Below are 115,343 nucleotides of genomic sequence, written 5' to 3'. Positions count from 1 at the left end.
TCGAACCCGTCGTTGCCAAAGAGCGGAACCATTTGCGATGGTGCCGCCAAGCCCAGCCCGGCGTGACGTACCCTTGGGTCATGGCGCGCATCGACCCGCGAACCCAAATGGCGGCGTAGACATGCACGATCCAGATAATGATCGCGGCGATTGCGCCCAGCGAGTGAATGAGAAGCGCGGCTCGTTGCGTCGGGATCGAGGTATAGGTGCCGAAATAATATTCCCAGATCACGAGACCCGTAAAGAACAGCGCCGGAACGAGAAGCGCCATCGACCAGAAGACGAACTTTTGCCCGGCGTTGAAGCGCGCGACCTCCGGAACGCCTTCTTCCTTGTTGACGAGCACTTTGTCGATCGCCATCAGCCAGGCAATATCGGCCTTGGTCCAGAGGTTATCTCGCCAGAACTGGATGATCAGTCCGCTGTAACTGATGAGCAGGACGACACCGATCCACGGATGGATCGTGCGTGTCCACTCTCCGCCGCCAAACAGACTCGAAAGCCAGAACAGCAGCGGATCGAACATCGACAGACCTGACAGCATCAGGAGAACGAAGCAGGCCGCCGTGAGCCAATGATTGAGACGGGTTACCGTCGCGTTGCGCGTCAATGTTCCATACGGGCGACTCATGTTTGATGCTCCGCTCGATGAGGGCCTTCGTCCTCTGGAAAGTTGTTTTCTTTCAGCACGCGCTTGGCTTCTTCCTCGTCTTCAGGCTGCACCTCATTCGGACCGGCGATGACCCAGTGCAGGAAGCCCGAGATCGCGGCGGCGGCGATACCAGCCAGTGCCACGGGCTTGATGAGGCCTTTCCAGAATTCGACCGTCGCGCTGATCTTGGGATTTTCCGGCAACCCGGCATAGATCTGCGGCTTGTCGGCGTGATGCAGCACGTACATCACGTGCGTGCCCTGCACGCCCGGCGGATCGTAGAGGCCCGCGTTCTCGAAGCCGCGCGACTTAAGATCGACGATGCGGTCGCCGGCCCAATCGGTCATGTCCTTCTTCGAGCCGAACATGATCGCACCGGTTGGGCAGGCTTTGACGCATGCGGGCTCGAGGCTAACGGCAACGCGGTCGGAACAGAGCGTGCACTTGTAAGACTTGTGATCGACCTCACTGATGCGCGGAATGTCGAACGGACAGCCCTTCACGCAATAGCCGCAGCCGATGCAGTTCTCGCTAATGAAATCGACGATGCCGTTGGCGTACTGCACGATCGCGCCGGGAGCCGGACACGCCTTGAGACAACCCGGATCCTCGCAGTGCATGCAGCCGTCTTTGCGGATCAGCCATTCGAGATCGCCTTTATCGTCTTCGTATTCCGTGAACTTCATCACCGTCCACGTGTGCGGATCGAGGTCCAGAGGATTGTCGTAGGTCCCATGGAACTCGCCGACCTCATCGCGCAAGTTGTTCCACTCCATGCACGCCGCCTGGCACGCCTTGCAGCCGATGCAACGCGTCACATCGATGAGCTTGGCGACCTGATCTTCGAAGTTCCGCGCCGACGGGGGCGTCGTCGTCGTCGCCGAAATCCGGATGTAGTCCTGTGACTGAAGGTTGGACATGTCTTCTCCCTCAGACCAGCGGTCCGTTGACACTTTCGACATTGACCAGGAACGCCTTGAATTCCGGCGTCTGGGTATTGGCGTCACCGACGGACGGGGTCAGCGTATTGGCGCCGTAGCCCTTCTTCGCTTGGCCCGTGAAGCCCCAGTGTAGCGGCACGCCGATGACGTGGGTCGGGTTGCCGTCCACTATCAGCGGCTTGATCCGCTTCGTCACGTAAGCCTTGCAGACGACGAAGCCGCGCTTGGATGCCACGCGAACCCAGCTATTCTGCGCAATCCCTTTTTCGTGCGCGAGAACTTCACCTATCTCGACGAACTCTTGCGGTTGCAGGATCGAATTGATGCGCGCGTGTTTGGTCCAAAAGTGAAAATGCTCCGTCAGGCGGTAGGTCGTCGCGACGTACGGAAATTCCGACGGCTTGCCGAAATCGGCTCGGTCATCGGCAAACACGCGGACTGCCGGATTCGATTGCACTTTGGGATGGAGCACGTTGATGGCCGGAGACTCGAGCGGCTCGTAATGCTCGGGGAATGGTCCTTCGACCATCTGGTCACGCGCGAACAATCGCCCGACGCCTTCAGCGTTCATGATGAAGGGACCGACCGAGTCCGACGGCTTCACGGTCGGACCGTAATCGGGAACGTCGATGCCGACCCACTTCGTGCCGTTCCATTGGATGACCGGCTTCGCTGGGTTCCATGGGTTGCCCGCGACGTCGGCGCTGGCGCGATTGTAGAGAATGCGCCTGTTTGCGGGCCACGCCCACGCCCAGTTCGGTGCAATGCCTTGCTCACGCGGATCGGACGCGTCGCGCCGCGCCATTTGGTTGCCCTTCTCGGTCCAGCACCCGGAAAAGATCCAGCAGCCGGATTCCGTCGTACCGTCGTCGCGAAGCTGGCCAAATCCGTCGAGCAACATTCCCGCCTTGGTGACGACGGCGCCGGTAGCGTCCTTGAGGTCGGTGCGCGCCCGCCCGTTCATGTCCTTCGCCAGTTCTTCCGGGTCGGGATCGGTCGGGTCGGTGTATTTCCACGTCAGATTGAGAATCGGATCGGGGAAAGCGCCGCCCTCCTTGCGATAGAGTTCGCGCATCCTGTGGAAGATGCCGGACATGATCCAAATGTCCGATTTCGCATCGCCCGGAGGCTCGGCGGCCTTCCAATGCCATTGTAGCCAACGCGCCGAGTTGACGAGCGAGCCGTTCTCTTCGGCAAAGCAGGTCGTCGGCAGCTGGAAGACTTCCGTCTGGATATCAGCGGAAACAGCCGGGTTCTGAGGTCCGAAGTCCTCCCAGAACCGCGACGTTTCCGTGTCGAGCGGATCCATCGTGACGAGAAACTTGAGCTTCGAAAGACCGCGACGGATTTTGCCGCGATCCGGAAACGCCTGCTGCGGATTGAATCCTTGGCAGATATAGCCGGTCATCTCGCCCTGGTTCATCATCTCGAAGGCCTTGATGACGTCGTAGAGCGGAATGTCGAGCTTCGGCAGCCAATCATAGGCCCAATTGTTTTCGGCCGTTGCGGCATCGCCGTAGATCGACTTCTGGAAGCTTACAAAGAACTTCTTGTAGTTCTGCCAGTAGCTGGTCTGACCGGGACGCAACGGCTTGAACAGCCGCGTCTTCATGTAGTCGTCGAACGTCACCTCGTGATCGGCCGCGAGCGTCATGTAGCCAGGCATGAGGTTCGACAGAAGCCCGACGTCCGTCAGCCCCTGGATGTTGGAGTGGCCGCGCAGCGCATTCATGCCGCCCCCTGCGATGCCGATATTGCCGAGCAAAAGCTGGACCATCGCCATCGTCCGGATATTCTGCGATCCAACGGAATGCTGAGTCCAGCCGAGCGCGAAGAGGCTCGTCATCGCCTTGTCCGGCGCGGCAGTTTCCGCGATCATTTCGCAGATGTGCAGGAACTTGTCCTGCGGCGTTCCGGTGATGCGCGACACCATCTCGGGCGTGTAACGCGAGACATGCGTCTTCAAAAGATTCATGACGCAACGCGGATTCTCCCACGTATCGTCGACCTTTGCGAAGCCCTGCTCGTCGAGTTCGTAGTCCCAGCTCGATTTGTCGTACTGGCCCTTCTCGTGATCGTAGCCGCTGAAGAGACCGTCCTCGAAGCCATAGCCGTCTTTGACGATCAGACTGGCGTTGGTGTAAGCGCGCACATACTCGTGCTGGATCTGATCTTTTTCGAGCAGATACCGGATCACGCCCGACAGGAACGCGATGTCGGAGCCGGGACGTATCGGCGCGTAGTAATCGGCGACCGACGCCGTGCGGGTAAAGCGCGGATCGACGACGATGAGCTTCGCCGCGTTTTCGATTTTCGCTTCGATGACCCACTTGAAGCCGCACGGATGCGCTTCGGCGGCGTTTCCGCCCATAACGATGACCAGATTGGCATTCTTGATATCCTGCCAAGTGTTGGTCATTGCGCCGCGACCGAATGTTGGAGCCAGACTGGCCACCGTCGGTCCGTGTCAGACACGTGCTTGGTTATCGAAGACCAACATTCCGAATGAACGGGCGACTTTCCAAGTCAGGTACGACGTTTCGCTCGATGAGGCCGAGGCCGCGAGCATGCCAGTCGAGATCCATCGGTTGACGGTCGTGCCTTCGGCGTTCTTGGCGATGAAATTCTTGTCGCGGTCGTCTTTCATCAGACGCGCGATGCGATCCAGTGCCCAATCCCAGGAGACTTCCTCGAACTCGGTGCCGCCCGGCTTGCGATACTTCGGTGCCACCAGACGTGTCGGCGCATGGACGATGTCGAGAAGCGCCGAGCCCTTGGGGCAGAGCGTTCCGCGGTTCACGGGATGATCCGGATCGCCTTCGATGTGGATAATGTCCGAGGTGGCGTTCTTGGCGCCGTCTCCGAGGGTATAGATCAGAATGCCGCAGGCGACCGAGCAGTAGGTACAGGTATTCCGCGTTTCCTTTGCGTGCGTGAGCTTGAAGGGTCTTACGGATTCCGCGACCGCTTCGCCGCATCCACCAAATCCGAGGGCGCCCAGGCTTGACGTCGCGAGGGTCGCGCCGCTGAGCTTTATGAAGCCTCTACGAGTCAGATTCATCCTGGAAGCTCCGTCCATTCCGCATGCGCAACTTTTAACAGTTCCAGATGGCTGCCGTATAGCCCCCATGATCACGCCGGGAGGAATTGGTCGCAGTCTTTCAAGAGCTTACGAATAGCCGCGCGGAAATAATCGTGCATTTACGAAAGACAACGCGCGATGCCGGGCCCGGTTCGATATTCTCGAGCACGTGGCCAATTTTGAAGGTGGTGCGACAGCGTATTGCCATTCGCCGTGAAAGGCTGTTTAAGCCACGGCATAGGCTTCCAGGCGCGTGATGCTGGTATTTCCCCTCAGGGAATGGCCAAGCGTCCGTGGCCCGCGGCGGTTTAAAAACGTAGCAAATTCAAAGCAATATCTGTGGGGGCTAAACTTCCGTCCGCACGAGTGTTGCGGCAGCCGGCGGTGTTAGCGCTTTGTGGACCCGCGGGCGGCTCCCTAAATAATTGGTCGGCGAGGTCTGATCGCGCGTTTCGACCTCCAATCAGGACACGGACGATGCAAGTTACGGAAACGGCACGAGAAGGATTGAAGCGCACGCTGCAGGTGGTCGTCGGGCAAGCGGAACTGAGCGAGCGTTTTGCGTCTCGCCTCGACGAGCTCAAGGACCGCGTGCAGATCAAGGGGTTCCGCCGCGGCAAGGTTCCGGTTGCGCACCTGAAGAAGCTGTACGGCAAGTCGCTGATGCAGGAAGTGATGGAGCAGACGCTCAACGATACGAGCGCGCAGGCCATCAAGGATCGCAACGAACGCCCGGCGCAGCAGCCCAAGGTCGAACTCGTCGATTTCAACGAAGAGTTGTTCGATAAGATCGCGAGTGGGGAAAGCGACCTCGCTTACAACATGTCGTTCGAGGTTCTGCCGCCGATTCCGCTGGCCGATCTCAAGTCGTTGAAGCTCGAAAAGCTCGTGGCCGACGTCGACGACGCCGCGCTCGATAAAGCGCTCGCAAACCTCGCCGAGCGCAACACCGCTTACGACATCGAAGAGGGCCGGGCGGCAAGCGAGGGCGACCTCGTGACACTCGATTTCCTCGGCAAGATTGATGGCGAAGCGTTCGAGGGTGGCGCCGCCGAAGGGCAGAGCCTGACGATCGGTAAGAAGCAGTTCATTCCGGGCTTCGAGGAAGGTGTGACGGGCATGAAGGCGGGCGACGAGAAAGTCGTCAGCGCCACGTTCCCGGCCGAATATCCTGTCGCAGCGTTGGCTGGCAAAACGGCGGACTTCGACGTGAAGGTAAAGGGGGTTTCAAAACCCCGGACACCGGCTGTCGACGAAGATTTCGCCAAGGGCGTCGGCGCCGAAAGCCTCGAGCAGCTTCGCGGCTTTATCTCCGAGCAGATCAAACGCGAGTACGATCAAGCGTCACGGCAGAAGCTGAAGCGCGAACTTCTCGATGCCATCGATGCGGCACACACGTTCGAGCTGCCGGCCTCTCTTGTTGATTTCGAATTCAACAATATATGGACCCAGTTGGAGAACAATCTCAAAGCCACGAACAAGACGTTCGCCGATGAAGGCAAGACCGAGGACGAGGCCCGCGCCGAGTACCGGAAGATTGCCGAGCGCCGGGTACGTCTTGGCCTCGTGATCGGCGAGATCGGCGAGAAGAACAATCTGCAGGTTTCCCAGGAAGAGTTGCGCCGGGCTCTGGTCGAACAGGCTCGCCGCTATCCCGGTCAGGAGAAGCAGGTCTACGAATATTACGAGAAGACCCCAGGCGCGATTGCCGAGCTTCGCGCTCCGATCTTCGAGGACAAGGTCATCGATTACGTGATCGATGAAGCCAAGCCTACCGAAAAGAAGGTCACGCGCGATGAGCTGTTGAAGGCCGTCGAAGAGGTGACGGAGCGCTAAGCCGCATTGGCGGCTTAAGCTGAATAACGACACTGAATGCGTGCGAGTCTGGCTGGTGCGGCCGAAGGGCCTGCCCGCCGCAATGAGGAAAGACAACGGCGATGCGCGATCCGATCAACACGTTGACGAACACCTTCTGGCCGATGGTCGTTGAGCAGACGACGCGCGGTGAGCGTGGCTACGATCTGCCGTCGCGCCTCCTGAAGGAACGCATCATCTTCGTGACCGGCCCCGTGGAAGATCACATGGCGGCATCGATCTGCATGCAGCTTTTGTTCCTCGAGTCCGAGAATCCGAAAAAAGAGATCTCGATGTACATCAACTCGCCGGGCGGTGTCGTCACGGCGGGCATGGCGATCTACGACACGATGCAGTTCGTGAAACCGCCCGTCGCCACGTTGTGCATCGGTCAGGCTGCCTCGATGGGTTCGTTGCTGCTTTGTGCTGGCGCCAAGGGATTGCGTTACGCGCTCCCGAACGCTCGCGTCATGGTGCATCAGCCGTCGGGCGGATTCTCGGGACAGGCCTCCGACATCGAGCGCCACGCCGAGGACATCATCAAGATGAAGCGCCGTCTCAACGAGACCTATGTCAAGCACACAGGTCAGACCTACGAGATGATTGATAAGACGCTCGACCGCGACTATTTCATGACCGCCGAACAGGCGCGCGATTTCGGACTTATCGACAAGGTTCTCCAGGACCGCGACGAAGTGGATGCCGGCGTCTTCGAAACCGGCAAATCGATCGAATAAGCGGCGCATGCAACGCTGAGATGGTTATACTACGAGAAATGGAGCGGGCGAATTGCCGCCCGTCCAAAAAGAACAAACGCTGTACGGCAGCGGACGAGTTTAGGTAAATGTTGGCTTTGAATCGCCTCTGTTGCCTGCTCGTTTATCAACTGTGGCAATAGCGCCGCTTGCGAGCTATGGCCGCGTAGGCTCCATTAATCCAATCTTGATCTGCTGAACATTAGCGTGCTCAGATTGGTTATGAAGTTCACGCCGCCGCAGAATCGGCTCAGCGCCGGGCGTGAATGGCGGGCCAAAGCAAGAACATCGCGTTGATGGGGCTTGCACGGAAGGTGAGAACAAATGGCTCAAGAGAAGAACACTCTCTACTGCTCTTTCTGCGGCAAGAGTCAGCATGAGGTCCGCAAACTGATTGCTGGGCCGACAGTATTCATCTGCGATGAATGCGTCGAACTCTGCATGGACATCATCCGCGAGGAGAACAAGAACACTCTGGTCAAATCCCGTGACGGCGTTCCGACGCCGCAGGAAATTTGCACCGTGCTCGACAGCTACGTCATCGGGCAGTACCACGCCAAGCGCGTTCTCTCCGTCGCCGTCCATAATCATTACAAGCGCCTGAACCACGCCTCGAAGAACAACGACGTGGAACTCGCGAAATCGAACATCCTGCTTGTCGGTCCGACGGGCTCGGGCAAGACGCTGCTGGCCCAGACGCTGGCGCGTATCCTCGATGTTCCGTTCACGATGGCGGACGCCACCACGCTTACCGAAGCGGGCTACGTCGGCGAGGACGTCGAGAACATCATCCTCAAGCTCCTGCAGGCTGCCGACTACAACGTCGAGCGGGCGCAGCGCGGCATCGTCTATATCGACGAGGTCGACAAGATCAGCCGCAAGTCCGACAACCCGTCGATCACACGGGATGTCTCGGGCGAGGGTGTGCAGCAGGCCCTTCTGAAGATCATGGAAGGCACCGTCGCCTCCGTTCCTCCGCAGGGCGGCCGCAAGCATCCGCAGCAGGAATTTTTGCAGGTCGACACGACGAACATCCTCTTCATTTGCGGCGGCGCCTTCGCCGGTCTCGAAAAGATCATCTCGCGTCGTGGCAAGGGCTCGTCCATCGGCTTCTCGGCCAAGGTCACTGGGCCGGATGAGCGGCGCACGGGCGAAATCCTGCGCCACGTCGAGCCGGAAGACCTCTTGAAGTTCGGCTTGATCCCGGAGTTCATCGGCCGTCTGCCGGTTATCGCGACGCTCGAAGATCTCGACGAGACCGCGCTCGTGCAGATCTTGACGGAGCCCAAGAACGCCATCGTCAAGCAGTATCAGCGCCTCTTCGAAATGGAGGACGTGAAGCTGACGATCACGCTCGACGCTCTGAAGGCCATTTCGCGCAGGGCTATCGAACGCAAGACGGGTGCCCGTGGTCTCAGGTCGATCATGGAAGGCATTCTGCTCGATACGATGTACGATCTTCCGACGCTCAAGGGCGCAGAAGAGGTCGTGATCGGGCCGGAGGTTGTCGAAGGCTCGGCAAAGCCGCTTCGGATCTATACCGACAGGGCGGAGGAAAAGGAATCCACCGCCTAGTTCATCGCGACGATTAGGGCTGTCCGGGAGCTTAGTCCCGGGACTTGTTTGCGGGACGCCGGTCCCTATTTGTTCGGAGGGAATGGCGTCAAGCAGCCAGCCGAGTATCTCTCCGAAAACCGGTATCCAGGGCTTGGGTCTCACCCCGCGCTCGCGCTCACGAGAATGCCAACCGTTGCCACAAAAAGGGGCGGGAAGCATGGCTCCTAAAGTGGAACGAGTGTGGAATGTGCCGGCAGGTTGTGAAAGACCTGCGGCGCACGGCGAATAGGTAGCGAAATGAGCGAAGACAAAAAGACCAAGGAAAAGGCCGTCGGGAAAGAGTTGTTCCCGGTTCTCCCGCTCCGAGACATCGTCGTTTTCCCCTACATGGTCGTTCCTCTCTTCGTCGGGCGCGAGAAGTCAATCGCGGCCCTTGAAGAAGTGATGCGTGCCGACAAGCAGATCTTGCTCGCCGCGCAGAAGAACGCCAGCGATGACGATCCGGCTCCCGACGCAATCTACGAGATCGGCACGCTTGCGTCTGTGCTGCAGCTTCTGAAGCTGCCCGACGGAACCGTGAAGGTTCTCGTCGAAGGCAACGCGCGCGCCAAGATTTCGCGTTACACTGCAAACGCCAATTACTTCGAAGCCGAGGTCGAACGGGTCGTTGAAGTTCCCGGCGCCAAGGAAGAACTCGAAGCGCTTGCGCGTTCGGTCGTGACCCAGTTCGAGAGCTACGTGAAGCTCAACAAGAAGGTCTCGCCCGAAGTCCTGAGCAACGTCGGTCAGATCGAAGATTATGCGAAGCTCGCGGATACGATCGCGTCGCATCTCGCCATCAAGATTTCCGACAAGCAGGACGTGCTCGAAACCGCCAGCATCTCCGAGCGGCTTGAGCGCGTCTATACGCTGATGGAAAGCGAAATCTCGGTCCTGCAGGTCGAGCGTAAGATCCGTTCGCGCGTCAAGCGCCAGATGGAGAAGACGCAGCGCGAGTACTATCTGAATGAGCAGATGAAGGCCATTCAGAAGGAGCTGGGCGATTCCGACGAGCGCGACGACATCGCCGAGTTCGAGGAAAAGATCGAGAACACCAAGCTGTCGAAAGAGGCCAAGGACAAGGCACTGGCTGAGCTGAAGAAGCTCAAGCAGATGTCGCCGATGTCGGCCGAAGCGACGGTTGTGCGCAACTATCTCGATTGGCTGCTGTCGATCCCGTGGGGGATCAAGGGCAAGGTCAAGAAGGATATCGCTGAGGCTCAGCAGATCCTCGACCTGGAGCACTACGGCCTCGATAAGGTCAAGGAACGCATCCTTGAATACCTCGCGGTGCAGGCGCGGACGAACAAGCTCAAAGGTCCGATTCTGTGCCTCGTCGGTCCCCCGGGTGTCGGCAAGACGTCTCTTGGCAAGTCGATCGCCAACGCGACCGGCCGTGAGTTCGTGCGCATGTCGCTCGGCGGAGTTCGTGACGAAGCGGAAATCCGTGGCCACCGTCGGACCTACATCGGCTCCATGCCGGGAAAGGTCATCCAGTCCATGAAGAAGGCGAAGCGGACCAACCCGCTCTTCCTCTTGGACGAGATCGACAAGATGGGTCAGGACTTCCGCGGCGATCCTGCGGCGGCCCTCCTTGAGGTGCTCGATCCGGAACAGAACCAGTCGTTCAACGATCACTATCTAGAGGTCGACTATGATCTCTCGAACGTGATGTTCGTGACGACGGCCAATACGCTGAATATTCCTGCGGCCCTGATGGACCGCATGGAGATTATCCGACTTGCCGGTTACACCGAAGACGAGAAACTTGAGATCGCCAAGCGCCATTTGATACCGGAGCAGTACTCTGCCCACGGTCTCGAGCAGAGCGAGTGGTCGATCGAAGATGGCGCCGTGAAGGAAGTCATTCGTCGCTATACGCGCGAAGCTGGCGTGCGTTCGCTTGAACGCGAAATGGCCAAGCTCGCACGCAAGGCGGTGAAGGAAATCCTGACGTCGTCGAAGACTTCGATCGTCGTCACGGCTGAGAACGTCCATGACTATCTGGGCGTGCCGAAGTACCGCTATGGCGAAGCGGAACTTGAGGATCAGGTCGGTATTGTTACGGGTCTTGCTTGGACCGAGGTCGGCGGCGAGTTGCTGACGATCGAAGGCGTCATGATGCCCGGCAAAGGCAGGATGAGCGTCACGGGCAACCTGCGTGATGTGATGAAGGAATCCATCCAAGCCGCGAACGCGTACGTGCGCTCGCACTCGGTTGATTTCGGCATCCACCCGTCACTGTTTGAAAAGCGCGACATCCACGTTCACGTGCCGGAAGGCGCGACGCCGAAGGATGGACCGTCTGCAGGCATCGCCATGACGACTGCGATCATCTCGGTTCTGACCGGCATTCCCGTCCGCAAGGATGTGGCGATGACGGGCGAGATCACGCTTCGTGGCCGCGTGCTGCCGATCGGCGGTTTGAAGGAAAAGCTCCTCGCGGCGCTGCGCGGCGGCATCAAGACTGTCGTCATTCCGGAAGAGAACGCCAAGGACTTGGCGGAAATTCCGAGTGAGGTCCTGACGAAGATGGACGTTATCCCGGTATCGCGCCTCGAAGACGTCTTGAAGATCGCACTTGTGCGCGTGCCGGAGCCCATTACCTGGGACGAGGCAGCGGAGGCGGAGGCCCTTGAGGCCAAAGAGTCCGCTAAAGGCAGTGCGCGAGCGACCGCACACTGACTCTTGCGAATATGAGTAAATTTATGCCGATTGATGCCCCTGCACGGTAACCGTGTGGGGGCATTTTCTTTTGCGCCGATTGAGCATTTAGATGCGCTTTTGTCCGGAAATACGGGCTTTTTCCGCTTGACGGGCGGGGCGATTGGGCGCTTTTAGCGCTTCATGCGCGGCCGGCTTCTCCCCGAAATGGCCGCCTCGGGCTTCGAGCCAATGAGCCGAAACCCACCTCCCCACATTAGAGGAACTACGAGATGAGCAAGAAAGATTTGATTGATGCCGTTGCCAGAGATTGCGAGCTGACAAAGGAGAAGGCGAGTGGCGTGGTGGATGCCGTTCTCGCCCACATCCGTGCCGCGATGAAGGATGGCCATGAAGTGCGCATCCCGGATTTCGGTACCTTCAAGGTCGCTGCCCGTAAGGCGCGCGAAGGCCGCAATCCGGCAACCGGCATGACCATCCAGATCCCTGCTTCGCGCGTGCCGAAGTTCACGCCGGCCAAGGGTCTGAAAGACGCGCTGAACATCAACTAAGCGCCGTGTCGCAATTTTTTACACGCGCGTTGCGGAAGCGGCGCGCGTGTTTGTTTTGACAGCCTTATGCAGACGGACTAGCAAAGGCGCGTCGGGCGGTTAGCTCAGTGGTAGAGCGCCTCGTTTACACCGAGGATGTCGGGAGTTCGACCCTCTCACCGCCCACCATTTTTGATTGCCTTTGCGATTTCGTTTCGCAGAGCCGGCCGCACGGACGGCCCTGTTGAAGCACGCATTCCGCACACTACCTGACTGCAGTCCGTTCTCATCAACGAAGAAAGCATAACCATGTCCGTATCGATGTACGACGTCGCCGTTCCGACGTTCCAGAAGCAGCTCTCGGGACTCGAAGCCTTTCTCGACAAGGCTGCCGAGCAGGCCGCGGCGAAGAAGATCGATTTCGCCGTATACCTCGGATCGCGGCTTTATCCCGATATGTTCAACCTGACGCGTCAGGTGCAACTCGCGACCGATTTTGCCAAGGCCGCTCCTGCTCGTTTAGCGGGTGTCGAGGTCCCGGGCTTTCCCGATGTCGAAACGACGCTACCCGAACTCAAGGCTCGCATCGCGAAGATTCAGGCTCTGCTCGCCGCCTACAAGCCTGAGCAGTTCGAGGGATCGGAAGCAAAGATGCTGACCCTCAAGGTTGGCGGCCAGGACGTGACCATGACCGGCCGCGAATACCTGCTCCACGTCGCTTTCCCGAATTTCTATTTCCACTGCGCGACCGCCTACGACATCCTGCGGCACAACGGCATCGAGATCGGCAAACGCGATTTTGTTACGCGGCGATAAGGCTTAGGGCCATTCGTCAAGGAAATCCGCGTTTAAGGGTTGAACGCGGCTTGACGACGGGGCGGCCATCACGTATCTCGACCCTGTGACGGCGGGCGCTTCGGCGCCCGTCACTTTCTGGATTGCGGGAGTAGCTCAGTTGGTTAGAGCGCCGCCCTGTCACGGCGGAGGCCGCGGGTTCAAGTCCCGTCTCTCGCGCCATTTTGCCAAAAAATCAGATTGTTAAGCGAAGCCGGCGGAAAACGGTTTCCGCTGCCCAGTCGAATTTGGAAGGCTTTGCGAGCACCCGAGCAGCGAACCAGCGTTCCTACGTCGACGACCAGTCCTTGCTGAATTCATGCGCAACGTGATGCACCGGCGAAACGTGGCGCTGTCCGAACAAGCAAGAGCGGTGTGGTGGTCGCATTTGCGCATGCTCGGCGCGCGCGTGGGCGAAAAGCGAGAAGAGCCGCCAGAATGGTCGCGCTATTAACTCGGCCTCCGGCCATACAGCGGTTATCGGAAAATCATGAAATGAAATGTGATGATCGTTGCTCGGCGGTTCGCCCGAGATCGTAATTACTCCGCATGCCGAGTAAATACGGGGATCGGTGTTCGGCGACAGCTGCCTATCGACTTCGCGATGACAAGAATGGGAGCATTTCTCGGACCAAGTTTCGCCATCCCACGATTCCGATATGCGGTGGGGAAGACCGCATAGTCGCATTTCCATGCTGAATACCGCTGCTCGCAAGCAGTGAAAATGTAGAGCACGCAATTCGCACGGAGATGACGACGGGGGCCTCGGCCATCAACGAGGCACGGGAGGAAACGTAATGACGACGACGTTTCTCGATCTAGTCGTTGTGCTCGTGTGCCCACTCATTTTGACGGCGGGCGCCTGGTTTATTTTTTCAAAAGTCGTGGCCGGAACCGACGAAATTTCCGATGTCGTCGAAGCTCTCACCAGAGCGAATGGCGTTCAGGAAAACATAAAGCGACGAGAACGCTTGCCTTCATCGGCGCGATTTCAGCGCGATCGTGACGGCGAAAGGCCGAGCGATGAAAAGGGCCGGTTTTCACGAAGATGACATGGCGTCCAGCATTTCCGCGATGGGGTCACATCGAACTGCTGGCAATTCGCGAGGTGGATTATGTCGCCAGTGATATCGAGGTCTCCGGCGCGAATAGCGCTTCTCGCTTTGCTCGTCACGGAGCTAATGCTCGTAGGCGCGCCGCACGCTCATGCTCGTCGATTCGAATTCGATCAGCGCCGAACCGAGGTTCGCTTCGTCTTTAAGATGGGTTATTCGACGCAGCGCGGGCGTTTCACAAAGGTAAACGGCACGCTCGACTATGACGAAGCAGCACCGGGTAAAAGCAACATTCGGGCTTCGATCGGCGCTGCGAGCCTCACGACCGGCGAAGCGCTCGTCGACAGCGAGCTCAAGGGCGCAGCGTTTTTTAACGTCGAAGTCTCTCCCGTCATCGCCTTTAAAAGTCTTGCGGTCCGGCTTGACTCGGCCACTGCTGCAGAAGTTCTCGGCGAGATCACGGTCAACGGCATCACCAGGCCGGTGACACTCAAGGTCAGTATCAACCCACACGACGACCCGACGCTCAAGTATGATGCCGGCGCACGGCGATTTATCGCGACGACGCGCATCCAGCGCAGCGCATTCAACATGACGGACTATCAGGCGATGGTCGATGATGACGTCGACATCGAGATCGATGCGGTCGCCCGCCCGAGATGAAGGGGCCGGACGTTCTGGTCCCCTATTCGGCGGATATCCAAGAGACATTCATCGTCCATGACGTCGCCGGCATCGGCTTTCGCTCAGAACTTGCTACGTAGCTCGGTGCGGAAGCCGAAATTGTCCTCGGTGCCCTCTTGGATCTGATACGTCGCATCGGCCCGGAACAGCCACGATCGAGTAATCGGAATCTGATAGCGAACGCCGAAGCCGTACTGGGCATCTTTGGCTCCGATGCCGTCGTTCTCGTAGGGCTGGACGGTGGCCACCTCGAAGACGAGCTGCTGATCCAGATTGAAGAGGTATTCTAGGCCGAGTGCCCCGCCGAAGGTGTTGGACGCGGTGTCGTCGAGCTTCGGGTAACCGGTCAGAGCATCGGTCTCGAAGTTGATGCCGACGTTCTTCAGTATCCCCGCGTTATTGCCATCGACCAGAGGTTCGGGATTGCCGACGCCGACAAAGAAGTTGGCGTAAGGCAGAAGCGTGCTTGGCAGCGGCGAGATCAGGCTGTTCTCCGAAATGAAGGCAACGCCATCGCCGGTTCCCTGATTGTCGTCTCCGAAGTTCGCGAACACGCGCGTCGAGTTCGATATGGTGTTGGCATAGCGCCGACTATAAGCCGCCGTCAGGAAGTGCTGCTCGACGCCCTCCTGGGGGCCGGTGCCTTGCAAAAAGCCATAGCCCGCTTCGATGTACCCACCAAACGCGTCAATGAAAGTCGTCGCGCCAAGGAGGTTGGCATGGTCGTTATCGACCTTGCCGTTCGCTTTGACGAGGCTCGCATTGTCGACGTTGTCGAACGCCGCGAAGAAAGTGATGTCGTAGTTGGAAAGGCCTATTGTCGGGGAGTTCCGCGCAGGCAGGGTCACTGCGCCGCCGAGAATAGCATCGTTCGCCCATATTCCGTTCTGCAGGAACAGCGGGAAAAGACCGACCGTGAAGGGCAGATCGAAACCAGCGTACTGACCCGAGACACCCGAATAGATGGAACCGAGATCACCCTCGAAAAACAGGGTCTGCGGATCGAGGTCGATCTCATCATTGAATTTCTGGTCGCCATCGCGACCGCCGAATTCGAAGCGGGAGAACTTTGCGTTGCCGTCCTGAAAGGGGGTGAAGAAGGCGTGTATGCGCTCCGTCGCCGTGATCTTAAAATCGACGTCGAGGTTCAGTCGAGTTGCGATCTGGGCAATGTCCTTGCCGTTATTATTGTTGTAGGCGACCGCTGTCCGCCAGTCGCCGTAAACGGACAGACCCGGGAGGAGCGGATTTAATTTTCCGAAGAGCGTGCTGCTCTCGTCGTAAAGTCCCGAGGTGTATTGCTCGCGGCCCAACTCGAGCAGAGGGCGCGGCGGTTCGACGGCGGTTTTGCCGCCGTAGATGTCGGCTTGTCCCTCAGCATTATATTTTTTGTCGTACTGCGGATCGGAGCGGAAGGCGCTCTTGGTCGATTTGCCTTTTTTGCGGGGCTTTTTGTTGCTGTCCGCCGACGCGTCCGGCTTGTCCGCACCGCTCATATCTGCGCCCAGGTGCTGCTTGGGAACGATGGTCTCGTTGCGATGCGTTGGCTCCGAGGAAACATTAGGCGGAGCATCGTTGGGTGATGCTTCGGCCGTCTCGTCGTCCTCGCGGCTCTCATTACGATCTTCCACCGGCGCCGTTTCCGCAGTCGTGCCGGACACCATCAGATAACCACTGGCCATCACTGCGATAACGGCGATGGCCGTTCCCGCGCAGGACCGATCGTTGCCTTTTACGGCACAAGTCATACAGAAGCTCCCACATCACGCCTCAAGCCCGCGAGCTCGCGTCTGGCAAGAGGCTTCGGAGAGGCTTCGGACCCGCGTCTTTGGACTTTCCCCCGGTCCAAATCCGAAACGCTCAGTTCTTCGGTGCTAGCCCTTCACGTCGATATTCACTTCGAAATCGTGGAAGTTCATGATCCGCTCGTTCATGCTCTCCTCCATGACTTTGGTGGCGCCGACGAAGCGCATGAAATAGATGGGCTCGGCGCGACTACGCATACGGAACGCAAGGCGGTATTTGCCCGGCTTGTTTATGAGGTTCCCCGGCACCTGATACTTGGCCTCCTTCACACCAAGTGGCGTTAGCGAGTGGTTCTCCATGCGCACCAATGGAGGATGGTTGAGAACGGTTGTCGGGATGCTCGGCGGGCGCAGCTGCGGCAGCGGATCGATGTCGAAGTTCACCGGCAGGTACATCTCGCGGTCCGTGCCCTTGACGTTCGTCGTCAGGAACTTGGTCTGAAGGTTCACCAGCATTTGGTCGGTATCGATGCGACCCGCCGCTACGTCGAGGCTGTGCAGATCCGCCATATCGCCATTGCTGTCGACGTAGCCCGACTCCCAGATATTCAGACCGTCGGGATCGACGAGAGCGACGTTCACCCAGAGTTGCGGTTGCGCGCCGAGCGAACCGGATGGCAGGTTGTGCCCCGTATTGATGTTCTTGATTTTGTAGGAGAACGCCAAATCTTCGCCGACCTTCGGCGTGCCCTCGACGTAGGGACCGTCGACTTTGCTGCTGTTCTCCATCACCTGACGTCGCAGCACGTCACGCTCATCGAGTTTCTTCAGATTCTCGTCGATGATCTCACGGGCGTCTTCACGATCGTTCGAGTCAGCCCAACGCTCTGGAAATTTGACCTTGAGCTTGCCGCCCGCGACCTTGTCTTCGAACTTGCTCGTGCCCCAGCCGCCGCGCCAATCGAACTGCAACCAGTCTTTGATGCTATAGGCTTGGGCCTTGGTGTTGTGAGGGAAAATTCCGGGGTGGGCGATTGAGTAGCCCGGACCGATGAACCGATGGTTCGCGTGCTTGCGTCCCGGATTGATCTCCTTGCCACCGACAATCGCGGAAGGCGAAGTCGCGTAGCCCTTGGGCTGTCCCGGAACCTTACCCATGTGGCAGTCTTGGCAGGTGACACCGGCTTTGCGCGCCGGGCTGTCGCGATATTGATCCCAAACGATTTCGAGCTTGATACCAAGGTTGACGGCGACCTGGTGGCAGCTGACGCAAAACTCCGACTTGGTGATCTGGTCGTTTGTAATCATGCCTTTGTGGATGTCGTTGCCACGGCCCTGAGCGTTGGTTTTGACGGAGTAGGTTTCCTTGTTGGCGAGAACGTTTTTGATGACGCTCTTTTCTCCGCTGCCGAAGACCGGCTCGTAGATCTTACCCGGCTCGACACGGCGCTCGCCGTTGACCTTGCCGAACTCTTCCTTGACCCGGTGACAGGTGATGCAGGTCACGCCCTCGCGCGAGATTTGGCTGCGCGCCCAAAGTGGAGCTTCGCGCGCCTCCCCCAGCTGGGTGCCGACCTGCTGATGGCACCGCACGCAAAACGTGCCGACCGTACCTTGTGTGAGTGTCTGGAACTTTTGCTCGAATTTGTGGAACATCGGTGAGATCGAAGCATAGGCATGCTGCGAGGACGACCACTCGTCGTAAATTTGCTTGTGGCATCCTCCGCATTGAGCGGCGATCGGATAAAGGGACTCATCGCCAGAGGCGCCGCCATGGACGTCAGGCTTGGTGTCTTCCGCTTCCGTGGCATTTTCCTTCGGAGCATCTGATTTTCTGACGACTCCCGTATTTTCCGCGACCTTAATTTCACGTGACGCTTGATGGACTTGGATCGCAGGACTGCCGCTGGTTCCGTCGGGAGCGACTTGCCGAACGATTGCCGCGTATGCCGGCGCGGCAGCTGCGAAAGCGCAGCAAAGCAATGCGATACTGAATAATCGCTTCATGGCCTCGTCCCCCGTCCTCTGTACATTTCAGGGCGGCATTTCAATCTGCATCGATCGCACAAACGACATTGCACAGCGGTCGAAAAATGATTGCCTGCTGATCAATTGATACGAGAAAGGGGCCTCGATATGGCCGTCTCAATAATCAAAATCGGCATAAAGGCGATGAATCGACATTTGAAATAATTGAAATATCTAATTCGGATTTAGCCAATAGTGAGAAAATATCGCTCAGCATGCAGATGAGAAATGATCGCTTAAAATGCTGATTTTACGTACGGATAATTGCGTCGTGAAGCACTAAGCGTCCAGTCATGGATATTCCGCCATCCAACATGGCCACAATTAAAAACCAACGAATTCGCCGACTATTACTCTGCATCGAGCTTTCTATTTTTAATCGTCATTTGACAGATCTTTCCCCCGCTGCCGCGTCATTGTCTGACCACGATATCTCCTTAGTGGAATTCTCTGTCGCCAAATGCATTTCAAATTTGGCGTCAAATCTTAGCGGGACAAAGCAGACGTAGATCAGCAACTTGAAGCCTTCTGGGACAGCGCAATGGCAAGACGTCACCAAATTACGATCAATGGAAAATCCTTTTTCGCACGAGACGGTGAACTGCTGCTGGACGCTGCACTGAACAATGGCATTGACCTGCCCTTCGACTGCCGCGCCGGACACTGCGGCACTTGCTGCGTGCAACTCGTAGCTGGGGAAGTGAAGGGCGGCGAAGGGTCTGAGCCGGGTGTCGTTCACGCCTGTCAGTGCCGGATCGTTGGCGAAGCGGTTATAGAGAGAGGTCGGCCGACGGATGTCCGGACCGTCGATGGCGTATTGAGCACATTGCGCCCGTTATCATCCGACGTCATGGAAGTCGGCATCAAGACAGACCGCGCGCTTCCCCATCACGCTGGCCAATATGCCCAGGTGCGGTTCAATGGCTTTCCCAGCCGTCCTTACAGCATCACACATCCTCTCCACCGCAATCCGGATAGCCACATGACGTGGTTCCACATCCGGCGCGCAGAGGATGGGCGCGTCACCTCCGCTCTCGGCAAACATATCAAGTCGGGCCACAAAGTTAAGCTGACGGGACCGTATGGTTCGGCGCATTTTCGGCCGAGTTTCGGAAGCCGGATCGTTCTCGTTGCCACCAACACCGGGTTTGCGCCGATCTGGGCGATTGCGGTAGCGGCGTTGCGCGAGAACTCGTCCCGCCGGATGATGGTCATCGCCGGTGGTCGCAGCATCGAGTCGCTCTATATGGGGCCTGCTCTCGTTCAGCTGGCCCGTTTTCCGAATGTTCTCGTCGTGCCAGTCTGCAGTTCGTCTCGAACATTGTCCGATGCCATTCGGCCGGGCCGGCCGACCGACTATCTGCCGCGACTGTTGCCGACCGATGTTCTCTACGCTTGCGGGGCACCAGGGATGGTCGATTCCGTGAAGTCGATCGCGGCACGCGTTGGCGCAGTCTGCTATGCCGATCCGTTTCTGCCGACAACAGATCAAAGGGCCACTGAAGGCATTCTCACTCGCGCCATTGGGAAGCTCACTGCGCCCGTTGGCCGGCAACGTCTTCAGCTCGCTTCCGATCGTGCCGGTGATCTGCGCTGACAAACGGCGTCCGCGCGATGATGGCCTGAACAAGGACAGCATGCATTGTGGTTATTAGAGCGTTTTGCATTCGGTCGATCGGATTCGGACAGAAGGTCCCCCTTTTTCACTCTGTGTTTTCTCCCCGTCTCGCTGATGATTTTCTTCTTTGGCGTGCACGGCGCCATCGCGTCCGATCCTGCCAAGATCGTCGGACCGAACGCCTGTGCCGAATGTCACAAGCAGGAGGTCGAAGCTTGGAAGGAGACGCATCATTTCAAGACCTTCCGCGACCTGCCGCGCGACGCGGAGGCAAAAAAGATCGCGGAAAGAATGGGAGTCCGGCGCATCAGGTCGGAGAGCCTATGCGTGAATTGTCACTACACGGTGCAGCGAAAGGACGACAAGGAAGAAGCCATTGCGGGCATTTCCTGCGAATCATGTCACGGCGCCGGGAAAGATTGGATCAAGATTCACAGCGGGTTTAGCGGGAAGACCGCCAAAACTGAGACCAAGGCGGAGGCACAGGCGCGTTGGAAACTTGCGGAGTCGAAGGGCATGATCAGGAGGCATGCGCTCTATCAACTGGCGAAGAACTGCTACGGATGCCACGTCGTCCCGCAAGAGGATCTCGTCAATAAGGGTGGCCATCGGGCGGGCAGCGCGTTCGAGTTGGTGTCCTGGTCGCAAGGCGAAGTGCTGCACAACACTTGGTATTCCAGGGGGAAAGACAACGTACCAGCCGACGCGGCGCGCAAGCGGATGCTCTATCTTGTCGGCCTCGGCGTTGAGCTTGAGACGGCATTGCGCGCAGTCGCAAAGGCGACTGTACGAAAGCCCTATGCATTCTTCATGGCGCAGCGCGTGGACCGGGCACGCAACCGACTCGTGGCCGCGGCAAAAGTCGCGCCGAATGTGCCGGAAATCGCCAAGATGGTCGAATATGCCCATTCGGCGGCACTCAAGCTGAATAACGAACGCCTCCTGACAGCGGCCGCCGACGGCGTTTCCAATCTGCTCACCAGCATTACCGAAAAGTACGACGGCACCACGATGACCGGCCTCGACGGCCTTATTCCTGTAACGGGCCAGTTCAAGGGTACCGCAAGAAAGGCAAGCGCGGTCAATTGATCCCGGACCGGCGGCCGAATGGCAACGAGTCAGGTGGGCTTAATAGGAGTTGGCAATGGGCGAACTTGGCGGATTGGCGTGAGATCGGTGCTGCAGCACCCATCTGTTGGCGCGATTGGGGGGCGCGGATTGAGTTCAGCGGGATCTCTCATCACGCGCACGATCCGTGTCGTTGTGCTCGCGGCGATTTCCGTCGGCCTGTTCTCGCTGGTATCGATCTACGGTTATGCGCTCCGCGATCCGCGTTATCTCGATGGCTGGGTTCTGGCTGGCGGCATGAGCTTGCAGCTCGGCTTTCACGTCGCCATAAAGACGAACAAGCTCTCGCCGAAATCGGTCGCGAGGTGGCGAAAATTCCATATTTTCGTTGGCTATCTACTGATCGCCGCCTTCCTATCGCACACGAATTTCTCTCTGCCGGACGCAGGATTCGAGTGGGCGCTATGGACGGGATTCGCGCTGGTGATGCTCAGCGGAATTTTCGGCACCTATCTCACTTGGTCGGCCAAGGCCAAGGGTATCGACGACCGCTTCAGCTCTGACCCCATTCCCTCCCGCGCTGCCGAACTGGCACGCGAGGTCCGCGAGGTCGTCGCCATGCCTGACCCGGCTTCCGTTGCGAGCGCATTGCCGGCGCCACCCCATGATGCCTGGATCGCCGATCTCTACGCCAACCATCTCAAAGACTATTTCGAAAGGCGTCGCAATTTCTTCTCGTGTCTGGTTGGCTCGCAAAACGCTCTTCAGCGGCTGACGGCCGAAATCGACAGCCTCTCACCCTATGTCGACGCACGGCGCCAGGAGAAGTTGGCGGCGATCCGGAATCTGGTGATTGAGAAGGACAGGCTCGATTTCGCGCGCGTCCACTCCGCCCTCAGCAGGGGCTGGCAGTTTGTGCATGTGCCCGTCACTTACGGACTGATCGTGCTATCGGTGTTGCACGTCCTTGTTGTCTACTCCTATTCGTCGGGGGGTTGGTGATGTGGCGATTTCTCTGGCCGCCACAGAGCGAAAATCCGCAGCCACCGAGTTTTCAGCGCGACCGTTTCGCGCTGTTGGTCGCGCTTCTTACGACCGTCTCCGCGGGCGCTGCCTTCTTTCTCTCCAAAGGTACGCAGTTTCTGATGCCCGGACCGCTCACGAGCGCTCATGCCGCAATCGGAAATTGCGCCCAATGCCACACCCAAAGCGGCACCGGAAAATTGAGCTGGGTCCACGGGCTCATCGCCGGCAATCCGCGCGCAGATAGCAATGCTTGCCTCACCTGCCACAAAATGCCGGCGACCGCCTTCTTCCCGCACGGCGCCTCGTTCAATGTTTTAGCGGAGAGCACCAGAAGGCTGAGCAAGGTCGCCGCGACGACGCATGAGCCGCTGTTGGTCCGGGCGCAAGACACAGCGTTTCCGGCTAAAGACGTCATAAAAAGCGGTCTTTATTGCGCGACGTGCCACCAAGAGCATCAGGGCATCAATTTCGATCTAAGCAAGATCTCCAACGAACAGTGCCGCTCATGTCATGTCGTGAAGTTCGATAGTTTCGACGGCGGCCACCCGCAATTCGAGAGCTACCCGTTCAGGCGTCGCACGCGGATCGTTTACGATCACGCAAGCCATTTCGACAAGCACTTCCCCGAGGTTGCGAGGAAGGACTTGGCAAAGCGCATTCCCGCGTCCTGCTCAACGTGTCACGACAGTCACGACGACAAGCGGGTTATGGCGGTAGTGCCGTTCGAGAAGACCTGCAGCGGTTGCCATCTCGACCAGATCACCGGTAAGGAGCGAGCGACCGGCCCGAAAGGCATCGCCTTTCTCGCGCTCCCCGGCCTTGATCTGCAAACTCTGAAGAAGAGAAACGCGGCAATCGGCGAATGGCCGGACGCTTCCGAAGCCGAGCTGACACCGTTCATGAAAGTGATGATCAGCCGTAACGACAAGGGCCGTGCTCTTATCAAGGCCGTGGACCGATTGAACCTCCAAGACTTGGCCAATGCAAACGACGATCAGATCGCAAGCGTGAAAGAACTCGCTTGGGAGATCAAGCGGATATTTTATGCAATGATTTCTGGAAAAGCTTCGGACGTCCTCGGTGATCTCAATATCGGCAGCAGCGGAAAGTTGAGCGCAACTCTCGTCGCCGATCTTACGGCCAGCATACCTCGCGATGTCGTCATCGGTGCCCAGCAACAGTGGTTGCCGAACCTTGCGAGGGAAATCACCGCTGGCCCGAACGCACCTGATCCGCAGCCGGCCGTGACTGATCGGGAACAAGGCAATTCGAGCGTTCCGATCACGGAGGAGCCTCCTGTTTCGGATGCGCTCAAACCATCCGCCGAGACCGGTCGGAAAGAGGCACCGAGCAAAGAAGCGAGCAAGACAAAATACGATCCGCCAGCGTGTCTCATGCGTGTTCTTGGCCAGTGTCTCATGTCCGCTGGACAAGAGAATAAGCCCGAAAGCGCTGAGGCCGAAGGAACCGCCGGAGATGCCGACGGCGCGAATGGGAAGACGAATGGCAACAAGGAAAAGCGCTCCGCCGGCAACTTGCCTGAACCGATGAGAGCAGGTCTGAACGGCGACGAACCGGCGGCAACGTCTCAAATGCCTAGAGAAAAGGTGGCGAACCAATCCGATGACCTGCTTCAGCCTACGGAGGAAGAACTTCGCGAAATGAAGTCTCGTGACAAGGGCGGCGCCAGCGCGTCCCAAACTCGCGGAGCAGCGGCGCAGCCAAACGTGATATCTCGACCTCAGGCGAAGACCGCGCCGTTGATCAGTATAGAAAGCAATGTCGATCCGGAAAGCTGGTCCGAATACGGCGGCTGGTACCGCCAGGATTACGCGATTTTCTATCGTCCTGCGGGCCACAAGGACAAATTCATCTACTCGTGGCTCTTTTTAACCGGTCCCCAAGCCCCGAAAGGTGATCGAAGCCCGGCGGCAGCTGTCTTCGATTTTCTGACGAGCAAGGACGCTCAGGGGGCGTGTACGAAATGCCATAGCGTTGATGACATACAAGGCAAGGGGCGGGTTGTTAATTTCTCGCAGCCATCGGCGGAGACGAAGCAAGGAAGCTTTACGACTTTCATCCACGAACCACACTTCGGTGTGATGGAAAATCGCGGTTGTCTAACCTGCCATAAGCTCGAAAAAGGCCGCCGTTATCTGAAGAGCTACGAACAGGGCGATCCGCATAATTTTGCCTCTAATTTCGGGGCAGTGAGCAAGGATCTATGCCAGACGTGCCACGCCACCAAGAAGGTGCGCCAAGACTGTCTGACGTGTCACAAGTATCATGTGAATGGCGTTATCATGCCGATCATAAATACGAAAATTCCGATGCCATAGCTTGACCGTGTCGCGATACGACTGTTCCGGCGCTCCTTCGAAAATATGCGCCGCAACTCGTCTGGCTTTGGCGCGCCCTGATGATTGCCCTCGCCACGTTGCATCTCGTAGCCCCAATTTGGGTCCCATTCTTCCGCCATAAGAAGAAAAGTTTGCGAGGATGGGACATGGCACAGCTGTATGCGACGGTCGCAGCAGGTACGGCCGCCACATTGCTGGCGACGGTGCTGCTCCTATTGCGCCTGAAATTGCACGGTCGCCGGCCGATAACGGCACTCACTCGCCAGTGGGTCGCGACGAGCACGCACACCTCGGGCATTGTATTGGCTCTGCTCATCGCAGCCGCGATTTCCTGCTTTGCGGGCATTCCTCGGAATGACGCGAGTCCTTCGGGGAACGAAGCAATACTGAGCATCGATGACCCGCCGTCGGGAAAAAATTCGGCGTCCGATTCCGATGGGTCGGATACGACGCAAGCGCTGGAGTCCCTTCGCGCATACGCGAACTCGGTCGATTCCAATCGGGATCCGATGGCGGCCAAGTCATCCGCTGCAAATTCGGCCGATTTGCCTGATGTTGAGACGATGATCGCAAAGCTTCTCGCACGCCTCGAAAAAGATCCCAATGACGTGAATGGCTGGAAAATGCTCGGGTGGTCGTACCTCAATACGCAGAGACCCGGCGAGGCGGCGAAGGCTTACGAAACCGCACTCAAGCTTGAACCCGGCAACACGGAAATCGCGAAGGCGCTTGATCAAGCAAAATCTGCGCAGGTCGCGACAGGTGAGCCTTCGCCGTCCGGTTCAATGTTGAATCCGACGCGCGATGACGCCCAACATGTAGAGGGTCTATCCGAGGCTCAGCGTAGCGATATGATCCATGGCATGGTCGACAAGCTAGCTGCCCGTCTCGAAACATCTCCCGCGGACGAGAATGGCTGGTTGCGTCTGATGAGTTCGCGCATGACTCTTGGCGAGAAGGATGCTGCAAAGGCAGCGCTGTCGAAAGCTCTCGCCGCGTTTGCGAGCGATGCCGATGCAAAGACCCGGCTGACGGCTGCGGCGCGAGAACTCGGCATCGAAAGCGACTAGTCACGAACCCTTCGACGGTCTTACCGACGTCGATGGCGTTGTGCCGACCAGCAACGGGACCCGTCGAGTGAGCCAGAAGCAGCAAGAACACCTCCACGCGATATGCCGATGCGGCAGGGTTAAATTGGAGGCAGTCGGCCGGCCGATTCTGACCGCCTCCTGCTATTGCGCGAGTTGCCAAGAAGCCGGACGTCGCTTCGAGCAATTCGCTTCGGCGTCGCCCATGCTCAATCCCGACGGTGGAACAAACTACGTCCTATATCGAAAGGATCGAGTGCGATGTGCCTCGGGGCAGGAGTATCTTGAAGAGCACCGGCTCAAGTCAGAATCTCCGACCCGGCGGGTCATTGCCACATGTTGCAATTCGGGAATGTTCCTCGACTTTACCAAGGGGCATTGGTTGGCGATGTATCGGAACCGCTTTCCGGCAGATGCTCCGCCCGTTGAAATGCGGGTTATGACGCAAGACCGACGAGGTGGCGTTACGCTTCCTGATGACTTACCGAATTATGATGGTCACTCCGGCAAGTTCATGTTGAAGCTTATCGCCGCTTGGATCGCGATGGGTTTCCGCCGGCCAGAAATCACCTTGGGAAAGACGGTCGGCAAGTCCCACTGACCACGTGCAGTGGATGCAACTTCACGCTGATACGATGATGTATTGAGTCTTGAACGGCCACGCTAACCACTCGTGCTAGCGACGAAAACGATCGCCAATTCGGTCGATAAGCAGTCCCATGACGAGCAAGTTGATGATCCCGATAACCGTCCAGATGAGGAAGTGCTGGTAACCGCGAAAGCGGCACACGCCGGTTTTCTCGAATGTCGAGCACCAAAAGGTCTCGGCGAAAAGCGTCATTGCTTCTGTTAGATACTTCCAGCCAATGACCGCAAGCGCGATTAACATCGCTCCGAGCGCGACCAGTGCGGCCTGTCGAGTTACGCTCATATCGGTCTCCCGATTCGTCTGGCCTCGGATTGCAAACAAGGCGTTCGTATTTCTCATGGCGGGCCAATTTCAAGACGGCTGCTTTCGCCACAACGTCTCTCTTTCAGGAAATTCACCAAGTAAGCGATAACGCAACATCGCCGGGCATTCCGCCAGGGAAGCTTATGATCTCCGCTCGCAGCTTGTATCCAAGTGGACGAAGTTCCTTCTCGTAAAAATCAAAGGCGTCCTTGGCGAAGCCGGTGAGCGTGCTCGGCCATTCTGCATCGGCGATATTAATACGTCTGCCACCATCGCTGCAGAAGGTCGAAGGGAATGTAATGACCTGGAGATGATGCTGGCCGTTTTGAGCTGCGATGCGAACTGCGTTGTTGATGCGGTCGATCGCTTCCGGCGCGACCTTCCGGGACATGAAGGTTTCGCGCAACTCTTGTTCCTGCTGTTTCTTCTTCTGCTTGAGGCTTCGCTCGCGGTCGAGTTCCTCCATCTCCGCATCGGAGGCGATCATTTTCAGATCTTCGGGGCGCAATAGTCCTGGCATCGCATTTCTCCTTCCATCTTCCAGTCAACGGAGATCGGGCTTATTCAGTAATGTTTCGAGCTTCTGACCGTCCGCTCAGACCTACGCCTGCCTGCTTGAATGCACAGGCTTAGGGAACTTGCGGTCGTTGGCTTCCAACTCCAATTCGAACTTCAGCACATGCGGCGCAGTCTTGGCTGCGTGGCCGTGATACATCGAGCTTCTGCGATCGAGCACATCAAGAAAGAGCGCACCGCGCCGCCCGGCGTCTCGCAACAAGCAGCATGCGTACAATCGTCGGCAGGATATGCCGCCTTCGATGAAAATCAAGATCGGAAACGTTTTAGGTCGAGTGGGGTTCGGTCGAATATTCAGGGCTAAAAATCTTCGATACGCGATGCTGAACGTCATGCGGCGTTAACTTCGAGTTGGCAAAAAGCCATGAAGCGGCTCAGTCATTGAACCTTGTCGGGATCAGATTTGTGCTCTGCGATATCGCCTAGGCGCGAAGGTAAACGCCGTCGTCATTCACGATTCCATAGCGGCAAATCTGTTGCGATGAAGCGTAAACAGGAGCAGCTTTGAAGTATCGCGATCAAGGTCTCCATATGGTGCCTTTGCATGACCGTTGGTCCCACCGCTTCGTCTGCACCTGCACAAAGCCAGATCTTGCGTCCGCAAAGGACGATTGATCAGACCGGGCTGACGCGTTGGTTGCCGGGTCTCCATACGCTTCGTCATTACCAGCCGGGTTGGCTGCAACATGATGTCGTTGCCGGCCTCGTGCTCGCGACAATGCTGGTTCCGGTCGGGATCGCTTACGCCGTCGCATCCGGATTGCCCGGCATCTACGGGCTCTATGCGACGATCATTCCGCTGTTGGCGTATGCCGTTTTCGGCCCGAGCCGTATCCTCGTTCTCGGCCCGGATTCGTCGTTGGCCGCTGTGATACTCGCGGTCGTGCTGCCGCTATCGGGCGGAGACCCGATGCGGGCCGTGGCGCTCGCCGGAGCAATGGCACTCGTCTCGGGCACCGTCTGCATTGGCGCGGGATTGGCGCGGTTGGGATTCGTTACGGAGCTGCTGTCGAAGCCCATACGTTACGGCTACATGAACGGCATTGCCTTGACGGTTCTGCTGAGCCAAGTGCCAAAGCTGCTCGGCTTTTCGATTGAAAGCCACGGTCCCCTGCGTGACCTGTGGTCGATTACGAACGGCGTCGTCAATGGACGCGTGAACTGGACAGCATTCCTCGTCGGGATCGGCGCACTGGCTGTGATCTTCCTCTTGAAACGCAGCAAAGTGGTGCCTGGGATATTGATCGCCGTTGTCGGCGCTACGGTGGTTGTCGGAGCTTTCGGATTGGCGAAGAGCGCTGGAGTGGCGGTTTTGGGACCGTTGCCTCAGGGGCTGCCCTCTTTTCAAATCCCGTGGATTAGCGCGACAGATTTCACCGCCGTTATATCGGGCGGTCTTGCCGTTGCTTTGATCTCGTTTGCCGATACGAGCGTGCTCTCGCGTGCTTACGCGGCACGAACACGAACATATGTCGATCCCAACCAAGAGCTCGTCGGGCTTGGGACAGCCAATCTCGCGGCAGGCGTTTTTCAAGGCTTTCCGGTCAGCAGCAGCTCTTCGCGCACACCGGTCGCCGAGGCGGCCGGCGCCAATACGCAGATGACGGGAATTGTCGGCGCGGTTGCGGTCGCCCTGTTAATCATTGCGGCCCCCAACCTGCTTCAGAATTTGCCGACAAGCGCGCTCGCGGCCGTCGTCATTTCTTCCGCCATTGGACTCATCGAGGTTCAAGACCTGATCCGCATCTATCGAATGCAGCAATGGGAATTCTGGCTTTCGATGCTGTGCTTCGCTGGAGTCGCTGTTCTTGGAGCGGTTCCGGGGATCGCGCTCGCCGTGATCGCCGCCGTCATCGTATTTCTGTGGGATGCGTGGCGGCCGCACTATGCCATTCTCGGTCGAGTGGCAGGGGTCAAAGGCTACCATGATATCAGTCGCTACCCCGATGCGCGTCTCATTCCCGGACTTGTGCTTTTCCGTTGGGACGCGCCCCTCTTCTTCGCGAACGCGGAACTCTTTCAAGAGCGCGTCATTGCCGCGGCGGAAAATTCTCCGACACCCGTACGATGGATCGTGGTCGCGGCGGAGCCGGTGACGAGCGTAGATGTCACAGCGGCCGACGTCCTGGCCGAGCTCGATAGCACTCTGCGGGAAGCGGGCATCGAGCTTTCTTTCACCGAGCTGAAAGATCCAGTCAAAGACAAGCTGAAGCGCTTCGGACTGTTCAAGCAGATCGGCGAACAATCCTTCTTTCCGACCATAGGTGCAGCCGTGAGCGCCTATCTCGAGGCCCATCCGGTCGACTGGATCGATTGGGAAGACAAGCTTCCGTGAGAAACGCGAGCATCGGGAACAGGCTATGTGGAATTGGCTCTTAGGCTTCGTCCCCATCGTGATTGGACTCGAATATCTTGCGCCGGCCCATCACGCGTTGATCTTCGCAACCGCTGCAATCGCCATTCTTCCGTTGGCGGCTTGGCTCGGGCGAGCGACCGAGCAGTTGGCGGACCGTTCCGGCGAAGGCATCGGCGGTCTTCTCAATGCGACCTTCGGCAACGCAGCGGAGCTTATCATCGCGCTCGCGGCCTTGCGCGCGGGGCTCCATGACGTGGTGAAGGCCACGATTGTCGGGTCTATCGTTGGGAATATTCTTTTGGTCCTTGGCGCGTCCATGCTGGCCGGCGGCATGCACTATCACGAACAACGCTTCAATCCGGCAGGCGCCCGCGCGCAAGCCACCATGCTCACCCTCGCCACCATCGCACTTATCATTCCGGCGGCCTACGGCGCGCTCGTCGGCGAGCAGTACGCGGGAGGCGAAAGCACGCTCAGCATCTCAATTTCGGTCGTACTTTTGGCGCTCTACGGCATGTTTCTTCTTTTTTCCCTAAGGACACATCCGTCCTTTTTCCTTGCCTCTGCCGCTTCGGACGAGGGTGACCAGGACCAAACGTGGTCCGTCACCCGAGCGCTCGTGGTACTCGCAGCGTGCACCGCAGCTATCGCGTGGATAAGCGAAATCCTTGTTGGCTCCATTGAGCCTACGGCGCGCTCTCTCGGCCTGAGCGACATCTTTGTGGGCGTGTTTGTCGTCGCCATTCTCGGAAACGCCGCCGAGCATTCGACCGCAATCACCGCCGCCATCAAAAACAGAATGGACTTGAGTCTATCGATCGCCATGGGATCGAGCGTCCAGGTCGCCCTTTTCGTTGCGCCATTGCTCGTTCTCGCAAGCCTGTTGTTGGGCCCGCGCCCGATGGATCTTTTATTTGGAAAGGGTCTGGTTCTGACCGTGTTTCTAGCTGTCGTCATCATGGGGCAGGTGGCCGGCGACGGCCGGTCGGATTGGTTGAAGGGTGTTCAACTACTGGCCGTTTACCTCATCCTCGGTCTCGCCTTTTTCCTGACGCCGCAAGTCTAGTTCAACGTCTGCGTGGACACAAAACTGTCCGCCGCTGTCGCAATGCAATACTGAATTTGACGGCGGCAGGGCGTGTAAGATCTATCTAAAGCGGAGCTTATCGGCGAAGATCGAATGAATTTTTTAGAATTGGCGATGGCGGGGCGCTCCAATTGACCGAGGCGGCAAATGGAAGACAACAAAAGTGCGAGCGCTATCCCGCAGGATGAAGCGGATTCCGACGATCGAACAGCTAAGCTCAAGCGAAAGGATTACGAGCGCAAGCTGAAAAAGCTCCACATCGAGCTCGTCAAGCTGCAGGAATGGGTTCGCCACGAAGGCAAGAAGATCTGCGTCGTATTCGAGGGCCGGGACGGCGCCGGCAAGGGCGGAACGATTAAGGCCATAACGGCAAGAGTCAGTCCACGTGTCTTTCGCGTCGTCGCGCTCCCTGCGCCGACCGAACGCGAGAAGTCGCAAATGTACATTCAGCGATATCTTCCTCACCTGCCAGCAGGGGGTGAAATCGTTATCTTCGATCGCAGCTGGTACAATCGCGCGGGCGTCGAGCGTGTCATGGATTTCTGCTCGGAGAAGCAGGTCGATCGCTTTTTAAGGATCGTTCCCGCAGTTGAAAAAGCCATCATCGATTCCGGCGTGATCTTGATCAAGTATTGGCTTGAGGTTAGCCCCGATGAGCAAACGCGCCGACTTGAGGCGCGCATCGATGATGGCCGAAAAATCTGGAAGCTTTCGAATATGGATTTGAAATCTTACACCCGATGGGACGACTATACGCGCGCCCGCGACGACATGTTTGCGGCGACTGATACAGCCTGGGCGCCCTGGTATATCGCGCGATCGGACGACAAACGGCGAGCACGCCTCAACATCATTGAGCATCTTCTCGGCCAAATACCTTACACGGAGGTGAAACACGAGAAGGTCAAGCTCCCGAAGAGGCATATCAGCGAACCTAAAAAGGGTTCCGCCTATCCGTTCAAATTCATTCCTGAAACATAATAGATGAGAGACAGCCTCAGGGGGCGGCTCGATACGCACGTTTCAAGCGCCGCCCTGACGATCATTGCTTTTGGCGTTGTCATTGCCGGCTTGGTTTATGGCCGGCCTTTTCTGCTTCCGCTCGCTCTGGCAATATTCCTCTGGAACCTCATGGAAGCGATGGTTCAGGGCTTTTCGAGTGTCGAGATCGCGCACAACCGCGCGCCACGATGGCTTGCGACCCTGCTCGGAGTCCTGACGGTCGGATTGGGCTTCTACCTGATTTTCACGGTGCTGCTCGGCCAGGTCGATGCCATAAACGCCGCCTTGCCGCATTACCTCACCCGGTTCCAATCGATCGTCGCCGACCTCACCGAATGGCTTGGACCAGAAAGGTCGACCAAAATCAGGGATGCGTTTGGAGGCATCAACGTCGCCGCATGGCTCCCCAGCGTGATCTCGTCGACGCAGTCGATCGTCGTGACGGCCCTTCTGATCATTGCCTACATCGCATTTCTTTTCGTCGAACAGGGGCAAGTCGGTTCAAAAATCGCCGGCATATTTCCGGACAAGGACAAAGCCGAAGAGACGAGCAGGCTGCTCAAGGAGATTTCGGGCAGCGTCCGGCGTTACATCTGGTTCAAGACCATTGTAAGCGTGCTCACGGGCGTAGCCTGCTACGCGGTTATGCGCCTCGAGGGCATCGACTTCGCGGAAAGTTGGGCGCTTCTCATCTTCGTGCTGAATTACATACCCAATATCGGTTCGATTGTCGGCGTTGCGTTCCCCTGCCTTTTGGCGTTGGTGCAATTTGAAACGCTCACCCCCTTTTTCGTGTTGATTACCACCCTCACGTCAATCCAGGTCGTAATCGGAAGCGTTCTGGAACCCATGCTGATGGGCCAGGGCCTGAATATGAGTCCCTTTGCAATCATCCTGTCATTGGCGTTCTGGGGCATGATTTGGGGGATCGCCGGAATGTTTCTGAGCGTCCCAATCCTCGTCATTATTATCGTCGTCTGCGCCCACGTCCCAAAATGGCGGTGGGTGGCTGTTTTGCTATCGAAGGATGGGAAGGTCACAGTGTGAGAATTCATCCGTTGACCGCACAACGTCTTCGCGCTCGAACACGCGGCGCAAAAAATTTTAGCGCGTTTGGGAGTGACCGAAGACATTTGCACGCCTAGTATGCTCTCCGATGCAACGCCCAGAAATCATAAATAATAGCGATTGAAGAATTGTCCTGATCGCAGAAAATATTGGGAGACCGTAATGCGTCCTATCAAGTTGGCGGTCGTAGCAGTTTGCATCGCAGCACTCCCGGCGCGCGCCGATGACGCCCCAAAAGATGCTCCCAAAATCGCTGTCGGCGTGGTTACTGCTGAGCGCAAGCCGGTCTCGGGTGCACTTGATTTTGTCGGGCGGGTCGAAGCAATCGACCGCGTCGAGATCAGAGCCCGCGTAACGGGTTATCTTGAAGCCGTCGAATTCAAGGAAGGTGAGCTGATCACGTCAGGCTCTCCGCTCTATCGCATCGAAGATGGGCTTTTCAAAGCTGCGGTCAGTGAGGCGGAAGGTGCGCTGGATCGCAGCAACGCCGCCAAGATTTTGACCGCAGTTCAGCTCGACCGCGCCAAGGATTTGCTGGCCCGCGACGTCGGCACGGTCGTCGCACGGGACCAGGCACTCGCGGCGGACGAACAAGCCAAAGGAACAATTTTAGTCGACCAGGCCAATCTTGATACGGCCAAGATCAACCTTGGCTACACACAAATTCTCGCACCCGTCACTGGGAAGATCGGTCGAACAAACGTCACAAAAGGAAATGTGGTCAAGCCGGAAACCGGGCCGTTGACAGTCATTGTGAGCCAGGACCCAATGTACGTGACGTTTCCCGTCAGCCAACGCGAATTTCTGCGCATCCAACAAAATGGCAAGTCGCTCGACCTTTCTCAGCTGAAAGCGACCTTACGCTTTGCCGATGGGCGGACCTACGATCATCAGGGCGCCATCAATTTTGTCGACGTTACCGTAAACCGGTCCACCGACACCGTCTTGGTGCGCGCGACATTCCCCAATCCCGACAGCGCATTGCTCGATGGGCAGTTCGTGCGGGTGGCCGTCGAATCAAGCACCCCGACAGAGAAGGTCGTCATTCCGCAGGCGGCGCTTATCGCAGATCAGCAGGGCGTCTATGTCTTTGTCGTCGAGGACGGCAAGGCCGCAATTCGCAGGGTGAAGCCGGGAGGACAGCTCGGAAGCAGTACCGTGATCGAAGACGGCCTCTCGGGCGGCGAGCAGGTGATCGTCGAGGGTCTGCAGGGAGTGAAGCCCGGAGCGCCGGTGATCGCATCGCCGTTGCCGCAAGCGCTGAACCGGAGCTGATCGATGATCTCCGCCATCTTCGTAGACCGGCCTCGGCTTGCGATTGTCATCGCCCTCATCACCACGATCGCAGGCGCCTTGGCCCTCTACGTTATTCCGCTCGCCCAATATCCCGACATCGTCCCACCCCAGGTGCAGATCACGACCAGCTATCCCGGAGCTAACTCTTCCGTTGTGGAGAACACCGTCGCGCAGCCCATTGAGGCGCAGGTCGTCGGCGTCGACAAGATGATCTACATGAAGAGCGTCAGCGGCGACGACGGCAGCTACACGCTCATTTGCTCATTCGAACTTGGCACCAATCCGGACATCAATACCGTCAACGTCAACAATAGGGTTCAGGTCGCCCTTTCGAGCTTGCCGCCGGAGGTACAGCGGCAGGGCGTCTCGGTAAAAAAGAAATCTTCGGCACTCCTCGGAGTCATTGCGCTCTATTCTCCTAAGCACACGCTCGACCCGCTCTTTCTTTCCAACTACGCGACAATCAACCTTCTCGACCAGATAAAAAGCACGCCGGGCGTAGGTGACGCGAGCCTGTGGGGCCCGCAGGATTATGCCATGCGTGCCTGGGTGCGGACGGATCGGCTCACCGGTCTGAACCTCACGACGGGCGACATCATCAACGCGATCCAGTCGCAAAACGTACAGGCTGCAGTCGGCCGCATAGGCGCGCGGCCTATTTCGGATGAACAGCAACTCCAGCTCAACATTCAAACGACGGGGCGCCTCAATAGCGTCGCCGATTTCGAGAAGATCGTGCTGCGGACGAACCCGGACGGATCGGTGCTCCGCCTCGGCGACGTGGCGCGCCTCGAACTTGGCGCGGCCAATCTCGATCGCGAGACGGCTTTCAATGGCGGTCCCGCGGCCGTCATCGCTATCTACCAGGCCCCCGGCGCCAATGCGATCGCGACATTGAAAGACGTCCGCGCAAAGCTCGTAGCGGCGGAAAAGAGATTTCCGGAAGACCTGGCGTGGAAAGTCACCTACGACCCGACGGAGTTCGTGACCGACACGATCCACGAAGTGCAGAAAACGCTCATCGAAGCGTTCATCCTCGTCGTCATCGTCGTATATCTATTCCTCGGCAGCGTCCGTGCCACGCTGATACCGACGTTCGCCGTGCCGGTAAGTTTGATCGGCACCTTTATCGTTCTTCTCGCGATTGGATACTCCGCGAATACGGTGTCGCTGCTCGCCATCGTTCTCGCCATCGGCATCGTCGTCGACGATGCCATCGTCGTGGTCGAGAACGTCGAGCGCGTGATGGAGGAGAATCCGAAATTATCGCCTGCGGATGCCACCAAACAAGCGATGCAAGAAATTACCGCGCCAATCATCGCAATCACGCTTGTGCTTCTATCCGTTTTCGTTCCCGTCGCTTTCATTCCCGGTATTTCCGGCGAGTTATTCAGACAGTTCGCCGTAACGATCGCCGTGTCGATGTTCCTTTCCGCGATCAATGCACTAACGCTCTCGCCGGCTTTGTGTGCCATTCTCCTGAAACCCCATCACGGCCCACGTCGAGGATTGATCGGCATGGTGATGAGGGGGATTGATCATGTGCGGGACAGCTATGGAGCGGCCGTCGCGCGCACGCTCCACTTCTCGATTATCGGCCTTATCCTTGTCGCTGTTTCCGTTGCCGGCATTATCGGACTGGCAAAGGTCACGCCGACAGGTTTCCTTCCCGAGGATGACCAGGGCGCGCTCTTCGTGATCGCGCAGTTGCCGGGCGGCGCATCGGTCGTTCGTACCGAGAATGTCGTGCGCCAAGCGGAAGCGATCCTGAAGGACGAACCTGCCGTCGAGGATGTCACATCCGTCATCGGCCTCAACTTCATCGATAACTATTCCCAACCGAACGGCGCCTTCCTGGTCGTGACGCTGAAGCCCTTCGCCGAACGGAAAGACCGTTCGCAGGGAGCAAACGCCCTGATCGCGCGACTCGGACCAAAGTTCCGCGAAATCGCCGGCGGGACGGTCGTGCCGTTGGCACCTCCGCCCATAATCGGCTTAGGATCCGGCGGCGGTTTCGCCTATGTCCTGAAAGACCTTCGTGGCGGCGATCCGAAAGCGTTGGGGCAGGTGATGCGCGGCCTCGTCGTTGCCGCGAATGAAGATCCGAAGCTACAGCGGGTGTTCAGCACCTATTCCGCGAGCAACCCCTCGCTCTACCTCGATATCGACAGGGACAAAGTGCAGGTCCTCGGCGTGAAGCTGAGCGATGTCTTCCAAGCGCTGCAGGCTTCGCTCGGCGGCTATTTCGTCAACAACATGAATCTCTTCGGCCGGACGTGGCAGGTTCAGGTCCAGGCGGATGCAGCAGATCGCGCGCGGGTGGATGACATTTACCGGATCAACGTGCGCAACGACAAAGGTGAGATGATCTCACTGCGAAGCCTCGTCGAAGTACGCCCCGTTATCGGCCCATCGGCAATCATTCGTTACAACAATCTCCGCGCAGTGACCGTTCAGGGAAGTCCTGCTCCGGGCATTTCCTCAGGCCAGGCCCTCAATGCCATGGACGGCGTGGCAGCTCGCACGCTGCCCGACGGCTATGCCGGCGAATGGACCGATACCGCATTCCAGGAGAAACGCGCCGAGGGCAAAACGACAATTATATTGGGATTTGCACTGTTGTTCGCGTATCTCTTCCTCGTGGCGCTCTACGAGAGCTGGACCATTCCTGTTCCCGTCTTGCTGTCGGTCAGCATCGCCGTGTGCGGAGCCTTCGCCGCCATCGTGATCGGCGGCCTGACACTCGACCTTTATGGGCAGATCGGCATGGTCGTGCTCATAGGTCTTGCCGCTAAGAACGGTATCCTGATCGTTGAATTCGCCAAGGAGAAGCGCGAAAGCGGCGTCGAACTACACGAAGCGGCGACCGAAGGCAGCCGCTTGCGCTTCCGGCCAGTGATGATGACATCGTTCGCCTTTATCCTCGGTCTGCTTCCGCTCGTTATTGCCATTGGTGCGTCCGAGCTTGCCCGTCGCAATGTCGGAACCCCGGTATTCGGCGGCATGATTTTCGCGTCGTTCATCGGCATATTCGCGATCCCGCCCCTGTACGTGACTTTCCAAGCGCTTCGCGAGCGCTTGAGACCGTCCGTCCGGCCTCACGCGGAGAAGACGACGCCCAATCAGAGTGCCGTAACGTCTGAGGGATGACCAGCGTCCGTCAGCGAGTCGCGAAGCCGAGACCGCCGATGATCACCCAGCCGAGGGCCAGACGCTAATCAGCGCCCGCACCGTGGGCGCCCTTTACCGACGGGGATGCAACGTATCCTCTGTGTGCTGGCTGCAACGAGCCTGGAAGCCTCGCGTCCGGTTGAGGCGTCGAGAAGAACACCCATGCCGTCCTGCATCACATCGTAGAGCGAGACGGGGGTGTCGCGGTGGCTGATCCCCTCATCGCCGATGAGCAGTCCGACCTCGTCCAACTTCGACCCGAGATCTTAACGGGTGGAGAGGCCGCTCGTCATCTCGCCGATAGAGGCGCTACGCCGAAGGCAGCGAAACCCTCAAGGCTCGGGCGCGGGCGATACGTGACGAGCTGGCGCAAGTCCTGGCGCTGGCGCTATCCGAATGCGCGGGGAGAGAATCTGGAGATCCCGACGCCCAACTGGCGGCTGGTCAGCTCTTGGCGACCTGGACCGTGGCCTTTATCCAAGCTCACGGGACTTTTCGGCAGACGCGAGATGCAGAAGACGCGAAAGCCGCCTTTCTCACGATTGTCGATAAGGGGACCATCGGCCTGAAAGCCGCCATGGCAGGCACGCCTTTCGCTTGAGCAATCGGCTCTTGTTACAAATCTGTACGGTTGGCGCCGCAAATAAATTCCCTTTCCCCGGCTTTCGTTGACGTCGAGAAATTGGCCTTGGAATCTACGATGCCCACAAGAAGGCTCGCCTTGGCGCTTCGCAATTTCGCGACCATTGCGAATTTCGATTGCTCTCGGAATTTGCGCTTCCCCGTGGCAACCGACTGAGAAGCAGCCGAAAGATGCCAGAATTCAATTCGTGGCTGCCGTGGGCACTGATGTCGGCGGCATTCGCGGCTCTGACCGCCATCCTGGCCAAGATTGGCGTGCAAGGCATCGATTCCACCGCGGCGACCTTCATCCGCACGATCGTTATCGTCGTCATTCTGGGCTGCATCGTTGCCGCGAGTAAGGTGATGCCTCCGCTCGGCAGCATTTCCCCACGTACGTATATTTTCCTCGGGCTTTCGGCGCTCGCGACCGGCGCCTCCTGGCTCTGCTATTTCCGCGCCCTACAGCTTGGCGACGCCGCGCGTGTCGCGCCGATCGACAAATTCAGCGTCATTCTTGTCGCCATCTTCGGCGTGACGGTTCTTGGCGAGCGTCTCTCGGGCATCAATTGGCTCGGCGTCGCGTTGACCGCCGTCGGACTCGTACTGGTGGCGCTTGGGTAGTTTCGACAGTCTCATTGGTAGGCAGCCTGATCGCAGGCGGAGGCCAACTTGGTTCGTGCAGATCGGTACATTCGAGGAGGAATGATGAGCTTGCCCAGCACGGACCAGACGCAAGGAATGGTCTCCAAAGTCGCGCAAGTCACGCTCGCATTCTGGATCATGAAAATCCTCGCGACCACACTCGGCGAGACGGCCGGCGACTTCCTCTCGATGTCCCTTAATCTCGGCTACTACGTCGGTCTCGGGATCACCTTCGCGATCCTTGTGGCCGTTCTCTTCATACAAATCGAAAGCAAAACGTACCGTCCGCTGGTTTTCTGGCTGTCTGTCATTGCGACGACAACAGTCGGCACGGAAATATCGGATTTCATGGATCGCTCGCTCGGCCTGGGCTACCTCGCCGGTTGTATCATTCTCGCGTCAGGCTTGGTTTTGACATTGGCCGTTTGGCATACCCGCGAAGGCACGCTCAGAGTCTATCCCATCGTCCGGCGCGACCTTGAAATCATGTTCTGGACCGCGGTCCTGTTCTCGAACAGCCTCGGCACCGCATTCGGCGACTATCTCGTCGATGACGTCGGCCTGAGCTTTATCCAGGGAGCGTTCGTAACTGCCGGCATCATCGGCATAGTGGCTTCGCTCCACTATTTAACGCGTATCAACGACGTCGTCCTATTCTGGATCGCGTTCATCTTCACACGCCCGTTCGGCGCAACGTTCGGAGACTTTCTGACGAAGCCCGTCGATGCGGGAGGACTGAACCTTCCACGCGGGCACGCGTCGCTCGTAACGATGGCTCTTCTGCTCGCCGTTCTTTACGCTTCCGTCCGCCGGATCGGGCAAAGGCGGTAAAACGCGGCTAACGGATCGCAACTCTCGCAATCATACAATTTTGAAACGAACCCGCCGCAAAGCAAGCAAGGAGTTTCCTAATTGTGAACTCAGGAAACGCTGGGGAGCACTCAATTTGACGGCGGAAAATGCAGCCGCGTGGAAGCCAAATAAGACGGCTGCGCATAAAGACACTCTTGCGACGGCTGTTGCGATGTTTTTTGGCTCGGCGGCCGTCGGTATCTGTGCCGCGCTGTTTTTCTACATACATCCGCGCTTCGATCTCGCCGTCGCGGAACTGCTACATGTTTCAGCGCGCCGCTTTATTGGAAGCGAGTCCGTCTTCTTTCACACGCTCCGCAACACCTTCAGCACGCTGTTTTACATAGTCTGTGTGTTTGCGGGTCTTGGATGTGTTGTCACGGTCAGCACGCGAAAAAGCTGGTTGACGCTGTCCGCTCGCAGTTGGCTCTATCTCGCGGTTTGCCTCCTTATCGGTCCACTGACGATTGCCAATCTTGGATTCAAAGACCATTGGGGCCGCCCGCGTCCGATCAACGTCACGGAATTCGGCGGCAAGAAGGCCTATGAGCCCCCTCTCGCTCGGTCCGATCAATGCGATCGGAACTGCTCGTTCATCTCCGGAGAAGCTTCATCGATCTACATCGTCTGCTTTTCAGCCGCATTCCTTTTCCCCGGCGAAGCAGCCCTCTGGACCATCGCTGGCGTCGTTCTCGGGAGTTTTGCGGGGTTCGTTCGCATGGCGGAGGGCGGACATTTTCTGTCCGACGTCCTTTTCGCCGGGGTATTCATGGCGATGACGGCCGCCGTCATTCACATGCTCTTCGCGATTGTGGCGCGCGATCCTGCTACGACTGGGTGAACCGCACCTCGACGATCAGGCCAGGGGAATTGTCGGAGAGCGTGACGGTCGCGCCGTGAAGTTCTGAGATTGCGGCCACGAGGCTTAACCCAAGGCCGTTGCCGGAAGTCGTGCGGCTCTTTTCAAGCCGGTACAGGCGGCGAAACACTTTCTCCCGCTCATCTCCGGGAATACCAGGCCCCGTATCGCGCACGCGCACGACAGGATGGCCGTCCGCAACGGCGAGTTCGACGCGAATGTCGGCCGGGTCCGAACAATGGACGATCGCGTTTTCCAAAAGATTGAGGAACAGCTGATTCAACAGTCGGCGATCTCCCCGCACGACGACCGGTCCGGCAGTCTGTTGAGCAGGATGCAGGCGATGCTGCCGTTCGTCAGCAACTGCCTCCAAAGCATCGGTGATATTGGTCAGCAGCGCGTTGAGTTCAACATCAACGAATTTGGCTTTTCGAGCGCCGGCTTCGATTTCGGAAATGCGCAACAGCGCGTCGAAGGTCTCGGCAATCCTGTCGATCTCGTCGATCGAGGAATCGGTTGCTTCCTTGTAGGCATCAATGCAGTCGGGTCCGGCCCGGACGGTCTCGAGCCGTTGGCGCATGCGGCTGACGGGCGTACGTAAATCGTGTGCGATATCTACCGAGACCTGCCGCAAATTTGCGAAGAGCCGCTGCAGGCGATCCAGTGTGGAATTGATAAGTGCCGCAACGTGATCAACGTCGTCCGCTCCCGAATCTCGCGGAACGCGTCGCTCAAGGGAGCCACCCGCCACGGCATCGAGCGCTTCCTCTATCTCGACGATCCGCCTCTGCGCTTTGAGGCCAAGTAACCATCCACCGAGGACAGCGCACACCACAGAAAGCCCTATTCCCCACAACAAGCCTTTTAGAAGCAGCCTCTGCGCATCCCGGATATCGCCATTGCCGTCGCCGACGAACAAATAGCCGCCCCTGATCGTCGTCCATCGTCCGATAACCGCGTCGCTGGCTCTGTGAGATGACCAGTTGCCAACCAGTTTCAAATCTTCCCACGGAATTGTTCGCCAGCCATCGAACCGCTGGAGAGAAGCTACATTGCCGGCAAGGCGCTTTTCCGTTTGGTCTATCAGGAAATAGATATCCTCATCCGATTGCGCGACGCGGGCATGCCCCTCGACCATCGTCGTGAGTTCTTGAAAGCCTTCGCTTTCCTCGCCTTCCACATCGATGAGCGTTTTCCTCACTTCATCAACGTGGGCGCGTAAGTGCGCCGCCATCTGCTCGCTGATGGAAAAATAGAGCGCCGTGAATATCGCGACATTCGTCAACGTGACGATCAGCGCGACGAAGCCCGCTAAGCGAAAAGCCGTGCTGCGGGTAAGCCTATTGCGCATCGTCGATCATGTACCCAAGTCCCCTCACGGTGCGGATCAAAGCTACATCCCCGGGCCGGTCGATTTTGAGTCGCAGCCGACTGATGTTCGTTTGGATAATCGACGACTTGGTGTCCAGCTCCAGGCCCCACATTTGCTCCAGGAGCATGGATCGGGTCACAACACGCCCGCGGTTTTGAAGAAGTATTTCGAGCATCTTGAATTCGCGCGGCTGCAAATGAATGATGTCGCCTTTGCGCCGGGCCACGCGCTTCACGAGATCCACTTCCAAAGTTTCGATCTTAAAGACGACCTCTTGCATCGGAGCGGGCGGGCGACGACCGAGAGCCGCGACCCGCGCGACCAGTTCGCCTAACGCGAACGGCTTTACAAGATAATCGTCTGCACCGGACTCCAGACCCTCGATCCGATCCTCGATACCGCCGACTGCGGTTAAAAAGATGATCCCCGCCCGAACCTCAGCGTTTCTGACGTTATGGACGATATCCAGTCCATTGAGGCCAGGAAGCATTCGATCGACGATCAAAACGTCGAAAACACCGACCACCGCCATTTTCAAGCCTTCAACGCCATCGCTCACGGCGACCACGTCATGGCCGTGCTTAACCAGCGTTTCTTGAACGAGCCGAGCCGTTTCCCGGTCATCTTCGATGAGGAGAATTCGCATTTATCAGAAATCGCTGGCTCCGCGCCCAAAAAGGCTCCGATCGGAATTCGGTGTTGAGCTTGGCACAACTGCGACGAGAATCTCACAAATTTGTATTACGGACGAGGTTTGCTTTTTTGGCCCTTGGTTTCAGGAGCCCACGGGCGTTTTCGCGAGCGACACGAGCACCGGCCGAAGATCGGCAGCCGATGTGAGCGGGCTGTCGAACCAAAGACGGGCAATACGGTCGCCGGATGCCAGATCCAATCCTTCGGGATCGAGGGTCGTCAGGCGCCAGCCGTTGGGTTCCGCTCCAGCTCTAATGGCATATCGTTCGATCGCATCCAGATGATCCGTGTTCATATGGGCCACGGCGCCCTCTTCGATTTCGGAAAGCGTCTCAATCCCGTCGAGTGACGTCGCGAGGTCGTCGGCCGTCAGGGCGAACGCCTTTCCAAATCCGCCGTTGAGTGAAGCACGCGTCACCTCAAATCGCCAAAATGAAAAATCGGGAAAGTCGACATATAGGGCAGCCTTTGGATGTCGCCGGAGATACCGGTTCCGATCGTATGTTTGCTCCTGGCCCGGTTGGAGTTGCACAGCGTTACCGATCAACGTCATGCGCGGATGAGCAAGAGGATCGCCTTTGCCTGGTTCGCCGACCAACAACGAGCATCTTCCGTCTGCACTCAGGTTGGTGCAGTGGCCGGAAAGCCGGGAAATGAGAAAAATTGGCGAGCCGTCCATGGCGGTCGCGAGACTGACGCGACTGGCGGAAGGCGAGCCGTCCAATGGGTCCAGAGTCGCCAACGCGCCGTAGCGAGCACTCCGCACGAGCGTCCTGCCGAGCCTCTTGGCCGTGTCGTCCACCGGTTGTAGGACGTCGACTTTCTTCTTGTCCATGCTGCACCCCCTCGATTGACCACGAGTTGCCCCGCGTGGAATTAGGTCCGACCTAAGTCCCGGCTTGTCGGCTTGCGGCCGAACCTACACAAAGGCGGCCGCCGCAGCTATACGGGACGACTCGTATCGCGCCCCGATGCGACCACGAAAAGAGATTGGAGTACTTGAGCCGCATGCATCCCGTCCAAATCTTCGAACTCGTTTTCGTCATGCTGCTTGCGATCCTGGTGCTTCACTGGCTTGCGCTGCGCTTGGGCCTCCCGCCGGCGGTGGCGCTGCTGGTCGGCGGCGGCGCTCTGGCTTTCGTTCCGGGGCTACCGGTCATCGTGCTCGATCCAGAATTTGTGCTCGTGCTGTTTCTGCCTCCGCTGCTGATGGACGGCGCTTATTTCACGGCCCATTCTGAATTCCGTAAGCATCTGGCCGGAGTCCTTTCCCTCGCGTTCGGCGCCGTCGTTTTCACCACCTTGGTTGTCGGCGCTGTCACGCATTGGCTTTTGCCGAACCTGCCCTGGGCGGCCTGCTTTGCGCTTGGCGCCATCGTCTCACCGCCGGACGCCGTTTCGGCGCGCGCCGTCCTGCAGTCGGTGAAGCTGCCGCGACGGCTCTCGACTCTGCTTGAAGGCGAAAGTCTTCTAAATGACGCGACCGGCCTCGTGCTGTTTCGATTTGCCGTCGTCGCGGCGCTGACCGGCACATTCTCCGCAAGTGCCGCCACCGGCCAATTCCTGGTGCTCGCGCTCGGCGGCGTCGCCGTCGGTGTGGTGATCAGTGGCCTTTGGATGCTGCTGCTACGACGCCTCGACGACGAGTATCTCATCATCGCGGCATCCGTGTTGTTGTGTTGGGCCGCTTATCTCGCGGCCGAGGCCGTGCATGTATCGGGCGTCATCGCGACCGTCGCCGCGGGCCTTGTGTTCGGATGGTTCCAGCACACGATCTTTTCGGCCCGCGTGCGTATGCGCGCGCTCGCCTTTTGGCAGGTCATGGTCTTCATCTTCGAAGCCTTCATCTTTATACTCATCGGCCTTTCTCTCCGTGGCGTTCTCGACCGCGTCGGCGGGATCGACGTCGTGTTTCAGCAAATGGCGGTTCCGGTTCTCGCGATCGTGTTGGCCATGACGGGCGCGCGCTTCCTTTGGGTTTTCGGCAGCGACACCGTGCTTTCCATCATCAAGGCATTAGGCGTCGCGCACGCGCGTCCGCTCGGCGCACCGGCGGCGACCGTGCTCAGCTGGGCAGGGATGCGAGGTGTCGTAACGCTCGCGGTCGCGCTGACGCTGCCTGAAACAATCCCGGGACGCGACTTCATGTTGGTTGCGGCGTTCGCCGTGATTCTTGTTACGGTTCTCTTGCAAGGCACGACGTTGGGCGCACTGATCCGACTAATGCGCCTCCCCGAAGACGAGAGCAGCGCCAAGCTCAACGCCTCAGAGGCGGAAGCCGTGATGATGGACGCGCAGAGAAAGGCCGTCGCCACGCGGGCCTATGATAGCGACGGCAAGCTTATCCATCCGCAACTTCTCGAAAGATACACGCGTCGCGCAAACATGGCCGTGAGCTACGCGACCGACGAGGAGGGACACAAGGACCGCGTCAACGCGCACTTCGACGTAATCCTGGCGGCGGTGGCAGCCGGTCGCAAGGAGCTGATGCGATTACATCGCGTCGGCGATATCGACGACGAGACGCTGCATTCCCTTGAAAAAGATCTCGACATCGAAGAAATCGGCGCGTTGGAGGGGCGTGTCTAGGACGAGGGCCACACGCCGTATTCGGCCGCCGCGCAGCGGCGCTAGACCGAATGGCTAGTCCGAGATGCCGGGCCTCGCAACGGGAGATTTTATCTCTCTTTTAATGTGCAATGCTGATCTTTGTTGCGGCGGGTCTCGGGATCATCGCAATGCGTTCCGCATACATAGTCTTGGCCGCATTTGCGGTATCCGTCGCCACCACGGCGGCAAATGCAGGCGAGGCGAATTTGGCCCCGCAGCCGGTGATGCAGAATTTATTCTTGGCGGAATCCGGACCGGTCGATCCTCCGCCAGCCTTCAAACGCTTTTGCATCGAGTCACCCGATGAATGCATTCCGCGCCAGCAAGGAAAAGACTTCGCGGAAAGCGCAAAGCGTCTTGAACAGCTCGACGAAGTGAACCGTCGGATCAACCGTGCGATCGCACCCGAAACGGACATCGAGCACTACGGCATCGAGGATTATTGGACGCTGCCCAAAGACGGCAAGGGCGACTGCGAGGATTACGCCCTATTGAAGCGCCACATCTTGATCGCGTTGGGCTGGCCGACACGCGCCCTCCTCATGACGGTCGTCCGCATCGAGAACGGCGAAGGACATGCCGTTCTTACAGCACGAACGAAATTCGGCGACGTCATTCTCGACAACCGGTCCGACGAGCTTAAGCCCTGGTATCGCACGCCCTACAGCTACAAAATGATCCAGTCGTCCTACGATCCGAAGATCTGGCTCGACCTCGATCCCGATGACGATAGACTCCCGGCATCGATCGCAGTTCCGCAACTTTTATACGATCTGACGCACCCGCACTGAATTTTGAAATCGCGATAATGAGACGACGCCGCACGGCGCACCTCCAGTAAGGCCTGGAAGCTTGCCATTGCGGCTGTGTTCTCACGATAGACTACGTGGCCTAGCTTCGAAATCGAGTCACGTAGGCGAACGCTCATTCTTTGGGATGAACTGGCAATGCAATTGATAACTTTCCCTGGGGCACATAGAAAATAATCCTGCAAAGAGAAAAATTCAGGAGAGAACGCCCTTGATCGTCCGGCCGAAAGCCTCCGTCTTCGACATCCTCTTTGCGGTTCGAGGGTCCATCGCGGGACGGGTGGCGTGGCGATGCTTATTCATCACCGCGCTCGCGTGTTTGATCGTCTTCACGGGCGACTTTCATTTGGAGACGATGACCCACTTTGGCGCCGCGCCATTCGGTCTGATCGGCATCGCGATTTCGATTTTCATGAGCTTCAGGAACAGCGCTGCATACGATCGCTGGTGGGAAGGGCGTAAGCAGTGGGGCGAGCTTTTGGTGCAGGTCCGCTCGCTGTGCCGGGAATTATCGGATCTCGATGCCGAAACCAAAAAGCGCATCTTCATGCCGCTCATCGCGTATGCGAAGGCACTCTCCGCGCGCCTCCGTGGCGAGGATGAAATCGCGGCGGCGCGTCCGTGGGACGTCGCAGTCTCACCCGGACCCAATGTCAGCGACGCCATTCTGAGACAAATCGGAACGGAACTAATAGCGCTCAACACGTCCGGCAAGTTGTCGGATTGGCGCTATTCGTCCGCCGCTATACGCATGAATGGAATTTCAAGCGTCCAGGCCGCGTGCGAACGCATCAAGGCAACCCCGTTGCCGTTCGCATATACGCTCCTTATTCACCGCACGGTTTATCTGTTCTGCGTCTTGCTGCCGTTCGCGCTTGCGCCGCAACTCGGCTGGGGAACTCCGGTCATTGTCGCATTCATCAGCTATACGTTCTTTGGCCTCGATGCGATCGGCGACGATCTCGCCGAGCCTTTTGCGGTCGCCGACAATAGCCTTCCGATCACCTCTCTGGGCAGGGTGCTAGAGCGCGAAGTCATGAGCTTCCTCGAAATGACACCCTTGCCCGAGGAACTGCAGCCGGTCGGATACGTGCTGTCGTGATGGCCGCGCGCTTCGGCCGCTACTTGAACAGCGACGTGAGCGAGAACGACGACGCAACGACGATTGGCGGATTTTCCGCGACCTGCGGATAAGGCTCGTCGATATACGCGTTGACGCCAATCGCGCGTCCGCTCTTGATGAGGGAGGCGATATAGGCCCAGCCTTTCGCCTCCAGGCCGAGGCAAGCTTCCGACATTTCGCCTTTTAGCCGCTCGTGAATTGCGATATTTCCGCGCGACAGGATGGCGGCGGTTTGCCGGGCAGTGAACTTGTCCCGGTTCCAAAGCTTGGTCAGATAAATGCCGGCTACGTTCCGCTTGGTCTTTGGACCCCACGTAATGCGTTGTTCCGCGTTGTTTGCACCGAAAGAATATTCGCCGGGCGGCAGCGGACCGACGGCGCGAGTCGCGAGACAGTCGGGATCGGGATTGTTGCGGCACATCTCGCGCCCCGATATGGCCCAGGCGATGGTCTGCCCGTTCACCTGCGGATCGCTCGAAATGACGAACAGCCGCCCGGTCCGGATCGTGTAACCAAGGCGGAACTTCACGGCGGTGAATGGAACCTCACGGACCACGTCCTCGTAAGGATTGCAGATTTCGCCGCCCGTCAGCTTTCGCGCGTATCCGTTGAGCTGGATCGTGACGAAGTCGACGCCCGGCGCGCAATCCCATTGGGGAAGCGTTTTCTTGTTCGCGATGGAGATGAGCGGGCCGGCAGGGATCTTTGCGGGTGGCTTCGGCGCCGCCGGGATCGGCGGTTTTTCGTCGACCGGTGGAACGAGATTGGCGGATTCTTCCGGTTGCTTTGGCAGACGGCGGATCTGTTCGCACTTGGCTGAGAGCTTCGGTGGGTGGATCTGCCTGACCGCGAGTCGTCGCGCGACGGCGGCGCTCGCTCCAGCCTTGATGTAGGCGACGATCAGCGCCTGCTGAATTTCGATCTGTTCCTGAGACAGCTCGAAGATGCAGTCTTCGTAGATCTGATCGCCGACCTCGCCGAAGAAATCGGCAATTTGGCCAGCCGCCTCGGCCGCTGAGGCTTTTGGAGCGGCCGGGGGAAGTTGCTGCGCGTGAGGGGCGTCGGTGGTGAAGACCATAAGAACGGCCATGACCAGCAGGACCGCAGCCCGGAGCATGTTGGCGGACTGGGCCGCCCGCAACGTTGCGGCGCGTGGCGCGCATCCGCACGCGCTACGCGCGGTTTGCCAGCCGGTCTGGTTCCTCTGCTTCATGGGCTATCCCTAACCCAAGAGTCGGGGCAACAGCGAGGCTATCGGCCAAATTGCGCACATTCGTCTGCCGGGTTGTGCTGCGTGAAAAACATGGATCGGAGGGTGGCAATTGTGATCGTTGGAACCTGCGCGCCAACCCGAATCGGCGCGCAGAATGAACCGTCAGTCCGTCGGGCATCCGAAGATGATGTCATCTCCAGCCGCGATGGCCGCCCCAATGCCCGCGATATCCGCCATACGGGCGCCCGCCCCAATAACGTCCGCGCCAATATGGCCGGCCCCAGTAGCCGTGGCGATAGGGGTAATACCCAGCATAATAGGGATAAGGCCGATAGAACCGCGGAGCGTAATAAGCGACGGCCGGAGCATCGTAATCATCGTAATAGCGACGCGAAACCGGCGGACCTTCGACCACAGGGCCGCGATCGATATAGCCTCCGTTGTATCCATCGAGGTCGGCGGCCTGCGCCGCAACTGGGACGAGGCCAACAACGGCGAGCGCAGACAGTGCGAAAACAAAAGCTTTCATGAGGATTTCTCCCTGGAGAACTTCAATCAGATAACGCCCTGGACCGTGAATGGCTCCTGAACACGTCTTCTCATTGTGGCACGTCTATTTGATGGAAGAAAAATGCTCATCGAATAGCTATCACGGTGAAGAAATGCTGCATTTGGAATGTGAATGCGCGCCGTTGAGAGTTATTTCAAACGCACCGAAAATAACGCGGCGAATTCGAGAGAAACGCTTCTCTCCATTTCGGTGAAATCGACGGGCCGTGAAACCGAGCAAACAACCCTACGCCGGTAAAGCCGATGCAACTTTTCTCGCCTCAAGCTCGGCCAGCGAAAGCGACCACGCACGCTCGCCCCCAATGTGACAGATTGCCGTCGGGCCGATGGGCAATATCCATCTCGCGTCAGAGTGATAGAGAACGAAATGCGCTGGCGGCCCGGCAAGGGGTGTTGCGCCGCAAGACGGCGTAGGTTAACACCGGACGGCGACAAAAGCGCTCGGACTCTCGTGCAAGCGGACGCACTGCAATGATGGATCTGACTACGCAATATTTGCCGATCGCGATTTTCATCGGCGTAGCGTTGCTCATCGGAGCCGCGCTCATGATCGCGCCCTTCCTCGTTGCCGTTCGAAATCCTGACCCTGAGAAGGTGTCGGCCTACGAATGCGGCTTCAACGCCTTCGACGACGCTCGCATGAAGTTCGACGTACGGTTCTACCTCGTATCGATCCTCTTCATCATCTTCGACCTCGAAATCGCGTTCCTCTTTCCGTGGGCCGTCGCCTTGAAAAGTATCGGCGTTTTCGGCTTTTGGTCCATGATGGTCTTCCTCGGCGTCTTGACCATCGGCTTCATCTACGAATGGAAGAAGGGCGCGCTGGAATGGGAGTGATCGTCAAGGACGACGGGCTGCCGGGCCTTATCTTTGATCGCACCTTCGACCGCGTTCGCGAGGGTGCCGCCGCGACACGCGCAACTGCCGCCGATCCGTTCTTTACCGACGTCTCGAACGAACTCGCCGACAAGGGCTTTATCGTCACGACCGTCGACGATTTAATCAACTGGGCGCGCACCGGCTCGCTCATGTGGATGACGTTCGGCCTGGCGTGCTGCGCCGTCGAGATGATGCACACATCGATGCCGCGCTATGACGTCGAGCGTTTCGGTTTCGCTCCGCGCGCCTCGCCCCGGCAGTCGGACGTGATGATCGTTGCCGGCACGTTGACGAACAAAATGGCTCCCGCGCTCCGCAAGGTCTACGACCAGATGCCCGAGCCGCGGTACGTCATTTCGATGGGAAGCTGCGCCAATGGCGGCGGCTACTATCATTATTCCTATGCCGTCGTCCGTGGCTGCGATCGCATTGTGCCGGTCGACGTCTATGTGCCTGGCTGCCCGCCGACCGCCGAGGCGTTGCTTTACGGAATTCTCTTGCTGCAGCGGAAGATACGCCGTACCGGCACCATCGAACGCTAGGCACAATTGAAAGTCGCCAAGGCCGGCGTCGCCGGTCGTCTCGGGAGTTTGTCGGCCGATGACGGATTTGACCGCGTTGCAGGATGCCGCGAAATCGGTTGCGGGCGACGCCCTGCGCCGCGCGGCCGTCGCCTACGATGAATTGACGATCACGGTCGCCCGCGAAAATATTATCGACGTGCTGACCAAGCTGCGCGACGATCCGAAATGCCTTTTCGAAATCCTGATCGATATTTGCGGGGTCGATTACCCTGAGCGCGCCGAGCGCTTCGATGTCGTCTACCATCTGTTGTCGCCGCGCCTCAATCAGCGGCTCAGGGTCAAGATCTCGACGGACGAGGCGACGCCGGTCGCAAGCGTCAACGACGTGTTTCCGGCCGCCAATTGGTATGAGCGGGAGGCCTACGATCTGTATGGCATCCGGTTCACAGGCCACCCCGACCTCCGCCGGATCCTGACCGACTACGGCTTTCAGGGCCATCCGCTGCGGAAGGATTTCCCGCTGACGGGTTATGTCGAAGTCCGATACGACGACGAAAAGAAACGCGTCGTCTATGAGCCCGTAAAGCTCACCCAGGAATTCCGCGATTTCGATTTCGAAAGCCCATGGGAAGGTCCGACTAACGTTCTCCCGGGCGACGACAAAGCCGGTGCGAAGTCATAAATCCCGCATCTGATGTTTCGCATTAAATGTTCGTTGGTCTTGTCTTGTCATCCAGTCGATCGGCAGCGTTTCTTGAAGCTTCCAGGTCAGAACCGGATCTTGCGTTTGTCGATGTTCGGGTCGAGCCTCGTTTTTGCCAGCGTCCGGCAAAAAAATGCATCGGAGGTTCGAAATGGCAGTGATGCATAGGACCCACGTAGCAATGGAGTTGGAGCTAAGCGTCGCCGTCGCCGCAACGACCATGATCGTGGCCTTCATCATCGACTGGCCACGGGCGCTCATCGGGCTGGCGCTTGGCGTCATCTGCCGCTTCCTGCCTTATGGCACCATCGTCGTTCCATTGGGGGCCGTCGTCGCCTCCGCGCTGGCCGAACTTTTTTACGCTTGGTTCGACCGTGTCTCGGAGCCGCATTTCTGGAACTTTTTCATCGGCATCTTTGCCGTGGCTGGAACGGCGGCCAGCCTCTATATTACGACGCGCAACCTGAAAGACAGGCTGTGAGGCGTCGAGCATGAAAAACACGCTCCAACCCGGCGCGAAGACGCAATTCGCCTATCGTATCCCCGCGACCAAGACCGTGCCGCAGCTCTACCCCGAGGCACACGAATTCCAACTCATGCCGACAGTGTTCGCCACCGGCTTCATGGTCGGGCTCATGGAATGGACGTGCCTCCACATTCTTACGCCTCACCTGGATGACGGGGAGGGGTCGCTCGGCATTCACATCAACGTCTCACACCTCGCGGCCACAGTCCCCGGTCAAACGGTGACGGTTGATGCCGAGTGCACAAAAGTCGCTGGCCGCCGATTGTATTTTCATGTCAAAGCCCATGACGGTATGGATCTGATTGGCGAAGGCGAGCATCAGCGTATGGTCGTCAACTGGGAAAAGTTCGAGCAGCGGGTCAACGAAAAGGCGAAGATCGCCAGGCTTGCACCCATTACGCGCGGGACCGTTTGAACATGGCCGAGACCGAGATCCGCAACTTCAATATCAACTTCGGGCCGCAGCACCCGGCGGCACACGGCGTGCTTCGACTCGTGCTCGAACTTGACGGCGAGGTCGTCGAGCGCGTCGACCCGCACATCGGCCTGCTTCATCGCGGCACCGAGAAGCTCATCGAGCATAAAACCTATATGCAGGCGATCGGCTATTTCGACCGCCTCGATTACGTCGCTCCGATGAACCAGGAGCATTCGTTCTGCTTGGCCGCCGAAAAGCTCCTCGGCCTTGAGGTTCCGCGCCGCGGCCAGCTCATCCGCGTGCTCTATTCCGAGATCGGGCGCCTGCTCTCGCATCTCTTGAACGTCACCACGCAGGCGATGGACGTCGGCGCTTTGACGCCGCCTCTCTGGGGCTTCGAAGAGCGCGAAAAGCTCATGGTCTTTTACGAGCGCGCGTCGGGCTCGCGGATGCACGCCAAATATTTCCGCATGGGCGGTGTCCACCAGGATCTGCCCGAGAAGTTGATCGACGACATTTACGCATGGTGCGATCCCTTCCTGAAGGTCGTCGACGATATCGATGGCCTGCTGACCGAGAATAGAATTTTCAAGCAGCGCAACGTCGACATCGGCGTCGTCTCGCTCGAAGAAGCTTTCGCATGGGGCTTTTCCGGAGTGATGGTGCGCGGTTCAGGCGCCGCCTGGGATCTGCGCAAATCGCAACCCTACGAGTGCTACGCCGAACTCGATTTCGATATTCCGATCGGCAAGAACGGCGACTGCTACGATCGCTATCTCATCCGCATGCAGGAAATGCGCGAAGCGACCAAGATCATGAAGCAGTGCTGCGAGCTGCTGAAGTCGGCGGGCGGGCAAGGCCCGCATGTCGCCCAGAACAAGAAGGTCGTTCCCCCGACGCGCGGCGAGATGAAGCGCTCGATGGAGGCGCTGATCCATCACTTCAAACTCTACACCGAAGGCGTTCATGTGCCGCCGGGCGAAGTCTACGCCGCGGTCGAAGCGCCAAAGGGCGAATTCGGCGTTTATCTGGTCGCCGACGGCTCGAACAAACCATATCGCTGCAAAATTCGCGCACCGGGCTTTCCGCATTTGGCCGCCATGGATCACATCAATCGCGGTCACATGCTGGCCGACGTCTCGGCGATCCTCGGCTCGCTCGATATCGTCTTCGGTGAAATCGATCGCTAACGCGTCATGGCCCGTGTGATCGAGACGTCTGTGCTGATCAAGGCGCCTCCATCGCGCGTTTGGTCGGTCCTGATGGACTTCGCTGCCTATCCATCATGGAATCCCTTCATCCGCAGTCTCTCGGGCGAAAAGCGGGTTGGGGCCAGCTTGGAAGTTGTCATCGCCCCGCCCGGCAGCAAGCCTCAGACGTTCAAGCCAGTTGTGATTGAACTCGTGGCCGAGCGTGGCTTCGGTTGGCGCGGCGCGCTCCCGATTCCCGGGCTCTTCGCGGGCGAACATCGTTTTGCGCTGGCCGAAGAAGCCTCCGGCACGCGCTTCACGCAGTCGGAAGCGTTTTCCGGGCTTTTGGTGCCGATTTTCGGGAGCATTCTCGAGGCAACGCAACGCGGTTTTCGCGCCATGAATGACGAACTGAAGGCGCGATCCGAAAACCAATGATTTCGAGATTGCGAAGGTACGGCTGGCGCCGGCCGCAAAGCCCTGGCAGATTGGAACAGCGTTTGAAGCGGAGAGAAAGAAGGAGCGCGTTATGCTTCCCGGTGCAGCCCCGATGGTCGACAACCTCTTTCTGCTGGCGATTGCGGCGCTCGGATGGAGCTTGAGCCTCGCGACCTACCGGCTGTTCGCGCGAACGCGAGCTTGGCCCATGGGAGCGCTTCAGGCCGATCTTCCGTTCGTCCCAGTTCTTATCGGCCTCTTCGGGCTCTTCTCCGCGCTGTTGTTTGCGACCGCGCGTGGCGCCGACGACGGCGGATGGGTGATCATAGTGCTGGGACTTCTGTTTGCGGCTCTCTGGACGGGCTTCCTCCGCGTCGGCTCTCAGATCTCGCTATTCCTGGCGCCGATCGCGACGTTCCTTTTGCTGCTCGGTTGGCTCGCCGTGCCGCTCGGCTTTTCTGAGCGCAGATGGGCGACGGAGAAGCCGACGGAGACGCTGCAGCGGCGCGGAATTCTGCCGTCGGAGTCCTCGACGTCTCCTCCAACGACCGCTCCCTGATGGGCCGCGCGTATCGTCGCACCTGAACGCTGATGACGATCACGACTTGTCACGTGTGACAGATCGACAAATGCTTGCTTTGCTCGCGCGATCCTCGTACTGGACCGCATAAGCAAGAGAGAGTTAATGTCGCTGCCTGGAACGGCGCGGAATAACTCGGGCAAGCGGTCTCATCTGCCGTTCGCTCGTTATATTTCGGCGGCATAGGATTGATGTTCGAGGGAGCCGTGAATGGCCGTTCGCCGACTGAATCCTGAGCAACCTGCCCAATTCGTTTTCACTGCCGAGAATCTCGGGTGGGCGCGCGAGACGATCGCCAAGTATCCCGAAGGCAAGCAGGCATCAGCCATCCTCCCGCTGCTATGGCGGGCGCAGGAGCAAGCCGGCGGCTGGCTTCCTGAACCGGCGATCAGGCTGGTCTGCGATATGCTGGATATGGCCCACATTCGCGGCATGGAAGTCGCGACATTCTACACGATGTTCCAGTTGTCGCCGGTCGGCAGCAAGGCCCATATCCAGGTTTGCGGCACGACGCCGTGCATGCTGCGTGGTTCAGGCGATCTCGTCGCTGTTTGCAAGGATCGCATCAACGGTCACGCCCACGAAACCAACGCCGACGGCACCCTGTCGTGGGAAGAGGTTGAATGTATCGGCGTCTGCGCCAACGCCCCAGTCGTGCAGGTCAATAAGGATACCTTCGAAGATCTGACGCCCGAGCAGCTGAACGCGATCCTCGACGGTTTTCTTGCCGATCGGAAGCCAACGCCCGGCTCGCAGATCGGCCGCACCGCGTCGTGCCCGATTACCGGGCCGACCTCTCTGACCGATCCGACGCTGTACGATGGTTCGACGATTGGCGCCTGGAAAAAGCGCTTCGAGGAAACGTCCGACACTTCGCTCGACAAGGCGCAAGAAACCGCGCCGCCATCCGCTCTTGCGTCGCCGGCGCACAAGGAGCAGGTCGCGACCGGTACATCGCCGGCTTCGCCCGCCAACGCGCCGACCGGCGCACCGCCTATCCATCCCGCAGCGTTGACCGCGATGGCGAATGCCGGTCTCGTCAAGGAGCTTGAGGCGCGCGGCGACGGCAAGCCGCTCTCCGCAGGCGAACTCAGCAAGATCAAGTCGGACATGATCCGCGACCGGGCGATCGCGGCCGCGGCAGCAGCATCGGCCGTTTCCGACGCGACCGACGAACCCGAACTCTTGCCCGAACTCTTGAAGGAACCGCGTGGCGGCGCCGCCGACGATCTCTCGCTCATCTGGGGTGTCGCCGATAAGATGGCCGAGAAGCTCCACGCGATGGGGATCTGGCATTTCGATCAGATCGCCAAGTGGACGCCAGAAAATATTACATGGTTCGAAAGTCAACTTGACGGGTTCAAGGGTCGCGTTACGCGTGACAAGTGGATCGAGCAGGCGCAGAAGCTTGCCTCGGGATGGCGTCCGGACAGTAAAGCCGGCGAAAGGCCGAAGGGGTAGCGCGCATGTTGCATGATCGCGACCGGATTTTCCGCAACATCTACGGCTTTCACGATGTGAGCCTCAAGGGCGCGCAGAGCCGAGGTGTGTGGGACGGCACGAAATTCTTTATCGACAAGGGCCACGATTACATCATCGACGAGATGAAGAAGTCGGGCCTGCGTGGACGCGGTGGCGCTGGCTTCCCGACGGGTCTCAAGTGGTCGTTCATGCCCAAGGCCGATGCGCGGCCGAGCTACCTCGTCATCAACGCCGACGAGTCGGAGCCTGGTTCCTGCAAGGACCGCGAAATTCTCCGTCACGACGCGCATCTTCTTATTGAAGGCGCGTTGCTCGCGTCGTTCGCGATGCGTGCCCACACGAGCTACGTCTACGTGCGCGGCGAATACATCCGCGAGCGCGAGGCGCTTCAGCGCGCCGTCGATGAAGCCTATGCTGCCAAGCTCATCGGCAAGAACAACATCCACGGCTGGGACTTCGACCTCTACGTCCATCACGGCGCCGGCGCGTACATTTGCGGCGAAGAGACGGCGATGCTCGAAAGCCTCGAAGGCAAGAAAGGCCAGCCGCGCCTCAAGCCACCATTTCCAGCGAACGTCGGCCTCTACGGTGCGCCGACGACCATCAACAACGTCGAAAGCATAGCCGTCGCCGGGGAAATCCTTCGGCGCGGATCGGCGTGGTTCGCGGCGCTCGGAAAGCCGAACAACACGGGCACCAAACTTTTCCAAATTTCGGGCCACGTCGAGCGGCCGTGCGTCGTCGAAGAAGAAATGGGCATTCCGCTCAAAGAGCTGATCGACAAGCACTGCGGCGGCATTCGCGGCGGCTGGGATAATCTGCTTGCCGTCATTCCCGGCGGCTCGTCCGTTCGCTGTATTACGGCCGAGCAGGCCGAAGCCGTGACGATGGATTTCGACGCCCTCGGCAAGCTCGGCTCGGGTCTCGGCACCGCCGCCATAATCGTCATGGACAAATCGACGGACATCATCGGCGCCATCCGCCGCCTCGCGTACTTCTATAAGCATGAGAGTTGCGGCCAGTGCACACCCTGCCGCGAAGGCACCGGCTGGATGTGGCGCGTGCTCGAACGCATGGAGCGCGGCGAAGCCGAAAAGCGCGAGATCGATTTGCTTCTCGATGTCACGAAGCAGGTCGAGGGGCACACCATCTGCGCGCTGGGCGACGCGGCGGCTTGGCCTATCCAGGGCCTGATCAAGAACTTCCGCCCAGTGATCGAGCAGCGCATCGACGATTATCAGGCGAAACACACGCGCGTGGCAGCGGAATAGGCGGCGGATAAGAGCGATGCCAAAGCAACTCATCGTCGACGGCACACCGATCGAGGTCGAAGACGGCACGACCTTGATGCACGCTTGCGAGTTGGCGGGTTCTGTCATTCCCCGCTTTTGCTATCACGAGCGTCTGTCGATCGCCGGTAACTGCCGCATGTGCCTCGTCGAGGTGCAGGGCTCTCCGAAGCCGGTCGCGTCCTGCGCGATGCTGGTCAACGATCTACCGCCGAACAAGGATGGTTCGGCGAAGATCGTCAGCACCTCGTCTCCGATGGTCAAGAAGGCGCGGGAAGGGGTGATGGAGTTCCTCCTCATCAATCACCCGCTGGATTGCCCGATCTGCGATCAGGGCGGCGAATGCGACCTGCAAGACCAGGCGATGGCGTTCGGCGTCGGCGGTTCGCGCTACCACGAGAACAAGCGCGCCGTCGAAGAGAAGCACATCGGCCCGCTGATCAAGACCATGATGACGCGGTGCATCCACTGCACGCGCTGCGTCCGCTACATGACCGAAGTCGCGGGCGTCGAAGAACTCGGCCTGATCGGCCGCGGCGAAGATGCCGAAATCACCACCTATCTCGAACACGGTATCATGTCGGAGATGAGCGCCAACGCCGTCGATCTCTGCCCGGTCGGCGCCCTGACCCACCGGCCGTGGGCCTTCAGCGCCCGCCCCTGGGAAATGGAAGCCGTCGAGACGATCGACGTAATGGACGCTGTCGGGTCCTCCGTCGTCGCAGACGTGCGCGGCGCGGCGGTCATGCGCATCCTTCCGCGCAACAACGACGCCGTGAATGAGGAATGGATTTCCGACAAGACGCGGCACGTTTCGGACGGCCTCAAGACGCAGCGCCTGGATCAGCCCTACATCAAGAAGAACGGCCGCTTCGAGGCCGCGAGCTGGGATGACGCGCTGAACCTCGTCGCCGGAAAGTTAAAGGCGGCCACGGCCGATAAGATCGGCGCCGTCGCCGGTGACCTCGCAGGCGCCGAGGAGATGTTTGCGCTGAAGGATCTCCTCACTCGCTTCGGCGCAGCGTCGCTTGATTGCCGCCAGGCAGGCGATAAGCTCGATCCGAAGCTCGGCCGCGCCAGCTATCTCTTCAATTCGAGCATCGAAGGCATCGAGCAGGCGGATGCCATTCTGCTGGTCGGCGCCAATCCGCGCATCGAAGCGACGGTTCTCAACGCCCGCATCCGCAAGCGCTGGCGATCGGCCCCGACAAAAATCGCGCTTGTCGGTGCAAAAGTCGATCTCACCTATCCCTATGAATATCTCGGCGCCGGTCCCGATACTTTGTCGGACATTGCCAACGGCCGGCATCCTTTCGCCGATGTTCTGAAGGCGGCTGCGAAGCCGATGGTCGTTGTCGGCGAGGGAGCGTTCGCGCGCGCCGACGGCCTCGCCGTCCTCTCGCTCGCGGCGCGCATTCTGCTCGCGGCTTCCGCCGGAAAAGACGCGAGTTGGAACGGCTTCAACGTTCTTCATACCGCCGCTGCCCGCGTCGCCGGTCTCGATCTCGGCTTCGTGCCGGGCAAGGGCGGTAAGGACATCTCCGGCATCCTCGGACCTGATACCGAGTTTCTTTATCTTCTCGGCGCCGACGAATGCGATCTCTCGCATCTCGGTCCATCAGCCTTCGTCGTCTATCAGGGAACGCACGGCGACAAAGGCGCGGAACGTGCCGACGTCATTCTGCCCGGCGCCGCCTACACCGAAAAGAGCGCGACGTTCGTCAATGCTGAAGGCCGCACGCAACAGACGGCGAAAGCCGTGTTCCCGCCGGGCAATGCCAAGGAGGATTGGACGATCCTCCGCGCCTTGTCGCAGCGTGCGGGCGCGACGCTTCCCTATGACAATCTGAAAGAACTGCGCGCCGCGATGTACCGCGCGAGCCCGCAGCTCGCCGCGCTCGATACCATCGAGCAGCGCGTCGCCTCGGGTCTCGAAACGCTCGCCAAGCTTTCAGGCCAGACGTCGTCCGAGCCGTTCGCTCCGGCCATCGCTGATTTCTACCTCACGAACGCCGTCGCGCGCGCGTCAGCCGTCATGGCCGGAATGAGCGCGCTGAAATCGTCCAGCAACCAGAAACTCAACGCAGCGGAATAGGGACCCATGCTCGAATCGCTGCAGACATTCATGACCGACTACGGCTGGAATTTGCTGGCGTTGATCGGCTTTTCCCTGCTGGTTCTCGTCGTGCTCCTGATCATCATCGCGTTCCTGCTTCTCATGGATCGCAAGGTTTGGGCCGCCGTGCAGATGCGGCGCGGCCCGAACGTCGTCGGACCATTCGGACTTTTGCAGTCGTTCGCCGATCTTTTGAAGTTTGTCCTGAAAGAGCCGATCATTCCCGCAGGCTCCGACAAGATCGTGTTTCTGTTGGCGCCGCTCGCCACGGCGGTGTTCGCTCTCGCAACCTGGGCCGTCATTCCGGTCAATGAGAACAGTTGGGGCAAGTGGGTCATTTCCGACATGAATGTCGGTATCCTCTACCTCACCGCGATTTCGTCTCTCGGAGTCTACGGCGTCATCATGGGCGGCTGGGCGTCGAACTCGAAATATCCGTTCATGGGCGCGCTGCGCTCGGCGGCTCAGATGGTCTCATATGAAGTGTCGATCGGTTTCGTCATCGTCTGCGTCATTCTTTGCGTCGGTTCGCTGAACGTCACGGACGTGGTCAACGCGCAGAAGTCCGGCATCGGCACGCGTCTCGGCCTTACGAACTCGCTGCTCGATTGGCACTGGCTGACGCTCTTTCCGATGTTCGTCGTCTTCTTCATTTCAGCGCTCGCCGAGACCAACCGCCCGCCATTCGATCTCGTCGAAGCGGAATCGGAACTCGTGGCGGGCTTCATGGTCGAATATTCATCGACGCCCTACCTGCTTTATATGCTCGGCGAGTACGTCGCGATCACCACCATGTGCGCGCTGACGACCATCCTCTTCCTCGGAGGCTGGCTGCCGCCGGTCGATATCTGGCCGCTCAACGCCGTTCCCGGAATTCTCTGGTTCCTGATTAAAGTCGTGATGGTCTTCTTCATGTTCGCCATGGTGAAGGCGATGGTGCCGCGGTATCGCTACGATCAGTTGATGCGTCTCGGTTGGAAGGTGTTCCTGCCTCTGTCGCTCGTCATGGTCATCGTCACCGCCGCCGTGCTGCAATTCGGAGGCTTCCTCTCATGAACCTGGCACAGGGCGTAAAATCGCTGTTCCTCACCGAGTTCGTCTCGGCCTTCTTTCTCACGATGCGCTACTTCTTCTCCCCGAAGAAGACGCTGAACTATCCGTATGAGAAAGGGCCGCTCTCTCCGCGCTTTCGCGGCGAGCACGCGTTGCGCCGGTACCCCAACGGCGAAGAACGCTGCATCGCCTGCAAGCTGTGCGAGGCGATCTGCCCGGCTCAGGCGATCACCATCGAAGCAGGTCCGCGCCGCAACGACGGTACGCGCCGCACGACGCGCTACGACATCGACATGACGAAATGCATCTATTGCGGGCTGTGTCAGGAAGCCTGCCCGGTTGACGCCATCGTCGAAGGTCCGAATTTCGAATTCGCGACCGAAACGCGCGAAGAACTGTTCTACGATAAGGACAAGCTGCTCGCGAACGGCGACCGCTGGGAACGCGAAATCGCGAAGAACATCGCGCTCGACGCGAAATATCGGTAGAGGGCACGGTTATGGCATCGGCTCTCTTCTTCTATTTCTTTGCGGTCCTGGCAGTGGCATCGGGCGCTATGGTCATCCTGACCAAGAACCCAGTCCACGCCGTGCTGTTCCTGATTTTGGCGTTCTTCAACGCCGCCGGACTCTTCGTGCTGCTCAATGCCGAATTCCTGGCGATGCTGCTTGTCGTTGTCTACGTCGGGGCCGTGTCGGTGCTATTCCTCTTCGTCGTCATGATGCTCGACGTCGATTTCGCGGAGCTGAAGGCCGGCTTCATCAAGAACGCGAAAGTCGGGGCGTTGATCGGCGGTATCGTGCTCGCTGAGATTTTGGCGCTCGTCGGTTATCGCGGCTTGACGGTCGCTGCTGCAACGAACGCAGCGTCGCCCGTCCCACCCGCGAGCTCAGGCATCACCAACACTCAGGCGCTCGGTGAACTCCTCTATACGAAATACGTCTACTTCTTCGAGGGCGCCGGGATGATCCTTCTCGTCGCGATGATCGGCGCCATCGTCTTGACCTTGAAACACCGCGAGGGTGTCAAGCGCCAGTCGATCAGCGCCCAGGTCGCGCGCGGCCCGAAGACCGGGATGGAAGTCATCAAGGTTCCGAGCGGCGGCTCCGTTATTCCGCCCGCCGTCAAGCATCCGGAGGCTGCTGAATGACCATAGGTCTTGGACACTATCTGGTTGTCGCGGCGTGTCTCTTCACGCTCGGCATCTTCGGCATCTTCCTGAACCGCAAAAACGTCATCGTCATTTTGCTGTCGATCGAATTGATGCTGCTGGCGGTCAACATCAACTTCGTCGCGTTCTCCCACTTTAACGGCGATCTCGTCGGCCAGGTCTTCGCCCTGTTCGTATTGACCGTCGCCGCCGCCGAATCCGCCATCGGCCTCGCGATCATGGTCGTTTACTTCCGCAACCGCGGCTCGATCGCGGTCGAAGACATCAACATGATGAAGGGGTGAGATCGTGATCTGCGTCATCCAGGATTACGGGTTGTCCCATCTCCCCGCTCGCGGGGAGCATGACGGGGCGAAGGGGAACGTCTCCATATGATCTACGCCGCCATCGTTTTTCTACCGCTCGCGGGCGCGCTCATCGCCGGATTTTTCGGTCGCGTCATTGGCGCCCGGCCGAGCGAGATCATCACCACGTCGTTCCTGATGCTCGCGGCGCTGCTGTCGTGGATCGTGTTCTTTCAGGTCGCGCTCGGCCATGAGACGCACGACGTCACGCTGATGCGCTGGATCACGTCGGGCGAACTCGACGTGTCTTGGTCGCTGAAGATCGACACGCTGACGTCGGTTATGCTTGTCGTCGTGACGACGGTATCGTCACTCGTGCATCTCTATTCCATTGGCTACATGCACGATGACGACTCGCGTCCGCGCTTCTTCGCCTATCTCTCGTTGTTCACCTTCGCCATGCTCATGCTGGTGACGAGCGGCAACCTCGTGCAGATGTTCTTCGGCTGGGAAGGCGTCGGCCTCGCGTCCTACCTTCTCATCGGCTTCTGGTACACCAAGCCGTCGGCGTGCGCGGCCGCCATCAAGGCCTTCGTCGTCAACCGCGTCGGCGACTTCGGCTTCGCGCTCGGCATCTTTGCACTGTTCTACGTCTTTCACACGGTCAATCTCGACGCGCTCTTCGTTGCTGCGCCGACAGCTGTCGGCAAGACTTTCAATTTCGCGGGGCACGACGTCGACATCCTGACGACGATCTCGCTGCTCTTGTTCATGGGTGCGATGGGCAAGTCGGCGCAGTTCCTGCTTCACACCTGGTTGCCCGACGCCATGGAAGGCCCGACGCCGGTGTCGGCGCTGATCCATGCCGCGACGATGGTCACGGCAGGCGTCTTCATGGTCGCGCGTCTGTCGCCGATCTTCGAACTGTCGCCCGATGCCTTGGCCTTTGTCACGTTGATCGGCTCGATCACCGCCTTCTTCGCCGCGACCGTCGGCCTGGTGCAAACCGACATCAAGCGCGTCATCGCCTATTCGACATGCTCGCAGCTTGGCTATATGTTCGTGGCGTGTGGCATCGGCGCTTACGGCGCGGGCATCTTCCATCTCTTCACGCACGCATTCTTCAAGGCGCTGCTGTTCCTTGGCGCGGGTTCGGTCATCCACGCGATGCACCACGAGCAGGACATGCGCGCGATGGGTGGCCTTCGCTCGAAAATTCCGTGGACGTTCGCCGCTATGCTGATCGGCACGTTCGCTCTGACCGGCGTCGGCATTCCGCACCTGACAGGCTTCGCCGGCTTCTACTCGAAGGACGCCATCATTGAGGCATCCTACGCCGCGGGCACGCCGAACAATTACGCCTTCTGGGCACTCGTCATCGCGGCGCTGATGACCTCATTCTATTCCTGGCGGCTCGTCTTCCTGACGTTCTACGGCAAGACCCGCGCCGATCATCACACCTATGATCACGCCCACGAAAGCCCGCCGACGATGATGATCCCGCTGGCCGTTCTGTCGATCGGCGCGGCCTTCGCCGGTATCGTCTTCACCTCCTATTTCATCGGTCACGACCAGAAGGAATTCTGGGGAGCCGCGATCTTCACCGGCGAACACAATCATATCCTGCACGAAATGCACGACGTGCCCGAATGGGTCAGCTACTCTTCGTTCGTCGCGATGCTCTTGGGCTTCGCGATCGCCTGGGTCTATTACATCGGCGCGCCGTGGCTACCGGCGGCGACGGCACGCGCACTGAAGCCGCTTTACCTGTTCCTCTTGAACAAGTGGTACTTCGACGAACTCTACAATTTCATCTTCGTCCGGCCTGCGTTCGCCCTCGGGCGCCTGCTCTGGAAGGCCGGTGACGGGTCCGTTATCGACGGAGCCATCGACGGCACCGCAGCGGGCGTGGTTCGCGTCACGGATCGCGTCGTCAAGCTGCAAACCGGCTACATGTACCACTACGCCTTCGCGATGCTGATCGGTGTCGCCGCCATCCTGACGTGGCTGACGTACAACGGGCTCTTCGGCGGGGTGCTCAAATGAGCAACATTCTCTCGGTCACGATCTTCCTGCCGCTTGTCGGTGCCCTGCTGATCGCGACGCTCAACGCGGAAGCGAAGGGCAACGCGCGCTGGATCGCTCTTTGGACGACGCTCGTGACCTTCGCGGTGTCGCTTCTCGTCTGGATCAACTTCGATACCTCGACCGCTGGCTTCCAGTTCGTCGAGGAACACCCTTGGCTCGGATCGTTGAAGTACAAGCTGGGGGTCGACGGCATCTCGATGCTGTTCGTCATCCTGACGACCTTCCTGATGCCGCTCTGCATCCTGGCGAGCTGGCAATCGATCCAGGTTCGGGTGAAGGAATACATGATCGCGTTTCTCATCCTCGAGACGATGATGCTCGGGGTATTCTGCGCGCTCGATATGGTTCTGTTCTACCTGTTCTTCGAAGCTGGTCTCATCCCGATGTTCATCATCATCGGCGTCTGGGGCGGCAAGCGGCGCGTCTACGCCAGCTTCAAGTTCTTCCTCTACACGCTCCTTGGCTCCGTGCTGATGCTGCTCGCGATGATGGCGATGTACTGGCATGCCGGCACGACCGATATCCCGACGCTTCTGCAGACGAAGTTCCCGCCGGAAATGCAATGGTGGCTCTGGATCGCGTTTTTCGCGTCCTTCGCCGTCAAGATGCCGATGTGGCCGCTCCATACGTGGCTGCCGGACGCACACGTCGAGGCCCCGACTGCGGGCTCCGTCATCCTCGCGGGTATCCTTCTGAAGATGGGAGGCTACGGCTTCCTCCGGTTCTCGCTGCCGATGTTCCCGAACGCGTCCGCTGATCTCGCGCCCTTCGTCTTTACCCTATCGATCGTGGCGATCGTCTACACGTCGCTCGTCGCCCTCGTTCAGGAAGACATGAAGAAGCTCATCGCCTATTCGTCCGTCGCGCACATGGGCTACGTGACGATGGGCATCTTCTCGGCGACCCAACAGGGCGTCGATGGCGCCATCTTCCAGATGCTGTCGCACGGCATCGTCTCATCCGCCCTTTTCCTCTGCGTCGGCGTCATCTACGACCGCATGCATACCCGTGAGATCTCAGCCTACGGCGGCCTCGTCGAGCGAATGCCGAAGTACGCCTTCGCCTTTATGGTCTTCACGATGGCCAATATCGGCCTGCCCGGCACCAGCGGCTTCATCGGCGAATTCCTAACGCTGCTTGCGGCCTTCCACGCCAACACCTGGGTCGCGATCATCGCCACCTCGGGCGTTATCCTGTCGGCGTCTTACGCTCTGTATCTCTATCGCCGCGTCATCTTCGGTGCGCTCGAAAAAGCCAACCTCAAGGGCATTCTCGATCTGTCGCCACGAGAGATCGCGATTTTGGCGCCGCTCATTCTGCTCACGATCTTCTATGGCGTGTACCCGTCGCCGGTTCTCGATGTCACCGCAACTTCGGTGAAAAACCTCGTCGAGAACTACCAGTCCGCTCAGGCGACAGCCGCCGCTTCGCTGACGACACGAGGATACCAATGATCGATAGCGCGGTCCTACTGGTCGTATTGCCGGAACTCATCCTCGCGCTCGGCGCAATTGCGCTTTTGATGATCGGCGTTTTCATGCCCAACGGCGAAGCCGCCGGACGCACGGTCTCCTGGCTCGCGATCGGCGTGCTTCTCGCCGCAGGAATCGCGGCGATTGATCAAAGCGGGTCGTCGATCGTCTTCGGTGGCGCGTTTGTATCGGACAGCTTCACGCGTTTCCTGAAGATCGTGATTCTCGTCGGCGCGGCGCTGACGCTTCTGATGACCTTAGACAATTTCGGCCGCGCCAAGCTGTTGCTGTTTGAATATCCCGTGCTAGTGCTGCTCGCGACGCTCGGCATGCTGATGATGGTGTCGGCTAACGACCTGATCGCGCTCTATCTCGGACTCGAGTTGCAATCCCTGGCGCTTTATGTCATCGCCGCCTTCAAGCGCGACGACGTTCGTTCGAGCGAAGCAGGCCTCAAATATTTCGTTCTCGGCGCGCTGTCGTCCGGCATGCTGCTGTACGGTGCTTCGATGGTCTACGGCGTCACCGGCTCTACGAGCTACGCGACGATCGCTGACGTCGCGAAGATGCCGGAAATGGCGTCAAACATCGGACTGACGTTCGGCCTGGTGTTCGTTCTCGTCGGTCTTGCATTCAAGATCGCCGCCGTGCCGTTCCACATGTGGACGCCCGACGTTTATCAAGGCGCGCCGACGCCCGTGACGGCGTTCTTTGCCGGCGCACCGAAAATCGCAGCCATGGCGCTTTTGCTGCGGTTCACGCAGGCCGCGCTCCCGGGCATCGCGCCGCAATGGCAGCAGATCGTTATTTTCCTTTCGATCGCGTCGATGGCGCTCGGCGCATTCGCGGCCATCGGCCAGACGAACATCAAGCGCCTGCTCGCCTATTCTTCTATTGGGCACGTCGGCTTCGCGTTGCTCGGATTGGCCGCAAACAGCCCCGAGGGTACGAGCGGCGTTCTTATTTATCTCGCGATCTATGTCGCGATGACGCTCGGCGCGTTCGCCTGCGTGCTCTCGATGCGGCGCGGCGATCTCTACGTCGAAAACATTTCCGATCTGGCCGGGCTCGCGAGATCCGATCTGACGTTCGCGACGATCCTTGGGCTTCTCATGTTTTCATTCGCCGGTGTTCCCCCGCTCGCGGGTTTCTGGGCGAAGTGGTACGTCTTCTTGCCCGCGATCAAGGCTGGGCTCTATCCGCTCGCGGTCATCGGCATGATTTCGAGCGTGATCGGCGCCTACTATTATCTTCGCGTCGTGAAGATCATGTTCTTCGATGAACCGGCGGAAGCCTTCGCGCCGCGCGAAAGCCGGACCTTCGCTGTCATGGCCCTCTCTGCGGCGTTCACCGTGGCCTTCGTCCTTCCCTTCGTCGGCGGCGCTCTTGTGGATGCCGCAACCGCTGCCGCGTCGGTGCTGGTTTCAGCACACCCGCTTTAGCCCGCGATGGACGGAAATATCCTGCCCCGAATTCTCCACGTCGCCGAGACCGGATCGACGAACGCCGACGCCATGCGTCTCGGTCTCGCCGGCGAATCGCTTCCCCTGTGGGTGATTGCGGACGTCCAGACGGGGGGCAGGGGGCGCTCCGGACGAACGTGGGTATCTCAACTCGGGAATCTTCACGCCAGCTTGGCCTTTCGTTGCACCGCACCGATGGAGAAGGCGGGCCAATTGTCACTTCTCGCCGGAATTTCCGTCCTAGACGCCGTTCGCATCACAATGGACCTTGCGCCGGGCGCCGAACTTCGCCTCAAATGGCCGAACGACATTTTGATGGGCTTTGCCAAGGCGGGTGGAATTTTGGTCGAGAGCACGTCGTTACGCGAAGGCTCCGGCTTTTTAGCGATTTTGGGTTTTGGACTAAATCTCGTGGCTGTCCCGAATGCGATTGGACGCGAAGCAGCGGCTCTTGCCCATTACGGCAAGCCGCCGGAACCGCGCGCCCTGCTGACGGCGCTGTCCGACCGCATTTTCTTCTGGCTTGACCGCTGGAACGCCGGGGAGAACTTTGGTGCAATCCGCGAAGCCTGGATCGAGCGTGCCGGCCCGATCGGCGAGCCGATCGTGATCAACACGACCACGGGCCCGGTATCGGCGACCTATCAAGGTTTGGCGGCGACCGGCGCGCTCCTTGCAAAGGTCGATGGCACCGTCCGGGAGTTCAACTACGGTGATGTCGCCCTGGTTGGCGAAGTCACACGCGATGGGGATTCATGAGCGAACGTCCGACGTCATCCCCGTCCCCCGCAAAGTTCAAATCAGACGAACTCGTATTCATGGCGCTCGGTGGTCTCGGTGAGATCGGCATGAACGTCTATCTTTACGGTTTCGGGCCGCCGAAGGCGCGGTCGTGGCTGATGGTCGATCTCGGCGTCACGTTCCCCCACGAGGGCGAGCCCGGCGCCGACGTCATATTGCCTGATCTTCGCTTCATCGTGCCCGAGCGGAAAAACCTCGTTGGCCTCGTCCTGACGCACGCCCACGAAGATCACGTCGGCGCCGTCATCGATCTCTGGCCGTCGTTGCAATGCCCGATCTTTGCGACGCCGTTCACATCCGGAATGTTGAAGACGAAGCTCGGTGAGTTCGGCGGTTCTCTGACGTTGCCGATCACGGACGTACCTCTCGGCGGCCGCTTCAAGGCCGGCCCGTTCGATATCGAATTCGTGAGCCTGACGCACTCCATCCCCGAGCCGAACGGTCTCGCGATTCGCACGCCCGCGGGCTTGGTGTTTCATACCGGCGACTGGAAACTCGATCCGACCCCCGTCGTCGGACGACCGCACGACGCCGCCAAGCTGCAGTCGCTGGGCGACGAAGGCGTGCTCGCTCTCGTCGGCGATTCGACGAACGCCATGCGGGAAGGGCGCTCCGCCTCCGAAGAGGACGTCGCCAAGTCCCTGAAAAAGATCATTGCCGATGCGCCGCGCTGCGTCGCCGTCACGCTGTTTGCGTCGAACGTCGCGCGCGTTGCTTCAATTGCCGCCGCAACCCATGCTGCCGGACGGTCGCTGGTCGTTGCGGGCCGGGCGTTGCACCGGATCATCGAGGTCGCGATCGAAACGGGCTACCTCCCGCGAAGCTTCACGTATCTCGATCAACAGCGCTTTTCCGAGTTGCCGCGCGATAAGGCCGTCGTGCTTTGCACCGGCAGCCAGGGAGAGCCGCGCGCGGCGACGGCGCGGATTGCCGAGGACCAACATCCCGACATTTCGCTCGACAAGGGCGATCTCATTATTTTTTCGTCCCGCACTATCCCCGGCAACGAACGCGCCGTATCGCGCATTCAGAACGCGCTTGCTAGGCTCGGTATCGAGATCATCACCGACGCCGAAGCGCTCGTGCACGTTACGGGTCACCCCCGCCGCGACGAACTCAAAGATATGTATGCGTGGCTTCGCCCGAAGATTGCCGTTCCGATGCACGGCGAGGCGCGCCACCTGAGGGAGCACGCGAAGCTCGCTCGTGCCTGCGGCGCTCGCGAGACCTTCACCATGGTCGACGGTGAAATCCTGAAGCTCTGGCCCGAGCCTGCAGCCGTTATCGGCGAGGCTCCGGTCGGCCGCCTCTATCGCGACGGCAACCTCATCGTGCCGGACGTCGAAGGCCCGGTGAAAGCTCGCCGCAAGCTCTCTTTCGTCGGCATCGCAGTTATCGCGATGGCGTTATCGAAGCGCGGCGAGATTCTGGGCGAACCGGGCGTCGTGCTTGAGGGCATCCCGGCAGCCGACCGGGACGGCGATTCAATGCGCGAGATCGTGCTCGATGCCATCGACGGTACCATCCGTTCAATCCCACCGAAGCGGCGCGGCGACCGCGGTATGGTTCAAGAAGCCGTCCAGCGGGCAGTCCGTTCGGCCATTAACGAAGCCTGGGGCAAGAAGCCCGTTGTCAAAGTGCTGCTCTCCGTGGTGGATGGCAAAACTTGAAGTCTTAGGGCTTCGCCAAACCTCAACACCGCGCTGGAGAACGGAGCATGATCGGACGCCTGAACCACGTCGCTATCGCGGTTAAGGATCTCGAAAAGGCCTCAAGCGTCTATCGAAACGCGTTGGGGGCCAAGGTCGGCGAACCGATGGTGCAGGCCGAGCACGGCGTAACGGTCGTGTTCATCGAGCTTCCGAATACGAAAATTGAGCTTCTGGAGCCGCTCGGCGAAGGTTCTCCCATCGCGAAGTTCCTCGAAAAATCTCCTGACGGCGGCATCCATCATGTGTGCTATGAAGTGGATGATATCATTGCCGCGCGCGACCAGTTGAAGGCCCAAGGCGCGCGCGTGCTCGGTGACGGTACCCCGAAGATCGGCGCGCACGGCAAACCCGTGCTGTTCCTGCATCCGAAGGACTTTTGCGGCACCCTCGTCGAGCTGGAACAGGTGTGAGCCGGGCCGCCCGCAGCGGCTCAGGAAATTAGGGGCAGTCTGATGCGCATGTCGGTCGCGGTGGCAACGTTCTTTTGCATGTGGTTCATCACGCTGTTCGTCGTGCTTCCCTTTTTCGCGCATACCCAGGACGAGGTCGGAGACGTGGTCCCCGGCACGCCGGGAAGCGCGCCTCACAAGTTCAATTTCCTCAAGATGTTCTGCGTCAATACCGCCGTGGCGATCGTGGCGTTCGCGGGCGTCTATGCGATCATCGCCAACCTCTGAGAATACACGGCCCTGAGCCGACGCGCGTGTGGGAATTGTGCTCTCCCGCCATTGCCAGCCCCGCGCTTACCGGCTATTCGGCAGGGGCTCAATTTAGCTGCCATATGATGTGGCGCGGCTCGCCCGCGCGGATTCAACGAGCGAGCTTGCAATGCCTCCTGCCGAATTCCATTCGAACATTTCGCCCCGCGTGTTGGGAGCTGCCCGATGAGCAAGCGTGCGCTCTCCGTTTCCCGCGATGAAAACTTCCCCGAGTGGTATCAGGCCGTCGTTCGCGACGGCGATATGGCCGAGACGAGCCCCGTCCGCGGCTGCATGATCATCAAGCCGTGGGGCTGGGGCGTATGGGAGCGCATCCAGGCCGATCTCGATGCCCGCATCAAAGAGACCGGACACGACAATTGCTATTTTCCGCTCTTCATTCCGATGAGCTTCATCGCCAAGGAAGCCGAGCACGTCGAAGGCTTCGCCAAGGAAATGGCGGTCGTCACCCATCATCGCCTCAAGAACGAGGGCGGCAAGCTGGTCGTCGATCCAGACGCAAAGCTCGAAGAGCCGCTGATCGTCCGACCGACGTCCGAGACGATCATCGGCGACGCGTTTCAGCGTTGGATAAAGAGCTATCGCGACCTGCCGCTGCTGATCAATCAATGGGCCAACGTCGTGCGCTGGGAAATGCGCACGCGTCTGTTCCTGCGCACGGCCGAGTTCCTCTGGCAGGAAGGCCATACGGCGCACGCGGATCGAGACGATGCGGTTGCCGAAACGCTGAAGATGCTCGAAGTCTACCGCATCTTCGCGGAAGATATTCTCGCGATGCCCGTCGTAGCCGGAGAAAAGCCCCCGAACGAACGGTTTCCTGGCGCCGACAACACGTACTCCATTGAAGCGATGATGCAGGACGGCAAGGCGTTGCAGGCCGGCACCTCGCATTATCTCGGCACCCACTTCGCCGAAGCTCAGAACATTCAATTTCAGAACGCGCAGGGTCAGCTCACGTATTGCCATACGACGAGCTGGGGCGTCTCGACGCGCCTTATCGGCGGCGTGATCATGACCCATGGCGACGACGACGGTCTGCGCCTGCCGCCCATGATCGCTCCGCGCCAGATCGTCATCATTCCGATGCTGCGCGAGAAGCCCGAGGACGCAATCCTCATCGAATACTGCGCCTCGATCGAAAAGGAATTGAAGGCAGCCGGTATTCGCACGCTCGTCGATCTGAAGCCGGTCAAGTCGGCGGAGAAGCGCTGGAACTGGGTGCGTCGTGGCGCGCCCATCATCGTTGAGGTCGGCGGCCGCGATGCGAGCGGCGGTAACGTCACGTTCATGCGCCGCGACCGCCTGCGCGACGGCGACAAAGTGATCGCGAGCACGATGCCGCGCGACGAGTTCGTTTCCGGCGCAACGGGGCTCTTAAAAGAAATCCAGGCTTCACTTTTCGCCGAGGCCAAGGCGCGACTCGACGGGAACATCGTCACGAACATCAAGTCGTTCGACGAACTGGCCGAATATTTCGGGCCGGGCGAAGCCGAAGACGAGGCGGGCGCCTTCAAAGGCTGGGTCCGCATTCCTTGGTCGCGGCCTGAGGGGGCCGTCCTCGAAGGCATCGCGGATCGGCTGAAGGCGCTGAAACTCACGATTCGCAATGCGCCGTTGGGTCAGGAAGCACCCACCGGAGTGTGCCTCTTCACCGCAGAACCGGCGAAAGAGTACGTGCTAATCGCACGCGCATACTAAAACGGCCGCAATGCGGTGAAATGGCCTTAACTGCGACACAGGGAGCTGCGATGCGGCGCGCAATTGGGGAAACGTCAGTGAGGCCACGATGACGGTTTCAGCGCAGGGCGGGTTGTCTGCTCGGGTGCCCTCGGATCGGGATTCGCTCGGCGAAACCAAACCGTTCTCGGCATTCGAATGGATGATCGCAGGCCGCTACCTCCGCGCTCGCCGGAAAGAAGGCTTCATCTCCGTCATCGCCGGCTTTTCGTTTCTCGGCATCATGCTCGGCGTCGCGACGCTGATCATCGTCATGGCCGTGATGAACGGCTTCCGCCACGATCTCTTCGACAAGATCATGGGCCTCAACGGTCACGTCATCGTTCAGAAGCTCGGCGATCGCTTTATGGATTACGATGCTGTCGCTGAAAATGTCCGCAAGGTGCCGGGCGTCAAAACCGCTATGCCGGTGATCGAAGGCCAGGTGATGGTTTCTTCAAGCTCGCAGGCGCTTGGCGGCCTCGTGCGCGGCCTGCGCGAGAGTGACATCAAATCGCTGAAGCTCGTATCCGGAAACATGCGCGCGGGCACGCTCGACGGCTTCGACGACCAGCGCGGCATTGCAATGGGTGTGCGGCTCGCGAACCAATTGCACGTCGGTCTCGGCGACACAGTAACGCTTGTCTCGCCGCGCGGCGCTGCGACGCCCTTCGGCACCGCGCCGAGATCGAAGGCCTATCAGATCACGTCGATCTTCGAACTCGGCATGTCGGAATACGATCGCATGATGATTTTCATGCCGCTTGCCGAAGCGCAGAAGTATTTCTCGAAAGCCGGTGAAGTCGATGTCGTCGAGGTCATCGTCGACAGCCCCGAGGACGTCGATCGCTACGACGATCTGATTAAGAATGCCGGCGGCCCGACGATCGCCGTCAACGATTGGCGCCAGCGCAACGAGACGTTCTTCAACGTGCTCTCCGTTGAGCGCAACGTCATGTTCATCATCCTGTCGTTGATCGTCCTCGTTGCCGCGCTGAACATCATCTCGGGCCTGATGATGCTCGTGAAAGACAAGGGTCGCGACATCGCGATTCTGCGAACGATGGGCGCGACGAAAGGCGCCGTGATGCGCATCTTCCTCATTACCGGCGCCTCGATCGGCATCGTCGGCACGCTCGCTGGCCTCGCTATCGGCGTGCTGTTCTGCTGGAATATCGAGCATATCAAGAATTTTGTGTCGTGGGTCTCGGGCACGACCGTGTTCGACCCGAGCGTCTATTATCTGACGAAGCTTCCTGCTGAGATCGACGTCCACGAAACCGGTGGCATTGTCGTGATGGCGCTCGTGCTGTCGGTCATCGCGACGATCTACCCGTCGTGGAAAGCGTCGAAGCTCGATCCTGTCGAAGCCCTGCGGTACGAGTAGGACAAATGGATACCACAGCACCGCTCGCTCCGATTTTGCGCCTTGAGGGCGTCACAAGGTCTTTCCGCCAGGGCGAGAAGGAAATCGTTGTGCTGCGCGGCGTCGACGCCATGCTTTGGCCGGGGCAGGCCGTGGCGCTCGTCGGTCCATCCGGCGCGGGCAAGTCGACCTTGCTCCACATCACCGGTCTTCTTGAATCTCCGTCGAGCGGTCGCGTTGTGGTCAACGGCCACGATTGCGCGAAACTCTCCGAAGCCGAACGTACCCGCCTGCGTCGCAAGGAGATCGGCTTCGTCTATCAGTTCCACCAGCTGCTCCCCGAATTCAGCGCGCTGGAGAACGTCGTCATTCCGCAGCTCATTCTCGGTAAGAGCCGCAAGGCAGCGGAAGCTCATGCGCGCGAATTGCTTGCAGGCGTCGGCCTCGCGCAGCGTGCGGACCACCGCCCCGCCGAATTGTCGGGCGGCGAGCAGCAGCGAACTGCCATCTGCCGCGGCCTCGCCAACGGTCCGCGGCTTCTCCTCGCGGACGAACCGACGGGAAACCTCGATCCCCACACCGCCGATCATGTTTTCTTGCAGTTGATCGACGTCATCCGCCGACAAGGCGTTGCAGCTCTCATCGCGACCCACAATATGGAGCTTGCCGCCCGCATGGACCGCGTGCTGCAAGTCCACGAAGGCCAACTCGTCGAAATCTCGCTGTCGCAGACGCGCTGATCGCCGAATTGACCTAAGTTCGAGCGCAAGCAGCTTGTTAATCCCGCGTCTTTGCGCCGAGACAGACGCGGGCAAAGCGCGCAAAATGAAGCCATGAACGCTCCGATTCGCATCACTCCGCCCGCACCCAAATTCATTCACCTGAAGGTGCATTCGGCGTATTCGCTGCTTGAAGGCGCGTTGCCGATCACGAAGCTTGCCAAGCTCGCGACGGCCATGAACTTTCCGGCCATCGGCTTGACCGACACGAACAATCTTTTCGGCGCGCTCGAATTTTCCGAGAAGCTCTGGGGCGCGGGCGTGCAGCCGATCGCCGGCACGACGCTCGATATCGATTTCGGCGATAATCGCGACAGCGGTCCGATGGCCTTACGCGCCATGAGCAACGAGCCGCGCGTCAAGCCTGCGGGTAAGCTCGCGCTCCTCGCCATGAACGCTGACGGCTTCGCCAATCTCATGCGGCTGTCGAAAGCCCTCAATTTCGAACCGGCGCACGACGAGCCTGCCCACGTCAAGATCGGGCGGCTCGAAGAATTGTCCGAGGGGCTGATCGCGCTGACCGGCGGTCCGCAAGGCCCGATCGACTTGGCGCTCCGCAACGGTCAGCCCGATTACGCCGCCGAGCGCCTCAAGACGCTCGAAAAGATCTTCGGCGATCGGCTCTATGTTGAAATCCAACGGCACGGACTGCCCGAAGAAGCCGAGGTCGAGCCGCAGCTTCTCGAACTCGCCTACGCGCGGCGCCTGCCGATCGTCGCGACGAACGAATGCTACTTCGCCGTCCGCGCCGACTATGAAGCCCATGATGCGCTTCTTTGCATCGCCGACGGACGCTACGTCGTTGAAGACAATCGTCGCCGAGCCAGTCCCGAGCATTATCTAAAAACCGAAGATGAAATGGCGACACTGTTCGCCGATCTGCCGGAGGCCTTGGCGAATACCGTCGAGATCGCGATCCGCTGCGCGTTTCGTCCGGAAGGAAAAAAACCCATTTTGCCGCGCTTCATCGCCGGCGACGATAGTCTCAGCGAAATCGAGAATTTCCGTCTTGAAGCCGCGGAATTGAAGAACCAAGCCATCGAAGGCTTGAAGCACCGTCTTGCGGCGCACGGGCCTTCCGAGGGCTTCACGGTCGAAGATTACGATAAGCGTCTCGCCTACGAACTCGACGTCATTACGCAGATGAAGTTCCCCGGCTACTTCCTCATCGTCGCCGACTTCATCAAGTGGTCGAAGGCGAACGGCGTGCCGGTCGGTCCGGGTCGCGGTTCGGGCGCAGGTTCACTTGTCGCCTACGCGCTGACGATCACAGATCTCGATCCTCTGCGCTTCGGGCTGCTGTTTGAGCGCTTCCTCAATCCCGAGCGTATTTCGATGCCGGACTTCGACATCGACTTCTGTCAGGAAAAGCGCGACCGCGTCATCGACTACGTGCAAAAGAAATACGGCGATGATCGCGTCGCGCAAATCATCACGCACGGCAAGCTCCAGGCGCGCGCCGTGCTACGTGACGTCGGCCGCGTGCTGCAGATGCCCTATGGTCAGGTCGACCGTCTGTGCAAACTCGTGCCGAACAACCCGGCTAATCCCGTCACGCTCCGCGAAGCCATCGACGGCGAGCCGAAACTTCAGGAAGAACGCGACAGCGAACCCATCGTCGCCCGCCTTCTTGAAATCGCCGAAAAGCTCGAAGGCCTTTACCGCCACGCCTCGACTCACGCTGCCGGCATGGTGATCGGCGACCGCCCGCTCGAAGAGCTGGTGCCGCTCTATCGCGATCCGAAATCGAACTTCCCGATCACGCAGTACAACTGGAAGATGGTCGAGGCCGCCGGCCTCGTGAAGTTCGACTTCTTAGGACTAAAGACGCTTACCGTTCTCGAAAAAGCTGTGCAGCTCATCAAACGCGTGCGCGGCATAACGGTCGATCTTCCAAGTTTGCCGCTCGACGACAAAGCGGCCTACGAGATGCTGGCGAAGGCCGATACGGCCGGCGTGTTCCAGCTTGAAAGCACGGGCATGCGCGAAAGCTTGAAGCGGCTGAAGCCCGACCGCTTCGAGGACATCATCGCCATGGTGGCGCTCTATCGCCCCGGCCCGATGGACAACATCCCGACCTACATCAATCGCAAGCACGGTGAAGAGCCCGTCGACTACCTCAATCCGATGCTCGAAGGCATTCTGAAAGAAACTTACGGCGTCATCATCTACCAGGAGCAGGTCATTCAGATCGCGCAGGTGATGGGCGGCTACACGCTCGGGCAAGCCGACTTGCTGCGCCGGGCGATGGGCAAGAAAGACAAAGCCGAAATGGCGAAGCAGCAGGCGCGCTTTGTCGAAGGCGCGCTGGCTAAGGGCGTCAAGAAGGAAGAAGCGATCTACATTTTCGAGCTCGTCGACAAATTCGCGGGCTACGGTTTCAACAAATCGCACGCCGCCGCTTATGCGCTCGTCAGCTATCACACGGCCTATCTGAAGGCGAACTTCCGCGAAGAATTCTTTGCGGCGTCGATGACGCTCGATATGGGCAATACCGACAAGCTCGCGATGTTCGCGTCCGAAGCACGCAAGTCCGGCATTCGTATGCTGCCGCCATCCGTCAATCATTCGGGCGTCGATTTCGGTGTCGAACCGCCCTCGGGCGAGTCCAAGCTCGGCGACATCCGCTATTCGCTCGCAGCCTTGAAGAATATCGGCGCGAGCGCGGTCGAGACGATTGTTTCGGAAAGAAGCTCCAGCGGCCCGTACGAGTCGCTGGCCGATTTCGCCTCCCGCGTCGATGCCAAGGCCCTCAACAAACGTGCCGTCGAAACGCTCGCCAAGGGCGGAGCTTTCGACTCGCTGAATTCCAATCGCGCCCTCGTTACCGCCAACGCCGATACCATCCTCGCGTCAGCGCAGCGCCGCTCGGCCGACGAAGCTCAGGGCACGACCGATCTCTTCGGCGCCGCCGGAAAACCTGCCGATCTCGTCTTGCGCGCGACGCCATCGTGGACCGCAATGGAGAAGCTTTCCGAGGAATTCCAGGCCATTGGCTTCTATCTTTCGGGCCATCCGCTCGACCAGTACGACCGCGTGCTGAAAAAGCTTGGGATCAAGAAGTTCAGCGAATTCGAGCTGCTTGTTCAACGTGGCGCCACGGCCGGACGCCTTGCGGGTATCGTCATTGCCGCCCGTGAGCGCCGCTCTCAGAAAGGCAACAAGTTCGCGTTCGCAACATTCTCGGATGCCACCGGCCAGTTCGAGGCCGTCATCTTTTCGGACACGCTCGCCGCGAGCCGCGGGCTTTTGGAGCCGGGAACGCCCGTGATCGTCTCGGTCGAAGCCGAGCGCGATGGCGAGACGATGAAAATGCGTGTCCAATCAATCGAGGAACTCGACAAGGCCGCGTCTGCGGTGCCGCGCAATCTGAAGCTCGTTCTCGACAGGAAGTCGGTGGTCGCAAACGCGGCTCCAGTTTCCGACGTCGGCAAATATTTGAGACCAAGCGCGCGTGGCGGCGAAATCCGCATCGTCTTGCCGCTCGAAGATCGCAATCGCGAAATGGAATTTGTCCTCGCAGGACGGTACGATGTTACCCCGCGTGAGGTGACTCGCATCGAAGCGCTGCCGATTGTGGCGGAAATCATCGAAATTTAAAACCGCCGGTTGCGTGCACGAATGTTACACTTGATCGACGGAATATTTATCGACATCAACGACGGCTTTTACTTCGGCTAAGCGTTAGGGGTTCAAGACGTGAGAGACCGCGTCTTTTCAAGATAGGAGCCTCTAATGAAAAAGAGCTTGATTGCAGCAGCGATAGCTGCCGCCATCACCCTCGGTGCCGCTGCCGGCGCCGCGAACGCGGGGGTCGCTGGCGTTGGCCTCAATGGCATTGGCGCTCATGCGGACAAAACCGCTGTCGAGCACGTCTATTACAAGAAGCGCTATTACCGTCACCGCCATTATAAGCATCGCAAGTGGACGTGCGGCTGGCGTCATGGACACCGCCGCTGCTACTGGCGCACGTGGTAGTCGACGTTACGCTTTAGTCGAAGGTAGCGCTGCGGCGCTGCCTTCTTCCGACAAAGTTTGAGTGCATAGCTCCGCACCCCCAAGCTAGCCAAAAACGAGGCAAGACATGTCAAAATTCTACGCCGCCTTGGTCGCCACTTTTCTGCTCGCGCCGGCCGCCTATGCCGCCGACGACGAAAAGGAGCCGCCGAAACTGAGCGCGGCCGACATCACGAAGAATCTCACCGCCGCGGCATCCGACCCCGCAAAGGTCAAAGCCTACTGCGCCATGTCGAAGACGATGGACGAGGTCGGCGACGACGAGAAGAAGGCGGAAGCCGCTGGCGACCAAATCGACGGGTACTTCAAGACGCTCGGCGAAGATTTCGAGGCCGCTTGGGATTCCGGCCAGGATGCCAAGGACGGTTCGCCGGAAGCCAACGCCATGGACGCTGCGGTCGCGACGCTCGACGCGAAGTGCAAATAATCCAACGGCGAGGCCCGCAACATTTCCAAGCCCATCGCAGGTGCCACGCCGCAAGCCTGATCAATTTCCCAGAATAAATGGAACGCGCGATAGCTCCCCTCTTTACGAAGGGGCGTGGCGCGTTCTGCTTTTGCAGCCGCGACGGCCGGTTGGCCTGTCGATACAAGTCAGCGTAGCCCGTCGCGACTTGCGCAAAAGCCCGTTCCCCCGTATATAGCCGCCATCTCACACGCGAGACATATGCGCCATGCGGATGAAAAGCCCCGCGTCGCGCTCCGGTGGGGAAATGTTAAGCCAGTGAAAAGGCTTGCAAATCTCTTCTCAAGTCTCGCGGAGGTCTAACCGGAAAAGGATACGTTACGATGGCACTTCCTGCCTTCAACATGCGTCAGCTATTGGAAGCTGGCGTTCACTTCGGCCACCAGTCTCACCGCTGGAACCCCAAGATGGCGCCATTCATCTATGGATCGCGCAACAAAATCCACATTCTCGACCTGACGCAGACGGTGCCGTTGTTGCATCAGGCGCTTTTGAAGGTCTCCGACACGGTCGCCGGCGGTGGCCGCGTATTGTTCGTCGCAACGAAGCGCCAGGCATCCGATGGCATCGCCGAAGCAGCCAAGCGCAGCGCCCAGTACTTCATCAACCACCGTTGGCTCGGCGGCACGCTGACCAACTGGAAGACGGTTTCGCAGTCGATCCGCCGCCTCCGTCAGCTCGACGACATCCTGGCCGATCCGCAGGGCCGCACGAAGAAGGAAATTCTGACCCTGACGCGTGAGCGCGAGAAGCTCAACCAGTCGCTGGGCGGTATCAAGGACATGGGTGGCACGCCCGATCTTCTCGTCGTCATCGATACCAACAAGGAATCGATCGCCATCCAGGAAGCCCGCAAGCTCAACATCCCGATCGTTGCGATCGTCGATACGAACTGCGATCCCGACGGCATCGACTTCCCGGTTCCCGGCAACGACGACGCCGGCCGCGCCATCACGCTCTATTGCGATTTGATGGCCCGCGCCGCTCTCGATGGCCTTGAGCGCTCGCAGGGTTCGGCTGGTGTCGACGTCGGCGCCTCCGATGCGCCTCCCGCCGAAGAGCTGCCGAAGGTCACGTTCAAAGGCATCGAAGCGCCGCGTGGTGAGGCCGATGACCTCAAGCGCATCACCGGCATCACGCCCAAGATCGAGCAGCGCCTCAACGACGCCGGCGTCTACCACTTCTGGCAGATCGCCGATCTCGACGCCGATTATACCGAGGCGCTCGACCGGCAGCTGAAGCTCAAGGGCCAGATTGCCAAGGAAGAGTGGGTGCCCCAGGCCAAGAAGCTCGTTGAGTCCGTCAGCGTCTAAACGGCGTTGGGAATTCGACACAAAACTGACGTGCTTTTGAAGCGCGAACGTGAATGAACATTGATGAGGCGCCCAACGGGGCGCCTCGAACCTCATAGGTGACAGGAATGACGACGATCACCGCCGCTGATGTGAAAAAGCTGCGCGATATGACCGGCGCCGGCATGATGGATTGCAAGACCGCGCTGACCGAAACGAGCGGCAACATCGAAGCGGCTGTCGATTGGCTCCGCACGAAGGGCTTGTCGAAAGCTGCGAAGAAGTCTGGCCGCATTGCCGCCGATGGTCTCATCGGCATCGTCGCCAAGGGCCGCGTCGGCGCCGTGGTCGAAGTCAACTCGGAAACCGACTTCGTTGCCCGCAACGAACAATTCCAGACGCTCGTCCGTGACATCGCGAGCCTCGCGCCCGCCGCGAAAGGCGATCTCAATGCACTTCTGGCCGCGACCTATCCCGGCACGAAGAACACGGTCGAGTTACAGCTTCAGGAAGCCGTCGCGACCATCGGCGAGAACATGACGGTGCGCCGCACGGCGGCCGTTGCCGTCAAGGAAGGCGTCGTTTCCGACTACATCCACAACCGCGTCGCCGACGGTCTTGGCAAAATCGGCGTGCTCGTCGCGCTCGAAAGCGCCGGCGACGAGCCGACACTGTTCGAGATCGCACGCATGATCGCGATGCACGTCGCGGCCGCCAGTCCCGTCGCCCTCGACATCTCTGCGGTTCCCGCCGAAGTGATCGAGCGCGAAAAGGCGATCCTTGCCGAAAAGAACCAGGGCAAGAAGCCCGAGGTTCTCGAAAAGATCATCACGGGCGGCATCAAGGCATTCGCCAAGGAAAACTGCCTGCTCGAACAGCAGTACATCCACGACACCACCAAGACGGTCGCCCAGGCCGTCAAGGAAGCCGAGAGCCGCGCCGGAGCTGCGATCAAGGTCGCGGGCTTCATTCGCTACGCCCTCGGCGAAGGTATCGACAAGAAAGAAGAAGATTTTGGCGAGGAAGTCCGCAAGCTCGCGAGCGGCGGCCGCTGAGATTAGCACGGTGATGGCCGGCAATCGGGGTAACCCGCTGGCCGGAATCGCCTGAGCAGGTTAGGTATCCACCGGCTGGTCAACCCGACTGGCCGGTTTTTCGTATCAATTTGGCTTTTCGTGCCGATCGGGAGTGAACGGAATGGCGGATGCGCGGGGTCTCAAATACAAGCGGCTGCTGCTGAAGCTCTCCGGCGAAGCCCTGATGGGCAAGCAGGCTTACGGCATCGACATGACCGTTGCCGACCGCCTGTCGCAGGACATCGCCGATGCCGTCGCGGCCGGCGCCGAAATCGCCGTCGTGATCGGCGGCGGTAATATTTTCCGCGGCCTGTCCGGCGCGGCCAAGGGCATGGACCGGGCGACCGCCGATTACATGGGTATGCTCGCGACGGTCATGAACGCGCTGGCGTTCCAGAATTCGCTTGACCACCGCGGCGTCCCGGCTCGCGTGCTCTCGGCCATTCCGATGCAAACGATTTGCGAAAGCTACGTGCGCCCGAAGGCCTTGTCGTACCTTTCCAGGGGACAGGTCGTCATATTCGCGGCCGGCACCGGAAATCCGTTCTTCACGACCGATACGGCGGCGGTTCTGCGCGGCATCGAAATGAATTGCGAAGTCGTCCTGAAAGCGACGCAGGTGGATGGCGTTTACTCGGCTGATCCCAAGAAGCACAAGGATGCGGTCCGCTACGACCGGCTCAGTTATTCTGAAGTTTTAGCGAATGATCTCAAAGTGATGGACGGAGCGGCCATAGCTCTTGCCCGCGATAACGGACTTCCGCTAATTGTGGTTTCCATCGAAGAACCGGGAAATCTCTTGAAGGCGCTGCGCGGCGAAGCTCGCCAGACCCTCATCGAGGGAACCGGTTGAAGGCCGTTTTAAGCCCTCACTGCGCCGCGCTCGAGCGGGGCGCAGCCCAAGGGCTTTTCACGCACCGGGAAGGAATAGGAAATGTCTTCGGATACGCACGATATCAAAGAGCTTGAAAAGCGCATGCGCTCTTCGTTCGATGCTCTGAAGCGCGAGTTCTCAGGTCTCCGCACGGGCCGCGCCAGCGCCAACCTGCTCGATCCCGTTCAGGTGATGGTGTACGGCTCGCGGATGCCGCTCAATCAGGTCGCGACGGTGTCCGTGCCTGAGCCGCGCATGATTTCGGTGCAGGTTTGGGACCGCAGTAACGTCATTGCCGTCGACAAGGCGATCCGCGAAGCCAATCTCGGCCTCAATCCGATTATGGACGGCCAGATCCTGCGCCTCCCAATTCCCTCTCTGACGGCCGAACGCCGTCAGGAATTCGTCAAACTTGCCCACAAATATGCCGAACAGGCGAAGGTTTCGGTTCGCAACGTCCGGCGCGAGGCGATGGATCTACTGAAGAAACTTGAGAAAGACGGCAAAATGAGCCAGGACGAACAACGGGGCAATTCCGAGAAGGTTCAGGAGCTCACCGATCGCCTGATCAAGGAAATTGACGCCACTCTCGTCGCGAAAGAAGCTGAAATTCAAAAAGTTTGATGGCCGTGGCCGTTTTGCTGGCTTGAATTCGTGTAACGGTTTTTGAGATCTCAATTCCAGAGGGCCATTCGACAGTGGCGCCACCAGCAAAGCCTACCGACGAGCGGTCCGGTCTTCCGGCGCCGCCGAGGCATGTTGCCATCATCATGGATGGCAACGGCCGTTGGGCGCGCGAACGCGGATTGCCGAGAGCGCTTGGTCACCGTCAAGGTGTGGAAGCTGTCCGCCGCGCCGTGCGAGCAGCGATCGAACTCAAGATCACGTATCTCACGATCTTCAGCTTCTCATCTGAGAATTGGAACCGTCCGATCGACGAGATCGACGATCTTATGGGCTTGATGAAACGTTTCATCCGTCGCGATCTCGCCGAGCTGCACGATGCCGGCGTCTGCATCAGGGTCATCGGGCAGCGCTCGCATGTCGACAGCGAACTGATGACCCTCATCGACGAAGCCGTCGAGCTGACGCGCAAAAATAGCAAGCTGACCCTCGTCATAGCTTTCAACTATGGCTCGCGCACGGAAATTGCCGTCGCAGCACGCAAGCTCGCCGAGCAAGTGGCGTCCGGCAAGCTCGACCCGTCTGAGATAACGGTCGAATGCATGGCCGATGCGCTCGATACGTCAGGCATTCCCGATCCCGACCTTCTCATCAGGACGTCGGGAGAGATGCGACTCTCGAATTTTCTTCTTTGGCAGACAGCCTATTCCGAATTCGTATTTCTTGACTGCTATTGGCCTGATTTCGACAAGTCGGCGTTTGACGGCGCAATCGCGGAATTCCGTTCGCGTGAACGTCGTTTCGGCGGTTTGACCAAGCGCTCGATGGCCTGAGGGTTTTGGTCATGCCGTCAGAGAACCCGGAAGGTCAGCGGCGGTTTCTCGGCGGCCTGTTCGATTTTATTCCCCCCGAATTGAGGCTGCGGATCGTCTCGGGCGTTGCCATAGGCATCATCGCATTCGCGATGCTGTACTGGAGCCCCGGCGCGTTCGCACTACTGACATTTTTCGTTGCGGCGGCGATGAGTTGGGAATGGGGACGGATCGTCAGGGGACCAATGCCGGATAGCGGACTGGTCGTTCATATTCTTGCGGTTCTGGCTGCCGCCGTTCTGACAGCGTGGGACATGGCGGGAATGGCGATTGTAGCCGCGATCATCGGCGCGGTCGCCGTCTCGGTATTGGTGATGGGATCGGACCGAACGCGGCTCTCCGGCGCAGGCGTGCTCTACACGGCGCTTCCGGTCGTCGCTCTCGGATGGCTGAGAGGCGACGAGCCGCTCGGATTTCTCGCGACGCTGTTTGTTGTCCTCGCGGTCGCCGTGACCGATGTGGCAGCGTTCGCCGCCGGCCGAACCATAGGCGGCCCAAAACTTTGGCCCGAGGTTTCGCCGAACAAGACCTGGTCGGGCCTAATCGGCGGTATCGCCGCAGCCGCAGTTCTTGGCGCGCTGTTTTCTGTCCTTTCCGGCACCGGCGGCGCAATCTGGCTCGCAAGCCTCGGTCTCGCGGTTGGCTTAGTCGCACAGTGGGGAGATTTGGCGGAGTCGGCATTAAAGCGGCATTTCGGCCTAAAAGATTCCGGCGGCTTGATCCCCGGCCACGGCGGCTTCATGGATCGCATGGACGGTCTCGTGACCGCGAGCATCGCCGCCGCGCTTATCGGCTTCTCAATCGACGCGTTTGCACCCGCGCGCGCACTCTTATACGGATCATAGTGGATGGCAGTCACTGCGAGCGTGCCGTATCGTTTGCCCGAGCGTTCAACGTCGTCGCGGCCCATGCGGCTCAGCGTGTTGGGCGCGACCGGATCCATCGGTACGAGCACGCTCAATCTCGTCTCGCACACGCCCGAACGCTTTGAGATCGTCGCTCTCACGGCCCAATCGAACGCCAAGGACCTCGCGGCACTTGCCCGCCGCCATAACGCCCGGCTTGCCGTCATCGGCGACGAAACGCGTTTGGACGAGCTTCGCGCCGCGCTCGCCGGAACCACGATCCGAACCGCTGCCGGAGCCGAAGCCCTGGTCGAGGCGGCCCTCGAACCCGCCGATTGCATCATGGCCGCGATCGTCGGCGCGGCGGGCCTCCGGCCGACGTTTGCGGCAGCTTCCCAAGGGGCCCGCGTTGCGCTGGCAAATAAGGAATGCCTCGTTTCTGCCGGTCACGTCTTCACGGCCGCGATCGCGCGTTCGGGCGCTGAGTTGCTTCCCGTCGACAGCGAACATTCCGCCGCGTTCCAGGTCTTGGCCGGAGCCGACCCCGCATCCATCGACAAAATCATGTTGACCGCGTCCGGCGGCCCATTCCGCTCCTGGACCCGCGAAGCCATCGCGGCGGCAACGCCCGAGCAGGCGTTGAAGCATCCCAACTGGTCGATGGGCGCCAAGATCACGATCGATAGCGCAACCCTGATGAACAAGGGGCTTGAACTGATCGAAGCCTTCCATCTCTTCCCCGTGTCGGTGGATAAGCTCGATTGCATCGTCCACCCGCAATCGATCGTCCATTGTCTGGTGAGCTACGTCGACGGTTCGGTGTTGGCCCAGATGGCCTCGCCCGATATGCGCACGCCGATCGCCGTTGCCTTGGCTTGGCCCGACCGCATGGCGGCCCCTACGGAAAAGCTCGATCTCGCCCGCCTCGCGACATTGACGTTTGAAGCACCCGACGAAGATCGCTTTCCCGCCCTTCGCGTCGCTAAAGCGGCCATGCGCCGTGGCGATACGGCCCCAGCTGTTCTGAACGCCGCCAACGAAATCGCCGTGAAAGCCTTCCTCGACCGCCGGATCAAGCTGCTGGATATCGCGGCGCTGGTCGAAGATACGCTTGCGGCAGCCGAGCGTACGGGAGCCATCCGACCCGCTGAAAGCCTCGACGATATATTGGCGGTCGATGAACTCGCCCGCTCCATATCTAACGAGAAACTTAGTGGCTATTGAGGCGCTGCGTGCTTAAGTTCCACTGCTGACTTCATTCCGAATCACGATCGAGGACTGCGCAACTATGGACTTTTTGGCGTCGCTCGCAGGCGGCATTTGGCAGTACGGAATCATGTTCCTGCTGGTGTTGACCCTCGTCGTCTTCATCCACGAGCTCGGACATTTCCTCGTCGCCCGCTGGTGCGGCGTCACGGTCAAAACCTTCTCGATCGGCTTTGGCCCTGAAATATATGGGTTTTATGACAAATACGGCACCCGCTGGCGCTTCGCCTGGATCCCCTTGGGCGGCTATGTGAAATTCATCGACGACGAAAACCCGTCGTCGTTTGGGGGCGAGAAGCAGCTCCAGCCTTCGGAGCGGGCAGGCGCATTTCATTCCAAATCGGTCGGCGCCCGCGCCGCCGTCGTGGCGGCCGGTCCAATTGCCAACTTCCTACTCGCGATCGTGCTCTATTCCGGACTGAACGCCACGGTCGGCCTGCACATTTTGCCCCCGCTGGTCGATGCGGTGGTGGCCAACTCGCCTGCCGAGCGCGGCGGCTTCAAAGCCGGTGACACGATTATCGCGATCAACGGCCGCAAGATTGATCGCTTCGATGATCTGCAGCGCATTGTCGGCTCGAGCGCGGGCGAAGAGCTATCGTTCACGGTCGATCGCGGCGGCCAGAACGTTGTGCTCAAAGCGACGCCAAACGTCGACGAGCAGAAGGATACCATGGGGCGGACATTCCGCCGCGGTCTGATCGGCATCCAGCGCGCGATCTCGCCCGACAAGGTCCGGACAGTCCACGTCAGCATTCCGGAAGCGGTAATGCTTGGCGTCAGCGAAACCTATGGCAACATTACCGCGACCTTGGCCGGCCTTGGCGACATCATCACCCGCCGTCAATCGGCGGAGCAGATGGGCGGCCCGATCATGATGGCCGAAGTGACCGCGAAAGTCGCCGAACTCGGGCTTGAGCCGATGCTGCGCTGGATCGCCTTCATCTCGGCCAATATCGGCTTCCTCAACTTGCTGCCGATTCCGGTCCTCGATGGTGGCCACCTTATGTTCTACGCCTTCGAGGCGGTGCGCAGGAAACCGGCCAGCGAACGCCTGCAGCAAATGGGCTTTCAGGTCGGTCTTGCACTGCTCATGATGTTGATGGTTTTCGTGAATTTCAACGACATTATGAATGTTTGGCGCCGTTTGACCGGGGCCGGCTGAGATCTAGCAGAATCATGCTGGGGTGACGTAAACTTACCACTTTGCGGGGCCTTTCTGAATCGTTAAAAGCGGTATGCTGCGCAGCATGTTATGATTTCGACTCGGGGGGCCGAAACGAAGTCAGTTGGAATGCCTTCGCGGTCAGGGACGTCACGACGAACACCACCAATAAGAAACGCACGACACGAACAATAAAAATACGACGAAAAAATAAAACGCATGAGTGTGTCGCTGCCGCCGACAGCGCGCATGTGAATTTGGGGGTCGGCGGCACACGGGGGCAATTCCGCGTATGCAGAAATTCAAGATCATCTTGGCGGGACTGCGCCTCTTGGTGGCGCTTCTTGTCCTCTCGCCGATGGTCGCGATGGGGGATGCAACCTGGACGTCAGGTCCAGCGTTCGCTCAGAGCGTGATCAAGGACATCAACGTTGTCGGTAACCGGCGGGTGGAGCCGGAGACCGTGCGTTCCTATTTGCAGCTCAACGCTGGCGATGCCTACAACGCTTCGAAGGTCGATGCGTCGATCAAGGCGCTGTTCGCCACTGGGCTCTTCGCCGACGTTTCGATCGACTACAAGGGCTCGACGCTTATCGTGACCGTGAAGGAAAACCCGGTCATCAATCAGGTTGCCTTTGAAGGCAACAGCGAAGTCGACACCGCAACCTTGACCGGTGAAGTGCAGCTGAAGCCGCGCTCGGTCTTTACGCGCGCTAAGGCTCAAGGCGACGTTCAGCGCATTCTCGACGTCTACCGCCGTCAAGGCCTGTTCGCCGCTAGCGTCGAGCCGAAGATCATCGAGCTTGAGCAAGACCGGGTGAATCTCGTCTTCGAAATCAACGAAGGCGTCGCCACCAAGGTCAAGGGCATCAACTTCGTCGGCAACCACGCCTTTCCCGACAGCCAGCTGCGCGACGTCATCTCCACGACGCAGGTCGGCTGGTTCGACTTCCTCAAGGGCACGTCGGTCTACGATCCAGATCGTATGAATCTCGACCGCGAGCTTGTTCGCCAATACTACCTGAAGAACGGCTATCCGGACGCGTCCGTGACTGCGGCTAACGCCGAGATCGATCCGGACGGAACGGGCTTTATCATCACGTTCGCGATCGACGAAGGCCAGCCCTACACCTTCGGCGCGATCAATATCGAAAGCTCGCTGGCTGGTGTCGACACCAGCACGCTCAACGGCGATCTGTTGACGAAGGACGGCGCGGTCTATGACGCGTCCCAGATCGACAAGACATCTGAAAAGCTCACGCTCGACATCGCTGACCAGGGCTACGCCTTCGCGCGCGTCCGTCCCCGTCCGATCCCGAATGCGGCCAACCATACCGTCGGGATCACCTACGTCGTCGATGAAGGCCCGCGGATCTATATCGAGCGCATCAACGTCATCGGCAACACGCGAACCAAGGACTTCGTGATCCGTCGCGAGTTCCGCCTAGCGGAAGGCGACGCCTTCAACGGCTTGATGATCGATCGTGCCAAGAAGCGGTTGCAAGCGCTGGGTCTGTTTAAGAACGTCGATATCAAGCGGCGCCCCGGTTCGGCACCGGACCGCATCGTTCTCGACGTCGTTGTCGAAGAGCAGTCGACGGGCGAACTTTCGTTCGGCGCCGGTTATTCGACCAGTGAAGGCGTCATCGGCGACGTTTCGATCTCCGAGCGAAATCTGTTCGGTAACGGCCAGTACGTTCGCTTGAAACTTGCGGGATCCTTCCAGCGTGCCCAGGTCGATTTCTCGTTTACCGAGCCACGCTTCCTCGACCGTAACTTGGCGGCAGGCTTCGACCTCTTCTTCAAGCAGCTCGACTACACCGATCAGTCGGGCTTCGAGCAGAGAAAGGCTGGCGGCGACATTCGTCTGGGCTTCCCGATCGCCGAGAAGCTCTGGATGCAGACGTCGTACGCGATTTCCCGCGACGAGATCTTCGATGTTCAGAACAACGCTTCGCTGGCGATTAAAGAGGCGTGCGGCGATACCAACTTGACTAGAAACGGATCGACAAATTGCCAGGACAGCGGCTATTGGACGTCGCTCATCGGCACCACGATCAGCTACGACCAGCGCAACAACGCGGTCAACCCGAACCGCGGCTACTACATCGAAGTCGGTAACGACTTCGCTGGTCTCGGCGGCGACGCTCAGTACTGGCGCGTCAACGCTGAGGGCCGCTTCTACTATCCGATCACCGAAAAGATCACCTTCGTCGGCCGGGCCGTCGGCGGTGTGATCCAAGGCTGGGGCGGAGAAGACGTTCGACTGCTCGACTCGTTCTTCAAGGGCGGCGAAACGGTTCGCGGTTTCGATATCTCCGGCTTCGGTCCGCGTGACGTGAATTCGTCCAACCAGGACGCCCTCGGCGGTCAGAAATACTGGGCCGCAACGGCCGAGGTTCGGTTCCCGCTGCCGTTCGTTCCTGAAGACATCGGCCTCAGCGGCGCCTTCTTCGCCGATGCCGGTTCTCTTTGGGACGCGACAGGCGGCGCGAAGAAAGCCCTGGCCAACGACCCCGGAGCACTTCAAGACAGCGACTCGATCCGCTCGTCTGTCGGCGCCAGCTTGATGTGGGCCTCGCCGGTCGGCCCGCTCCGCATGGACTTCGCCAAGGTTCTGACCAAGGAAAGCTACGACCAGACGCAGGTCTTCCGCTTTGGCGCGCAGTCTAAGTTCTAGGATTGAACGCCTCGAACGCAGGCTTCGAAACTTGAAGATGCGACGGATACAAAGGGCGGCGCGAACATGAGCGCCGCTCTTTTTTGTCCATAGGGCGCCAAGGCTATGGGCAACTCCCGGCCGGGGACTTGCTAATATCTTTCAGGTCGTTCATTCAGAGTCCCCAACCATTCATCTGTAGCAATGACGTGCCGGAGGCGGCGCCATGGAGCATCCCGGTTTTTTTGAACGCACCGGGCCATATACGTTGTCTGAAGTCGCAACGGTAACAGACGCGCGAATCTCGGCCGGCGCAAATCCGAATGCCGTGATCGACGATGTGCGGCCGCTCTCCGAAGCGATGGCCACGCATGTGTCGTTCATCGACAATAAAAAGTATTTCGCCCAGCTCGCTAAAACGGCGGCCGGGGCTTGCCTTGTCATTCCTGCGGCTGTGGACCGTGTGCCTGCGGGAACCGCGGCGCTGATCACGCCGCTGCCGTACCACGGCTTCGCGCGCGCCCTCGCACTATTTTATCCGTCCGCCATGCAGCCGATGGTTGCTGAGGCTGGAGCCCCGCCGATCGATCCGTCAGCCCGCCTCGAACAGGGCGTGCTCATCGAGCCGGGCGCGGTCATCGGCCGCGAGGCCCAGATCGGCAGCGGGACCCGTATTGCCGCAGGCGCTGTCATCGGTTCACGCGTGTCGATCGGACGGGATTGCTTTATCGGTCCGCTTACGACCGTTACGCACGCGCTGGTCGGAGACCGCGTCATAATTCATTCGGGTACCAGGATCGGTCAGGACGGTTTCGGCTTCGCCATAGGCCATTCCCGGCACCTCAAAGTGCCCCAAATTGGCCGGGTCATTATCCAAGATGATGTGGAAATAGGAGCCAATACAACCATAGACCGTGGCGCCCTTAAGGATACCATCATCGGCGAGGGCACGAAAATTGATAATCTCGTTCAGATCGGCCACAACGTCATCATCGGTCGGCATTGCATAATCGTTTCGATGTGCGGCATTTCTGGGTCGACCGAGCTTGGCGATTTTGTTGTCATGGGCGGTCAATCCGGGACCGTCGGTCACATTAAAATCGGTAGTGGCGCTCAGATCGGCGGGTCATCGCACGCGACGCACGACGTGCCGCCGGGGGCTCGCTATTTCGGCACCCCGGCAAAGCCGCTGCGCGAGACCGCGCGTGAACAGGCCATGCTCAAACGGCTCGCCGCGCGCGACAAAGACAGGTATGACGACGGGTCGCCGGAGCCGGACGTAAGCTGACCGTTGGAAGTCGGTGAGCCAGCTCGACCGATCGTAATTTTTTTGGAGCAGACCACTATGGAAGGCAAGGCCACGACGGTCAGGGATCTCGGCACCGCGGACATCAATCGCGTGATGAAGCTATTGCCGCATCGCTATCCGTTTCTGCTCGTCGATCGCATCTACGACATGGACGCCGATGACAGCTGCGTCGGCGTCAAGAACGTCACCATCAATGAGCCTTTCTTTCAGGGCCATTTCCCGCAATTCCCGGTAATGCCGGGCGTCTTGATCATCGAAGGCCTCGCCCAGACGGCGGGCGCGCTGTGCGTCTCGAACGTCGGCCAGGACTACAAGGCCGAGCTCGTTTATTTTATGGGCATCGACAACGCTAAGTTCCGCAAGCCCGTTCTCCCCGGCGATCAGCTTCATTACCATGTGAAGAAGGTCCGCAATCGCGGCCGCGTCTGGCGGTTCAAGGGTGAAGCCAAGGTCAACGGCAAGGTCGTCGCCGAAGCCGAGATCAGCGCCATGCTCGCCGATAGCGCTGATGCGCGCGCATTTGCGAGCCAAAATGGCTGAGGTCGAAGTCCACCCGACCGCCATCGTCGAGGATGGTGCCGAACTCTCTGCCGGCGTGAAGATAGGGCCTTTGTGCGTCGTCGGGCGTGAAGTGAAGCTTGGCGAACGCGTCGAGCTCGTCAGCCACGTCGTCGTTGCGGGCACGACAGATATCGGCGCCGGCACGCGCATCTTTCCGTTCGCGTCCATCGGTCATCAGCCGCAGGATTTGAAATACAAGGGAGAGCCTTGCTCGCTCTCGATCGGCGCCGATTGCATCATTCGCGAAGGCGTGACGATGAACCCCGGTACGGCCGGCGGCGGTTCCGTGACGACGGTCGGCAACGGTTGCGCATTCCTCGCCAACAGCCACGTCGGCCACGACTGCCGCGTCGGAAGCGGCGTCATCTTCTCGAACAATGTCATGCTCGCGGGACACTGCGACGTCGGCGATTTCGCGATCATCGGCGGCGGCGCGGCCGTGATCCAATATGCCCGCGTCGGTCACCACGCCTTCGTCGGCGGCATGTCCGGGCTTGAGAACGACCTGATCCCCTACGGCATGGCGATTGGCAATCGCGCTTATCTCTCGGGCCTCAATATCGTCGGACTGCAGCGGCGCGGCTTTTCGCGTACCGACATTCACGATCTTCGCCGTGCTTACCGGCTTCTCTTCGCCGCCGAAGGCACCCTTATCGAGCGCATGGACGATGTCGCCGAGGAATTCGCCGGCCACGCATCGGTGCAGGAAATCCTGGCCTTCATCCGTCAGGGCGGTAAACGCTCGCTGTGTACGCCGAAAAACGGCGCTGAAGTCTGAGCCCGGCGATGGGCGCTGACGCAATCAAGCGCATCGGTATGATCGCGGGGGCCGGCTCGCTCCCTCTTGAGGTCGCGCAAAGCATCGTCGCTCATGGTGGTACCGTTCACATCATCATGGTCGACGGCGCGGGTGCGTCGCTCGACGCGTTTCCGCACACGGCCGTGAATTGGGCCCAGCTCGGGCGCGTGACAACCGCGCTCAAGCGCGCCGGAATTCGCGATATTCTCATCCTTGGCGGCGGAGCCCGGCCGAGCTTTCGCAATGCGCGGCCCGACTTCGCATTTTTCCGCGAACTGCCTGGCGTATTGCGCCTCTTGAAGGCGGGAGGCGACGACGCTGTTCTCCGCGGCTTTGTGGGCGTGCTCGAACGACAGGGCTTCAGCGTGGTTGGAGTAGGCGACGTCGCGCCCGAGTTGCTCGTGTCCGAAGGCAGCCTCACCAGCCTCGCTCCGTCGCCGAGGGATGCGGCCGACATCGCCCGCGGTTTTTCTCTTATCGCAGCGCTCGGACGCTTCGACATCGGGCAAGCGGCGATCGTGACTGACGGCCAGATCGAGGCCGTCGAAGGCGCCGAGGGCACCGACCGCATGCTGAAGCGCGTGGCCGACGCTCGCCTCAAGGCCGGTTTTCAGGGCCGCCAAGGCGTTCTGATCAAACGACCGAAACCCGGTCAGGATCTTCGCGTCGATTTGCCGGCGATTGGACCGAATACCGTCCGGAACGCACAGGCCGCTGGCCTCGCGGGCATCGCCGTGATGGCTGATCACGTTCTCGCGGCCGAGCGTGCCGAAATGGTCAGCCTAGCGGAGGAGCAGGGCGTCTTCATCGTTGGCGTTCGCAATGAGGCGCAGGGAGCCGCGCCGCCACGAACGACCGGCGCAAACAGAGAATTCTTGAACCTCGGATTGGTGCCAGTCGCGACGGGAGCGACCGGTGATATGGCGCGCGCGGTCGGCATCCTGTCGGCGCTGTCGGAGTTCGGCATCGGTTCCGCCGTTGTCATCGACGGCGGTCGCGTAATCTCCGTCGGTGCTGGGGAACCGGCAGCCGATGTTATCGGCCGCGTTGCGAGCTTGCGCGGCAGTAACCGAAAGCGAAAGGGAATTGTAGCAATCGGAAAGGGCCAGCGCCTCGACGAAACATTGGTACAGGCCGTGAGCGACGTAAATCTGATCGGCGTCGTCATCCCCGATGCTAGTTTCGAAGGTAAAGGGAGCGCCGTGCGCGCCGCAGACCGTCTGAATGTCTTCATCGCCCAGGATAAGGCTCGGAACATGCTCCCGGAACCAGGACCGAAACGGCTGAGGATCTTCCTCGTCGCCGGAGAGCATTCCGGAGACGCGCTCGGCGGCAAGCTGATCGCCGCACTAAAGAAGCGACATCCCGACCCGATTGCGTTCGCAGGCGTCGGCGGCGAGGAGATGGCGCACGAGGGTTTTAGCTCGCTCTTCCCCCTCGAAGACGTCGCCGTCATGGGCCCGATGTCGATCCTGCCGAAACTCCCGCGCATCATCCGTCGCGTCCATCAGACCGTCGATGCCGCCATTGCCTTCGCGCCGGATCTGGTTGTCATCATCGATAGTCCCGAATTCACGCATCCGATCGCGAAGCGCATCAGGAAGCGCGCGCCGCACATCCCAATCGTCGATTACGTCAGCCCGAGCGTTTGGGCTTGGCGTCCGGGACGCGCCAAGAAAATGCGGCCTTACGTTGATCATATCCTGGCACTGATGCCGTTCGAGCCCGAGGCGCACGCGCGACTCGGCGGTCCGCCATGCACCTACGTCGGCCATCCGCTGATCGAGAAGCTCGACCAAATCCAGAATGCCGACGCCAAAGGCCTCGCATCGCGCCTGAACCTCGATCCCGCGCGGCCCGTTCTCCTCGTTCTTCCCGGCAGCCGCACGTCCGAGGTCGAACGCCTGATCGGCGATTTCGGCGATGCCGTCGCTCGGCTATCGGCATCGATCGGGCCGATCGAGGTCGTCATCCCAGCAGTGCGTCACGTCCGCGACCGCATCGTCGAGAAAACAGCCGGATGGACCGTTCGTCCGCACATCGTGGACAGCGACGACAAATACGCGGCGATGCGCCTAGCCCGCGCCGCGCTCGCGGCGTCTGGCACCGTCACGCTCGAACTGGCGCTCGCGCAAACGCCGTCCGTCGTCGCTTACAAAGTCGATATAGTGATGGCAAACCTGCGCTTCCTGCTGAAGGTGCCGAGCATTGTGCTGGCAAACCTCGTCGTCGGCCGCAATATCTATCCGGAATATTTGCAGGAAGCCTGCACCGCCGAAAATCTCGCGGCCGCGTTGGAGCCGCTTTTCGGGGAAACGGCGGCGCGCGCCGCGCAACTCGAAGGCCTTGCACTGGCGCCGCAGAAACTGCGGCTCGCCGCCTCGAGTCCAAGCGAGGCGGCGGCCGACGTCGTGTTGTCTATCGCCGAAGATCAGGCGGCGGGGAAATCCCGGCGCGGCTGACCGATATAGAGCTGGCGCGGACGGCCGATGCGCTGCTCCGGATCTTCGATCATTTCCTTCCACTGCGCGATCCAGCCGACGGTGCGCGCCACGGCGAACAGCACCGTGAACATATCGACCGGGAAGCCCATCGCGCGCAGCGTGATGCCGGAATAGAAGTCGATGTTCGGGTAAAGCTTCTTTTCGATGAAGTAATCGTCTTGAAGCGCTATGCGCTCAAGTTCGATCGCCACCTTCAGCAGCGGATCGTCCTTGTGGCCGAGCGCGTCCAGCACCTCATGGCAGGTCTTCTGCATCACCTTGGCGCGGGGATCGTAGTTCTTGTAGACGCGATGGCCGAAGCCCATGAGGCGGAAGCTAGACGATTTGTCTTTCGCCTTCTTCACGAACTCTGGGACACGGTCGACGGTGCCGATCTCTTTCAGCATGTTGAGCGCGGCTTCGTTCGCGCCGCCGTGCGCCGGACCCCAAAGGCAGGCGATGCCGGCCGAGATGCAGGCGAACGGGTTTGCACCCGACGATCCCGCGAGGCGCACGGTCGAGGTCGAGGCATTCTGCTCATGGTCGGCGTGCAAGATGAAGATGCGGTCGAGCGCGCGCGAGATGACCGGATTGACGATGTAGGGCTCGCACGGAACAGCGAAGCACATCTGCAGGAAATTCGAGGTGTAATCGAGATCGTTGCGCGGATAGATGAAGGGCTGCCCGATCGAATATTTGTAGGCCATCGCCGCGATCGTCGGCATTTTCGCGATCATGCGATGGCTCGCAATCTCGCGCTGCTCCTGATCGTTGATGTCGGTCGAGTCATGATAAAACGACGATAGTGCGCCGACCGTGCCGACCATGACGGCCATCGGATGCGCGTCGCGCCGGTAACCGGTGAAAAACCGCGTCATCTGCTCGTGCACCATCGTATGGTGCGTGATCGTCTTGCGGAAGTTGATGAATTCGCCGTTGTTCGGCAGCTCGCCGTAAAGCAGCAGGTAGCAGACGGCGAGGAAGTTCGTGTTCTCGGCAAGCTGGTCGATCGGATAGCCGCGATAGAGCAGTTCGCCCTTGTCGCCGTCGATGTAGGTGATCGAGCTTCGACAATTCGCCGTCGACGTAAAGCCCGGATCGTACGTGAAACAGCCGGTTTCTTTATAGAGATTGCCGACGTCGATCACGTCGGGGCCGATTACGCCCGAACGCACCGAAAGTTCGACCTGCTTGTTGTCGACCGTCAATGTCGCGCTGGGCTTCGATGTGCCCTTCGCCGCTTTGTCGTGGATGTTCATGATCGCCACCTCGCCCCGGAAGACACCACCGACGCCTGAAGTAACTATCGCATTCCCCGACGGGTTGGGCCCAGATGCTTAAGGACCCTGGAGAACGTTCGGTGGCCTTCACGGAAGCAATCGGTAATTGCACGATTTAACGGATTTTTTGCAGTGCGGCAAGAGATCGTTAGTCGGGCAAGCCGTTGGTTAAGCTGCGGCGTCTGCGATCCGCCCTAAGCTTTCGTCTCGGCCGAGCACGTCCAGCACGTCGAAAACCGGCGGTGAAACGCTCCGCCCGGTGAGCGCAGCGCGAAGCGGCTGCGCGACATTGCCGAGCTTTAGCGCTTTCTCCTCGACATAAGCCTTAACCTTGGATTCGAGCGCGGCCGCGGCCCATTCCTCGACCGATACCGCCGACAACAGCTTGAGCAGTTCGGCATTCGAAGCGCGTCCCTCGGCCCCGAGCAGCTTTGCCGCTTTGTCTTCGAGCTTCAACGGACGCTGCGCGACGATGAAAAGCGCGCCGCTGACGAGTTCCGTCAGCGTCTTCGACCGCTCTTTGAGCGAGGGAATGGCGCGCGTGAAGGCCTCCCAGCCTTTAGCGGCGAAGAGATCGGCGAGTTCTTTTCCCGAGCGGATGCCGGGCATCTGGCGCTGAACTTCGCGTGCGAGCGCGACATCGGCGCGCGGCGGAACTTTCGGATCCGGCGCGATTTCGGCAAGCGCCTCGAAGTTCAGGTGCGGCAGCATCCCGCGCACATGAGCCTGCAACTCGTCGTCCCCTGCCGCGCGAATGTAATGGCCATTGAGATCGTCGAGCTTCTTGAAATCGAGCCGCGCCGCGCTCTTGTTGATGTCATCGATGTCGAACCAGCGGATGAGGTCATCCGTCGAAATGATCTCGTCATCGCCGTGGCTCCAGCCGAGGCGGACCAGATAATTGCGCAGCGCAACGGGCAGATAGCCCATGTCGCGATATTCCTCGACGCCTTGCGCACCGTGGCGCTTCGAAAGTTTCGCGCCGTCTGCCCCGTGAATGAGCGGGACGTGCGCAAATTCCGGCACTTTCCAGTCCATGCCCTGATAGATTTGCGTCTGCCGGGCCGAATTCGTCAGATGATCGGCGCCGCGAATGACGTGCGTGACTTCCATGTCGTGATCGTCAACGACGACCGCGAGATTGTACGTCGGATTGCCGTCCGACCTGAGGATGATCAGGTCGTCGAGGTCCTTGTTCGGAAACGCGACGCGGCCCTGTACGTGATCGTTGACGATCGTTTCGCCCTCGCGTGCGGCTTTGAGGCGGACAGCGGGCTTCACGTCCTTCGGTGCGTCGTTCGGATCGCGGTCGCGCCATGGCGACAGGAAAATCTGCGGCCGGCCTTCAGCTTTGGCTTTTTCGCGTGCGGCTTCGATCTCGGCAGGCGAGGAATAGCAATAGTAGGCCGAGCCGCGCGCCAGAAGTTCGTTCGCGACGTCACGATGCCGGTCGGCGCGAGAAAACTGCGAGACGACGTCGCCGTCCCAATCGAGGCCGAGCCATTTGACCCCGTCGAGAATTGCGGCAACGGCGGCTTCGTTGTTGCGCTCGCGGTCGGTATCCTCGATGCGCAAAAGAAATTTTCCTCCGCGGCCGCGCGCGTAAAGCCAGTTGAACAGCGCCGTGCGCGCGCCGCCGATATGGAGAAATCCGGTCGGTGAGGGTGCAAATCGAACGATGGGCGCGCTTGGTGTCACGGTCTCGGCCATTGGACCTTATGCTCTGTCTGCCATTGAGGGATTGAGGCTCCGCTCGTAGCATGTGAGGTGGGACAAGTTAAGGGGGCGGAACTTCCGGCCTCCCAAGGCTTGCATCGAGGCGCGCATCGCTGCGCCTAATGGGCGGGAGCATGTCGGTCGAAGCCAGGGGGTTGGACGTCGCATTTCCGGCGCTTCCGGAAGATCGCTTGAGCCGCGCCGCCCTTTTGCTCGAGGCGGAACGGCAGAGCTTCTTCCTTTGGGGGCCGGTTTGCCTCGGGCTGGGAATTGCCGCTTATTTCGCGCTGCCGGTCGAGCCCGCGCTCGTCGTCTCGTTCGCGCCTCTCGCTTTGGCGCTGATACTGCGCCTGACGGTGCGCTCCGGCACGCTTGCCGCAACGCTGATGACCGCGCTGATCCTGGCAGGAGCAGGATTTGCTATCACCAAGCTGCGCGTCGAAGCTGTGCGCGCTCCCGTGCTTGCGAAGGCTCTTCACAGTGTCGAAGTCACGGGCACCGTGACGATGGTCGAAGCCAAGCTCCCGCGTGGCCAGCGGCTGACGATTGCGAACCCGGTCATCGCGGGCCTTGCGCCGGGATTGACGCCTGCCGTCGTGCGCATTCGCACGATGTCGTCGAAGACGCTCGCAGCGCCCGGCGACCGTATCCGCATCAAGGCGAACCTCTCGCCGCCCGCGAAGCCTGCACTTCCCGGCGGGTTCGATTACGCGCGCACGGCGTGGTTCGATTCCGTCGGCGGCGTCGGTTACGCGTTTGCCGCCCCGACGATCGAAAGTCATGCCGATCCGAACACCGCCTCGCAATGGTATCACCGCACCATCGAGGACATTCGCCAGGCCATTGCCGCGCGCGTTCGTCAAGTGCTTCCCGGCGAAACCGGAGAGATCGCCCTCGCGCTGATTACGGGCGAGCGCGGCGGCATATCTGCTGATACCAACACGGCCTTCAAGAATTCCGGCCTCTTCCATATTTTGTCGATTTCCGGCCTGCACATGGTGATCGCGGCCGGCGCCGTATTCTATTCGCTGCGCCTGCTGCTCGCGGCCATTCCCCGGATTGCGCTGACGATGCCGATCAAGAAGATCGCCGCCGTGCTTGGCATCTTGAGCGCCATTGCCTACCTCGCGATTTCAGGCGTGCAATTCGCAACCGTCCGTTCAGCGCTGATGATCCTCATCATCTTCGGCGCGATGCTACTCGACCGGCCAGCGATGGCTTTGCGTAACGTGGCGCTCGCTGCGTTCCTTATTCTGGCCGTCTATCCCGAAAGCCTGCTCGACGCAGGGTTTCAGATGTCGTTCGCGGCCGTCACGGCCCTCATCGCCTCGCACGAATGGCTGAGCCGTTTGCTCGGTCGTGATTCAAAACCTCATCCGGTGATGCACGTCCTGAAATTCTTCGGCGAAATCATCGCGTCCACTCTGATCGCCAGCGTCGCCGTCGCGCCGTTCGCGGCTTATAATTTCCATCAAAGCCAGCAGTATGCCGTACTTGGGAACATGATCGCCATTCCGATCTGCAACCTTATCGTCATGCCGGCCGCCCTCATCGCCATGGCTCTGATGCCGTTCGGTCTCGAAGGGATCGGGCTGAAGCCGATGGGTTGGGGCATCGAAGGCATGACGTGGTGCGCCAACAAGGTCGGCGCGTTGCCCGGCGCCGTCGGCCATATTCCGGCAATTCCCGAGCTTGCGTTTGTGCTGATGTTGATTGGAGGACTTTGGTTCCTGCTTTGGCAGACACGCATCCGGATGCTCGGCGCTGCCCTGGTTGTCGCCGGTATCCTCGTCGCGCCGTGGATGCCGCACCCCGATGTTCTCATCGGTCAGAAGGGCTTGCTCGTCGCCGTGCGCGACGCCTCGGGAAAGCTTGCCGCCATGCCGGGGAAAGGCTCGAAATACGATCTCGATCGCTGGCTCGAATACGACGGCGACGGTCGCACCGCGCGCGACGTCAGCGCCGGCGAGACGTTCTCGTGTGATGCTGTCGGATGCATTGCGCACGTCAAAGGCGCGACCATTGCCGTTGCGCGCCACCCCGCCGCCGTAACGGATGACTGCTTAAACGCCGACGTGCTCGTGCTCGATATGCCGAAACCCGACGACTGTGCTACTCCGCGATCCGTTATCGACGTCTTCGATCGCTGGCGCAACGGCGCCTACGCCCTCTATGTCGACAGCAGCGACGACAGCCCTGAGCCGCGCGTTCGTCTGGAGAACGTCGCCGCCCATCGCGGCGAGCGGCCGTGGAGCGCGATGCCCGAGCGAAAGCAGCCCGTTCTGCCGAAGCCCCAAATTATTGACACGCCGGGACCCGCAGCTCCGGTCGCACAGACGGCCGAAGCCGAAACCACACCTCGCACATCCGCCGAGGACGATCCCGGCGAGGGCACGGAACAGGATATGGACGACAATGCCGCCGCCATCGACGGTCAGTAGCGCCGCATCAGTCCGACGAGCCGCCCCTGGATGTCGATCTGATCGGGGCCAAAAATCCGCGTCTTGAATTCCGGGTTCGCGGCTTCGAGCGCGATCGTTGAACCCTTCTTGCGCAGCCGCTTCAGCGTCGCTTCTTCACCCTCGACCAGCGCCACGATGATGTCGCCGTTCTCGGCCGTATTGCAGCGGCGAATGATGACGGTATCGCCGTCATGGATGCCGGCTTCGATCATCGAATCGCCTTTGACCTCAAGCGCGAAATGCTCGCCGTTGGTCAGGATGTCAGGGGGCACGGCAATGTCGTGCGTATGATTCTGTATGGCGCTGATCGGCGTACCGGCAGCGATCCGGCCCATGACGGGAATCGACACGGTTCGCGCATCGATCACATGCGACGGCGGCGGCGACGCCACGCTCGACCTCGGCGGCCCCGAACCCTCGATCACGCTTGGCTGGAAGCCCCTTTGCGGCGCATTCATAGAGGGCGTCGCTCCGGCGCTTCCGCCGGTTGGTCCAGGACCCTGTCCCGCAATCTGCCCCGACATTTGATTGTCCGGCAGCTTGATGACCTCAATGGCGCGAGCCCGATGCGGCAGGCGGCGAATGAATCCGCGTTCGACCAGCGCCGTGATCAGCCGGTGAATGCCCGACTTCGACCTCAGATCCAGCGCGTCTTTCATCTCGTCGAAGGAGGGCGGCACGCCACGTTCCTGCATGCGCCCATGGATGAAGAGGAGGAGGTCTTTCTGTTTCTCGGTGAGCATCGGGTCCGTCTCAAACCTTTCCTGGTGCGCGAGGGTGGCGGCCTGAGACGCTGACCGCCGTACATCGCTCGCTCAATCACAGTACAAATCGTGTCTGTACACTACGCGTTCTTGTCTCGTTCCGCAAGCAGCACCCGCATATTCATGCACAGCGTCCGCGTGTGCGGCCTCGAAGGCACACACGAGGACCGCGCGGGTCTGTCGTCGGACGCAGCCGATCACGTTTTTTTGGCGCGTCGATCGCGCGACGGAAAGTGCTGGGCTCAACTGTTCATGGAGCCGGGCATTTCATATTTCGGCCGTTGCGATAGGGCATCGTCAGACCATGCAGGGTTGGTTTTCTCAGATCATCATCGGTGTCATCGTCACTGTTATCGGGACGTTCATCGCCGACGCTTTCACCGGCGGCCACGTCGGCCGGCATTTCGCGCACGGCTATCACGCTTCATCGCGCGGGAATTAGTTTTCGTCGGCGTCTTGCGACACTGCTGAAGTTTCCGCGCGCCATCTCAAAAGAACGACCCAACACGCATGTGTCGACGGCCGGCTCCCTGCAGGGGAGTCGCCGGCACCATCAAGAAAGCACGAAGCGGACGGGTTCCGCGGCTGGGTCGTGAAGCTTGAAGGTACGGAACCGATCCGCTCCGTGACAGACCGAGAACAGGGTCTCGGCAGGGCCACTTTACGTCAGCGGGATGCTCCGCACACGGGTTTCTCACCCCGTGCGAGCCGTGCCGTTCGCCTTGTCCGGAAGCGCGCGTCACGCCCCGGGTCGGGCTGCCCCACCCGAGCCCGACGCAACGCCTTGCGCACGAGCCCTTCACCGGATGGGCGAGGAGATTATGCAAGCGGCCGCGAGCGCGGGGATAAGTTTTTTTGGAGGAGGGAGCGAGCGGGCGCGCTGCACTGCGGGATCAAATCTGCACGCCAGGGCCTATACAGATGATCTGCTCTGCGCATAGTTAACGCATTGGGTGCGGGCTAGTGATGTTGCGTGGGGGTGTTGGAAATGCACGAGCAGCGAAGTCTATTCCGGGAACTAGGAATATTTTTGCTACTTTATTTAGTACTGGGCGCCGTGTGGCTTAATTGGGGACCGGGCGTCGAAGTCATCTCATCTTTAGAGCGAAGCCTGAACGCGTCTCTTGGCAGCTTAGCAAGCTGGTATCAAACCAAACTGGAACAATCCACAAAACTGGTGGCACCGTTGGTGACGATCATCAGCGGAACCTTTGCGATCGTTACCGCACTTAGCCTCGCAGAAAGTCGTTTGCTCAATCGCCTACGGGATTTTCTTGAAAGGGAAGAAAAACGTTTGCGCGGAGCACGGGATCAACTCCGTCGCACGATAGAAAGGCCCGGGCCGGCCCGCCCATTCGAAATGCCTTTCTTCGCAACAGGGGAGTTACGGTCAGCAATGCGTGAGCTTGGCTGGGGCAGTTATTTCCTGCCGCCTCAGTTGGGATATGTGGAGCTTCAATTGGGCGAAGCGCTAACGAAATTAGAGAAGCAAGTAGATTTATCTAAACAACACCAAAGAAAAGTTAGCGAACAGCTTGCTACGGCTCATCTGCTTAAAGGTGCAATGATGATTTCGAGGAACGGAAGCGTTCAAAATCAAAATTTTACCGATCGGGCAAAGCTTATCGAAGCACTTCACCACTTCGAAGCAGCAATTAGCGCGAGTTCGAAGGATCTAGATGCGCTTGAATATGCAAGCTACGTTCACGTTCAACTTGGTCAATTCGCCGAAGCAGACAAGTACATTGATCGACTACTGAGGCTCACGGCGAAAGATCTAAAGTCGCTCCAGCGTTCTCGCGCGCTTCGGTCCAAGGCTTGGATAGCCCTGTATGGAGCGCCGAGCAGACCGCTAAGGGCAAAAAATTGGATTGATGACGCTATCCGGGCACTCCCTGATCTGACAGGCGCTGAGCAAGTCGAGGAAGCAGATTTGCATATGTTCCTCGGCGACGCGCAGCAAAAGCTTAACGCAAATCGACAGGCGCGTTCGCAATGGGAGATAGCGCGAGCTGTCTATAAAGGTGTCGATTCGGACGAAGCGCGGGAAGGCCTAAGTGTCGCCGATGAAAGGCTAAGCTAAGATAATTTGAACACGCTCAGTCCAATTAGCCCATAGGATAAGCGAAGCGGACTAAAATACCCAATCCAAACGCCGCCCCACTCGCCAATAACGCATGACCAGCGCTCTGCCATTGCGCCATCGTCAGCACGTGGGAAACGCCGAGGTTCGTAAACCTCGCCGCGAATCTTCGCTGCTCGCGTAGCGAGCTCGAAAACAGTACGCCCGCCCCGAAGAGGGTTACCCAAATTGGCGCGCCTGCAAACGCTGCAAGCGCGGTCAGCAATATCGATGTAAAAGCCAGCATCTGAGCCCCCAAATATCGGGGCGATCATCCGTGATTCGCAGCCGCCACCTTGTGGGTATTTCGGCATATGCTGTTGTTAACCGGGCAACGCAAACGGGGGGCAGCGAGTTTCATGACGAGTCATTCGGAGATCAGCCATTGAATGAAGCAACGTCGAAGGCATCTCCCCTCCGCATCCTCACCGCCACCCTCGTCGCCATCGAGACGCTGGTCGCGATCTTCTACCTCGTGGTGTTCCATCAGCCGGGGAGCAGCAACGCCATCACGAACATCGCCGTCGATAGCGTGACGTTGATCATCGTCGCGCTCTGGCTGGTCTTCGTGCTGCCCGCGCTCATCTTCGTCGTCCGCGACACACGGCTTGAACTGGCGCTGGGCCTTGCACTCGCCGCAATCCTCGCCTTCGCCGCCGGCTTCGTGATTTTTTGAAGAACGAAGACACAAGCCCGCGCGTGCGGCCGGCTCCGCGCAGCGGAGTCGCACGCGCCAACAAAAAGCCGCCAATAAAAAAAGGCGACCCGGGGGAGGTCGCCTTTTTCATCAGTCTGGGGGGAGAGGATCGTTTGGGGAAATCAGGATTCGAGCTGCCAGATGCCCGTCGGCAAACGGCAGGCGACAATTTCGGTGCTTTTCGTCGATTCGGTCACGCTCAACATCACGACGGCGTGACGGCACACGCTGCCTTGCGTATCCTTGAACGAAGAGACAGGCTTCACGACGCCGGAAAGCTGGCCGTGGGCGCGATACCAGACATAGCTTGAGCCGTCCGCGACTTCCGTCAAGGCGAACTGCACGCTCTCGAGCGCCGCATCTTCGTCGCTCTGATCAAGGACAATCTTGGCGGTCTTGACGCTGGGCAATTTCGCTTGGACCGCGAGCGCGCTACACTTCGGGCACGCGGTCGCTGCAAGGCTCTGGTCGGCGGCCAAGGAATAATTGAACGGCACGAAAATGGCCGCAACCAGCGCAAATGCCGTCGCGCCGGCTGCGGCTAAGGGAAATAAACACGGATTTGCTGACATGACGCAACTGACCCTTACGCGACGAAAAAAACTCAACTCCGCCTAACGAGGCGACACGAAGCAGTCTGCCGTCGTATGGTTAATATGGACTAAAGAACGAGCCTGCTTGTCGCCCGACAGTGCGGGTTTGCGATGAAAATCAAGCGTTGAGCACGCAACATGAGCAACACTGACAATGCCCCCCCGCTGGAAGCCGCGCCGGATTTTTCCGCCGCAGCCGATCCGTTCCAGTTGTTCGACGCCTGGATGCGCGAAGCCGAGCGCGCGGAGCCGAACGACCCGAACGCGATGTCGCTCGCGACCGTCGACGCCAACAGCATGCCGGACGTCCGGATCGTGCTCCTGAAAAGCGTCGACGCGCCGGAGAGCCCTGATCGCGGCTTCGTTTTTTATACGAACTTCGAAAGCGCGAAGGGCCGCGAGCTGCTCGCGAACCCGAAGGCGGCGCTGCTCTTTCATTGGAAGAGCCTGGAACGGCAGGTGCGCGTGCGCGGACCGGTTTCGCTCGTCGGCCACGGTGAGGCGGACGCTTATTTCGCCTCGCGGCCACGCCTGAGCCGTATCGGCGCCTGGGCCTCGCACCAGTCGCGGCCATTGTCCTCGCGCGATGTGCTCGAAGCGAAAGTCCAGCACTTCGAGACTAAGTATCCGGACGAAGCTATTCCGCGCCCCGCTTACTGGTCGGGCTTCCGCGTGGTGCCGATAGAAATCGAATTCTGGATGAGTCGCCCGTTCCGCCTGCACGACCGTATCGTTTTCCGCCGCGACGCGCCGCGCGACTCCTGGCACAAAACCCGCCTCTATCCCTGAGATGATCACAAAAAGGCACGACTTGGGGTAGAGAAGGCGGAGAGGTCCGGTTACGAGACCGGGGAAGGGGAACGCTTGAGGCTCGGATGGTAACGGATCGCATCGACGAGCGCCGCGCGAAAAGGCGGATGCGCGATCGCTATCGTTCGACGCGGATCTATTACGCCGCCGATCAGCCGCCGTCGTTCCTGGCGATGTGGACGAGCCGCATCGCGTTGTTTGCCGCTGCCGCAGCCGTCGTGACGGCGGGTTTGCATCGGCTGTCGCTGGTGCAGACGCCGGTCGCGCTGACGATCGCCTATCTGCTCGTTGCAGGCGCGGCGCTGTCGCTCGCCATGGCGCTGATCGCAGGGCTCGATGTTTGGGTGACGGGCCGGCAGGGCGCGGCGCGCGTCTTCTGCGGTGCCATCGTCGCCCTCGGGCTTCTTGCGGTTCCGGCTGGCGTCTGGGCCATGAGCCTGCGTCATCCCGCGATCAATGACGTCACGACCGACTTCGCCGAGCCGCCGGAGTTCACCGAGGCGAAGGACGAACGCGGCCCCGAGACCAATCCGCTCAATTATCCCGGCGATCAGTTCGCGGATCTGCAACGCCAAAACTATCCCGATCTCAAGAGCCTCGTCGTTCCGCGCACGCCCGACGAAGCCTACGAGCTTGTCCTGCAGGCCATCCGCAAGATGAAGCTGAAAGCGACGCTCGAAGTTCCCCCCGAGGATGAGGACGACTCGCCGGGCTTCATCGAGCTTTCCGAGCACACGCAGATTTTGGGCCTCGTCGACGACGTCGTCATCCGCGTTCTGGGAGACGACAAGAATTCCCGCATCGACGTGCGTTCGGCGTCGCGCTACGGCAGCAACGACTTCGGCCGCAATGCCGAGCACGTGCGCCTGATCTTGAAGGAAGTCGCGTCGCGCTTCGAAGCGTCCGTTCCCGACCCCGACAAGGAAGCGGCGTTGGCGAGGAAAGCCCGGCTCAAAGCGGAGAAAGGTCGCGGTCAGGCGTCAAAGGCTGATCGGAAGCGACCAAACCTTTCTCGATCAAATATTCGACGTGCGCCTGAACGGAAAGCGTCGCGGCAGGGATCAGCTGGGGCGCGAGGTCGCGATAAACCCGGGGCACAATTCGACGAATAGTCGTGGCGCCCGCCGTCAGCGCATCGAGCACCGACTTCTCGCGCCAGCTCCGGTGCAAGAGATAGGCCCTGACCGCACGTTGCGGACTGTTGAGGCGGCCGCCATGCCCCGGCAGAAAGACGTCGTCGGAGCGATCCAGAAGAATTTCCAGCGAGGCGACGTAATCGGCCATCCGGCCCTCGGGCGGCGCAATCACGGTCGTGTTCCAGGCCATCACATGATCGCCGGAGAACACGACGCGGCGGCCTTCGAGCACGAAGCAGAGATGATCCGGCGCGTGTCCGGGCGTATGGATCGCGGTCAGCGCCCAGTCGTCGCCCGTGATGGTATCGCCGCCATAAACCGCCATGTCGGGCGAGAAATCGTAATCGACGAAAAACCGTCCCGACGGTGAGTTTTCGAGCGCGATCCGTGCCGCTTCGGGGTCGCGCGGATAGGCGGCGGTGACGGCGCCCGTTTCCGCTTGCAGCTTGGCGACGCCGTCGACGTGATCGCGATGCGCGTGCGTCGTGATGATGTGCGTGATCTGCCGTCCGCCCGCGGCGCTCAAGATCGCGTTGCGATGGTCGTCGCTATCCGGACCAGGATCGATAACGGCGAGCGACGTCGATCCCACGAGATAGGTATTGGTCCCTTTGAACGTCAGAGGGCTCGGGTTCGGCGCGACGAGGCGGACGATCCCCGGACCCATCGGCGACGGCTCGCCATAAGTGAAGGCCATGTCTGTTTTGAATTCGAGTGAGTCCAAGCCCCGTAAGCCCTCATTGACGTTCACCGATTATAGGAAACCTCGGCGAATAACGAATACCTGGAAATTCGACGCAGGTTAACGTCGTGTTTTGAGGCGAACGTGCTCGGGCCGGAAGCCGAGGCCGATCAACCGCCCGGCGAGATGCGCGAGGATCGGCCATCGCGCGATGCCCTTGATGAAGCCGGGAGGTCCCGAACGCGTTGCTTCGCTGGCTTCGCGCTTGCGCTTATCGCGCCGCATCATCAACTGAAGTTTTTGCGTCGCTTTGGTCGGGAACGTGCGGCGCCTCTCGACGGCCGCCAGATGCCGCTCGGACAACTGCCCATCTTTCAATGGACCCGCGAGAATGTTCGCCGCCGCGACCGCGTCCTGAATGGCAAGGTTCACGCCGACGCCGCCGATCGGCGACATCGCGTGCGCCGCGTCGCCGATGCACAAAAGTCCCGGCCGCCACCAGCGCTTCAGCCGGTCGATGCGCACACTTAAAAGATGCACGTCGTCGAACGAGCGGATCTCTCCAACGCGTTCTACGGGCAGCGGCGAGACGGCCGAGACCATCGCGCGGAACGCTTCGATGCCGCCCTCTTTGATGTCGGCATAAGTTCCTTTGCGAACGATATATCCGCATTGCCAGTAATCGCCCCGGTCGATCATGACGAAACCCTGCTGCGGCCCTGCATGCCCCATGACCTGCTCGGGATCGCCGGTGAGATGCGAGAGCTTCATCCAAAGCACTTCGCTCGGGACGCCGAAACTTTCGACTTCGAGACCCGCCAACGCGCGCGTGACGGAATTGCGCCCATCGGCGCCGACGACGAGCGGCGCGCGGATCGCGACCGCACCGTCCGGCGACGTCGCGCGCAAACCGACGACATGGCCGTTCTCGATCAGAAGATCCGTTACGTTCGTCCGCATCATCAGACGGAAGTTCGGATAGCGCTTCGCTTCCCGCGCCACAAAATCGAGAAATTCCCATTGCGGCATGAAGGCGATGAAACGGTTCTTCGTCGGCAGCCACGAGAAATCCGCGATGGTGATGTCTTTTCCGCCGATCTCGGCATGAAGCGTGCGCGCTTCCGTGTGTGGCAGTTTCAAAAACTCGTCCGCAAGTCCAAGCTCATGCATCACCTGCAGCGTCGAAGGATGGATGGTATCGCCGCGAAAATCACGCAGGAAATCTTCGTGCTTCTCGATGACGGTCACGTCGACGCCCGCCCGCGCCAGTATGAGGCCGAGCATCAATCCCGCCGGTCCTGCTCCGACAATGGCGCAGGCGGTCGAAAAATCGAGCGACGGATTGGGAGCCACGGAGTTTTCCACCGCATCCACGATCTCGCCGTGACTGCTCGGAGCGGTCATAAAGCGGGCTCATACGGAGCGGCTCTGAGTTCGACCGCATCGCGCTTCGGCGGCGTGCCGAACATGCGCGCATATTCGCGGCTGAACTGCGATGCGCTTTCATAGCCGACTTGATAGGCCGCATCCGAAACGTGGATGTTGCCGTCGCTCATCAAATGTCGCGCCCTGAGCAACCGCAACTGCTTTTGATATTGCAGCGGCGTCATCGATGTCAGCGTCTTGAAATGCTGATGGAACGACGACGGGCTCATATGCGCGATGGACGCAAGCTCATCGATGCGGACGGGATGTGAGAAGTTGTTGCGCAAAACTTGGATCGCTTCCGACAGCCGCCGAGTGCGGCTGTTCGGAAGAACGACCTTGCACACTTCGGCCCCATGCGAGCCGGTCAGCAGCCAGAATGAAATCTCGCGCATGATCGCCGGTCGCAGAACCGCAATCGCCCTCGGAGTCGCGAGCAGGCGCACGAGACGCACGACGCAATCTGCAAGCGGGCCTTCGAAATCGGCGACGAAAGCCCCAAGACCGATGTCGTCGTTTGGCGGCGGCGGCGTCTCGATCTCTTCCATCACCTCTCGCATGATGTCGGTGTCCAGCTCGATCACGAGTCCGATAAGCGGCTTTTCCGGGCTGGCTTTCGTCACGCGGCCGATAGCGGGGATCTCGACGTTGACGATCAGCGCCTGACCTTCGCGGTATGTCATCAGCGCCTTGCCGAACATCACCTGCTTTTCACCCTGCACGACGACGCACAGCGAGGGCTTGTAGATGATGTGCTGCGGCAGGGTTTCGCGGCTTGTGCGCATGAACCCGAAGCCCGGAATCGGCGTCATGAACACGCCTTCGCCACCGCCGTTCGCATCGGCATAAGCATTGAGGGCGTCGATCAAAGCCGTTTGCATCGTGCAACTCCGAAATCCTGCGGCAGGTCCGAAATCTTCGGAACGCGCGACCTAATAATAAGCCATTCAGCGACGCCGTCCAATGCGCTTTGGAGGAATAGGCAAGAAATTCGAGAGTTCCGGTATTCAGCGAAATGCCTCGGAAGCTTAGATCCTACAGATCGAAACATCACTCCAGGAGCGCATTATGGCACAGGAAAACGCTGCTAATTCAAAGAATAAAGTCGCTATCGTGACGGGCGGCAGTCGCGGTCTCGGCCGCAACACGGCCGTCAGCCTCGCAAAGCACGGCGTCGACACGATCATTACGTATCACTCAAATCGGGCAGAAGCCGATACAGCCGTGTCGGAGATCCAGGCGCTGGGTCGAAAGTCCGTGGCGCTCCAACTCGACACCGGAAAGAGCGCGACGTTCGACGCGTTCGCCGTCGAGGTGAAGCACGCGCTCAACGACACTTGGGACCGCGACACGTTCGATTACCTCGTCAACAACGCCGGCATCTCGGCGCCGGGTTCCATCACCGACATGAAGGAAGAGGATTTCGACCGCCTCTACAATATTCACTTCAAGGGCGTCTTCTTCCTGACGCAGAAGCTTCTGCCATCGATCAAGGACGGCGGCCGTATCGTCAACATTTCATCGGGCCTCGCACGCTTCGCGCTTCCCGGTTACGCCGTATACGGCTCTTTGAAGGGCGCAATCGAAGTCATGACGCGCTACATGGCGAAGGAGCTTGGGCCGCGCGGCATCGCCGTCAACGTGGTGGCGCCGGGTGCAATCGAAACGGATTTTGGCGGCGGCAGCGTGCGCGATAATCCGCAGGCCAATAAGTTCGTGGCGTCGATCACGGCGATGGGCCGCGCCGGCCTGCCGGACGACATCGGGCCGATGATCGCCGTGCTGTTGTCCGACGAGAACCGCTGGATGACGGCACAGCGCCTAGAAGTTTCCGGCGGCATGTTCCTGTAGTCGCGGACAGCCGGCACCGTCATGCCGACCTTCGGCGGCATGACGGGATTTCAAACGCCGTAATACGATCGGTACCAGGAGACGAAGCGCGAAATGCCGTCGTCGATCGGTGTTGACGGCCGGAAGCCCACATCTCGGGCGAGATCGTCGATATCCGCATAGGTCTTCACAACATCTCCCGGCTGCATCGGCAGGAAGGTTTTCTTCGCTGTGCGTCCCGTGGCCTTCTCGATCGCCGCGATGAAATCCATCAGCGCAACGGGATTGTTGTTGCCGATGTTGTAAACCCGGTAGGGTGCGGAAGACGTCGAGGGGGCCGGCGCATTGCTGTTCCAGTTCGGATCGGGCGCCGCGATTTTATCTGCCGTCCGCAGCACGCCCTCGACGATATCGTCGATGTAAGTGAAATCCCGCGCGTGGTCGCCGCCGTTGAAAACGTCGATGGCTTCGCCCGCCAGAATTTTCTTCGTGAAGCTGAAGTACGCCATATCGGGGCGGCCCCACGGTCCATAAACCGTGAAGAAGCGCAGCGCCGTGATCGGCAGTCCGTAAAGATGCGCGTAGGCGTGTGCCGCAAGCTCGTTCGCCTTCTTGGTCGCCGCGTAGAGGCTCAGCGGATGATCGACGTTGTCGTGCTCGCTGAACGGCATCTTCGTGTTGGCGCCGTAGACCGAACTCGACGATGCCATCACGAGGTGCGCCACGCCGTTATGGCGACAGCCTTCGAGCACGTTCTGTGTGCCGACGATGTTTGAATCGATGTAGGAGTGCGGATTGGTCATGCCGTAACGCACGCCCGCCTGCGCCGCGAGATGAATGACCTTATCAAAGCGCTGAACGCGAAACAGCTCTGCCATCGCAGAGCGCTCCGCGATGTCGAGATGCAGAAATGAAAAGCCCTTGCGGCCGCCGAGATTTCCGAGGCGAGCCTTCTTGAGGTCCGGATCGTAATAGCCGTTGAGATTATCGACGCCGACCACCTCGTCGCCGCGATCCAGGAGGCGCATGGCGGTGTGGAAGCCGATGAAACCGGCAGCGCCGGTCAGCAGAAATTTCATTGCGGCAGTCCTCGTCCCGGAATTCGGGCCTGACCCAAAATGTGTTTGCCGGGTTTAGTCGGTCCATCATCCCTGTCAATCGACGAGAGGCCGCGCCGGCGTCTTACCAAAATAAAAACGCAAAAACTTATCCCCGCCATTCGGCGCGCCCCTATCTTCATGCCTGGGAGTTTTGATGCGGATATTTGCGCGGGAACATGAACGATACGCCGAACTTGGAACTGCCTTATATCCTGGCCTCTCAGGCGCAGAAGCACGTCACGCATAACGAGGCGATCAGAGCGCTTGATTGTCTTGTGCAACTGTCGGTCGAAAGTCGCTCGCTGACCGCGCCCCCCGCGAGCCCCGTCGACGGCAACCGCTATCTCGTCGCCGTCGCGGCAACCGGAGATTGGACGAGCCAGAGCGAAAAGATCGCTGCGTTCCAAGACGGAGCCTGGGCGTTCTACGAGCCGAAGGAAGGCTGGATCGCGTGGGTCGCGGACGATCACGAACTCGCCGTTTACTCGGCCGGAGCTTGGGCGGCATTCAGCGGCGGCGGGACTGGCGGCTCGGGAGACATCACCGAACTCGACGATCTCGACCATGTCGGCGTCAACGCCGCCGCAGACTCGACCAATCGTCTCTCGCTTAAAAGCCCGGCGAGCCTTTTCGATAACGAAGGCGCGGGCCATCAGCAGAAGATCAACAAACACGCGGCGGCCGACACCGCCTCCGTCCTCTATCAAACGAACTACTCCGGCCGCGCCGAGATTGGGTTGGCTGGCGACGATGACTTTCACTTCAAGGTCAGCGCCGACGGCTCGGCGTGGCACGAAGCCATCAAGATCGATCGCGCGTCGGGGCGGGTGGATTTACCGGCGACCAATCTGCTTTCTCCCCGCAACCGTGTCCTCAACCCGATGGGCCAGCTTGCGCAAGCGGGATTAGCCTCGGCGGCGGACGGCAGCTATACCGGCTTCGATCAGTGGTACGCCCTGACCCAGTCCGGCGCGATCACACCGTCGCAACTCGCCGACGTGGAGAATGGCACGCCCGTCATGATGCGCCTGACACAGGCTCAGGCGACCGCGCAGCGTTTCGGAATTGTTCAGCCGTTTGAGAAGACAGCCGTGCGCGATTTGCGCGGCAAAGCCATATCGGTTCGTTTTCGCGCCCGCATGTCGGCTTCGACGACCCTCCGATGGGCGGTCGTGGAATGGACGAGCACGGCCGACAGCATCACCAAAGACATCGTGAACAGTTGGACGAACGGCACGTTCACGCCCGGAAATTTCTTCCTCTCATCCAACCTGACGGTCGTGGGAACCGGATCGCTAACGCTGACCGCAAACACGCTCGCTGACTGCATTTCGAACACCATCGGGACCGTCAGCGGCTCGATGAACAATCTCTATCTGTTCATTTGGACCGACAGCGCCCAGGCTCAATCCGTCACGCTGGACATCGGAAACGTCTGGCTCGGCGCTGGCGCAGCGGCTCCAGCAGTATTTGATCCCCCGCCTCCGCAAAGTGATCTCGTCAATTGTCAGAGGTATTATGCGAAGACGTACCCGGTCAGCGACGCGCCGGGGACCGTTTACGGAGCGACGGGCGGCGGCGGCCCCCCGGGCGGATTCGTATGGGTTACCGTCAACTATGCTGAAGTGGTCGACTGGTTATTCCCGGCCGCCATGCGAGCGATCCCATCGGTGAGTCTGTATTCGCCGTACACGGGGGCATCAAGCAAGGCCCGCGTGCAGAACGCCGGTATAGACGTCGCGGCCAACACAAGCGCGATCGGAATCCTGCACGTGTATGTTCAAGTTAACAACGTCTCGGTGTCGGCAAACGACATCATCTACGCCCACATAACCGCCGACGCGAGGCTATGACGAATGATAACCGATGCGAAATGGACCGACGCCAGCAAGACAATCATTAACGCGAACGTTGATGGGCGAAATATCTTCATCCCGGCCGATCCGGCGAACAGACACTATGCCGCTATTCTGGCTCAGGCGGTCGTCATCGCCGATCCCGATGAGCGAAACGCATGATGAGATCGCTATGTGGCGCGCGATCAACGGCGTCAGCACCTACAAGAAGGGCGGTATCGGGGGCGTTGTTGCTGAGGGCGACCGCTAAGTCATTGAAAAGACTGGTCGGAGCGAGAGGATTCGAACCTCCGACCCCTTGCTCCCGAAGCAAGTGCGCTACCAGGCTGCGCTACGCTCCGCCCGACCGTCTGTCAGCCTGAATTTAGGCTTTCCCCCGCGCCATTGCGAGCCCCGGGAGACGCGCGTTATAGCGGCCTCGATCCCAACCCGCAAGCGTCTCAAAATAACGAATTTTCACGTTCCTCATGCAACAATGTCTGAGCTGCCGGGCCAAGACGCTCGCCCGCCACACGACCTGTTGAAGTTTGTTGCGCGCTTTGCCCCGTGCCATTGCCCGGCCGCGGGATCGCGTGGCAGACGATGTTCGGACGATCGTTTAAAAGATATCGGCCCAAAAGTCAGTTTCGAAAGATGATCCCTTTGCTCCAAGATCGAAGTCGCCGCTTTTGGACAAGGGCTAACCAAAACAATCAGTATTTTGCGCGAATGTCGGCGTCGACTTGAAAACTAATTCTGGCTTTGGAATAATCTCGCACCACCTTTTGTGGAGGTGACCCACGCTCCTCATTGGGGATTTGGATCGCATCTGAGAGAAGGTCTCGGGCGACGTAGATCGCGCATATCCCTCGGGGGGCAGGTCTCTCGTCAGGTGAGAAAATATCCTTAATGCCTCAGTAAAACGAAATTTTCCAGCGGTTGAGCGTCAGCGGCTCACGCCATGGTGTACGGAGGCATGCAACGATCCCATCGGCTGCGCAAGGGTGATCCCGCTTTCCCCAAGTGGAAACGCGCCAGGCTACATAATTGCAAGGGAGAGATCCGGTGATGAAAATCCCAGCAAGCATGGTGGCGGCTAGCTCGGTGACGGGTGCATTTCTCGTCTCCTTGATCTGTCTCGCTTGGCAGGGCACGGACGAAGCCGCCGAGGATAAAAACGCAAATGCTACTGCGCCCGAAGGAACCGTTATTTTCTTCGATGACTTTCTCGGGACATCCATCGATTCGAAGAAATGGATAGTTTTCGATCGCTTGAGTGATCAGGCCAACCACGAAGTGAACTGTGTCGTTCCAGAAAATGTTAGCGTGAAAGACGGCGTACTCGAGGGCGTGTCCAAGTACGAGGATCATCGCTGCGGGGACGCTCTGGAATCTACAAAAACCGTGCACTACACATCATGGCAGATTCAACAAGCCACAGAACCGTTTCTTTACGGCACGATCGAGGTCCGAGCGAAGGCGCCAGGCGGCGTCGGGACATGGCCGGCGATTTGGATGCTGGGGTTCGAATGGCAGGCAAGCCAACCCTCCACGGCCAATATACCCGGGCACCAATGGCCCAATGCAGGTTGGTGTGAAATCGACATTGCGGAATTTTGGCAAGGAGGTCGTCGGGAGGTGAACACAACGGTTCACTACAATAAGCATGGCGGCCTCCATATCAACAGTCTCCCGTTCAATGCCGCGACGCGTTTCGCAGTATATCGTCTCGAGTGGACTAAAATGGCCTTGACTTGGTCCGTGGATGCCGAAGACGGAAGGGGGTTCCGGACGCTCTACTCCGTGCGGGATTTGAGCAGTATTCCCAATGTGCCAATGTACTTAATGATACATACGGCGATTGGAGGAATAGGCGGCGGCGAACCGGATCCAAGCACCTTCCCTCAAACCTTCCGTGTGGACTACGCGCGCGTCACTCAGTGGCCGCACTAGAAATTATGCGAATGGAACTGCACGAGCGACCCGCAGCAACTGCGCCAAATTTAGGGATCGGTGGAAAGACACATGACGGCGGATGACAAGAGACAGGCGCCTGTTGTCTCGGTGATGATACCATGCTTCAACCAAGCGCATTTGAGGTAGGCTCGATCAAATCAAGGCAGAATCCCGTCCGGTGTACTGCCGCCAATCGTCGCCCGAGAATGCTGGGCTGCGGGCGGGCAGTAAACTCGTTATATTTGGGTTTGGATGGGATGTGACCAACCATCCCAACACCTTGCGGCGCTGCTTAAACACTGCTATCGCCCCGTCTTCCCATTGGGATGTCGCCAAGTGGTAAGGCAGAGGATTTTGATTCCTCCATTCCCAGGTTCGAATCCTGGCATCCCAGCCAACCCTTTTGGGTTCCAGAAAAGCCTATAGATTCAGTGGCCCTGGCCCGCAGTTTTTACCACTGCTTGCCAAAGTGCTTGCCAAAACGCTTGCCAACGGCGACGCGTCAAAGCATGGCGTCACATCAAAATCAGGTTGGGCAGGATCAAACGTCAGCGAAGCGGGGGCGTCCGCTCATGGCTGATCGGAAGCACCTCCGCCTTTGCGGCCTCCAGTGGCATGTCATCGTCGCGGTGCCACGTTCGCTTCAGGACATCATCGGACAAACGCAGCTCAAACGTTCGCTGAAGACTGATAGCCTGACCGGCGCTCAGGACCTCAGGTGGACAGTCGTCCGAGAGTTCAAGCGCAAAATCGCAGGCGCGAAGCGGTTGGCGAAAGGCACGCCTGGCGACGCGCTGACGCAGGAAGCAATCCGTTTCAACGAAGAGATAAAACGCGATGAGGCCCGCGTAGAGAGCGGCGAACTTGATCCCGAAATGCAGGTATCCGCTGGAGAACTCCTTGACGATCTCGTTTCGGAAGTCATCGCGCCTAAGCACGGAAAAGCAGCGGCCCGCAAATATCATGCGATCGCATCGGGCAAGGCGACCCCCATCATGGTCCACATCGAGCAGTGGCTCGGCGAACTAACTGTAAACGATGACACGAAGGACGATCACCGCCTTGCGCTTCGCGAATTGTCGGAATGGGGAGAATCTCAGGGACATGCAACACTTCAAGGAATTACGCAGAAGGTAGCAGGTGAGTTCGCAGCCTATTTGCTCACGGAGGGAAACCGCAAGGCCCGTGGACAGCCGATGAGCCGCCGCACAGTCGCTAAGCGCCGATCCAGTCTCGCTGCGTATTGGGATTGGCTCACAGAGCGAGACCATTTGCCGGAGGAAAGCGCAAACCCGTGGCGTCGCCTTCGCTCCCTCGCGCCAAAGAAGAGCGACGCGAAGCTATCACGCAAGCGCAAGTTCACCGACGTTGAGATGCGCCACCTTCTCTATACGGGGGAGCCT

Annotated in this window: 98 protein-coding genes, 4 tRNA genes and 3 pseudogenes (2 of these 105 running past the window's edge); 82 read left to right on the top strand and 23 right to left on the bottom strand. The window is 59.6% G+C overall.

Going from position 1 to position 115,343, the window contains the following annotated elements; translation table 11 throughout:
- The 3 genes in view from WC811_RS06685 to fdnG are tightly spaced (at most 10 nt apart) and all read right to left on the bottom strand, a layout consistent with a single transcriptional unit that may run on beyond the window.
- Positions 1 to 631 carry the 5' portion of a formate dehydrogenase subunit gamma gene (locus WC811_RS06685; protein WP_372642287.1) on the bottom strand. The gene continues 41 nt to the left of window position 1, outside the view, so only the first 631 of its 672 coding nucleotides appear in the window; the start codon lies at positions 629 to 631; its stop codon lies beyond the left edge, outside the window.
- The gene (gene fdxH / locus WC811_RS06680; protein WP_372642285.1) at positions 628 to 1,572 is read right to left on the bottom strand and encodes a formate dehydrogenase subunit beta; all 945 of its coding nucleotides are present in this window, start codon (positions 1,570 to 1,572) and stop codon (positions 628 to 630) included. The genes WC811_RS06685 and fdxH overlap by 4 nt, the downstream gene beginning before the upstream one ends.
- 10 nt (positions 1,573 to 1,582) lie before the next feature.
- Positions 1,583 to 4,654, bottom strand: a complete 3,072-nt coding sequence (gene fdnG, locus WC811_RS06675; protein WP_372642283.1) for a formate dehydrogenase-N subunit alpha — start codon at positions 4,652 to 4,654, stop codon at positions 1,583 to 1,585.
- Between the two features lie 498 nt (positions 4,655 to 5,152).
- Here fdnG and tig point away from each other — a divergent pair, with 498 nt between their 5' ends.
- The 9 genes from tig (at position 5,153) to WC811_RS06630 (ending at position 14,626) form a co-directional block, all read left to right on the top strand.
- Positions 5,153 to 6,511, top strand: a complete 1,359-nt coding sequence (gene tig / locus WC811_RS06670; RefSeq protein ID WP_372642281.1) for a trigger factor — start codon at positions 5,153 to 5,155, stop codon at positions 6,509 to 6,511.
- 101 nt (positions 6,512 to 6,612) lie between these two features.
- Positions 6,613 to 7,266, top strand: coding sequence for an ATP-dependent Clp protease proteolytic subunit (locus WC811_RS06665; protein ID WP_372642278.1), 654 nt, complete (start codon positions 6,613 to 6,615; stop codon positions 7,264 to 7,266).
- A 342-nt stretch (positions 7,267 to 7,608) separates the two neighbouring features.
- A complete protein-coding gene (gene clpX, locus WC811_RS06660; protein ID WP_372642276.1) occupies positions 7,609 to 8,859 on the top strand; it encodes an ATP-dependent Clp protease ATP-binding subunit ClpX in 1,251 nt (416 codons plus the stop codon).
- A gap of 279 nt (positions 8,860 to 9,138) precedes the next feature.
- Positions 9,139 to 11,565, top strand: coding sequence for an endopeptidase La (gene lon, locus WC811_RS06655; protein WP_372642274.1), 2,427 nt, complete (start codon positions 9,139 to 9,141; stop codon positions 11,563 to 11,565).
- 251 nt (positions 11,566 to 11,816) lie between these two features.
- Positions 11,817 to 12,095 carry an HU family DNA-binding protein gene (locus tag WC811_RS06650; protein WP_372642272.1) on the top strand — a complete coding sequence of 93 codons (279 nt, stop codon included), beginning with the start codon at positions 11,817 to 11,819 and terminating at the stop codon, positions 12,093 to 12,095.
- A gap of 93 nt (positions 12,096 to 12,188) precedes the next feature.
- Positions 12,189 to 12,263, top strand: a tRNA-Val gene (locus WC811_RS06645).
- 120 nt (positions 12,264 to 12,383) lie between these two features.
- A complete protein-coding gene (locus tag WC811_RS06640) occupies positions 12,384 to 12,890 on the top strand; it encodes a DUF1993 family protein (RefSeq protein ID WP_372642270.1) in 507 nt (168 codons plus the stop codon).
- 124 nt (positions 12,891 to 13,014) lie between these two features.
- Positions 13,015 to 13,091, top strand: a tRNA-Asp gene (locus WC811_RS06635).
- Between the two features lie 932 nt (positions 13,092 to 14,023).
- On the top strand, positions 14,024 to 14,626 hold the full coding sequence (locus WC811_RS06630) for a YceI family protein (RefSeq protein WP_372642268.1): 603 nt from the start codon (positions 14,024 to 14,026) through the stop codon (positions 14,624 to 14,626).
- 83 nt (positions 14,627 to 14,709) lie between these two features.
- Here the strand turns inward: WC811_RS06630 and WC811_RS06625 are convergent, their stop codons facing one another.
- Together WC811_RS06625 and WC811_RS06620 are read right to left on the bottom strand one after the other, a co-directional pair.
- Positions 14,710 to 16,395: a hypothetical protein gene (locus WC811_RS06625; RefSeq protein ID WP_372642266.1), complete on the bottom strand. Its 1,686-nt coding sequence runs from the start codon at positions 16,393 to 16,395 to the stop codon at positions 14,710 to 14,712.
- 126 nt (positions 16,396 to 16,521) lie between these two features.
- Positions 16,522 to 18,399, bottom strand: coding sequence for a multiheme c-type cytochrome (locus WC811_RS06620; RefSeq protein ID WP_372642264.1), 1,878 nt, complete (start codon positions 18,397 to 18,399; stop codon positions 16,522 to 16,524).
- Positions 18,400 to 18,961: 562 nt separating this feature from the next.
- On the opposite strand from WC811_RS06620, the gene WC811_RS06615 reads away from it, so the two are divergent.
- The 6 genes from WC811_RS06615 (at position 18,962) to WC811_RS06590 (ending at position 26,181) form a co-directional block, all read left to right on the top strand.
- The gene (locus WC811_RS06615) at positions 18,962 to 20,017 is read left to right on the top strand and encodes a 2Fe-2S iron-sulfur cluster-binding protein (RefSeq protein WP_372642262.1); all 1,056 of its coding nucleotides are present in this window, start codon (positions 18,962 to 18,964) and stop codon (positions 20,015 to 20,017) included.
- Positions 20,018 to 20,152: 135 nt separating this feature from the next.
- The gene (locus WC811_RS06610) at positions 20,153 to 21,127 is read left to right on the top strand and encodes a cytochrome c family protein (RefSeq protein WP_372642260.1); all 975 of its coding nucleotides are present in this window, start codon (positions 20,153 to 20,155) and stop codon (positions 21,125 to 21,127) included.
- 129 nt (positions 21,128 to 21,256) lie between these two features.
- On the top strand, positions 21,257 to 22,108 hold the full coding sequence (locus tag WC811_RS06605) for a hypothetical protein (protein WP_372642258.1): 852 nt from the start codon (positions 21,257 to 21,259) through the stop codon (positions 22,106 to 22,108).
- Positions 22,108 to 24,471, top strand: a complete 2,364-nt coding sequence (locus tag WC811_RS06600; RefSeq protein ID WP_372642256.1) for a hypothetical protein — start codon at positions 22,108 to 22,110, stop codon at positions 24,469 to 24,471. Before WC811_RS06605 ends, WC811_RS06600 begins: the two co-directional genes overlap by 1 nt.
- A 167-nt stretch (positions 24,472 to 24,638) precedes the next feature.
- Entirely contained in the window at positions 24,639 to 25,562 is a 924-nt protein-coding gene (locus WC811_RS06595; RefSeq protein ID WP_372642254.1) for a tetratricopeptide repeat protein, read from the top strand.
- A 223-nt stretch (positions 25,563 to 25,785) separates the two neighbouring features.
- Positions 25,786 to 26,181: a hypothetical protein gene (locus tag WC811_RS06590; RefSeq protein ID WP_372642252.1), complete on the top strand. Its 396-nt coding sequence runs from the start codon at positions 25,786 to 25,788 to the stop codon at positions 26,179 to 26,181.
- Positions 26,182 to 26,256: 75 nt separating this feature from the next.
- Here WC811_RS06590 and WC811_RS06585 read toward each other — a convergent pair whose 3' ends face one another.
- The 3 genes from WC811_RS06585 to WC811_RS06575 form a co-directional block, all read right to left on the bottom strand.
- Positions 26,257 to 26,511, bottom strand: coding sequence for a hypothetical protein (locus WC811_RS06585; RefSeq protein ID WP_372642250.1), 255 nt, complete (start codon positions 26,509 to 26,511; stop codon positions 26,257 to 26,259).
- Between the two features lie 112 nt (positions 26,512 to 26,623).
- Entirely contained in the window at positions 26,624 to 27,019 is a 396-nt protein-coding gene (locus tag WC811_RS06580; RefSeq protein ID WP_372642248.1) for a hypothetical protein, read from the bottom strand.
- 114 nt (positions 27,020 to 27,133) lie between these two features.
- Positions 27,134 to 27,442, bottom strand: coding sequence for a hypothetical protein (locus tag WC811_RS06575; RefSeq protein ID WP_372642246.1), 309 nt, complete (start codon positions 27,440 to 27,442; stop codon positions 27,134 to 27,136).
- A gap of 210 nt (positions 27,443 to 27,652) precedes the next feature.
- On the opposite strand from WC811_RS06575, the gene WC811_RS06570 reads away from it, so the two are divergent.
- The 10 genes and pseudogenes from WC811_RS06570 (at position 27,653) to WC811_RS06525 (ending at position 40,047) form a co-directional block, all read left to right on the top strand.
- Entirely contained in the window at positions 27,653 to 29,443 is a 1,791-nt protein-coding gene (locus WC811_RS06570) for a SulP family inorganic anion transporter (protein ID WP_372642244.1), read from the top strand.
- Between the two features lie 25 nt (positions 29,444 to 29,468).
- Positions 29,469 to 30,530: a calcium/proton exchanger gene (cax, locus tag WC811_RS06565; RefSeq protein WP_372642242.1), complete on the top strand. Its 1,062-nt coding sequence runs from the start codon at positions 29,469 to 29,471 to the stop codon at positions 30,528 to 30,530.
- Positions 30,531 to 30,698: 168 nt separating this feature from the next.
- The gene (ppk2, locus tag WC811_RS06560; protein WP_372642240.1) at positions 30,699 to 31,532 is read left to right on the top strand and encodes a polyphosphate kinase 2; all 834 of its coding nucleotides are present in this window, start codon (positions 30,699 to 30,701) and stop codon (positions 31,530 to 31,532) included.
- A 3-nt stretch (positions 31,533 to 31,535) separates the two neighbouring features.
- The gene (locus WC811_RS06555) at positions 31,536 to 32,600 is read left to right on the top strand and encodes an AI-2E family transporter (RefSeq protein WP_372642238.1); all 1,065 of its coding nucleotides are present in this window, start codon (positions 31,536 to 31,538) and stop codon (positions 32,598 to 32,600) included.
- A 183-nt stretch (positions 32,601 to 32,783) separates the two neighbouring features.
- Complete coding sequence (locus tag WC811_RS06550) at positions 32,784 to 33,896, top strand: efflux RND transporter periplasmic adaptor subunit (protein WP_372642236.1); 1,113 nt, start codon at positions 32,784 to 32,786, stop codon at positions 33,894 to 33,896.
- A gap of 3 nt (positions 33,897 to 33,899) precedes the next feature.
- Complete coding sequence (locus WC811_RS06545) at positions 33,900 to 37,067, top strand: efflux RND transporter permease subunit (protein WP_372642234.1); 3,168 nt, start codon at positions 33,900 to 33,902, stop codon at positions 37,065 to 37,067.
- Positions 37,068 to 37,404: 337 nt separating this feature from the next.
- Positions 37,405 to 37,689 (top strand): annotated as a pseudogene (locus WC811_RS06540) (TetR family transcriptional regulator); the annotation flags it as partial.
- Between the two features lie 212 nt (positions 37,690 to 37,901).
- Positions 37,902 to 38,333, top strand: coding sequence for an EamA family transporter (locus WC811_RS06535; RefSeq protein ID WP_372642232.1), 432 nt, complete (start codon positions 37,902 to 37,904; stop codon positions 38,331 to 38,333).
- An 84-nt stretch (positions 38,334 to 38,417) separates the two neighbouring features.
- Entirely contained in the window at positions 38,418 to 39,185 is a 768-nt protein-coding gene (locus WC811_RS06530; protein ID WP_372642230.1) for a hypothetical protein, read from the top strand.
- Positions 39,186 to 39,300: 115 nt separating this feature from the next.
- Positions 39,301 to 40,047, top strand: coding sequence for a phosphatase PAP2 family protein (locus WC811_RS06525; RefSeq protein ID WP_372642228.1), 747 nt, complete (start codon positions 39,301 to 39,303; stop codon positions 40,045 to 40,047).
- Here the strand turns inward: WC811_RS06525 and WC811_RS06520 are convergent.
- The 3 genes from WC811_RS06520 to WC811_RS06510 all read right to left on the bottom strand — a co-directional run bounded on the left by WC811_RS06520 (position 40,034) and on the right by WC811_RS06510 (position 42,965).
- Positions 40,034 to 41,416 (bottom strand): ATP-binding protein, encoded by a 1,383-nt coding sequence (locus WC811_RS06520; protein WP_372642226.1) that lies wholly within the window; start codon positions 41,414 to 41,416, stop codon positions 40,034 to 40,036. The two genes, WC811_RS06525 and WC811_RS06520, sit on opposite strands and share 14 nt — an antisense overlap.
- Positions 41,406 to 42,083: a response regulator transcription factor gene (locus tag WC811_RS06515; protein ID WP_372642224.1), complete on the bottom strand. Its 678-nt coding sequence runs from the start codon at positions 42,081 to 42,083 to the stop codon at positions 41,406 to 41,408. The genes WC811_RS06520 and WC811_RS06515 overlap by 11 nt, the downstream gene beginning before the upstream one ends.
- A gap of 129 nt (positions 42,084 to 42,212) precedes the next feature.
- The gene (locus WC811_RS06510) at positions 42,213 to 42,965 is read right to left on the bottom strand and encodes a HugZ family protein (protein ID WP_372642222.1); all 753 of its coding nucleotides are present in this window, start codon (positions 42,963 to 42,965) and stop codon (positions 42,213 to 42,215) included.
- Between the two features lie 173 nt (positions 42,966 to 43,138).
- Here WC811_RS06510 and WC811_RS06505 point away from each other — a divergent pair, with 173 nt between their 5' ends.
- The 3 genes from WC811_RS06505 (at position 43,139) to WC811_RS06495 (ending at position 46,651) form a co-directional block, all read left to right on the top strand.
- Positions 43,139 to 44,719 (top strand): Na+/H+ antiporter, encoded by a 1,581-nt coding sequence (locus tag WC811_RS06505; protein WP_372642220.1) that lies wholly within the window; start codon positions 43,139 to 43,141, stop codon positions 44,717 to 44,719.
- Between the two features lie 149 nt (positions 44,720 to 44,868).
- Complete coding sequence (locus WC811_RS06500; protein ID WP_372642218.1) at positions 44,869 to 45,531, top strand: transglutaminase-like cysteine peptidase; 663 nt, start codon at positions 44,869 to 44,871, stop codon at positions 45,529 to 45,531.
- Between the two features lie 229 nt (positions 45,532 to 45,760).
- The gene (locus tag WC811_RS06495) at positions 45,761 to 46,651 is read left to right on the top strand and encodes a bestrophin family protein (RefSeq protein ID WP_372642216.1); all 891 of its coding nucleotides are present in this window, start codon (positions 45,761 to 45,763) and stop codon (positions 46,649 to 46,651) included.
- A 19-nt stretch (positions 46,652 to 46,670) separates the two neighbouring features.
- Here WC811_RS06495 and WC811_RS06490 read toward each other — a convergent pair whose 3' ends face one another.
- Both WC811_RS06490 and WC811_RS06485 read right to left on the bottom strand, forming a co-directional pair.
- Entirely contained in the window at positions 46,671 to 47,885 is a 1,215-nt protein-coding gene (locus WC811_RS06490) for a DUF2778 domain-containing protein (protein ID WP_372642214.1), read from the bottom strand.
- A 190-nt stretch (positions 47,886 to 48,075) separates the two neighbouring features.
- Complete coding sequence (locus WC811_RS06485; protein WP_372642212.1) at positions 48,076 to 48,414, bottom strand: hypothetical protein; 339 nt, start codon at positions 48,412 to 48,414, stop codon at positions 48,076 to 48,078.
- Positions 48,415 to 48,926: 512 nt separating this feature from the next.
- Between WC811_RS06485 and WC811_RS06480 the strand changes: the two genes are divergently transcribed.
- The 42 genes and pseudogenes from WC811_RS06480 (at position 48,927) to lpxB (ending at position 93,511) form a co-directional block, all read left to right on the top strand.
- Positions 48,927 to 49,292 (top strand): NADH-quinone oxidoreductase subunit A, encoded by a 366-nt coding sequence (locus WC811_RS06480; protein WP_372642210.1) that lies wholly within the window; start codon positions 48,927 to 48,929, stop codon positions 49,290 to 49,292.
- A complete protein-coding gene (locus tag WC811_RS06475) occupies positions 49,283 to 49,876 on the top strand; it encodes an NADH-quinone oxidoreductase subunit B family protein (protein ID WP_372642208.1) in 594 nt (197 codons plus the stop codon). Before WC811_RS06480 ends, WC811_RS06475 begins: the two co-directional genes overlap by 10 nt.
- Before the next feature lie 58 nt (positions 49,877 to 49,934).
- On the top strand, positions 49,935 to 50,540 hold the full coding sequence (locus WC811_RS06470) for an NADH-quinone oxidoreductase subunit C (RefSeq protein ID WP_372642206.1): 606 nt from the start codon (positions 49,935 to 49,937) through the stop codon (positions 50,538 to 50,540).
- 172 nt (positions 50,541 to 50,712) lie between these two features.
- A complete protein-coding gene (locus WC811_RS06465; protein ID WP_372642204.1) occupies positions 50,713 to 51,042 on the top strand; it encodes a hypothetical protein in 330 nt (109 codons plus the stop codon).
- 10 nt (positions 51,043 to 51,052) lie between these two features.
- Positions 51,053 to 51,502 (top strand): thioesterase family protein, encoded by a 450-nt coding sequence (locus WC811_RS06460; RefSeq protein WP_372642202.1) that lies wholly within the window; start codon positions 51,053 to 51,055, stop codon positions 51,500 to 51,502.
- A gap of 2 nt (positions 51,503 to 51,504) precedes the next feature.
- Positions 51,505 to 52,695, top strand: a complete 1,191-nt coding sequence (locus tag WC811_RS06455; RefSeq protein ID WP_372642200.1) for an NADH-quinone oxidoreductase subunit D — start codon at positions 51,505 to 51,507, stop codon at positions 52,693 to 52,695.
- A gap of 6 nt (positions 52,696 to 52,701) precedes the next feature.
- A complete protein-coding gene (locus tag WC811_RS06450) occupies positions 52,702 to 53,133 on the top strand; it encodes an SRPBCC family protein (protein WP_372642198.1) in 432 nt (143 codons plus the stop codon).
- Between the two features lie 91 nt (positions 53,134 to 53,224).
- Positions 53,225 to 53,692 (top strand): hypothetical protein, encoded by a 468-nt coding sequence (locus tag WC811_RS06445; protein ID WP_372642196.1) that lies wholly within the window; start codon positions 53,225 to 53,227, stop codon positions 53,690 to 53,692.
- 231 nt (positions 53,693 to 53,923) lie between these two features.
- Positions 53,924 to 55,174 carry an NADH-quinone oxidoreductase subunit NuoE gene (gene nuoE / locus WC811_RS06440; RefSeq protein WP_372642194.1) on the top strand — a complete coding sequence of 417 codons (1,251 nt, stop codon included), beginning with the start codon at positions 53,924 to 53,926 and terminating at the stop codon, positions 55,172 to 55,174.
- Between the two features lie 5 nt (positions 55,175 to 55,179).
- The gene (nuoF, locus tag WC811_RS06435; RefSeq protein WP_372642192.1) at positions 55,180 to 56,466 is read left to right on the top strand and encodes an NADH-quinone oxidoreductase subunit NuoF; all 1,287 of its coding nucleotides are present in this window, start codon (positions 55,180 to 55,182) and stop codon (positions 56,464 to 56,466) included.
- A 16-nt stretch (positions 56,467 to 56,482) separates the two neighbouring features.
- On the top strand, positions 56,483 to 58,579 hold the full coding sequence (gene nuoG / locus WC811_RS06430; RefSeq protein WP_372642190.1) for an NADH-quinone oxidoreductase subunit NuoG: 2,097 nt from the start codon (positions 56,483 to 56,485) through the stop codon (positions 58,577 to 58,579).
- 6 nt (positions 58,580 to 58,585) lie between these two features.
- Positions 58,586 to 59,656, top strand: coding sequence for an NADH-quinone oxidoreductase subunit NuoH (gene nuoH / locus WC811_RS06425; RefSeq protein ID WP_372642188.1), 1,071 nt, complete (start codon positions 58,586 to 58,588; stop codon positions 59,654 to 59,656).
- A complete protein-coding gene (nuoI, locus tag WC811_RS06420) occupies positions 59,653 to 60,141 on the top strand; it encodes an NADH-quinone oxidoreductase subunit NuoI (RefSeq protein ID WP_372642186.1) in 489 nt (162 codons plus the stop codon). The genes nuoH and nuoI overlap by 4 nt, the downstream gene beginning before the upstream one ends.
- Positions 60,142 to 60,152: 11 nt before the next feature.
- Positions 60,153 to 60,803 (top strand): NADH-quinone oxidoreductase subunit J, encoded by a 651-nt coding sequence (locus WC811_RS06415; RefSeq protein WP_372642184.1) that lies wholly within the window; start codon positions 60,153 to 60,155, stop codon positions 60,801 to 60,803.
- Complete coding sequence (nuoK, locus tag WC811_RS06410; protein ID WP_290986055.1) at positions 60,800 to 61,108, top strand: NADH-quinone oxidoreductase subunit NuoK; 309 nt, start codon at positions 60,800 to 60,802, stop codon at positions 61,106 to 61,108. The genes WC811_RS06415 and nuoK overlap by 4 nt, the downstream gene beginning before the upstream one ends.
- An 87-nt stretch (positions 61,109 to 61,195) precedes the next feature.
- Entirely contained in the window at positions 61,196 to 63,154 is a 1,959-nt protein-coding gene (nuoL, locus tag WC811_RS06405) for an NADH-quinone oxidoreductase subunit L (protein WP_372642181.1), read from the top strand.
- Complete coding sequence (locus WC811_RS06400; RefSeq protein WP_372642179.1) at positions 63,151 to 64,650, top strand: NADH-quinone oxidoreductase subunit M; 1,500 nt, start codon at positions 63,151 to 63,153, stop codon at positions 64,648 to 64,650. The genes nuoL and WC811_RS06400 overlap by 4 nt, the downstream gene beginning before the upstream one ends.
- Positions 64,647 to 66,110 (top strand): NADH-quinone oxidoreductase subunit NuoN, encoded by a 1,464-nt coding sequence (gene nuoN / locus WC811_RS06395; RefSeq protein ID WP_372642177.1) that lies wholly within the window; start codon positions 64,647 to 64,649, stop codon positions 66,108 to 66,110. The genes WC811_RS06400 and nuoN overlap by 4 nt, the downstream gene beginning before the upstream one ends.
- 6 nt (positions 66,111 to 66,116) lie before the next feature.
- On the top strand, positions 66,117 to 66,890 hold the full coding sequence (locus WC811_RS06390) for a biotin--[acetyl-CoA-carboxylase] ligase (RefSeq protein WP_372642175.1): 774 nt from the start codon (positions 66,117 to 66,119) through the stop codon (positions 66,888 to 66,890).
- Entirely contained in the window at positions 66,887 to 68,602 is a 1,716-nt protein-coding gene (locus WC811_RS06385) for a ribonuclease J (protein WP_372642173.1), read from the top strand. Before WC811_RS06390 ends, WC811_RS06385 begins: the two co-directional genes overlap by 4 nt.
- A 47-nt stretch (positions 68,603 to 68,649) precedes the next feature.
- Complete coding sequence (gene mce, locus WC811_RS06380; protein ID WP_372642171.1) at positions 68,650 to 69,054, top strand: methylmalonyl-CoA epimerase; 405 nt, start codon at positions 68,650 to 68,652, stop codon at positions 69,052 to 69,054.
- Between the two features lie 42 nt (positions 69,055 to 69,096).
- Positions 69,097 to 69,321 carry a DUF1467 family protein gene (locus tag WC811_RS06375; protein WP_372642169.1) on the top strand — a complete coding sequence of 75 codons (225 nt, stop codon included), beginning with the start codon at positions 69,097 to 69,099 and terminating at the stop codon, positions 69,319 to 69,321.
- A 207-nt stretch (positions 69,322 to 69,528) separates the two neighbouring features.
- Entirely contained in the window at positions 69,529 to 71,061 is a 1,533-nt protein-coding gene (proS, locus tag WC811_RS06370; RefSeq protein WP_372642167.1) for a proline--tRNA ligase, read from the top strand.
- An 88-nt stretch (positions 71,062 to 71,149) separates the two neighbouring features.
- Positions 71,150 to 72,466, top strand: a complete 1,317-nt coding sequence (locus WC811_RS06365; RefSeq protein WP_372642165.1) for a lipoprotein-releasing ABC transporter permease subunit — start codon at positions 71,150 to 71,152, stop codon at positions 72,464 to 72,466.
- Positions 72,467 to 72,471: 5 nt separating this feature from the next.
- The gene (locus tag WC811_RS06360; RefSeq protein ID WP_372642163.1) at positions 72,472 to 73,185 is read left to right on the top strand and encodes an ABC transporter ATP-binding protein; all 714 of its coding nucleotides are present in this window, start codon (positions 72,472 to 72,474) and stop codon (positions 73,183 to 73,185) included.
- Positions 73,186 to 73,278: 93 nt separating this feature from the next.
- Positions 73,279 to 76,824: a DNA polymerase III subunit alpha gene (gene dnaE, locus WC811_RS06355; RefSeq protein WP_372642161.1), complete on the top strand. Its 3,546-nt coding sequence runs from the start codon at positions 73,279 to 73,281 to the stop codon at positions 76,822 to 76,824.
- Between the two features lie 135 nt (positions 76,825 to 76,959).
- Positions 76,960 to 77,202: a hypothetical protein gene (locus tag WC811_RS06350; RefSeq protein WP_372642159.1), complete on the top strand. Its 243-nt coding sequence runs from the start codon at positions 76,960 to 76,962 to the stop codon at positions 77,200 to 77,202.
- Between the two features lie 106 nt (positions 77,203 to 77,308).
- Complete coding sequence (locus tag WC811_RS06345; RefSeq protein WP_372642157.1) at positions 77,309 to 77,668, top strand: hypothetical protein; 360 nt, start codon at positions 77,309 to 77,311, stop codon at positions 77,666 to 77,668.
- Between the two features lie 362 nt (positions 77,669 to 78,030).
- Entirely contained in the window at positions 78,031 to 79,020 is a 990-nt protein-coding gene (locus WC811_RS06340) for a 30S ribosomal protein S2 (RefSeq protein WP_372642155.1), read from the top strand.
- A 107-nt stretch (positions 79,021 to 79,127) separates the two neighbouring features.
- A complete protein-coding gene (gene tsf / locus WC811_RS06335) occupies positions 79,128 to 80,054 on the top strand; it encodes a translation elongation factor Ts (protein WP_372642153.1) in 927 nt (308 codons plus the stop codon).
- Positions 80,055 to 80,196: 142 nt separating this feature from the next.
- Positions 80,197 to 80,928 (top strand): UMP kinase, encoded by a 732-nt coding sequence (gene pyrH / locus WC811_RS06330; protein ID WP_372642151.1) that lies wholly within the window; start codon positions 80,197 to 80,199, stop codon positions 80,926 to 80,928.
- 81 nt (positions 80,929 to 81,009) lie between these two features.
- A complete protein-coding gene (gene frr, locus WC811_RS06325; RefSeq protein WP_372642149.1) occupies positions 81,010 to 81,573 on the top strand; it encodes a ribosome recycling factor in 564 nt (187 codons plus the stop codon).
- 74 nt (positions 81,574 to 81,647) lie between these two features.
- On the top strand, positions 81,648 to 82,406 hold the full coding sequence (locus WC811_RS06320; protein ID WP_372642147.1) for an isoprenyl transferase: 759 nt from the start codon (positions 81,648 to 81,650) through the stop codon (positions 82,404 to 82,406).
- Positions 82,407 to 82,417: 11 nt separating this feature from the next.
- Positions 82,418 to 83,290 (top strand): phosphatidate cytidylyltransferase, encoded by an 873-nt coding sequence (locus tag WC811_RS06315; protein ID WP_372642145.1) that lies wholly within the window; start codon positions 82,418 to 82,420, stop codon positions 83,288 to 83,290.
- Positions 83,291 to 83,293: 3 nt separating this feature from the next.
- On the top strand, positions 83,294 to 84,514 hold the full coding sequence (locus tag WC811_RS06310; RefSeq protein ID WP_372642143.1) for a 1-deoxy-D-xylulose-5-phosphate reductoisomerase: 1,221 nt from the start codon (positions 83,294 to 83,296) through the stop codon (positions 84,512 to 84,514).
- Positions 84,515 to 84,578: 64 nt separating this feature from the next.
- Positions 84,579 to 85,721 (top strand): RIP metalloprotease RseP, encoded by a 1,143-nt coding sequence (gene rseP / locus WC811_RS06305; RefSeq protein WP_372642141.1) that lies wholly within the window; start codon positions 84,579 to 84,581, stop codon positions 85,719 to 85,721.
- Positions 85,722 to 86,013: 292 nt separating this feature from the next.
- Complete coding sequence (gene bamA, locus WC811_RS06300) at positions 86,014 to 88,401, top strand: outer membrane protein assembly factor BamA (RefSeq protein ID WP_372642139.1); 2,388 nt, start codon at positions 86,014 to 86,016, stop codon at positions 88,399 to 88,401.
- A 205-nt stretch (positions 88,402 to 88,606) separates the two neighbouring features.
- A complete protein-coding gene (gene lpxD, locus WC811_RS06295; protein WP_372642137.1) occupies positions 88,607 to 89,668 on the top strand; it encodes a UDP-3-O-(3-hydroxymyristoyl)glucosamine N-acyltransferase in 1,062 nt (353 codons plus the stop codon).
- A 57-nt stretch (positions 89,669 to 89,725) separates the two neighbouring features.
- Complete coding sequence (gene fabZ / locus WC811_RS06290; protein WP_372642135.1) at positions 89,726 to 90,229, top strand: 3-hydroxyacyl-ACP dehydratase FabZ; 504 nt, start codon at positions 89,726 to 89,728, stop codon at positions 90,227 to 90,229.
- The gene (gene lpxA, locus WC811_RS06285) at positions 90,222 to 91,028 is read left to right on the top strand and encodes an acyl-ACP--UDP-N-acetylglucosamine O-acyltransferase (RefSeq protein ID WP_372642133.1); all 807 of its coding nucleotides are present in this window, start codon (positions 90,222 to 90,224) and stop codon (positions 91,026 to 91,028) included. Before fabZ ends, lpxA begins: the two co-directional genes overlap by 8 nt.
- Before the next feature lie 8 nt (positions 91,029 to 91,036).
- Positions 91,037 to 91,849, top strand: a pseudogene (locus tag WC811_RS06280) (LpxI family protein); the annotation flags it as partial.
- Positions 91,850 to 92,305: 456 nt separating this feature from the next.
- Positions 92,306 to 93,511 carry a lipid-A-disaccharide synthase gene (gene lpxB, locus WC811_RS06275; protein WP_372643683.1) on the top strand — a complete coding sequence of 402 codons (1,206 nt, stop codon included), beginning with the start codon at positions 92,306 to 92,308 and terminating at the stop codon, positions 93,509 to 93,511.
- On the opposite strand, the gene gltA is transcribed toward lpxB, so the two are convergent.
- Entirely contained in the window at positions 93,481 to 94,791 is a 1,311-nt protein-coding gene (gene gltA, locus WC811_RS06270; RefSeq protein WP_372642131.1) for a citrate synthase, read from the bottom strand. The two genes, lpxB and gltA, sit on opposite strands and share 31 nt — an antisense overlap.
- Before the next feature lie 189 nt (positions 94,792 to 94,980).
- Complete coding sequence (gene gltX, locus WC811_RS06265; RefSeq protein ID WP_372642129.1) at positions 94,981 to 96,522, bottom strand: glutamate--tRNA ligase; 1,542 nt, start codon at positions 96,520 to 96,522, stop codon at positions 94,981 to 94,983.
- 140 nt (positions 96,523 to 96,662) lie between these two features.
- On the opposite strand from gltX, the gene WC811_RS06260 reads away from it, so the two are divergent.
- A complete protein-coding gene (locus tag WC811_RS06260; protein WP_372642127.1) occupies positions 96,663 to 98,969 on the top strand; it encodes a ComEC/Rec2 family competence protein in 2,307 nt (768 codons plus the stop codon).
- Here the strand turns inward: WC811_RS06260 and lexA are convergent.
- The gene (lexA, locus tag WC811_RS06255; RefSeq protein WP_372642125.1) at positions 98,963 to 99,733 is read right to left on the bottom strand and encodes a transcriptional repressor LexA; all 771 of its coding nucleotides are present in this window, start codon (positions 99,731 to 99,733) and stop codon (positions 98,963 to 98,965) included. The two genes, WC811_RS06260 and lexA, sit on opposite strands and share 7 nt — an antisense overlap.
- Positions 99,734 to 100,058: 325 nt before the next feature.
- Here lexA and WC811_RS06250 point away from each other — a divergent pair, with 325 nt between their 5' ends.
- Positions 100,059 to 100,196 (top strand): hypothetical protein, encoded by a 138-nt coding sequence (locus WC811_RS06250; RefSeq protein ID WP_372642123.1) that lies wholly within the window; start codon positions 100,059 to 100,061, stop codon positions 100,194 to 100,196.
- A 546-nt stretch (positions 100,197 to 100,742) separates the two neighbouring features.
- Positions 100,743 to 101,837, top strand: coding sequence for a tetratricopeptide repeat protein (locus WC811_RS06245; protein ID WP_372642121.1), 1,095 nt, complete (start codon positions 100,743 to 100,745; stop codon positions 101,835 to 101,837).
- A 25-nt stretch (positions 101,838 to 101,862) separates the two neighbouring features.
- Here the strand turns inward: WC811_RS06245 and WC811_RS06240 are convergent, their stop codons facing one another.
- Complete coding sequence (locus WC811_RS06240) at positions 101,863 to 102,123, bottom strand: hypothetical protein (RefSeq protein ID WP_372642119.1); 261 nt, start codon at positions 102,121 to 102,123, stop codon at positions 101,863 to 101,865.
- A 138-nt stretch (positions 102,124 to 102,261) separates the two neighbouring features.
- On the opposite strand from WC811_RS06240, the gene WC811_RS06235 reads away from it, so the two are divergent.
- Positions 102,262 to 102,552 carry a hypothetical protein gene (locus WC811_RS06235; RefSeq protein ID WP_372642117.1) on the top strand — a complete coding sequence of 97 codons (291 nt, stop codon included), beginning with the start codon at positions 102,262 to 102,264 and terminating at the stop codon, positions 102,550 to 102,552.
- A 143-nt stretch (positions 102,553 to 102,695) separates the two neighbouring features.
- Here WC811_RS06235 and WC811_RS06230 read toward each other — a convergent pair whose 3' ends face one another.
- Positions 102,696 to 103,145 (bottom strand): hypothetical protein, encoded by a 450-nt coding sequence (locus WC811_RS06230; protein WP_372642115.1) that lies wholly within the window; start codon positions 103,143 to 103,145, stop codon positions 102,696 to 102,698.
- Positions 103,146 to 103,304: 159 nt separating this feature from the next.
- Between WC811_RS06230 and pdxH the strand changes: the two genes are divergently transcribed.
- Positions 103,305 to 103,955 carry a pyridoxamine 5'-phosphate oxidase gene (gene pdxH, locus WC811_RS06225; RefSeq protein ID WP_372642113.1) on the top strand — a complete coding sequence of 217 codons (651 nt, stop codon included), beginning with the start codon at positions 103,305 to 103,307 and terminating at the stop codon, positions 103,953 to 103,955.
- Between the two features lie 86 nt (positions 103,956 to 104,041).
- A pseudogene (locus WC811_RS06220) lies at positions 104,042 to 104,845 on the top strand (DUF1499 domain-containing protein); the annotation flags it as partial.
- An 82-nt stretch (positions 104,846 to 104,927) separates the two neighbouring features.
- Here the strand turns inward: WC811_RS06220 and WC811_RS06215 are convergent.
- From WC811_RS06215 to WC811_RS06205, 3 genes are all read right to left on the bottom strand, one after another.
- On the bottom strand, positions 104,928 to 105,836 hold the full coding sequence (locus WC811_RS06215; protein WP_372642111.1) for an MBL fold metallo-hydrolase: 909 nt from the start codon (positions 105,834 to 105,836) through the stop codon (positions 104,928 to 104,930).
- 78 nt (positions 105,837 to 105,914) lie between these two features.
- The gene (locus tag WC811_RS06210) at positions 105,915 to 107,198 is read right to left on the bottom strand and encodes an FAD-dependent oxidoreductase (protein WP_372642109.1); all 1,284 of its coding nucleotides are present in this window, start codon (positions 107,196 to 107,198) and stop codon (positions 105,915 to 105,917) included.
- Positions 107,195 to 108,100 (bottom strand): AraC family transcriptional regulator N-terminal domain-containing protein, encoded by a 906-nt coding sequence (locus WC811_RS06205; RefSeq protein WP_372642107.1) that lies wholly within the window; start codon positions 108,098 to 108,100, stop codon positions 107,195 to 107,197. The genes WC811_RS06210 and WC811_RS06205 overlap by 4 nt, the downstream gene beginning before the upstream one ends.
- Positions 108,101 to 108,287: 187 nt before the next feature.
- Between WC811_RS06205 and WC811_RS06200 the strand changes: the two genes are divergently transcribed.
- The gene (locus WC811_RS06200) at positions 108,288 to 109,070 is read left to right on the top strand and encodes an SDR family NAD(P)-dependent oxidoreductase (RefSeq protein WP_372642105.1); all 783 of its coding nucleotides are present in this window, start codon (positions 108,288 to 108,290) and stop codon (positions 109,068 to 109,070) included.
- 50 nt (positions 109,071 to 109,120) lie between these two features.
- Here the strand turns inward: WC811_RS06200 and WC811_RS06195 are convergent, their stop codons facing one another.
- Complete coding sequence (locus WC811_RS06195) at positions 109,121 to 110,128, bottom strand: NAD-dependent epimerase (protein ID WP_372642103.1); 1,008 nt, start codon at positions 110,126 to 110,128, stop codon at positions 109,121 to 109,123.
- A gap of 197 nt (positions 110,129 to 110,325) precedes the next feature.
- Here WC811_RS06195 and WC811_RS06190 point away from each other — a divergent pair, with 197 nt between their 5' ends.
- Positions 110,326 to 112,002 carry a DUF2793 domain-containing protein gene (locus WC811_RS06190; RefSeq protein ID WP_372642101.1) on the top strand — a complete coding sequence of 559 codons (1,677 nt, stop codon included), beginning with the start codon at positions 110,326 to 110,328 and terminating at the stop codon, positions 112,000 to 112,002.
- A 3-nt stretch (positions 112,003 to 112,005) separates the two neighbouring features.
- The gene (locus tag WC811_RS06185) at positions 112,006 to 112,167 is read left to right on the top strand and encodes a hypothetical protein (RefSeq protein WP_372642099.1); all 162 of its coding nucleotides are present in this window, start codon (positions 112,006 to 112,008) and stop codon (positions 112,165 to 112,167) included.
- 102 nt (positions 112,168 to 112,269) lie between these two features.
- Here the strand turns inward: WC811_RS06185 and WC811_RS06180 are convergent.
- Positions 112,270 to 112,346 (bottom strand) — tRNA-Pro (locus WC811_RS06180).
- A gap of 706 nt (positions 112,347 to 113,052) precedes the next feature.
- Here WC811_RS06180 and WC811_RS06175 point away from each other — a divergent pair.
- The 3 genes from WC811_RS06175 to WC811_RS06165 form a co-directional block, all read left to right on the top strand.
- Positions 113,053 to 113,937 carry a family 16 glycosylhydrolase gene (locus WC811_RS06175; RefSeq protein WP_372642097.1) on the top strand — a complete coding sequence of 295 codons (885 nt, stop codon included), beginning with the start codon at positions 113,053 to 113,055 and terminating at the stop codon, positions 113,935 to 113,937.
- Between the two features lie 325 nt (positions 113,938 to 114,262).
- Positions 114,263 to 114,337: transfer RNA gene (locus tag WC811_RS06170), tRNA-Gln, on the top strand.
- Positions 114,338 to 114,512: 175 nt separating this feature from the next.
- Positions 114,513 to 115,343, top strand: the 5' portion of a protein-coding gene (locus WC811_RS06165) for a DUF6538 domain-containing protein (RefSeq protein ID WP_372642095.1). Its footprint extends 564 nt past the window's final position; only the first 831 of its 1,395 coding nucleotides appear in the window; its start codon is at positions 114,513 to 114,515; its stop codon lies off the right edge, out of view.

The sequence above is a fragment of the Hyphomicrobium sp. genome, assembly GCF_041659645.1.
Taxonomy (GTDB): Bacteria; Pseudomonadota; Alphaproteobacteria; order Rhizobiales; family Hyphomicrobiaceae; genus Hyphomicrobium_B.
The sequence above is the reverse complement of the archived record's forward strand: the minus strand, read 5'-3'. Positions and strand labels throughout refer to the sequence as shown.

Coding starts and splice junctions, on each gene's coding strand:
- nuoE (WP_372642194.1), top strand. CDS start 53,924: ATGGCCGTTCGCCGACTGAATCCTGAGCAACCTGCCCAATTCGTTTTC.
- WC811_RS06575 (WP_372642246.1), bottom strand. CDS start 27,442: ATGACGTTCAGCATCGCGTATCGAAGATTTTTAGCCCTGAATATTCGA.
- WC811_RS06400 (WP_372642179.1), top strand. CDS start 63,151: ATGAGCAACATTCTCTCGGTCACGATCTTCCTGCCGCTTGTCGGTGCC.
- WC811_RS06545 (WP_372642234.1), top strand. CDS start 33,900: ATGATCTCCGCCATCTTCGTAGACCGGCCTCGGCTTGCGATTGTCATC.
- nuoK (WP_290986055.1), top strand. CDS start 60,800: ATGACCATAGGTCTTGGACACTATCTGGTTGTCGCGGCGTGTCTCTTC.
- dnaE (WP_372642161.1), top strand. CDS start 73,279: ATGAACGCTCCGATTCGCATCACTCCGCCCGCACCCAAATTCATTCAC.
- WC811_RS06345 (WP_372642157.1), top strand. CDS start 77,309: ATGTCAAAATTCTACGCCGCCTTGGTCGCCACTTTTCTGCTCGCGCCG.
- WC811_RS06595 (WP_372642254.1), top strand. CDS start 24,639: ATGGCACAGCTGTATGCGACGGTCGCAGCAGGTACGGCCGCCACATTG.
- WC811_RS06195 (WP_372642103.1), bottom strand. CDS start 110,128: ATGAAATTTCTGCTGACCGGCGCTGCCGGTTTCATCGGCTTCCACACC.
- nuoG (WP_372642190.1), top strand. CDS start 56,483: ATGCCAAAGCAACTCATCGTCGACGGCACACCGATCGAGGTCGAAGAC.
- tsf (WP_372642153.1), top strand. CDS start 79,128: ATGACGACGATCACCGCCGCTGATGTGAAAAAGCTGCGCGATATGACC.
- WC811_RS06550 (WP_372642236.1), top strand. CDS start 32,784: ATGCGTCCTATCAAGTTGGCGGTCGTAGCAGTTTGCATCGCAGCACTC.
- WC811_RS06490 (WP_372642214.1), bottom strand. CDS start 47,885: ATGAAGCAGAGGAACCAGACCGGCTGGCAAACCGCGCGTAGCGCGTGC.
- WC811_RS06360 (WP_372642163.1), top strand. CDS start 72,472: ATGGATACCACAGCACCGCTCGCTCCGATTTTGCGCCTTGAGGGCGTC.
- WC811_RS06520 (WP_372642226.1), bottom strand. CDS start 41,416: ATGCGCAATAGGCTTACCCGCAGCACGGCTTTTCGCTTAGCGGGCTTC.
- WC811_RS06365 (WP_372642165.1), top strand. CDS start 71,150: ATGACGGTTTCAGCGCAGGGCGGGTTGTCTGCTCGGGTGCCCTCGGAT.
- WC811_RS06625 (WP_372642266.1), bottom strand. CDS start 16,395: ATGACTTGTGCCGTAAAAGGCAACGATCGGTCCTGCGCGGGAACGGCC.
- WC811_RS06515 (WP_372642224.1), bottom strand. CDS start 42,083: ATGCGAATTCTCCTCATCGAAGATGACCGGGAAACGGCTCGGCTCGTT.
- tig (WP_372642281.1), top strand. CDS start 5,153: ATGCAAGTTACGGAAACGGCACGAGAAGGATTGAAGCGCACGCTGCAG.
- fabZ (WP_372642135.1), top strand. CDS start 89,726: ATGGAAGGCAAGGCCACGACGGTCAGGGATCTCGGCACCGCGGACATC.
- WC811_RS06185 (WP_372642099.1), top strand. CDS start 112,006: ATGATAACCGATGCGAAATGGACCGACGCCAGCAAGACAATCATTAAC.
- WC811_RS06615 (WP_372642262.1), top strand. CDS start 18,962: ATGGCAAGACGTCACCAAATTACGATCAATGGAAAATCCTTTTTCGCA.
- proS (WP_372642167.1), top strand. CDS start 69,529: ATGAGCAAGCGTGCGCTCTCCGTTTCCCGCGATGAAAACTTCCCCGAG.
- WC811_RS06460 (WP_372642202.1), top strand. CDS start 51,053: ATGAAAAACACGCTCCAACCCGGCGCGAAGACGCAATTCGCCTATCGT.
- pdxH (WP_372642113.1), top strand. CDS start 103,305: ATGAGCAACACTGACAATGCCCCCCCGCTGGAAGCCGCGCCGGATTTT.
- WC811_RS06580 (WP_372642248.1), bottom strand. CDS start 27,019: ATGATCGCCTCCGATGCGGAGATGGAGGAACTCGACCGCGAGCGAAGC.
- WC811_RS06585 (WP_372642250.1), bottom strand. CDS start 26,511: ATGAGCGTAACTCGACAGGCCGCACTGGTCGCGCTCGGAGCGATGTTA.
- WC811_RS06445 (WP_372642196.1), top strand. CDS start 53,225: ATGCTTCCCGGTGCAGCCCCGATGGTCGACAACCTCTTTCTGCTGGCG.
- frr (WP_372642149.1), top strand. CDS start 81,010: ATGTCTTCGGATACGCACGATATCAAAGAGCTTGAAAAGCGCATGCGC.
- WC811_RS06210 (WP_372642109.1), bottom strand. CDS start 107,198: ATGACCGCTCCGAGCAGTCACGGCGAGATCGTGGATGCGGTGGAAAAC.
- WC811_RS06390 (WP_372642175.1), top strand. CDS start 66,117: ATGGACGGAAATATCCTGCCCCGAATTCTCCACGTCGCCGAGACCGGA.
- WC811_RS06465 (WP_372642204.1), top strand. CDS start 50,713: ATGGCAGTGATGCATAGGACCCACGTAGCAATGGAGTTGGAGCTAAGC.
- WC811_RS06245 (WP_372642121.1), top strand. CDS start 100,743: ATGCACGAGCAGCGAAGTCTATTCCGGGAACTAGGAATATTTTTGCTA.
- WC811_RS06485 (WP_372642212.1), bottom strand. CDS start 48,414: ATGAAAGCTTTTGTTTTCGCACTGTCTGCGCTCGCCGTTGTTGGCCTC.
- ppk2 (WP_372642240.1), top strand. CDS start 30,699: ATGGAAGACAACAAAAGTGCGAGCGCTATCCCGCAGGATGAAGCGGAT.
- WC811_RS06500 (WP_372642218.1), top strand. CDS start 44,869: ATGCGTTCCGCATACATAGTCTTGGCCGCATTTGCGGTATCCGTCGCC.
- fdxH (WP_372642285.1), bottom strand. CDS start 1,572: ATGTCCAACCTTCAGTCACAGGACTACATCCGGATTTCGGCGACGACG.
- WC811_RS06470 (WP_372642206.1), top strand. CDS start 49,935: ATGACGGATTTGACCGCGTTGCAGGATGCCGCGAAATCGGTTGCGGGC.
- WC811_RS06450 (WP_372642198.1), top strand. CDS start 52,702: ATGGCCCGTGTGATCGAGACGTCTGTGCTGATCAAGGCGCCTCCATCG.
- lpxA (WP_372642133.1), top strand. CDS start 90,222: ATGGCTGAGGTCGAAGTCCACCCGACCGCCATCGTCGAGGATGGTGCC.
- rseP (WP_372642141.1), top strand. CDS start 84,579: ATGGACTTTTTGGCGTCGCTCGCAGGCGGCATTTGGCAGTACGGAATC.
- WC811_RS06535 (WP_372642232.1), top strand. CDS start 37,902: ATGCCAGAATTCAATTCGTGGCTGCCGTGGGCACTGATGTCGGCGGCA.
- WC811_RS06600 (WP_372642256.1), top strand. CDS start 22,108: ATGTGGCGATTTCTCTGGCCGCCACAGAGCGAAAATCCGCAGCCACCG.
- lpxD (WP_372642137.1), top strand. CDS start 88,607: ATGGAGCATCCCGGTTTTTTTGAACGCACCGGGCCATATACGTTGTCT.
- WC811_RS06610 (WP_372642260.1), top strand. CDS start 20,153: ATGATTTTCTTCTTTGGCGTGCACGGCGCCATCGCGTCCGATCCTGCC.
- nuoH (WP_372642188.1), top strand. CDS start 58,586: ATGCTCGAATCGCTGCAGACATTCATGACCGACTACGGCTGGAATTTG.
- WC811_RS06260 (WP_372642127.1), top strand. CDS start 96,663: ATGTCGGTCGAAGCCAGGGGGTTGGACGTCGCATTTCCGGCGCTTCCG.
- WC811_RS06555 (WP_372642238.1), top strand. CDS start 31,536: ATGAGAGACAGCCTCAGGGGGCGGCTCGATACGCACGTTTCAAGCGCC.
- mce (WP_372642171.1), top strand. CDS start 68,650: ATGATCGGACGCCTGAACCACGTCGCTATCGCGGTTAAGGATCTCGAA.
- WC811_RS06385 (WP_372642173.1), top strand. CDS start 66,887: ATGAGCGAACGTCCGACGTCATCCCCGTCCCCCGCAAAGTTCAAATCA.
- nuoL (WP_372642181.1), top strand. CDS start 61,196: ATGATCTACGCCGCCATCGTTTTTCTACCGCTCGCGGGCGCGCTCATC.
- WC811_RS06630 (WP_372642268.1), top strand. CDS start 14,024: ATGTCGCCAGTGATATCGAGGTCTCCGGCGCGAATAGCGCTTCTCGCT.
- WC811_RS06530 (WP_372642230.1), top strand. CDS start 38,418: ATGAGCTTGCCCAGCACGGACCAGACGCAAGGAATGGTCTCCAAAGTC.
- WC811_RS06190 (WP_372642101.1), top strand. CDS start 110,326: ATGAACGATACGCCGAACTTGGAACTGCCTTATATCCTGGCCTCTCAG.
- WC811_RS06230 (WP_372642115.1), bottom strand. CDS start 103,145: ATGTCAGCAAATCCGTGTTTATTTCCCTTAGCCGCAGCCGGCGCGACG.
- gltA (WP_372642131.1), bottom strand. CDS start 94,791: ATGAACATCCACGACAAAGCGGCGAAGGGCACATCGAAGCCCAGCGCG.
- WC811_RS06240 (WP_372642119.1), bottom strand. CDS start 102,123: ATGCTGGCTTTTACATCGATATTGCTGACCGCGCTTGCAGCGTTTGCA.
- WC811_RS06175 (WP_372642097.1), top strand. CDS start 113,053: ATGAAAATCCCAGCAAGCATGGTGGCGGCTAGCTCGGTGACGGGTGCA.
- nuoF (WP_372642192.1), top strand. CDS start 55,180: ATGTTGCATGATCGCGACCGGATTTTCCGCAACATCTACGGCTTTCAC.
- WC811_RS06205 (WP_372642107.1), bottom strand. CDS start 108,100: ATGCAAACGGCTTTGATCGACGCCCTCAATGCTTATGCCGATGCGAAC.
- pyrH (WP_372642151.1), top strand. CDS start 80,197: ATGGCGGATGCGCGGGGTCTCAAATACAAGCGGCTGCTGCTGAAGCTC.
- WC811_RS06590 (WP_372642252.1), top strand. CDS start 25,786: ATGCTCAATCCCGACGGTGGAACAAACTACGTCCTATATCGAAAGGAT.
- WC811_RS06640 (WP_372642270.1), top strand. CDS start 12,384: ATGTCCGTATCGATGTACGACGTCGCCGTTCCGACGTTCCAGAAGCAG.
- WC811_RS06475 (WP_372642208.1), top strand. CDS start 49,283: ATGGGAGTGATCGTCAAGGACGACGGGCTGCCGGGCCTTATCTTTGAT.
- cax (WP_372642242.1), top strand. CDS start 29,469: ATGTGGAATTGGCTCTTAGGCTTCGTCCCCATCGTGATTGGACTCGAA.
- WC811_RS06650 (WP_372642272.1), top strand. CDS start 11,817: ATGAGCAAGAAAGATTTGATTGATGCCGTTGCCAGAGATTGCGAGCTG.
- WC811_RS06415 (WP_372642184.1), top strand. CDS start 60,153: ATGGCATCGGCTCTCTTCTTCTATTTCTTTGCGGTCCTGGCAGTGGCA.
- WC811_RS06340 (WP_372642155.1), top strand. CDS start 78,031: ATGGCACTTCCTGCCTTCAACATGCGTCAGCTATTGGAAGCTGGCGTT.
- lexA (WP_372642125.1), bottom strand. CDS start 99,733: ATGCTCACCGAGAAACAGAAAGACCTCCTCCTCTTCATCCATGGGCGC.
- gltX (WP_372642129.1), bottom strand. CDS start 96,522: ATGGCCGAGACCGTGACACCAAGCGCGCCCATCGTTCGATTTGCACCC.
- WC811_RS06315 (WP_372642145.1), top strand. CDS start 82,418: ATGCCGTCAGAGAACCCGGAAGGTCAGCGGCGGTTTCTCGGCGGCCTG.
- WC811_RS06510 (WP_372642222.1), bottom strand. CDS start 42,965: ATGGACAAGAAGAAAGTCGACGTCCTACAACCGGTGGACGACACGGCC.
- clpX (WP_372642276.1), top strand. CDS start 7,609: ATGGCTCAAGAGAAGAACACTCTCTACTGCTCTTTCTGCGGCAAGAGT.
- WC811_RS06350 (WP_372642159.1), top strand. CDS start 76,960: ATGAAAAAGAGCTTGATTGCAGCAGCGATAGCTGCCGCCATCACCCTC.
- WC811_RS06455 (WP_372642200.1), top strand. CDS start 51,505: ATGGCCGAGACCGAGATCCGCAACTTCAATATCAACTTCGGGCCGCAG.
- WC811_RS06570 (WP_372642244.1), top strand. CDS start 27,653: ATGACCGTTGGTCCCACCGCTTCGTCTGCACCTGCACAAAGCCAGATC.
- WC811_RS06665 (WP_372642278.1), top strand. CDS start 6,613: ATGCGCGATCCGATCAACACGTTGACGAACACCTTCTGGCCGATGGTC.
- WC811_RS06505 (WP_372642220.1), top strand. CDS start 43,139: ATGCATCCCGTCCAAATCTTCGAACTCGTTTTCGTCATGCTGCTTGCG.
- WC811_RS06250 (WP_372642123.1), top strand. CDS start 100,059: ATGCAGGGTTGGTTTTCTCAGATCATCATCGGTGTCATCGTCACTGTT.
- lpxB (WP_372643683.1), top strand. CDS start 92,306: ATGCTCCCGGAACCAGGACCGAAACGGCTGAGGATCTTCCTCGTCGCC.
- WC811_RS06480 (WP_372642210.1), top strand. CDS start 48,927: ATGATGGATCTGACTACGCAATATTTGCCGATCGCGATTTTCATCGGC.
- lon (WP_372642274.1), top strand. CDS start 9,139: ATGAGCGAAGACAAAAAGACCAAGGAAAAGGCCGTCGGGAAAGAGTTG.
- bamA (WP_372642139.1), top strand. CDS start 86,014: ATGCAGAAATTCAAGATCATCTTGGCGGGACTGCGCCTCTTGGTGGCG.
- WC811_RS06200 (WP_372642105.1), top strand. CDS start 108,288: ATGGCACAGGAAAACGCTGCTAATTCAAAGAATAAAGTCGCTATCGTG.
- nuoN (WP_372642177.1), top strand. CDS start 64,647: ATGATCGATAGCGCGGTCCTACTGGTCGTATTGCCGGAACTCATCCTC.
- WC811_RS06620 (WP_372642264.1), bottom strand. CDS start 18,399: ATGAAGCGATTATTCAGTATCGCATTGCTTTGCTGCGCTTTCGCAGCT.
- WC811_RS06310 (WP_372642143.1), top strand. CDS start 83,294: ATGGCAGTCACTGCGAGCGTGCCGTATCGTTTGCCCGAGCGTTCAACG.
- WC811_RS06375 (WP_372642169.1), top strand. CDS start 69,097: ATGCGCATGTCGGTCGCGGTGGCAACGTTCTTTTGCATGTGGTTCATC.
- nuoI (WP_372642186.1), top strand. CDS start 59,653: ATGAACCTGGCACAGGGCGTAAAATCGCTGTTCCTCACCGAGTTCGTC.